The organism is Oceanobacillus piezotolerans (assembly GCF_003665065.1).
GTDB classification, from domain to species: Bacteria; Bacillota; Bacilli; order Bacillales; family Amphibacillaceae; genus Oceanobacillus; species Oceanobacillus piezotolerans.
In genome coordinates this window covers 57,672-173,014 of the sequence record NZ_RCHR01000004.1, presented here as the reverse complement: position 1 = coordinate 173,014, position 115,343 = coordinate 57,672, and the positions used below count along the sequence as shown (strand labels likewise).

The window sequence follows — 115,343 nt, the reverse complement described above, 5'->3', positions numbered from 1 at the left end:
GTGTGGTTAATAAGCACTTGCATGGTCACTAAAATCCCTTTTATTTGAAACAAATAAGACCAAAGATGATAAACCTCACCAGAATGAAAAGGTTCCTCTTGTTGTTGTTTTTGATTTAAATTGCCCATAAAATCCCTCCTTATTGCCTGTTTAGTTTTCCTGATAAACAAGAGTTTATTCCAAAATAAATAACAAATTAATCTAGGACAGGAACCTGAGCTTCATTCATACATAGGCTAACATCAGGGGTAAAAACAAACCAACAGGGAGGATTACAACATGTATAAGAAACTTGGATTACTTCTTGCACTATTCATGACAGTCGTTTTTGTCACTGGTTGCAATATGAATAGTAGTGCTGTTTCATCTGATTCTCAGGAGGAGAAAGTTATCACAATTGGATATCAGAAAAATGGACCATTAGTCATCTTGAAATCGCTTGGTACGTTGGATGAACGAATGGAATCGCTGGGCTATTCTGTAGAATGGAAAGAATTTCAGGCTGGTCCATTATTAGTGGAAGCATTGAACGCAGGAAGCATTGATTTTGGCAGGACAGGGAATACACCACCAATATTTGCTCAAGCAGCGGATACGCCTTTTACTTATGTGGGAGTCGGGTTCTCGAAATATGAAGGGAGCGGCATCCTGGTTCCAAACGATTCGGATATAAAGGAATTAAAAGACTTAAAAAATAAGACGGTAGGTTTTTCAAAAGGATCCAGTTCTCATTATTTAATTGTGAAAGCCTTGGAGAAAGCTGGTCTTCACTATACGGATATTGAACCTGCATTTCTCACTCCGGGTGATGCAAGAGTTGCATTTGAACAAGGTACGATTGATGCCATGGCAGTGTGGGATCCATTTACAGCTTCCACAGAGCTGCATTCAGATGGGAAACTGCTTGTCAGCGGCGAAGGATTAACGACAGACAGGGATTTCTTTGTTGCGACAATTGATTTTGCAGAGAACCATCCTGATATGGTAGACATTATTTTGGAAGAAATTGAAAATTCTTCAGACTGGGCTAATTCACATCATGAGGAACTCGTCGACATGTTAAGCCCGATACTAAATATTGACGAAGCCTCGATTGAAAAATCAGTGAAACGACGTGTTTATGGGATAGAAGAGATAACGGAAGAGATTATAAACGAACAACAGGAAATTGCTGATGTATTTTACCAATTGGAAATCATACCGAAAGAACTGGATGTAAAGGAAGTCATGTTAGAAAAATAGGAAAGAGGTACTTCATATGAAATGGAGCGTAAAGGGAAAAGGTTCACTTGAAACATTGTTGCCATGGTTTATCCCTCTCTTACTAATCATTGGATGGCAAATCCTTTCCTGGACAGGGGCCATACCTGAAAGAATACTGCCTGCCCCATCACAGATTGTGGAAGCTGCTGTCGGACTGATGGTTACTGGGGAACTATATGATCATATTTCCATTAGTTTAAGCAGAGCGTTAGTAGGGTTTTTAATTGGGGGTGTCATTGGGTTTCTATTCGGCCTCTTTAACGGAATTTTTCGCTTTGCTGACCTGTTTTTTGATACATCGATTCAAATGTTGCGTAATATTCCACATTTAGCATTGATTCCCCTTGTCATATTATGGTTTGGAATTGGAGAAACATCCAAAATTTTTCTAGTAGCGCTAGGGGTTTTATTTCCTGTCTATATCAACACATATCATGGGATTAAATCAGTTGAAAAGAACTTAATTGAAATGGGTAAAGCCTATGGATTGAAAGGTAAAGCATTATTTTGGCATGTGATTTTACCTGGTGCGATGTCATCTATATTAGTGGGAATTCGATTTTCATTAGGAGTTATGTGGTTGACACTCATTGTTGCAGAAACGATTTCTGCACAGTCGGGCATCGGCTATATGGCAATGAATGCGAGAGAATTTATGCAAATGGATGTCATTGTATTAAGTATTGTTATTTATGCACTGTTTGGGAAGCTGTCTGATGTAATAGCCAGGTATTTTGAGAGAAAGTTATTAAAATGGAATAGTTAGTTAAGGTTGATTGGTATGAAATCACTGGAACAGAAACAGGAGATGTAAAGGAGGAAATTAAATGAGAGCGGTAGGAGGGAAAGGGATCAACGTTCATATTAAAGCGGTTAAGAAGAGCTATGACGCTCGAAATGTGTTGAACGGGTTAGATCTAAAAATTAAAGAGGGTGAATTTGTCTCCATAGTTGGGAAAAGCGGATGCGGTAAGAGTACACTTCTTAGACTAATTGCCGGATTGGAAGGATGCGATGGAGGGGAAATTAATCTTAATGAGACTCAGTTAGAAGGATTGAATGATCAAGCGAGAATGATGTTTCAAGATGGCCGACTTCTTCCATGGAAGCGTGTGTTAGAGAATGTCTGCTTAGGCTTGCCTGCCAATTCAAAGCAAAAGGCGATGGAAGCACTTACTCAAGTTGGATTAAAAGATCGTGTTCAAGATTTTCCTTCTAAACTCTCTGGTGGACAAAAACAACGGGTCGCATTGGCGAGGGCATTGGTTCATGATCCCTCTCTATTACTATTGGATGAACCACTAGGAGCACTTGATGCACTTACTCGTTTAGAGATGCAGGGATTAATCGAATCATTATGGAAGCAGCGCAAATTTACAGCGATTCTCGTGACACATGATGTGGAGGAGGCGGTAGCAATTTCTGATCGCGTCGTATTAATTGACCACGGGAAAATATATTTAAACCAGCCCATCCCGTTGCCAAGACCTCGTCAGCGTACCAATCCGGCTTTTTCCATGTATGTGGAAGAAATATTAGACCGTATCATGAACCGTAAGAGCAAGAAAAATTACAGCATGATTTTAAACCAGGAAACACAATCATTTCTTGATTCCATAAATAATTAAGGCTACTCCAAGAAAAATCCAAAAGAATTTTCCAAATGACAATTTATCAGAGAGGCCCACCAGTCCAATGGTTGTGGTTAGGATAAGGATCAAAGGTCCAAAAAAGGCAAGAGAACTGTTAATAATGAGTGCTTTGTCCACTTCATTAAATTTAATCATTAAATAAGCGGCGAATATTTCAACTGTTCCTGAAAGCAATCGTAATAGGGCCATACCAATCACAGCTTTTTCTAAAAGAGTAAACATATTTTTTCCCCCTGTAACGAACGTGTACTGCTGACATTATATGCACGGCTTGTCCATTTAAGGACGATAAAATGTGAAAACTGATTAGTTAAAGAAGACATCAAAGAAAAGTTCAACTTTGGGCTAGCGGAGACACACGACTAAGGAAATCTACTTCGCTTTCACGGCCCAAGTTTTCCCCTAGGACAAGGATTGTTTAAGTAAGAATTCAATAAGCATACGTATATTTTATATATTCTAGCCTCTTGTTTTACGACACTCGAATGCAAATTTAACGACTAGGATTAGAGGATTTATAAAAGTATGGAAAAGATTCATTCCATGTCTAAAGAGGAGGTGAATCAGAGAACATGTTTACCACTATGACAATCTATACTTAGCCAATGTCATCGATTTCTTAATATCTTCCATCCTGTCTCCGCTTTAACCTTCCAACAATCAAGATTAATACTGTCAATCCAATTAAGAATGGCAGCTCGGACTGATGCTGCATTTCGAATAATTCGATGAATCGTCTATCTTTTAACATCATCTCACCTGCAGTCCATGCGAGCAGGGCAGAACCAACATAAATGATAATTGGATATTTTTGTATTAGCTTTAAGATAAGTTCGCTAGCGGTCAGGATGATGGGAATACTAAGGATTATGCCAGCTATAACTAGAAGCAAATCACTGTCTGCAATGGCAGCGATGGCTAGCACGTTATCCAGGCTCATAATAACATCTGCGAAAATGATAATGGTGACCGCCTCTTGAAGGGAATCACCGCTCTTAATGTTATCTGCTTCATGCTTGTCCACAAGTAATTTGTAAGCCACAATTAGAAGCAAAACACCACCAATCAACTGAATAAAGGGCATTTGCAAAAGATGGATCATAAGAAAAACAAATAAAATCCGTAATCCAATGGCCCCGAAAGTTCCCCATTTAATAGCTCTTGCCTGTAAATGCTCAGGCAGATTTCTGCTTGCCATCGCAATGACAATGGCATTATCGCCACTTAGAAGGATATTAATGAGCAATATCTGCAGCATGTGTTCAATAAGTTCCAAGAAAGATTTCCTCCCTGTTTTATTATTTCCTTGCACCCGAGTTTCAAGGTAGATACGGAATAGAATAGTAAAGTGTTAGAAATGGAGGAGAACTTGTCCAAGCCCCTTAGTTTCCAAACAAGAATAATTACTCACTTCGACTGACATCTAAGTTCCCTGGCTTTCCTTTTGACGTCTTGTAACGATTCATCAACTCTCTTTTTATTTTTATGAGTATCGTGGAACTTAAAGAACTGTTATTTTTTTAGGGTTTTTGTCGTTACTTACTATCGGAAGAATATCTATAGAAAGGGTACCTCGCTAGAATGGCAAGAGAGGCTAGATTTTGCTGGAGTTATAATATGGTGCTTAAAGTGTAACAAACTTTACACCATTCTTAGGTTATTTTTGAAGGAGGTGAAACTTTAATGGAGGGTATCCCGTAATCAATAAGAGAAACTAGAAAAGTGAGGGACTACTTATGAGTGATAGAGTATTGGAACACCGTTTATCACCAGCTTTTCCGAAAGTACGAATGATTTCTGAGAGTATTACGAATATGGTGGGATTTGTGGTGCTTGGGATATTGTTTTGGCTCGATTTTTATTTTGCATGGCCAACATGGGCCTTTTGGATTTTAATTGGTTTAGTCTTGTTTAATATTGTTGGTACTATTTACTCGCTTATTGAACCTTTCTATTTTTATCAAAGCTGGAGCTATCAATTTAATGAGGAGTATCTTCAGCTATGTTATGGAATCTTAAGAAAAGAGTGGGTTATTGTTCCGATGACGAAAATCCAATCGGTTACAACCACACAGGGACCAATAATGAAAACATATCATATGCGTTCCATCAAAGTAGAAACAATGGGTTCATCTCATACTATCCCTGCCTTAGAAGAAGAGGTTGCACTTAGCTTAAGACAAACGTTAGCGAAGTATGCCAAGCTGAAGGAAGTGGACGAGGCATGAGATATCATCCATTGACAATGGTATTTCAAATCTATCAATTAGTTAAAAATAGCTTCTTAATTGCCCTCTTTTTGTTTGTTATCAAAAGGGATTCGGCTTTCTGGCTGTTCGAGTATGGAAGATATGTTTTTGTGATAGCTATGTTACTAAGCTTAGTATATATTGTTGTATCCTGGATTGTTGAAAAATATGAATGGAAAGATCAGACGTTTTACATATACAAAGGCATTTTTGTGAAACATACCAGCATTATCCCGTTTTCGAAAGTACAAAACGTGACGAAGAAAACGACTTTTTTTCATAAGGTTATTGGGCTTACTTCATTAACGTTGGAAACGGCCATGGATGGAAATGATGATGCGATACGATTCCCGGTCTTATCTAAGGAAAAAGCGGATTACTTAGTCGAATTGGTGCAATCAGGCGATCATCCCCAAAATATAGAGGAAGTATCCTCAGAAACGGCGGAGAGTACACAGCAAAAACAGGAGGCTGCAGATCGCGTAATTCATTTTACTCCCAGCAGAAATGACTTATGGAGAGCCAGTTTTACATCTCTGAGTTTCTTGGCAATTATCCCTATTGTGTTAGGCTTGATAGAAAATATAGGGCCACTATTGCCAGATACAGATTTATTTGAAGGAATTTTTCAAGTGTTACTTGACAATAAGGGGCTGCTGGTTGGAGTAATTGTTTTAACGGCTATGCTTGCTGCTGGATTTGGTGTAGTGAGGACGTTTATTCGTTATGGGAAATATGAGATTTCTTCCAATTCTACGCATATCTTTATAGATCGAGGAGTATTAGATGAAAGTTCCTTCATGATCGAGAAGGAAAAAATACAAGGTCTTGAAATGCATCAAACGTGGCTTAAGCGGATATTTGGCTTAGTGGAAGTCAAGTTAATTAGCTCGGCCAATACAGATAATAAAGATGGATCCGTAAGTGTTAATTCTCTTTATCCATTTCTACCTCTTAACAAGGCATATCAACTAATAGAAGAAGTTCTGCCAATCTATCAGTTAAACAATGAGTTACAAAGGTTGCCAAAACAAGCATTATGGTTGAAATTATGCAGACCAAGCTGGATATGGATTTTAGCTACGATTGGTTTAGGGATTTTCAAGCCAAATTTTCTCCAAATACAGCAGGCTTGGTGGATATTAAGCCTTGTTATCTTATTTGTAATTATATTACATCGTATTCTTGATTATATGCATACGAGATACGCTGTGACCTCTGATCAAGTGCAATGGTGGCATGGCGGATTAACGAGTCGTATGTTTATTACAAAAAGGAAAAAAGTGATTGAATTAACTTATTCACAAACGCGATTGCAAAAGTACTTCCAGGTTGCCTCGATTACAACGGTGAACCGATCTAATCCTCCCCATATGGAAACGTTGGATGATATTCCTGTAGAATATGGGCAAGCAATTGAAAATTGGTATCTTAAACGTCAAGAGGATGTTCTGCTCGAGAAAAATCTTTGAATTAGTAACTATAAAGGTTTGTATATTAAAAGCAGGACATATAAAACCTTTAACTAGGCATCCATGATACAGTGGATGTCTTTTAGTGTATGCCCTAAATTTAAAATTGGAGAATTGGTGCTGTTTTTACGCTTACTATGGATTATTAAAGCCGTTTTTTCTAAGTAACGATTCTAAATTGTAACCAAAATATCCTAGGCGAATATACTTAACATAGCTAACTGAAAGGGGAAGGAGGAAAGGTTTTAACGATAATTAAACAGTGTAGGTGAAAGCTAATGCAGGTTAATATATATCAAGGAAGGACACCTTCTCCGGAAACTGCAGATATTACGATTGTAATTGATGTAATAAGAGCGTTTACGGTAGCCCATTATGCCTTTTTACAAGGTGCTTACCGTATATTTCTTGCAGAGACAGTAGAACAGGCATTACTAATAAAAGAGAAACATCCAGAATATTTACTGGCAGGGGAAGTTGGCGGTTTGCCGATAGAAGGATTTGATTTAGATAACTCACCGTATCATATTAAGGGTGAAAATCTTAAAGGAAAGACACTTGTTCAAATGACTACTAATGGAGTCCGAGCAACATTAAACAACTTATCATCTGAACAAGTGTTTGTCACTGGTTTTTCAAATGCAAAACAAACAGCTACTTTTATAAAAGATAACGCAAAAGAAAAATCAAAAGTAAATATTATCGCCTCACATCCTTCTGGAGACGATGACCTTGCTTGTGCAGAATATATAAACAGTATATTGAAAGGATCAGACACCGTTACAATAGATGAAATCATAAAAAGAATACAAGACTCTTCTGTGGCTCAAAAGTTTTTTGATAGGAATGAACCTAATTTTAAAGAAGAAGATATCTTGTTATGTACAAAGGAACTCCATTCTGATTTTGTAATGAAAGTAAATAAGTTAAGTAGGTTTCCGATGATTGAGAGGGTTAACTTATGATAGAATCAGGACTAATTTTACCCGAAAGGGCCGTGAAGCCAAGAGAAAGTGGCTTAACCATATTAATTGACAATGGTGCACCATTGAACTTATTTTTAGACACCATCCATAGTTCAAGTGTGTATATTGATTTTGTGAAGTTTGGTTGGGGTACTTCCCTAATCACTCCTTTACTGGAACATAAAATAGAGGCTTTAATTGAACATGACATTGATTTCTTTTTTGGTGGTACGCTCTTTGAAAAATATTTAAGCCAAGGCAAGACAGAGGACTACTTTAACTTTTGTCAAAGATTTCACTGCAGCTATGTGGAAATCTCTAATGGTACCGTTACAATCCCCAACAGGGAAAAGGCGAAGTATATTAAAGACTTTTCGAGAGAATTTTTTGTTTTCAGTGAAGTAGGCAATAAGGACAATTTTAAAGCTGATAATCAGGAATCTTCCGAATGGGTAGAAGATATCCATGAAGATCTTGAGGCTGGAGCAAGCAAGGTGATTACTGAAGCGAGAGAGAGTGGTACCAGCGGCATATGCATGGCAAATGGAGATATTAGAAATGATATATTTGAAGAAATTATAGAATCAGGCATTTCAATTGATAAGCTTATTTTTGAAGCTCCCAATAAAAAGATGCAAACTTTCTTTATTAGATCAATTGGGTCGAATGTGAATCTAGCGAATATAGCTTTTTCAGATGTTATTTCATTGGAATCACTTCGTTTAGGATTACGTTCGGACACGTTTAACATATAAACAAACTTAAGGAGAGAGAAGATTATGAGAGAAACAAATAAAGTGTTCCATTTAGCAATTCCATGTAAGGACCTAGATGAAACCGTTGATTTTTATGAAAAACTTGGGTGTAAACTAGCCAGAAGGTATGATGACAGAGTCACATTTGACTTTTTTGGTGATCAGGTTGTTTGCCACTTAAGCCCTGATAATATAGACGATGAACCAAAAATGTATCCTCGACATTATGGCGTTACCTTCCTAGATAAGGATGAATATAATCAAGCTTTGGAATTCGCCATCAGTAAGGATCTTCCTTTTTTTGGTAAGCCAATGGTCCGATTTAAAAACAGAAAGGAGGAGCATTTGACATTTTTCTTAATCGATCCAGCAAATAATCTATTGGAATTTAAGTATTATCATGATAATAGTATGGTTTACTAAATAATAAATGGAGTGGTAAGCTTCTTTTTCTAATAAAACTGATCAAAGCATTTTGGGAGTTTATTAAATGCTTTGATCAGTTTCTTATTGGAGAACAGAGAAAGTGAAAAGCACTTCATCGATGCCATGAAGAGCAAAGTAGAGCGAATAGCCCAGCGAAAAACGCTTCATTGATAAACAAATACTCCCATTTTTGATTCTAGATATCTAATTATTATTCACTGGGATCATACTCATCATAAGCAAGCCTTGTAATAGTAGTGGATTCACCTTTATCAATTTCAGATTTCGTAGCCTTTTCTCCAAAGGAATCCTCAGGAACCACACCTGGCGCTACAACTGCCTTTTCAGCTTGGAACTTTCTTCCCTTTTTATCCATATAGTATCTCTCCGTTTCTGTTACATATTATTCACGTGCTTGATGTAATTAAGTTAAAACAGGACCAAAGTTAAGCCTTAGATTATCCAACAAAATGATTTTTAATCATAATTTGGTAACCTGAATGGTGTTACAGTACTTTCTTAAAAACTTGGAATTTAAATCCTAAAATAGGAGAATTTATATAAGAAGTCACATGGAGGTTAGGTCAAAAGAATACTCTATATAAAGGGAGGACATACGTTGGCAATAGATAAAATAGCGGGAATCGGTGATGAAATTTCTTTCAAGTCCGGAATAAAAGGCGTTGTAGAAAAGATTTATAAAAATTCGGTGATTGTTTCGGTTACTGAAAATAATACTGACCTAGAGTTTGAAGGAGATAAAACAGTCGTCGGACATAAGAACTACGATATTCTCTGATTGGTTATATAAAAAGGCTTAATTAAAATTTTAGTAATAGTAAAAGCAAAAGAGGTCTGAATGTAAAGGTATAATCAATGTAATTGGAGGAACTTTCTACACATTGCAGTTGCACCTACTTTCCTAAATTTAATTAATTTTAGAAAGACAGTAAAACGGAAAAAGACTATAAGTAACTTGGGAGGATTTAAAGCCATGTCACAGAAAAGGAAAAGCGGCCCAGATCAAGGACTAAAGAGAAATATTGATGATGAAGATAAACAAATAAGAAAAGATGAAAAAACGATACAATCTGAAAAAATGCGTTACAAAAATGCAGATAGAATTTATGAATAATACCTGTTAAGTAAAACAGTACTCTGGTTCGGGAGTACTGTTTTTTGAATGAAACGATGCTGCCCCATTACCTTTTTAAACTAGAAATTTTGAAATTGAATTTGTTTGTTCACATAAAAGATAAGAACCAAGGGGGAGTTTCCCCCCCATGAGCTTATTAGGTGAACCACCTGCTTCTAATATGAGCTAAATCATATGTAAGGCCTGACTTTAGCGGTGCTGATCAAGCAGAATTTGATTTCCATCTGGGTCTTCAACTAATAGATGTGCGGGTCCTTCACTTGACTCATCTGCTTCTGCTATTAATTTTACTCCCTTTTCCTTTAGCTCCTTTTGAATGTCGCGAATGTCAGTAAATGATTCGACATTTTCTGCGCTTTCATTCCAACCTGGATTAAAGGTTAAAATATTCTTCTCAAACATGCCCTGGAAAAGTCCGATAATACATCCTTCGTTCTTCATAATAAGCCAGTTTTGACTAATATCCCCACCGAATTCTTGAAAACCAAGTTTTTCGTAAAAAGCTTTTGATGCATGAATGTCTTTCACATTTAAGCTTACAGAAAATGCACCTAATTTCATTTTTCTATCCCCTCCACATTCATTTCTTTCAGTATATAAGAGGACTATAAAATAGACAAAGATTAGTAAGAACCGAGTAATAGTTTAGAAAGAGTTAATCAAGGGAAAGCGTTAACTAGAAAACATTTATCATAAGATCATCATTTAACAAAATTAAAATAAACTTTAAAAGGAGTGGGATGATTGCAGGAAAAATACTTAGAACAAATGAAGAATGGAAAGGGATTTATCGCTGCTCTTGACCAAAGTGGCGGAAGCACTCCAAAGGCACTGAAAGCTTATGGTGTATCTGAAGATCAATATGGAAATGAAGCGGAGATGTTTGATCTTGTTCATGAGATGAGAACCCGTATAATCACCTCCCCAGCCTTTGATTCGGAGCATATCATTGGTGCTATTCTATTCGAACAAACGATGGATCGGCAGGTTGAAGGGAGATACACGGGTGAATATCTAGCAGAGGAAAAAGGAATTGTACCTTTTCTTAAAGTAGATAAAGGGCTCGCTGAACTTTCGAATGGGGTTCAGAAAATGAAACCAATTGATAATCTCAATGAAACCCTGAACAGAGCCAAAGAGCGTGGAATGTTTGGAACAAAAATGCGTTCAGTGATTAAGGAAGCGAACATGGATGGAATCCAAGAAGTAGTGGATCAGCAGTTTGAAATTGCAGAAAAGATTATCAATAAAGGACTTGTCCCAATCATTGAACCAGAAGTAGATATCCATAGTACAGACAAAGAACAATCAGAAATTATATTAAAACAAGAAATTAAAAAACACTTGGACCAATTAAGTAAAGTCGACCTTGTTATGTTAAAACTGACGATTCCAGACCGTGCCAACCAATATAAAGAACTAACGGAACACCCAAATGTAGTTCGAGTTGTCGCTTTATCTGGTGGATATTCCAGAGAAGAAGCCAATGCAAAACTGAAAGAAAATGATGGTTTAATTGCAAGTTTTTCCAGAGCATTAAGTGAAGATCTCAATATCAATCAATCAGATGAGGAATTTAATACAGCATTACAAGAAGCGGTGGAATCAATTTATGATGCATCTGTAAATAAAAATATTTAATAAATAAAGGTGTCAGCTCCTTATTAGCATAGAGCTGGCACCTTTTATATGTTCCATTTTTTAATGCTTCAGTTTCTCTTCCCCTAGTACTCCATTAATACTATAAGTGGAAGTAATTGGAGTACTTAATGAATGTGCTACAGAACAGTATTTTTCATTTGTAAGTTTAATAGCACGAATCACTTTGTCTTCAGGTAAATCACCCTCTAATTCAAAGTGAAGATTGATACTCGTAAACTTCTTAGGTGGAGTCTCATCACGTTCCCCATCTGCCTCTAATTGAAAAGAAGTTGGCTCCAGGCGCATTTTTTGTAAAATATTGATTACGTTAATTCCGGTGCATCCAGCAAGAGAATGTAAAAGCAGCTCCATTGGCCGTGCGCCATCATTTTGTCCGCCAATTTGTTCTGCCCCGTCTATTTTTATTTTGTGGCCAGAAGGTGTATCACCTGAAAATGCGACTTTTCCGTTCCATGTTATATTTGCCTTCATTGTTTATCTTCCTTTCTTGAAGTTTTGAATCATGATAGTCCTTTCTTTTAGTATGGCACAGCTTCCTTGAACCGGTCTACAGAAACGAATTACAGAAGTGGTAAGGATTTGACAGAGAGGACAAGTGAAGTGAAATCCATTCGTTAATTTATTGTAAATTTCGAAACATATAGATACTATATGCTCTTTTATTGTATATAATATATCTTAAAGATATATATCATTTAGATAGGGGTAAGGTATGAAAACAAACCACACAAAATTTGTAATCATGGGGATCCTCACTACTAATTGCCGTTCTGGTTATCAGATAAAGCAATTTATTGATCAAAGCTTAAATCATTTTTGGAAACTAAGTTATGGACAAATTTATCCAACGCTAAAACAAATTGTTGAAGAAGGGCTCGCTACTGTACAGTATGCTTCCCAAGAGGATAAACCGGATAAAAAAGAATACTTCCTTACTGAAAAAGGGAAAGAAGCTTTTTATGCTTGGCTTGAGAAGCCATTGGAAGAAATTCCAGTTGAAAAAAATAATGTATTGTTAAAAATCTTCTTTAGTCGGCATCAAAGCAAAGCGAAAACAATCGAACATCTTTCTTATTATAAAGAAAAGCTTCAGGAAAGATATGTAACTTATGAATCCATTGAATGGATGATCTCCTCTGGTTTATCAGAATTACCAGATGCACAGTATTGGCTGTTTACGTTAGATTATGGAAAAAGAGTAACGAAAGCTGCGATGGAATGGTGTGAAGCAACGGCAAACAAATTAAAGGAGTAGGGGGGAGTACCGTTGGGAGCAAATATATTTGAAGGTAGTTATACAACGGAAAACAATGAAGATATAGTGGTGTTCTTAATAGGGATGAGGATTAATAAAAGACGGGCGGTTCGAAAGTGGTGGCCCGTATTCTCGGCTATGCCAGGAATGATCAGAGAACTATACCAGCATAAAGAAGAGCTTGGATTTCTTTCGGTGGAGAGTTATTTTGGACTAAGAACAACGGTTATGATTCAATATTGGAAATCTACGGAGGACCTTATGGCTTATGCAAAAGGAGAAAAGCATCTTCATGCATGGCGTGCATTTAATCAAAAAGTAGGCAATAATGACGCGGTTGGTGTTTATCATGAGACATATGTCATAAAGAAAGGGAGTTATGAATCGATCTACCGAAATATGCCTGCCTATGGATTAGCCAATGCACTGAAGCATATTCCGATTACGCCGGATAAAAAATCGGCCAAGAAAAGATTGGCCACTCACTATAACACGAAGGAAGAAATCAAGTGAAACTTCCATCAGACGGGGGGAAATGCATCCCTCACTTACAATTCTTGTATCCTACTCAAATCTTCTCTTTTAGGGTATTACAGCAAGTTAGCCTGTGATAAAACAGTAGCATGAATCAGCTAATCATATTAGGTTAGAGGCCTCCTGATGTTGTGAGATAAAATAAAATTCTGAAATAATTCTCTTTTTGTTATATAGTAAGAATAGAAACAAGAGAAGATCAAGGATGATCGCTATATAAGAAGGGAGAACTCGAATGAGAAGGATTATTTTATCAACGGAGAGTGGAGCCGATTTACCGGAAGAGCTAGTTGAAAAACATGCCGTTCAAGTTGTACCTATGCATATTATTATGGATGGGAAGGATTATTTAGATGGTTCCTTGCCAGTGGAGGATATCTATGCTTATCATGAACGGACGAATCAGATACCATCTACAACGGCAACTAATGTTCATGAATATATCCATTTTTTTAATAGAATTAGAGAAGATTATCCAAATTGTGAAATCATCCATATCGGTTACACTTCCAAAGCATCATCATCCTTTCACAATGCCATGATTGCAGCGGAAGGCTTCGATAATATTATCCTAATTGACGCTTTAAATGTGACAGGCGGATTGGCTGCGATTGTCATGTATGCCGTTCAAGAATTAGAGAGAGAGCCTATGATTGAATCGGAACACTTAGCAAATAAAATTAAAGCGATCGTGCCTAAGTCCAGGCTCGCATTCGTTCCTGGGAGTCTAGCGTTTTTAAAAGCGGGAGGAAGAGTGAGTAATATTGCATATCTTGGAGGGGCATTGTTAAAGATTAAGCCATGCATCGAATTAATAGAGGGAAAACTAGTCTCCACCAAAAAGTACCGCGGTAAAATGAGTGTCGTTACAGAGAAAATTCTTCAAACGTACTTCAACCAATACAACCTGGATAAACAGCAGCTTTATCTATTATTCTCTAAAGGACTTGATGAAAAGATTATGGATAGAATGACTGAAATCGCAAAAGAAAGTGGCTTTATAAATATTAAGTGGATACAAGCTGGGGCAATGATTACTACTCATGCTGGACCAGGGGGATTTGGAGTTGCAGGAATAGAAAAGTAAACTGGTATTCTATTTTTGATAAAGCAGCTTCTAAGTTTACTATCTTCACTATTATAATTTTTCTTGATAGACAGGATTCGTCCTGTCTTTTATACATTTTTACTTCAATCTTTTTCATAGCCTTTTAACTCATTTCAAGTTATTATTTTAAACATAGTAAGTTTATAAGTTTAATATAATTGGATTTGGAATGGGAGAATAAAAGATGAGAATACGTGATGCGCAAGTAAATGAACATGGGACAATTAAGAATCTAAGGTTAGCGGCCTATAAAGAACATGAGCATAAAATTCCTGAAGAGCACTGGGAAATATTGAAGGAGCAAATAGCATCAGATGCAGATTTAGAGCAGGGAGTAGACCGAATTGTAGCTGAATTAGAGGGAGAGATAATTGGGACCGTGGCGGTATTCCCGCCTAAGATAGATTTATACAATGGGATTCTTGAGAGTGATTCAGAATATCCCGAAATCCGAATGCTTGCTGTATCCTCTGAAATGCGGGGAAAGGGTGCTGCAACAGCACTTTTATCTGAATGCATAAATCGATCGAGAAACAGGGGGCATAAGAAGATTGGCTTGCATACTTCTGATTTTATGGAGGATGCCATCCAATTGTACGAAAACTTAGGGTTTGTACGATTACCGGAGTTTGACTTTATCCCAGCAGATGATGGCATTGTGGTTAAAGCCTTTCAGATTCATATCGAATCAGAGGTCAAGGAAAGGAATCCCCTTAATTAGAAATGATATGCTTGGTGAACAATAGAATAGGGAGGCAAGAAACCTCCCTACTTATTATTGATCAAACTTATCCTTATTCATTTTCCTTTCTAGCTTAGCTAATTGGTTCTTCGCGAATTCGCGCCCACCAATACCGAATGAGATAGCAAAGGCAACCATAAGACCTCCAAGAATCAGAAGGAACGCAATGTTAACAATGGATTTCGCGAATTGTAATTGATCTAATGTCATAAATACGGCAAAGACGATAATCACACACTTGACGACTGCAGCTGAAAAAGGACTATTGGTATAGGTTTTTATCCAGTTTTCTAATAAATTTGCCAGGATTAGTCCAGCACCTAGAATAACTAGGGCACTTATTAGGAATGGCAGATAAATAAGCAATGCATCACCAATTGTATTCAATACTTCAAGTTGCAGAACATTTAATGCTTCCACCGTAAAGAATAGGATAATCAACACTTGTACAATAGTACCTAATAGTTTTGCTAGGTCTAGAGTTGGTTTCGTACCATTCTTATTGATTCCTAGAGATTGATAGATATTATTGATTCCAGTTCCATGTAACAAGTTTGTTAACAGATTTCCTAGAAGCTTAGCTAGATAATAACCAACGATAACCAGAATAATTGCCACAAAGATATTGGGAATCATGGTTAGTACATCGTTTAATACCGCTTGAATAGGTTCTGAGATCGTTTGAATATTTAATGCTTCCAATGCAATGGTGATGATTGGAATTAAAATTAGAATGTAAATGATATTGCCCAGAACCGAAGAAAGAGTTGCTTGTGCTTGAATACCTCCAGCGTTGTTAGGATGGACTTTATTAAACCATCTATCTAAGTTTAAACTTTGAAAGAATTTTACAAATAGATCTTTAATAACTTTAGCTAAGAAAATACCTATGATTAAGATGAGAGCCGCCGCAATTAGGTTAGGAATAAATCCAAGTAGCTTGTTCATCATATTTGAGATAGGTTCAGACACCGAATCCATACTTAAGGCATCCAGAATTGCTGGCAGGAATAGAATAAATACTAGGAAATATACTATTTTCCCGACATTTTCCAGAATACTTTTACCATGGACATCATCCTTGACTAAAGAAGTCCTGCTTAATGCCTTATGAACACCTATTTTAACAAATAGTTTTTGTACGATATTTTTTGCAATAATTGCTACAACCCATGCTAATAGTAGAAGTAATAGTGCAGCAATAACGTTTGGTATTGCTTGGATAATGTTATTCAGCATGTGCTGAAATGAATTTTCTAATTCGTTCATGTAATCCTCTCCTTTTCTATTTCTAACTATTTCATTCCCCACCTTCCAATTATCAAACAGCTAATTTACGAAAAAAGAAAGATTTGGTAGAAAAGTATGGTTTTTGCCGATAACAAAAGACCTATAGAGTTAGAACATTTCTTGCGTGATTCCAAAATATATGCAACTATTTATATATTAGATAATAGGATGGTGCTTAATATGATAGGTATGGGCTACCGGACGTTAAAGACAGCTATTGGGGCTGGGCTTGCGATCTGGATTGCCAGTTTATTGCAATTAGAATTTGCTACATTCGCAGCAATAATCGTTATTATGTGTATTGAGAAGACGAAAAGAAAGACGTTAAATACAATACAGAAAAAGTTTTTCGCTTCCCTTTTATCCTTGGTTCTTGGGGGCATATTCTTTGAGATTTTTGGTTACAACCCGATTGTTTTTTCTGTATTTATACTGCTGTTTGTTCCACTCCTTGTGAAAGCCCGTATTCAAGGCGGCTTTGTAACTAGTATGGTTGTTGTTTTGCATGTATACACGGTGACGGCTTTCACGTTAGATGTCTTTTTAAATGAGTTCTACATTATCTTAATAGGAATGGGCATTGCATTACTTGTTAATAGCTTTATGCCAAACTATAAGCGAGATATCGAAACATATAAGAAGGAGATCGAGGATAAGTTCGGAGTTATTCTATACGAATTCTCCGCTCATTTGCGAGATAGTGAACGGGATTGGGATGGAAAAGAACTATTTCAGGTAGAGGAAATTATTAATGTATCCAAGGGCATTGCCATTCAGGATGTTGAAAATCATATCATGAGAAAACAAAATAAGGATTATTATTATCTCGAGATGAGAGAGAACCAATTAGACTTACTAAAACGTATGATTAAAATTGTATCGAAAGTGTCTGGCGTTGGAATGAATGTCAAACAGAAGGAAATGTTTGCCGATTTTCTTGAATATTTAAGTGAAAATGTGCATTCCGGAAATACAACAGAAGCTTCCTTAAATAAATTAGAAGAATGTATGGCCGCCATTCGCGAAACCGATTTGCCTAAGACGAGAGAAGAATTTGAAATAAGAGCAAATTTATTTTACTTAATTTATGAGATTGAAAATTATTTACATATAAAAAGAAAGCTCTTTTCGTAATGGAGGAATAAAAAGAGGGTTGGGTAATACCAATTCTCTTTTTATTCTTCCATTTTTTTCTGCACTCCAGTAGGCTTATTAGGTAGTGAAAATACTTCATGACTTTATCGCTTTACTGTGGTAAAATGATAAATTATAGAATCGTTTGGAAACATCAGAGGAGAGAAAAAAGTGAGAAAGATAGCGATTATCGGCAGCAGTGGGGGAAATTTATTTAATCTAGGTGGCAGAAATCCAGATAAATTACTTCAGGAAATTTTGACACAAAGCGAGGCAGCAGGAACAGAAATTGCAGCCATTCAGTTTATTGCTGCAGAGTCATCAATGGATGCTGCCAAGAATACTACGAATGCAGCAATGTATTATGCAAACGAAATGGGACAGCCTGTAAAAACAAATACATCTTCTTTATCGCAAATAAACGAAGCGGCTAAAAGTGAGGATATGAAGCTTGCTGAGAGAATACGAAAAGGAGAAGTAGAGGCATTAATTGTGATGAGTGCTGATCCGTCTGGAGCCAATAAGGAAACGATTGCAGCTGCAATAGAGAAGCAGATTCCAATCGTTGGTACAGGTGGTACTTCCATGGCGACCATTAGCTCTAAGGGAGCGAATGTTATTGCCCAGTCTGGGACAACTGGAACTACGAATCGTACAAGAGCGATATCGTTTATGACGTCCCTTGCTAAGCATTGGGGAATGAAATATAAACCAGTAATTGGAACGGTGAGTGAACAAGCTTCACCACAAGAGAAAAGTATTTGGAAGAATATTAATCTACGAGGAATCATGGTCTCGGCATTGCCAGGATTTATTGCAATGGCCATTGTTCTGGCATTGAGCAAAATACCAGCATTATCAGGTCTTCAATCTGTTTTTGATATCATCGTACAAGCATTACCTATCATCATTGCTGTAATTGCAGCAAAACAGGTATCCAATCTGGAAGAAGTATCGATTGTTGCTGGCGTTGTTGCTGGTGTATTATCTGTTAATGGTGGAATTATTGGAGGAATTATTGGTGGTATATTAGCGGGGTTACTTGTCCAATTCTTCTTTTATAAAACGATTCAGTGGAAATTTCCAATGACGACAGTCAATATTGTTGCAGGAGGATTAGCTGGTTTAATTTCAGGGATGGCAGTTTATTATTTATTTGCTCCAATAGCCTTATATATCGGTGATGGAATTAAATTAGCAATTGAAGCAACGATAGATTTCAACCCAGTTCTTGCAGGGCTATTAGGTGGGTTACTTATTTGGCCAGCGATTCTTGGGGGTGTTTACCATGCTGCAATCCTGCCTATTGTATTACTTGAAATGGAGAAAACCGGTGCGAGCTTCCTGGGAGCAATTGATATGGTTGGCTTAGTTCTTGTATCTGCAGGGATAAACTTGGCAAATATAGTTTCACCAAGAGACAAAGGGGAAGCTGCAGCAGCAACACCTGGGTTCTTAGTAAACATGGGATTTGGTACATTTGTAGAAGCTGCATATCCGTTTATGTTTTCAAATAAGATGGTTTTCGCTGGTGCAATTATTTCTGCAGGTGTGGGTGGAGCATTAGTTGGGCTCTTTGATGTCAGAGGAACGGCTTACTTACCTACCTTTGCCGCACCATTCCTATCCAATAATGCCTTAGGCTTTGTAATTGCCATGCTTGCTTCATTGATATTGTCGTTTGTAATTACATTGCTAGCAAATCGTATGAGTAAGTCGGGAGTAAAGGAATAGCTTTTAGCAGGATAAAAAATGACCTCTCTTTGGAAAGGTCATTTTTGTTATTATTAGACTTGGTGCCTAAACCTTACTTTAGCTAAAATGTATAGCTTAAAAAGGAGGAAGAACGAATGTCAGATTATGGTATATTGATCGTTCATAGAAATGAGAACGATCTCTTTTTTCATTATTGAATTTGTTAGTTTGATCCCCAAATCTCCTTCGAAAGGTCAACAATCTGCTTAAGTTTCTCCCATTGTTCTTCCTCTGTTAGAATATTTCCATGGTGTGTTGAAGCGAATCCACACTGTGGACTAATGCAAAGCTGATCCAGTGGTACGTATTTTGCCGCTTGCTCAACACGGGCTTTGATGACTTCTTTGTCTTCAAGCTCACCCGATTTGGAGGTAAAAACACCAAGCACTACTTGTGGCCCGCCTTTTGGAATATAATTTAATGGTTTAAAATCACCAGAACGCTCATCGTCATATTCTAAAAAGAACCCATCTACTTTTTCATTAGCAAAGAAGGAAGGGGCAATTTTATCATAAGTCCCCTCAAAAGCCCATTTTGATTGATAATTTCCACGGCATAAATGAGTTGTGATGGTTAAGTCATCAGGCTGGTCCTCTAATACACCATTAGCAACCTGCAGTGCAAGGTGTATTAGCTGTTCTCTGGAATACCCACTATCATTGAAAGGGATATTTGGTGCGCAAAGACCAGCAATATAGACGTCATCTAACTGAAGGTAACGGCATCCAGCATCGTAAAATGCTCGAATTGCGTCTCGGTACGCTTGAATAATGTCCTTTGCGTACTCCTCAATATCAGGATAGATATCTAAGTTACGTACTCCGGCGTTAAATAATTGATTTGGACTCGGGATAGTTTGCTTGGCTACGGCTCGATCTCCGACAATCTCTCGAAACTCGATAAAGTCTTTAACAAAAGGGTGATCTGGGTTAAATGAAATCTTTCCAGTGACGCGAATATTATATTTTTCTGTTTCTACTCCAACGAATTGATAGCCTTGTTCTGGAACATAGCCTTCCACGCCATTTAGGTGTTCCAGGAAATCAGTATGCCAGAATCTGCGGCGGAACTCCCCGTCTGTTACAGCCTGTAAACCAACTTCAATTTGTTTATCTACTATGCGCTTTATTTCTTTTGTTTCAATTTCATGAAGCTGTTCCGCTGAGATTTTCCCTTCTTGAAAATCCTTTCTTGCTTTATGAATACTTTCTGGTCGTAGTAAGCTGCCCACATGATCCGCACGAAACGGTGCTTTTACTAATGTCTTTGTCATGTTTTTCTCCCTCTCCATTTGATATTTTAATTGCGAAAGACACTAAATCAAAAATCCCCTCTTCCATGAATAAGAAGAGGGGATGATGTATCATCATTAGTCACTCTTCTTATCTTCAAGTAAAACTTTCTGGAATTGGCACAGTACTTTCTAAGTCTGCTGCCGAGGCTTCAAAGGGCCAGTCCCTCCACCTCTCTGGATAAGAGTTTTCACAATTATTTTATTAATTTATACATTAATAGGTTTTATAGAGTAAGTCAAGCTTATTTTTTTAACTTTAGTTACTTTTCATATTATTTAAATACATTGTCGATATAATTCCCTTTTCCTCTAATGATTTCCAAACCTTGTTGTTCTAAATCAGACCAAATTCTGCGATCAAGGGAATAGGGGGATAGTTTTTGGAGGGTATCTAGTTCTTCTTCACTTATAACTATTCTATAGGTTGCTCCTTCATTTTTGATGATCAACTCATAAGCTTCTTTTTTTACAAACTCCACTTCATAGTTTGGATTCCACTCTCTAAGCTGTTTTTTAATCGTTTTAACCACACCATATAAATAATCTTCGTTGCTCAGATTTCTGGACAGGATACCTCTTACTGCTCCTGTTGTATTCATTTTAATTCCTCCTTATAACATTTCTTAAGGCAGTCAAGAACGGGAACGAAAAAAGCTCTTTGTTGCAAGGATGCAACAAAGAGCTTATGCCGATCATTATCATCCAAAGCAAATGCTTTGCTGGTAGGAGCACCTTGCCTCGGGTGGCAGGTTGCTGTGAAGTCAGTGAGCCAGTACTCTCGTTCACTCTTGATAACCTTATTTAATTAGTTTCTATTGTATCAGAAACGATTTGAACTGTAAACCAGGAAGGAGCCAATGCAATTCTCTTCCAAAAGACCTTGAAATAAACTAAGATAGAGACGAAATACATAACATTCATACCGGCTCTAAAGGAGGCAGTAAAATGGAACTAGGGATTACAACTTTTGTAGAAACCACTCCTGATGTACATACAGGAAAAGTGATTAGCCACGCCGAACGAATACGCGAGGTTGTTGAAGAAATTGTATTAGCTGATGAGGTAGGGTTGGACGTGTTTGGTGTGGGAGAGCATCATCGCAAAGATTATGCGGCTTCTGCCCCAGCAATTATTCTCGCTGCTGCTGCATCTCAAACCAAACAGATACGATTAACAAGTGCGGTTACGGTATTATCTTCTGCCGACCCAGTAAGGGTTTTTCAGGATTTCGCTACAGTGGATGCCATCTCCAATGGACGTGCAGAGATTATGGCAGGGCGGGGTTCTTTCATTGAGTCGTTCCCGCTTTTTGGCTATGATTTAAATGATTATAACGACCTATTTGATGAGAAGCTAGACTTGCTGTTAAACATATGTCAAAACGAAATAGTTAGCTGGAGTGGTGGTAAGCACCGTCCAGCGATTCAAAATCGAGGGGTTTATCCACGTCCAGTTCAGGAAACATTACCTGTATGGATAGCGAGTGGAGGCACACCTGAGTCAGTTGCGAGGGCAGGGTTGCTTGGTCTTCCACTTGTTTTGGCAATTATCGGGGGGAGCCCATTGCAATTTGCACCACTTGTGAAGTTATATAAACGTGCTGCAGAAAGGAATGGTCATGATCCTTCTAAGCTGACTGTAGCATCACACTCTCACGGATTTGTTGCAGAAACGACGGAAATCGCAGCAGAAAAATTCTTCCCACCAACACAGCAAGCAATGAATGTATTAGGAAAAGAGCGTGGTTGGGGGCCATACACTAGAACAACCTTTGATCAAGCACGGAGCTTGGAAGGTGCTTTATATGTAGGGGACGTAGAAACCGTTGCGGAGAAAATCATCTTTTTACGGAAAAATGTCGGTATTACACGCTTTATGCTTCATGTTCCTGTGGGCTCTATGCCTCATGCAGATGTGATGAAGGCAATTGAATTGCTAGGAAAAGAAGTTGCCCCAATGGTGCGCGAAGAAGTAGCAAAATGGGAAGCAGATGGGCAAGAAGAATAAACAAAAAGCGGTTTTGTGGTTATATCACGGACCGCTTTTATTATTGCTAAGAAAATTATAAATTACTTTATCTATGTATAACTTTTGCTTGAAGAACGGCCACATCCAGCTCCAGCGCTAAAGCTGTAGCGAGACTTCTCTCACCTCCGTAAGTCGCTACCCGGGTGCTTCCGCCTTTGCACTTTTATTTATACCATGTTTGAATTCTTTCGTCTGTTGGTAATAAAAGAGTAAGAAATCCTAATAGTGGAAGAAAAGAAGCCATAATCATTGTTTCTGTTAGTCCGAAGCTGTCGATAAAGGAACCTAACGCTACGGAGCCAATTGCGCCCATCCCGAAAGCTAAACCAACAATGAGGCCAGACATAGTACCGATCTTTCCAGGAACAAGTTCTTGTGCATAAACAACGGTAACGGAAAAACTCGACATGGAGATTACTCCAATTACTGCTAGAAGCACCATAGCAAACTCAGAACCGACATATGGCAATAGAATAGCTAACGGGCTTGCACCTACAAAAGAGAATAATATAATATTTCTTCTACCAAATCGATCTGCTAAAGGACCACCTAAAAATGTCCCCACTGCCCCCATCGCAAGGAAGATAAAGATGTAAACTTGTGAATTGGCAATCGTAAGGTTATAGTTGTCAATTGCATAAAAAGCGTAAAAGTTTGAAATAGCAGCACCATACCAGGAACGAGCAAACACGATGAAAATAAGAACAAGAAGTGCGCTTTTAATCGCTTTTGACATGGCTTTGTCAAGCTGCCTGCTGGTAGTCTGTTTCTTTTTACTAGCTATAGATTGCAGTTGTCCAGCGTACCACCTAGCAATATATGTAAGAATACCTACTGCTATGGCTGCGATGATGGTAAACCAAAGTGCCCCTTTTTGCCCTAAAGGAACCAGAATTAAGGCAGTAATCAGGGGGGCGAGCGCTTGCCCAGAATTTCCACCAACTTGATAAATCGATTGAGCAAGTCCTCTTTTGTTTCCCGCAGCTAGATAGGCTACGCGGGAGCCTTCTGGGTGAAAAACGGCTGAGCCAAGCCCAATAAAAATGACAGATACTAGAATCAACCAGAAGTTGGGAGCTAATGCCAATCCAAGCATACCAACCATACTACTTGCTAAGCCAATTGGCAGAGCGAAAGGAATCGGGTGTTTATCCGTATAGGTACCGACTAGCGGCTGCATGACAGATGAAACCATATTTAAGGTAAAAGCAATAAGTCCTAGCTGAGTAAACGATAGCCCCATCGAGTTTTCTAAGATGGGAAACATAGCTGGAATGACCGCTTGCAGTGAATCATTTAAAAGATGACAAAGACCTATAAGAAAAAGAATTTGGTATAAGGTTTTGTTTTCTTCCTGATAAGTAACTTGCTTATGAATTGTTTTGTCCATTATAAGCCTTCTTTCTAGCTATTCATTCTTTTAGCCCTTTATATACTCCCATATTCCATCAAATATTCTCGCCTCGTAAAGGGAAATAAGGATAACAAGCAATATTGGTCCAATAGCAAGCCCGAGTAATCCAAACCATTGTAATCCGACAAAAAAGGAAATAAGAATCGCTAACGGATTTAATTTTAATGTAGAAGACAGTACTTTAGGCTCTGAAATCTGGCGGACCGTTACAGTACATGCATAAAGGATAAATAATCCAATGCCGAGGAAAATATCTCCAGTAAAAATCACATAGACAGCCCACGGAATTAAGACCAGACCCGGTCCTACATAAGGTAGAAGTTCAAGTAATCCAAGAATAACAGCAAGGGTTAGTACATAATCGACTCTCAAAACAAACAGTCCAATTAAGCAAACAAATGCAGTTAAACTCATTAGAATAATTTGCGATTTTAAAAAGCCAAATACTTTCATTTTTAAGTCTTTTAGAACATCATAGGTTTGTTCTTGAATGATGGATGGTAATTTTTTCTTTAGACTGGCTTTATATTTATTCCAATCCTTACTGATAAAATAGATAGCAAGAATCGTAAAAATAATGACAGTGAATGTGATTGGAAGTGCACCTACAAAAGAGGAAAGGCCATTGGCTATTGCTTGCCCTAGGTTACCCAGTACGGAAGCAAGGTTTGTTCCAATTAACTGTATTCCTTCTTGAAGCGCTTGCTGTTGGGAAGATTCCAGGTTATTCATAAAGCCTTCTCCTTGATTCCACAGTGGCAGTATGTATTCATTGAAGTATTTCTGAATAGCAGAAGAAATTTGTTCGATCTGGTTTGGGACCATTTCGGATAAATAACGGAACCCTTGAATAATTTTTATAATTCCATAGGTTGCAATACCACCAACAATTACAAACAGCAGAAGCAGACTTGTGAGTACAGCCAGTGGGCGTGGGAATCGAATATATTTTTCTAACAGTTGAACAACTGGGTTGATTAGAAATGCAAAAAGCATGGCAATGAGAAATGGATAGGTAAGCCTTAAAAATTGATAAAGAAGAAATACTCCGATAACTGTTAAAATAAGTACCATTAATATTCGTAAAATGATTTGCAGTTTTGGATGATTCAATTTAAGGAGCTCCTCTCCATTTTCAAAATAGATAATAATCAGATATATTACTATATAAATCAAGTTTAGACAAGAAATGAGAAATCGGCAAGAAGTATGAATGTAAAAATATCAAAATGGACGGAGAGTTCTAGCTTGTGGATGCTGAGATTTGTTCTTCATACATGAATATATTATTTAAGTTCAAACTAAACAAGAAGGAGGGGTTAAGATGAGTAAAGGTAAAAAGAAAAAGAATAAAAACAAGGAACAACTAAATGAAATGACGGGCGGTAAAGAAAGATACCGAAGAAACCGTTCATAAAAATAGACGATTCTCGTGTAACGAGAATCGTCCCTAAGATTTCTCGGTGATTAACCCTGCTACCGACAACACCTGACGATGCCCGTAGCAGAGCAAATATACCTCAGCACTTTTCGAAATAGCTCTTCCTTCACTATATTTACTCAAACTGCTGAAAAACGAAAGGGCCGTCGGTATCAAATCGCTTCTCGCCAGTAAGATGGTTGATAATTTCCATATTCCGCTGTACAGACAAACCTAAATTAGTAGCTGCTGTTCCATGAGAATGCTCTATATTTGTGACAACATAAAAGCGATTCGCACGTTCTTTCTTAAAAACGAGTTCATAGTGTCTCGATACGTTAAACATCAGCTCATCCTCCCATTCTACTTTATTTTTGTAACGTTTCATAAACCAGTCGGGGATATGTGGCTTATAGCCAGTAGCTAAGATGACCTTCTCCGTATGATAGTTAAAATCTTTCTCTGCTTGCCATTGACGGCAGGATAGATTATACGCTTCCTTATCTCTTTCTATATTATTTACTTCTACCAGAGGCTGGATGGTCACTTTTGGGTCTTTTCCACCAATCGAATAATGATAAAGCAGCTCATAGATCCCATTTAATGTCTCATAATCAATTCCATTCCGTAACGGTTCTAGAGTTTCTAATGCTTGATTTCGCTTTTTAAATGGCAATTGGTGAAAATAATTAACGTAATCTGGCGAAAAGAATTCCTGCCCAAGCTTCGCTGACTCCAACTGAAAGATTCCCTCAGAGCGTGTTAACCATGTAAGAAGAAATTCTTTGTTTTCCCGCTCCTCCAATAAATCGTAGAAAATTTCCGCAGCACTCTGGCCTGATCCAACAATGGTAATATGGTCTGCCTTCAATAAGGCTTCTTTCTCATAGAGATAACGGCTTGTGTGCAAGACATCTTTATGTGGAAATCCATGCATATTCTCTAAAATAAGAGGCTCACTGCCTGTTGCCATGACTATATGCTTCGTTAGATACTCTTCCGTTTCCTCTGCATCCAAATCAAGCACCCTGACCTTGTAATGATCCTCTTCATCCCATACATCTACTACTCTTTTTCCAAAATGAAGCCGGTCTATTTGCCCTGCCGCCCATTGTAAGTAATCATTATATTCATGCCTCGGAACTTCCATATTATGATAAAAGAAAAAAGGATATAACCGTTTATGCTTATGTAAGTAGTTTAGATAACTAAATGGGCTGGTAGGGTCAGCAAATGTAACGAGATCTGCTAAAAATGGAACCTGCAGATTGGTCCCCTCAATTAACATACCGGGATGCCATTCCATTTTTGATGTTTCTTCAAAGAATATGCTATTTAAGTCAGCCATGTCCTCTGTTAAAGCAGCAAGACTTAGATTAAAAGGACCAATGCCTATCCCAATAAAATCATAAATATCGCTCAATATATCACTCACCTTTCGACTCACGCTTTAAATTACTTACCCTTTTAAAGGGTTATTAAAACAAAAGAGAACGAAGGTGAATGAAAAATGATCTAACTACAGTTGAAAATGTTCGTTAGGTAGTTTTTCTAAATGGCATTCTTCCTATTCTAAAGGATTGTCAGTTTCCTTCCGAATAGATACCAAATTCTCGCAGTGACCTTACTACTCTGGAAAGTGGCAAGCCAACAACATTATAGTAATCACCAGTAATCTTCTTTACAAACGTAGAGCCAATCCCCTGTATGCCATAGGAACCTGCCTTGTCAAAGGGTTCCTTTGTTGACAAGTACCACTGGATTTCTTCATCCGTCAGAGGCCAAAATTCGACATTGGTACATTCGACGATCATTTCCTCTCTATCTAATGAACGAATCATGATTCCTGAATAGACCTCATGGACGCATCCACTTAAAGCTTTAAGCATTTCATAGGCATCTTGATGATTCTTTGGCTTTTCGAAAATTCTATTTTGAAAAGCCACTACCGTATCTGCAGATAAAATAACTTCATTTGCTTCTTTCATTTCTACAGCTTGCCCTTTCAGAGCTGCCAATTGTTGTACTTTATCGATTGGATTGTTGGTATCTATTTGTGATTCATCAATATTTGGTTTGCGAATTTGAAAAGGAATCTTTACTTGAGATAAAAGCTCCTGTCTTCTTGGGGATGAAGAAGCGAGAATCAATTTTTTAGACATAATGGAACCTCCTATGATTATGAAGTTATTTTAAATGTAGCATTATATTAGAAATGATAGTATGAAATACTTTGGATGTACTATAAGGTGTTTTTCCCCTAGTGAAAGCTTGATTTTCGGTAAGGAACCTATATGAAATCAGCATTTTGTCTATTTTACACTCCTAAGTTTCATCAATAAGATGAGAGAGTAGAGGAGGTAAATCATGAGCAGAGTTTTATATTTTCCAAATGCCTTACATGAAGAATTGTTTGATATATTAGATGATGTCGTTGATTTTGCAATCCATCGTTATAGTTCAGTAATTCTAACTGAAGCAGAAAAACAAATGGAAAGAATGGATATATGCAGAGAACTTGAGAGAACTGTTTTCAGACAACTATTCTATTGGTATATTTTCTGTTCGCAAAACGGGGACTCTCAACCAACCATATATCAGCAATACTTCCAGTATAAAAGAGCGGAGTTAGAAAAGAAAAGAGAAAAAGTAAAAGAAATACTAATAGGTTGGGAAAGAGTAAAGCACAGTTTTTATCTAGTTAGTAAAGCTGATAGCAGGAGTGGCAAAGTTTTTGTCACCTATGATGTTCTTAAGAAAGATGTACATGTATCTATTATTCCCATTCATAATCATCATTTTCCAAAAGAAGGAGAAATGATAGCTGGCTTGTTCCTTCCAATTGGAGAGAATACTAATATAGCTCTACAAGAACTTATTTATTTTCCTGAATATATAGCCGCATCGCTTATCACTCAGTTGGATACCCTCCATACAAAGTCTATCCCATACCCGAAATTATTAAAAAATGCTTTTCAAACAGTAAAACAAATGAGGTAGTAAGAGTTTGAATATTCTTCTAATGGTTAATCTGGTGCAGATCCTTAAATAGACAGAGATAAGCAGTAAAACGAAGGAAAAAAGTGTCTATCATTGGTGTTTCCGCTTTCTTTGGGTTTTGAAAAAGTCAAGCATTATGTTATCATTTGATGGTCTTTGACGGCTCAAGCTTAAAGCTAGCTTGATAAAATAAAATAGAAAGAGGGAAACACTTGAATATAGAACAACTTAGAAGAGAATGGTTTGGCAATGTCAAAGGAGATATTCTTGCAGGGCTAGTTGTTGCCTTAGCATTAATACCTGAAGCGATTGCCTTCTCCATTATTGCTGGTGTGGATCCAATGGTTGGATTGTATGCATCGTTTTGTATTGCTGTAGTGATTGCATTTGTCGGAGGTCGTCCGGGAATGATATCTGCTGCAACAGGTGCTATGGCGATGTTAATGGTTAACTTAGTTGCACAGCATGGATTAGAATATCTACTGGCAGCTACCATTTTAACTGGGATTCTTCAAATCCTATTTGGTGTATTGAAATTGGCGGACTTAATTAAATTCGTTCCACGTTCGGTGATGGTCGGGTTTGTTAATGCCTTAGCGATTACCATCTTTATGGCACAATTGACGCATTTTGTTGGAGAAACTTGGGTGATGTACGCCCTGGTAGCACTGACATTAGCTATTATCTATCTATTTCCTAAGATCACTACTGCTGTTCCATCTACTTTGGTTGCAATTATAGTAGTAACCATCATTGCAATTTCAGCGAATCTAGGAGTAAGAACGGTCGGTGATATGGGAGAATTATCTCAGCAATTACCGGTCTTCCTTATACCAAATGTTCCTTTCAACATAGAGACATTAATGATTATTTTTCCTTACTCACTATCCTTAGCATTAGTAGGTTTACTTGAAACGTTATTAACCTCTAACATTGTGGACGATATGACGGATACAGAAAGCAATAAAAATAAAGAAGCTAGAGGACAGGGGATTGCGAATATTGTAGCCGGATTCTTTGGCGGAATGGCTGGTTGTGCCATGATTGGCCAATCTGTTATTAACGTAAAGTCTGGTGGTAGAGGACGTTTATCTGCTCTGGTAGCAGGTAGCTTTTTAATGTTCTTAATCGTAGTGCTTGGAGGGTTAGTGGTACAAATTCCAATGGCAGCACTTGTCGGCGTTATGATCATGGTTTCTATCAGTACTTTTGATTGGACTTCACTAAGAACTCTGCATAAAATCCCAGTTACAGATGCCATTGTAATGGTGGCAACAGTTGGAATTGTGCTTATCACGCAAGACTTATCGAAAGGGGTCTTAGCTGGTGTGTTTTTAAGTGCCATCTTCTTTGCAGCTAAGATTTCGAAAGTTAAAGTTACGGAAGAAGTAGATTTACGAGGGCAAAAACGTATCTATCGTATAGAAGGCCAATTGTTTTTTGCATCAGTTAGTGATTTCTCTAAACAATTTACTTTTACTGATTCTATGAATCTGGTTGAAATTGATTTAACCCAAGCCCACCTTTGGGATGATTCAGCAATTGGAGCTTTGGATAAAATTGAATCAAAGTTTGAGCAGAACGGCATTCAAGTTGTGTACACCGGATTAAACGGAGAAAGTATGCAATTAAAAGATAAAATAGGCGGCTTTACGAAAGCCACAGGTCAAAATTAGAAAAAGGCAGTTATCACCTTGGGGGTGAGCTGCCTTTTTTTGTTAGTGAAATGAGTGAATTACTAAAGTGCCATGTTTCTAACCTTCTTGACAGAAGTCAAGCAGAGTTAGATTTAAAAGTTTAACTCTGCTTCTTACCTATTTCAATGCGCCTTTTATATCATAATCAGCTAAATCAATATCAAGTTCTTGCCCAAGAGCTAATTTTGCGAGCTGCATTCCGAAATATGGTCCTGTTGTTAAACCGGAAGAGCCTAGTCCGTTTGCTACCAGCAATCCTTCATAATCAGGGATTTTTCCAATCATAGGAAGATACTCCGGTGTGAATGGGCGAAATCCAACTCTTGATTCCAATAGTGTACAGTCCATAAGACCAGGAGCAATGGGTGCAAGTTTGCTAAGAAGCTCATACATCCCACCTATCGTTGCTGTGTAATCAAAGCCCTTCTTATTTTCATGTGTGCTTCCGATAACCATTCTGTCGTCAAAGGAAAGGATATACTGTCCGGTTGGAGGCATAACGACTGGCCAATTATATTGATCGTGGTTGGGCAGATTGACATGAAGGACCTGCCCCTTTTGTGAATCAACACGGAAATTGATTCCAAGTGGTTTCAGCAGCGAATCCATCCATACACCAGTTGCCGCAAGAACAATATCTGCATGAAGCACTTCACCATCCACAGAAACTCCGATAACTCGGGAATTCTCATGAATAAGACTTGCATCGCCTTTCCTTACGATTGCTCCATGTTTTTTGGCAGATCGGATCAGGGCATCCCTCATTTTCCTCCCATCTACTCTAGCCGCACCTGAAATATATACGGACTTAAATCCATCTGCTAAAAATGGGAACATTTCCTTCGTTTGATCCTCGTCTAGTATGTTAACCTCCCCAATTTCCGGCGCATCTTCTCTGCGCTTTACCGCAATATCATGCATTTCTTTTATTTTTTCGTCATCCTTATGTAAACTAATCGCACCTACTTGGGCATATCCAATATCTGTTTCCCCCTCACTCGCGAGGTCTTCTGCAAGAGTCTGATACATACGTGCGCCTGCTTTTGCTAATCGATACCATGCTTTATTTCTGCGCTTCGAGGTCCATGGGCAAATCATACCAGCACCGGCATCAGTTGCTTGACCATCATCATGCCGGTCGACGACGATTACCTCTGTCCCTTCTTTTGCTAAAAAATATGCGGTACTTGCACCTAAGATACCAGCACCGACAACAATTACTTTTTTCTTCATCTGTAAACACACCTGTTCTGAATAAATTTCCTACTTTCACTATAAAAATAGATAGAGAAAATGTAAAATGATATGTAGATAAGTATAAGGGGGAATTAATATTAAAGGGAGAAATATAGTTGCAACGATATTATTTTATATAGGTATTGTGATGATTGTTTTTGGTACTTATACCGCTTATCGAGAAGCAAATTATATGCTGCCATATCATCAGGGAGGCATGAATCCTCCATTTGAATGGACATACTTTCTCCAAACGATGTTTTATACAACGAGGGATGGCGTTATTATCATTGCCTTATCTGAAGTAATTAAGCAGGTAGACAAATTAGCAAAAAAGTTAGGTAGCTTTGGAACCACGCAATGCCCACCAGAGACCTCACAAGTTCAAGTGCAAAAGACCAATACTGCTCCAGTAGAATCTATTTCAGAGCCATGGGAATTAACGGAGAAGGATGAAGAAAAAATTTATGACCTATACGCTGGCAAGGCTATTCTGGAAATTACCCCTAGCCCTGAAAAAGGCTATTGTAAAGTAAAGGTTCAGGACTATGAGGGACCATTAAATACGGACATAAAAGTTGTCTCTGTTAATGATCCTGCTGCAAAAGAAGTTCATGACCCGCAAAGAGTGGAAGCTATTTTAAATTACGGGAAAAATGAAGAAGCGTAATTGAATAACGATTTCCATTGTGATAAAATTTTCATGGAACATAGTCTAATTTTGCTATTCTAATAGTGAATATCATACAGAACAAGATTATTATACATAAAAGGAGAATGTGAGATGGCGAAAACCGTAATCTTTGGACATAAGAACCCAGACACAGATACCATTTGTTCTGCACTTGTATATGCAGACTTGAAGAACAAATTAGGGGAAACTGCAGAAGCTGCTAGACTTGGAGAGATTAACAAGGAAACACTTTATGCACTTGATTACTTCCAAGTAGAAGCTCCACAATTAATCAGTAAAGTGGAGGAAGGTACAGATGTTATTCTAGTAGACCATAATGAATTTCAGCAAAGTGCAGAAAATATTCAAGATGCCAAAATTGTAGAAGTGATTGACCATCACCGTGTCATGAACTTTGAAACAAAAGAGCCTTTATATTTCCGTGCGGAGCCTGTAGGATGTACAGCAACCATTATTAATAAAATGTATAAAGAAAATGGAATAGAGGTTCCTAAAGAAATGGCAGGATTATTATTGTCTGCTATAATTTCTGATTCATTATTATTAAAATCTCCTACATGCACAAAGCAGGATGTAGATGCTGCACATGAATTAGCTTCCATCGCTGGTGTTAACTTAGAAGAATATGGTCTTGCTATGCTCCAAGCAGGTGCAGATCTAAGTGATAAGACAGCATTAGACCTAGTAACAATGGATGCGAAAGAGTTTGCTATGGGTGATGCAAAAGTTGAGGTTGCTCAAGTAAATGCGGTAGATGTTAGCAAAGTTTATGAAAATCAAGCAGATATTGAAATTGAGATAGAAAGAATTATATCTGTAAAAGGATTAGATTTATTCCTGTTTGTAGTAACTGACATCTTAAACAATAACTCTGAGGTACTTGCTCTTGGAACTAGTGCAAGCAAAGTAGAATCAGGCTATGGCGTAACATTAGAAAATAATCGTGCATTCCTTGAAGGTGTTGTTTCACGAAAGAAACAAATCGTCAATGTATTAACAGAGGAATTTACAAAATAAACCTATAAGAGGCCCACATCTTCATATCAATGTGGGCCTCTTTTTTTATTTCTCGTGAGACCACCACCTAATAGAGTTTCGCTTTATATCTGCCATTTAGGGTTATCTACTTCTGCCTATTAGAAACAACAGTAAGTATTGCATATTATTATAAAATCATCGAAAACTAGAAGCAGTGAAAGGAGGAGTATAATATGGCAGGAAAACCAAAGGGACCAAAGCAACAGGAAAAGCCTCGTCTTCCTCAAAGTCCGCAGCAACCGTATGGAGAGCCCCTAGCAGGGTCTAAAAAAGTAAAAAATGCAAATCATTCGAGGCAAAATCATAATACGCATCATGATATGTAGTTATAACTAAAAGAGCTTATATCGATCTCGATTAAGCTCTTTTACTCTTTTTAAAATAATTATGGCACGAAAAAGGAGTTCTTCTTTAAGAGAAGAGCGAATGTCTTCGTTTTTCCAATCATAATACGTTACAATAGCTTCTGGAACGATTTATCCTAAGATAACTGGCTGTAAGATCCCCCATTTTAAGAATCAGAAAAAAGTAAGTGGGAGGTATTCTTGTCAAATAGCCAATTCGTTTATCTGGTATTCAAGTGGGAAAAGCCCCACGTTAATAAGATTCACTTTATAAGTAGGAGCTGGTAATTGTGTGGAAAGAATTTAAGGAGTTTGCGTTTAAGAAAGGTAATTTTATCGATTTAGCTGTGGCGGTTGTAATAGGAACCGCATTCAGTTCCATAGTTTCTTCTTTTGTAGATAACATTATTATGCCTCTAGTTGGGATGCTAATTGGTGGGATTGATATTACAGATCTGAAGATTCATGTCGGGGATGCCGAGGTCTTATATGGTACGTTTCTTCAAGAAATTTTAGATTTCTTTATCATTGCGTTTTCCATTTTCTTTGTGATCCGTTTCTTTAATCGATTTAAGCGTAAAGAAGAACCAGTAGAAGAAGCGGTAGAGGAAAAATTAGAACCGACAGAGCAGCTATTAACCGAGATTCGTGATTTATTGCAAGAGCAAAACAATAAAGCCTAATATAAAAAACTTCCACCCTGTTTGAAGGATGGAAGTTTTTTTATAAGCAGGATAATTACTGAAAGCGGTATTCTTCTCTCATTTCAGATTCTAAACTCTATCCACTCTAGGAAGCCGTGTCACTGTCTTTAGAGGTGTAGAATTTTTTCACAATCATCGTTTGAGCTATCATAAATAATCCGCCAACTGCCCAGTATAAAGGCAGGGCAGCAGGTGCAGAGAAAGAGATAAAGCCAATCATTAGCGGAGAAATAATTCCCATTATGGCCATTTGCTGTTTCATTTTTGGGTCCATGCCAAGTTGAGATACTTTAAATTGAAAGTAATAAATAATCACTGCACACAAGGTAATCCATATATCAGTTTGTCCAAGATTAAACCATAAGAACGAATGGGTTGCGATTTCTGGCGTGCGCAGAATGGCATAGTAAAAGGCAATTAATATCGGAAACTGAATAAGCATTGGTAAGCAGCCGCCGAGCGTTGCCAATGGGTTCATTCCATGCTTCTGGTAGAGATTCATTAACTCTTGCTGCTTCATCATCTGTGATTCTTTATCTTGTTTGTTCTGGTATTTTTCTTGAAGGGCATCCATTTCAGGTTTAATGACAGACATCTTATCGCGCATTTGAACACTTGATTTGGTTTGCTTTAAGAAAAACGGCATTAATACAATACGAATCATGAAAGTAATAATAATAATCGATAATCCATAATTATCATGAAACAAGGATGCAATGCCTTTAATTAATTCAGAAAAGGGATAGATGAAATAGTGATTAAAAACGCCAGTTGTGCCAGCTTCAATTGGTTCCGTTACTGCTCCTTGGCAGCCTGCCAATAGGACTAATAATAGAATGATGGTGATAATACTTGTTCTTTTAAAGAAAGTGAATAATGATGTTCGTTCCATATTTTTCCTCCTCGAAATTTATTCAATAATATTCTCGAGAAGGATGGTGCATCTGTATCATCATCTGGCGCAGCGATTCGTTTCACTATGGTACTAAACCAGCTGCGGAAATCTCTCAGTCGGGGAGGGACTTCATATGCCGGGATTAAACTGAATTGCATATCATGAATCCTGCGAATGCGTAATTCGTTCTTTGTTAACTTTTCATCAAAGTGAACTTGAAATAACTCCAGACAAACAATCGATGCTAGAAAACCTAAATAAATATAAACTGGAGAAAAATCACTAAATAGCTCATTAATTAATTCCAAGAACATCAATATTCACCTCCTTTTCCGTCCTAGATAATTAATTGTACGTTTTAATCTTATGTCAGGTTTCATTTTTTAGCAATTGGAAAATGGGACGAGATGGAGGGTTTTTTGTTTAAGTTCGAGAAGGATGAGGTCTGATGTACAAAGAGTAGTACTAAAGAGTGGACCTATTTACATAGCAGAATAGCTAGCTTCAGCTGTGAAGAAGGCTTATCCTCGCCTAACTAGTGTAATGCCCTTTCTAAAAATAATAATAAAAATAGGTACTCGCTTATACATGCTAATGATGATTGTCATAGGTTATTAGTGTACTAAGAGAAGAAAGGGGATTTATTTATGAGACGTCGACATCATGGACCACATTGTGGTTGTCCAATTTGTATTGTCCATCCAACTATGGTTAATAATGTTCATACTTGTTCTGAAAGTACAGTAAAGCAGGTGCATCCATCCCATACAAATGTCATTAATCACCACTTAGTAAAAAATGTACACACGTTCCCGCATTCTACATCCTTTGAAAATGTAACAAACAGTGTAGATATCATGGGACCATCATACGAAGTACCAACACCTCCAGGTCAAGTAGCAGGAGTAATGAGTCCAGGTTTTGGACCAGGAGGGATGGGTCCAGGCTTTGGACCAGGTTATGGACCAGGAGCAATGGGGCCAGGTTTTGGACCAGGTCAGGTAGCTGGAGCAATGACCCCAGGTTATGGCCCAGGAGGGATGGGTCCAGGCTTTGGACCAGGTCAAGTAGCAGGAGCAATGCAACCAGGTTATGGAAAACATTGGAATAAACCTCATAAATGGTGATAATATGGAAGAGAGCTGGTAAAATGATGCCAGCTTTTCTTTTTAAATAATACAGGACAAGCAGAATGAAAGGGGCTCTCCGATGAAAGTAGTCACGGTAACAGGTTATAAACCAATGGAAATGGGGATTTTCAAAGAAGATGATCCGCGTGTCACAGTTATAAAGGCCGCTATTCAAAAGCGATTGATTCAATTAATTGAAGAAGAGGGCTTAGAATGGGTAATTGTCAGTGGACAAATGGGGGTAGAATTATGGACTGCTGAAGTAGTGCTCGATTTAAAAGAAACTTATGATATTCAAATCGCGATATTTCCTCCATTTGAAAACCAGGATAGCCGCTGGCCAGATAATTTAAAGGAGAAATATCAAGAGCTCACCTTTGTGGTTGATTTTTATAAGCCGCTCTATGAAGGAGATTACAAGGGAGCCTATCAATTCAGAGCGAAAAACATGTGGCTTATCGATAAGAGTGACGCCTGTCTTATATTAATGGATGAGGAATTTCAGGGCAGTAGTAAATATTTTTATGAGTATGCCAAAAAAGCTGATAATTATGAGATTCTATTGATTACCCCAATGGATTTAGAGGATGTAGTAGAGGAAATGAGAATGGCGAATCCGGATTATTGGGGGTGAATGAAGGATTTTTTGGTAGGCTAAAGTTATATAATTGCTAAAGCCTTACGCTAAAATGAACCATCCAGCAATGCTCCCCGAATTAATATCACTATTCACAATAATCATTTCAGATCCCCACGCATATGAATCTATAAACCACAATTCTAAAGGGGGGGTTAGATGTATCCTTATGGTTATTACCCTATAAATCAGCAGAGACAAATGAATCGTAATCGAACAATCAAAGTGATTGGAAATGGTATCGTTCAGGTTAAACCAGATATTGCAACGATAAGGCTTGGTGTGTTGACGGAAGACAAGTCACTGAGCCAGGCGCAAGAAGAGAATGCTGCTACAATGACTAGGGTGGCTCAATCACTTCAAGCATTGGGCCTACCGTCAGAAAATATACAGACAACAACTTTCACAGTGACGCCAGTTTATGATTTTGTAGAAGGGAGGCAAGTGTTAAGAGGGTATGAGGTTTTCAATCAGATTACGGTGATTGCAGATCATATCGAAGAGACAGGTAATGTTATTGATACGGCCGTACGTAATGGAGCTAATCGGGTATCGGATATCCGATTTACAGTGAAAGAGGAGAATATTTATTATCAGCAAGCACTCACAATTGCTCTGGACAATGCTTTGGAGAAAGCCCAAACAATTGCTAAACATATGAATCTCCCACTTGATGAATCCCCAATTAAAATTAATGAACAAATGGAAGCGCCAATTGCTTTTAAAACGTTTGCTGTTGCAGCGGGAAGTGCTACACCTATTGAGCCTGGCCAATTAACGATTAATGCTCAAGTAGAAACGATTCTCAGGTATTAAGAGGATTTTGAATAAAAAAACTAGAATATCAACAGAAAGAAGAGTACCCATTTATTTAATAAAGGAAAGGGGACATAAAGTGGAGCGATTTCCTGTACTGGAAACAAATCGGCTTCAACTTGTTGAGATAAGCCATCAACATGAAGAAGCATTATATGATATTCTATCGAGAAAAGAAGTTACGCTATACTATGGAAAAGATAATATGGTGTACAGGAGTGAGGCAAGAGAATTAGTGGAGAATCTCAGACAACTATACAAACAGAGAAGGTGTATACGTTGGGGGTTAATATTAAAGGAAAAGGACCTTTTGATCGGTACAGTTGGCTTGAATAACCTTAGTATCTGGAGCAAAAAAGCAGATATAAGCTACGAGCTTCATCCATCTTACTGGCGCCAAAGATTAACAACCGAGGCCGTACAGGAAGTACTGGACTATGCTTTTGGACATTTAGGGCTGTTTCGAGTGGGAGCCATAACCTATCCAGAGAATCATGCTTCTAATCAATTGCTGAGTAAAATAGGGTTTAAAAAAGAAGGGATTCTAAGAGGTTATTTGCATCAAAGTTATGCCTCCCATGACGCAATCGTACAATCACTTTTAAAACCAGAATGGAAAAAAGAATATGAGATAGAGGAGAAGCTGCAATATCACGATCATTTGACAGAAATGGTTAAGAAAGCAGAAAAAGATGGACAATTTGATTTTCTCCCAGGTAAAGGAAAGCCGCTCAAGCTAGAACAAGAGTACTTAGCAAATTCCGGTGAGAAGCAGCTGTATAAAACGATGAAAGATAACCATGTGCTCCCTAATTGGGTTAAATTGTCCAAAGAGATTGAGCAGCTGAAAGAAGAAATAAAGCATGTACAAGGAAGTCAAAGGCGTCGAAAATTAAAGGAAATAAATAAAAAAATAAAGGATTATAATTATGCTTGTCCAACTTCACTTCAGAAAAATAAGATGGTGGAATAGGGATAGCCCTATTCCGACCAAAGATAATTCTTCATCTCCATTGTAAAAGGATTCGATAGATATTGCATGTTGCTGCTCAATGGCATATTGCCAACCTATATCCCTAAAGAATGCTCTCCTACCTCAGGGTCTCCAATAATTGACCGGCTGCATATAATTCCTCGGTTCTATAGTTCGCTGAATTTATTCCCAAATAGAACGTCTTCTCTTCATGATTATAATTTTCTGCTTCTTCATTATCTTTATCCTTTGAGTTACTCTCTTCTTCGTTACTTTCGTCACTGTTTTCCTCCGTGTTTTCTTCTTCTTCTTCTTCTGTTTGTCTTTCTGTATCATCTACTTGATTCGAAATCGTTGAGGCAATAAAGATGACTAGAAATGTTATCACGAAAAACGCCGCTAATCCTAACATGAGAAAGGTAATATAATTACGCATATAGGCATTTCCTCCTTTCACACTTAAAGCAGTATATTAACTCTGCAGTATTTGTGTGTTTAAGGGGAGAAAAGTATGGTATACAGCATACAGTTTAAAATTTGATGTTACTATAAATGTTATTTTTGTTATAATGTTACAAACTGGCAGAATTGGATGACATCGGGAAGGTGAGTTAACGTGTATCATATTCGGAAAATGACAAAAAAAGATATCACACAAGTCAGAAGAGTTGCAGAGATAAGCTGGAACGCTACATATGAGGGGATTATTCCTCTTGAAGTTCAAAATAATTTTTTAAAGGAAGCATATAACTCAAGAAATTTGAAAAAAAGATTAAAGCGTACTACCGTTTTTGTTGCTGAAACAGATGATCAAGTGGTGGGTTTTGCAAATTATTCAAATGTATCAGAGGATGGTATCGTTATTCTTGGTGCTATTTATATTTACCCAGAGTATCAAGGGATGGGAATAGGTTCTGCTTTTTTAAGTGTGGGAGTAGAGCAGTTAAATAATGTGAAAGAGATACGACTTAATGTGGAAAAGAATAACCTGATAGGAATGAGGTTCTATGAAGCGAAAGGCTTTGAATTTGTGAAAGAATATGAAGAAGATTTTGGAGGGCATATTCTACATACTATTGAAATGAAATTAGATGTAAAGGAAAGCTTGAAAATATGATGAAAATGGTGTACATATGAAGAACAAAAATGGCTTGGGTCCTATAGGTAAGTCACTGGCTATGCTCTTATTCGCATTGTTTATCCTGGTTGTTCTGGCTATCATATTTGGAGCTTATTACTTTGGCATGATAGGGTTCTTTGAAATCTTTAATGTACGATATGAATCTATTGAAACGCTCACATGGTTTATTGTTATCTATTTTGTAATTAGTATATTCACAGAGTTATTTTCAAAGGGTATTTCTATCGTTGTTGCCTCGCGATTTAAAAATAAAAACACCGTCATGATTGGAATAAATACCATCATTGCATGGGTTGTTCTATTTACGCTTGATGAAATAATGCCAGGGATTACTATTATTGTAATGACAGAGGTTATTTTAGCATTGATTATAGCTGTGGCTGACTCTTTACTGGATGAGAAAGTTAACAAGATAAAGGTGTGAATTTAATGATTGAAAAATGGATACCCACTGACTATCTTCCTCTAGAACTATTATTAACTGCGGACCCATCAAGAGAACGAGTTGAAAACTATATTACAAAGGGTCAATGCTATTTGTATAAGAAATCTAATGAGATTCTAGGCGTATATGTTCTTCTTCCAAAAGATAGTGAGAAGATAGAAATAATGAATATCGCTGTAAGAGAGACTCATCAGGGCAGTGGGATAGGAAAAACTTTGATTTATGACGCTATCCGGAACGCCGCCAATCAAGGCTATAAGTGCCTAGAAGTGGGAACGGGCAATTCTAGTGTAAATCAACTAGCTTTCTATCAAAAATGCGGATTTCGTATCATGAGTGTAGAGTTTGATTATTTTTCTAAGCATTATCAAGAAGAGATTGTAGAAAATGGGATAGTATGCAGGGATATGATTCGGTTGGGGATGAAGTTGTAAGATACAATAAATTAGCTAGCAGTTATTTTACATAGGACAAACGGTAGATTAAGGAGCGATTATCGGTGTTAACCAAGGATGAACTATTGAAGATTGAAATATTACAAGAAATCTGTGAAAAGAAGGAAAATATAAAGTTAAAACTGAACTGGGATATGCTCCATAATAGAAAGGAAAAGGAGAGCCTTGATTACCTTCAATATACGAACGGTGAACTTATTGCGTATTTAGGAATATACCATTTTGGCAACAAAGCAGAAATATGCGGAATGGTGCACCCTGATTATCGCCGGCAAGGTATCTTCTCCAAACTGTTAAATAAAGCAATCAAAGCAACTGTGTCAGCAGGCTATAAAAAAATTCTGCTAAATGCTCCAGCCCACTCCACATCTGCAAGAGGACTCATTCAACGGCTTTCATGTTCGTATGACATGACTGAATATCAAATGAAGTGGACGCCGATTCCTCTTACCAAAAGCGACGTAATTACCATCCGTCATTCTATAACAGAAATAGATTTTAATCTTGAAGTAGAGCTAGATGTATTGTGTTTTGGCTTTTCAGAAAAAGAAGCACAAGAATATAATTACAGACTGCGAGAGGAAGAAGGGCATAACTTTTATATCATTGTCCGCGAGGATAAAGCGGTAGGGAAGATTCGTGTGGCATATCAGGATGGGGAAGCATGGATTTATGGTTTTGCAATTTATCCTTCCAGTCAAGGTCATGGTTATGGAAGAAAAGCGCTAATGAACATCGTCAACCAAGAGTATACAAAGGGCTATGATGTATATTTGGAGGTAGAGGCGAAAAACGATCACGCACTGAGATTATATAAATCCTGTGGTTTCGAAGTTATGCAAGCTCAGGATTATTATCTTTGGAATTAAAAAATGAATACGGGGGAGAATTTCTTGTCGATTTATTATAGAGAATATGGGGATAAACAGGGTCCTTTAATGATATTTTTACATGGTGGAGGAGTAAGCGGGTGGATGTGGGATAAACAGATCCCCTATTTTTCCCGTTATCATTGTGTTGTACCAGATTTGCCAGAACATGGACTTCATCAGGAAAGTGTGCCTTTTTCTATATATAATAGTGCAGAGGCAATTATTAATTTAATTGAAGATAAAGCAAGTGGAAAGCCAGTGACTGTGATTGGGTTCTCCTTAGGTGCACAAGTGCTGATTCAAATTCTAAGTATGAAACCCGATTTAATCCATTATGCAGTCATTAATAGCGCGCTTGTCAGACCTATGGCTTCTATGAAAAAATGGCTGCGCCCTTCCATTAAGCTCGCCTTTCCGCTTATAAAATATAAGAGTTTTGCGCGCCTGCAAGCTAAGTCCTTATATATAGGAGAAGAACATTTTAAGACTTATTATGAAGAGAGCAAAAATATAAAACAGGCTGCCTTATTAAGAGTCTTGGAAGAGAATATGTCGTTTGAAATTCCTAAGGAGTTCAGTGAAGCTAAGAGTAAAATCTTAGTTACAGTTGGTGCTAAGGAAAAGGCCATCATGATAAAATCTGCAAAAGACATTGTAGAAGCTAATACCAATTGCTTTGGCGTCATTATTTCTAATATTGGGCATGGTATTCCTTTAGCAAAGCCAGAATTATTTAATGTAATGGTTGAAGCGTGGATATTGGAAACTGGTTTAACAAACGATAGCAAGCTGATGGAGGAAATGGAACCTTTCACTAAGTAAATCCGTATAAGGGGGAAATATCATAGTGAGAGGTGACCTGTAATGGCTAAAGAGCAAGGAAAGAAGAAACGCGGAAAGATAGCAGAAGGACTTTTTGATATTTTTGAGTTGGTAATTAGTCTTCCTAGATTGATTTGGATCATATTTAGAGATTAGTAAAATGATCGGGAAAGCACGGAAAAAGTGATGGTTACCTAAATTAAAAACAGTCTTACACGAATTACTTAATAGAAACAAGGAGCGTTATCATGGGTTATATTGAAGATTTACGAAAACTAGTAGGTCATAGACCGGTTATCCTTCCAGGTGCAGTTGCCATTATTCTGGATGAAAAGGGGAGAATTTTATTACAGCAGCGCACACATCCGAAAGGGGCTTGGGGGATTCCTGGTGGCTTGATGGAGCTCGGAGAATCAACAGAGGAAGTTGCAAAAAGAGAAGTATACGAAGAGACTGGATTAATAATGGATCATCTTCAATTACTTAACGTTTATTCAGGACCACAGTATTTTTCTGTTGCTGCAAATGGTGATGAATACTATTCTGTTTCCATTTGTTATTATACGAATGAATTTTCAGGAGAAATAAGAATGGATTCATCAGAGTCTATGGAGCTTCAGTTTTTTTATCCTGAGGATATGCCGGATAATATTGTTAAGACCCATAGGATCATGTTAAATGATTTTCTAAGCTTAGCAAAATAGGAGGCTAGAGGCTCTCCTGATAACTTAGTAAAAAAAGCGCTATAAAAGCCTCCTTCATAAAAATCCTCACAATTAATTCCACGCTATTTCTAAAGAAACAGTTCATCATTTTAATAAAGCGGTAGGGATAGAATAGCAAAAAAAGGAAATAACCCTGTTTCACCAAAAAGTGATACAAGGTTATTTATTTTGTAACCAGCTGCAGTCTAACTTTATCTCATTTAACTGGCTAAGCCCCTAACAAGAAGAATTCTAGTAGAATAAAGAAGTGTAGGTATGGTGCTAACACTCAGTAGAGAAAGAAAGAAAATCCCCCACTGAGTGAAGTGTCACTTAAGGCATTTCATCTTTTTTTGGACGATTTTTAAATGCTTCATGTGTTGCGATATCTTCTATCTGCTCTACTTGACGGCTATGTTCCTTTCCCTCTACTCTAGGTTGATTTGGGAAGTTACCAGGATGTCCTTTTTCCTTATGATTAAAGCTCTTTCCACGACTCATTCTTCATCCTCCTTTATACTTTCTGTAGTTTTCACCATAAATGTAAAAACATTCATATAAAGTGAAATCCTTATCAAATCTGTAGTTAAAGGATGAGAATATAGCATAGTTTAGAATAATTTTATGCAGAACCACAGGAATAAATGGAGGTAATGTAAAGGTTTGATGTATTTTTTGGAATTTATAGCCATTCTCTATTAAAAAAAGATACAATGGAATATAAGTGTAAAAAGAAGTTATATAACTTTATCGAGGGTAGTTGGCTAAGTGCCTAAACTAGAAGAATTTGGGGAATACAGCAATAATGAGTGGGGGAGTGATCCTGGTCGAACATCCGATTCATTGAACTAACACTCAGTAGGGAGGAAAGAAGCACCTCACTTGGTGAAGTCTCACTTTATTATATAAATCTCAAAATTCATGGTATGATAAGAATGTTCTTATTATATTTATAGAGTAATAGCAATATCATACTTGCGTATTCCAAGAAAGCTTATCTCTTATAAAAAATAATAGTTAAAGGATGGTATACATTGAATTTAGAAGCGAATAATCTTACTACAAACAAGAAAATATTGGTTCTAGGTGGAGATGGTTTCTGTGGATGGCCAACAAGCCTTCATTTATCCAACTTAGGGCACGATGTTGTCATCATTGATAATTTATCCCGTCGTAACATTGATAATGAATTGGAAGCATCATCATTAACTCCGATTCAACCGATGGGGACTAGACTAAGCGCTTGGGAAGAAGTTTCCGGTAATAGAATTGGCTTCCATAATATTAACATTGCCCAGGATTATGAGTTGTTCCTTCAAGTCATTATGGACGAGCAGCCAGATGTTATTGTCCACTTTGCCGAGCAGCGATCCGCTCCTTATTCGATGAAGTCTTCCAAAAATAAACGTTATACAGTAAACAATAATATGAATGCAACCAATAATGTGTTGTGTGCCATGATAGATTCAGGTCTTGATATTCACCTTGTGCACTTAGGAACAATGGGTGTCTATGGCTATGGTACAGCTGGGATGAAGATTCCTGAGGGCTACCTAGATGTTGAAGTGAAAACAGAAGAAGGAGAAAGAATACAGCAACAAATTCTTTATCCGACCAATCCTGGTTCTGTCTACCATATGACAAAATCACAAGACCAATTATTATTCCAATACTACAACAAGAATGACGGCCTAAGAATCACGGACCTGCACCAAGGGATTGTATGGGGAACGAACACGAAAGAAACGAAAATGGATGAACGTTTAATTAACCGTTTTGATTATGATGGGGACTATGGTACAGTATTAAATCGTTTCTTAATGCAAGCAGCAGTTGGCCACCCAATTACGGTGCATGGAACTGGTGGTCAAACACGTGCTTTTATCAATATCCAAGACACAGTACGTTGTATTGAACTAGCAATTGAAAATGCACCAATACACGGAGATAAAGTGATGATTTTTAACCAAATGACGGAAACACATCGTGTAAGAGATTTGGCTAATTTAATAAGTAAATTAACCGGCGCTGAGGTTGCTAATGTTGACAATCCACGTAAAGAAGCGGCGGAAAATGAATTGCATGTTAAAAATGATCTCTTCCTCTCAAAAGGTTTAAAACCTATTACATTAGACGAGGGATTATTACAAGAAGTAACGAAGGTGGCAGAGAAATATGCCCATCGTGCTGATCATGCGAAAATACCTGCAACAAGTACTTGGACCAAAGAACAAAAACCAGGTGTTCCTGAACAAGTGAAAAACAATGCTCAACCAGAGCTAGCTAAATAAGAAGAAAAGAACTTGGCACGGCCAAGTTCTTTTCTTCTATTAAAATACTTTAGTGGTCCAATCTTCACAGTTCCAAATGTCTGTAACTATACCTTCATAAAAATCTGGCTCATGAGAGATTAAAAGGACACTGCCTTTATATTCATCCAATGCACGTTTTAGCTCCACTTTTGCATCATGATCCAAGTGGTTGGTCGGCTCGTCCAGTACAAGTATGTTTGTTTCTTTGTTCATCAGCTTACATAATCGAACTTTTGCCTTTTCCCCTCCACTTAATACTTGTACTTTACTCTCAATATGTTTTGTTGTTAGTCCACATTTTGCTAGCGCTGCGCGAACTTCATATTGTGTAAAATGAGGAAATTCATCCCATACTTCTTCGATACAGGTTTTCGAATTAGTGACTTTGATTTCTTGTTCAAAATATCCAATATGAAGATGCTCTCCAAGCTGGACGGATCCTGAGACGGATGGGATTTCACCTAGAATGCTTCGAAGCAATGTTGTTTTTCCAATTCCATTCGCACCATATAAGGCAATTTTCTGTCCGCGCTCCATGGAAAGGTTAAGTGGCCTGGATAATGGTTCCTCGTAACCGATGACAAGATCCTTTGTTTCAAAGAGATATTTCCCTGGTGTTCTTGCTGGCTTGAAATCAAACGATGGCTTTGGCTTTTCTGCATCTAGTTCAATAACATCCATCTTATCCAATTTCTTCTGGCGGGACATTGCCATTCTACTAGTAGCAGCATTGGCTTTGTTTCTCGCTACAAAGTCTTTTAGGCTGGCAATTTCCTTTTGTTGTTTTTTATAAGCAGCCTCTTTCTGTTGTTTCTTCATCTCATAAACACGGAGGAATTCATTATAATCTCCTGGATAGCGTGACAACTCCTGGTTTTCCATATGGTAAATCAAATTAACAACACTATTTAGAAATGGGATATCGTGTGAAATAAGAATAAATGCATGGTCATAGTTGAGCAAATAATGTTTAAGCCACTCAATATGCTCCACATCAAGGTAGTTAGTCGGCTCATCTAGCAGAAGGATTTCTGGTTTTTCTAATAAAAGCTTTGCGAGCAGAACTTTTGTCCGCTGCCCTCCACTTAGATCATGAACATCACGGTCTAAACCAAATTCATTTAAACCAAGTCCATTGGCCACTTCCTCTGCCTTTGCATCAATGGTATAAAAATCACTGTTCGTCAGCATATCCTGCATGCGCCCAGTTTCTTCGAGTAACTTCTCTAATTCTTCAGGGTCAGCTTCCCCCATTTTCGCGAACAGGCTATTCATTTCTGATTCTATATCAAATAAATACTGAAACGCAGTACGCAGAACATCGAGAATGGTCATCCCCTGATTTAATACAGCATGCTGATCCAAATAACCGACTCGCACATTTTTGGACCAAGTGATATTCCCGGCATCTGGTTCAAGTTTTCCTGTAATGATATTCATAAACGTGGACTTACCTTCTCCATTTGCCCCAATAAGCCCAATATGTTCACCTTGCAATAATCGAAAAGACACATCATTGAAAATCGCCCGATCTCCAAATCCGTGACTTAAATTTTTCACGGTTAATAAACTCATGGATTAAACACCTTTTCCTTTAAAATTACATTCTTAATCATTATAAAGTAAAACACCTAGTAATGGTCTCTTTTTTTTCTAATGACACAATTATTATAAGTAGAAGTTAAATATAAATAAAACCTATAAAGGCTAGTTAAGGTTTTTCCAAAGGAGTATACTTAAAAAGATGAACAATATTCGACAAAAAGGTAAAGATTCTATAACTTATTTCTTAAATTCATCTAAAGATTCGGTAAATGCTCTGATTGACGTTGAAGAAATAGGTAAAATTATGTAGAATTATATATTGATAGTTCATTAGAAGGAGTATATGATGCAGCAAATTAATAGATCTCAGATTTTAATTGATCAGGAAAAAAGGACTACTGTTTGGTTTTTATGGTTGTTTTATGTTATTTATTTTGGGTATGACATTGCTTTTTATTATATACTACCAAAGTTCCCATGGAGCTTAAATACATGGTTGCCGGGTGGAGAATATTATTGGATGTATATTGTAATGATAGGGCTTGTTCCTATCTTTATATGGTTAATGAAATCTCATAAACCATACCTAATAAAATACATATTATTTATTACTTATACACTAATCAATATAATTAACGATGTCTGGTTTTATTGGGGAAGTAGTTTTCCTTACAGTAGTGGAAACATTGTTGAAGTAGCAATAGTTATGTTTTCTCCTATTTTTGTAAATAATCGATTCTTCTATCTGGTGTCATTAGGGACAATTGTTAAATATCTTATTATTGGGCTCTTTATTCAGGATTCAGCAGTTATATTCCCAGCGTATATGGTGATAGTGCTTGGAATGATAGCTTTTCTCATCCTAAGTCGATTCATAAGCTATGTAGATGCTGTTAAAACATCATATGATAAACAAATAGAGGGTATTGTAAAAGGTATTATTGCTACCCTAGAATTAAAAGATCCATATACACGCGGGCATAGTGAGAGGGTTGCTGAATACGCAAGAATCCTAGCTAAATATACTGGGCGCTATAAAGAAGATGAATTAAAGTCCTTCTATCATGCATGTTTACTTCATGATATAGGAAAAATTAATATTCCAGATTCCATCCTAACCAAGCCAGGTAGATTAACAGATGAAGAGATGGAAATTATTAAAACACACCCAGCTGTTGGAGCAAAAGCCGTACAACAAGTAGAAGGAATAGCGGATAATATTAGTGTAATTAGACACCATCATGAACGCTGGGATGGAAAAGGCTATCCGGATGGATTAAAAGGAGAAGAGACTCCTTTTCTTGCGAGAGCTACCGCATTAGCAGATGCATTTGATGCGATGACATCCTCAAGATCATATAGAGCAGCATTACCACTAGAGGAAGCGAAAAGACGAATAATGGAAGGGCGAGGGAGTCAATTTGATCCGAAGTTAGTGGATGCCTTTTTAGAAGTTTTTCCTAACTGGGTTACTTATCATAATCAATACAATTCTACTAATAATTAGGGTGACAGGTTAAAGGAGGTGATCTTAATGAAAATCCGAAAGTTAAATAAAATTAAAGTAACTTGCTGGTGGTGCGGCTGGATTCGTTAATACTTATTAAAAAGAATCTTTACTTAGAAAAACTATTTAAAAAAGGATGCTACAAATCTAGCATCCTTTTTCAAATCCATCTAGGAGGAACTATTATGAATCTTTCCATTAAATCTCAACTCACTTTATATCCTCTAACCATCCGTAAAGATAAAAAGCATTATATTGTAGAGGAACCCCTCTCAGGTGAATATTTCGAGATGCCAGAAATATGTATTGATGCAATTCATCTCATTAATAATGGTGAGTCACTAGAAAAAATAGAAAAGGATTTAAAGCAAAAGTATCCTGCAGAGGAAGTAGATATAATTGATTTTGCAGGACAGCTCTTAGAATTAGGGCTCGTTAAAGAAGTAGATGGGGAAGAAGTTTCTTTGACAAAAAAGAATCAATCTCCAAGTGGTTTTACATGGATACCATCATGGATGGGAAGGTTCTTTTTTAATAGAATAACGACAAAGCTTTATTTCGCTATTTTATGTATTAATATACTTTACTTTCTATCAAATCCTGGGCTACTGCCAAATTATCAGGACTTATTTATATTTGATTCCATTACCCTTAGTTTGATAACGTATATGGCTATTACTCTTATTTTAATAATGATTCATGAATTTGGGCATGCATTTGCAATTCGTTCCTATGATTTACCAGCAAACATGAATATTGGACACCGACTACTATTCGTGGTGTTTGAAACTGACTTATCACCAGCTTGGAAACTATCCCCCAAAAAAAGAAATATGCTTTACCTTGGTGGAATGAGCTTTGATCAAGTTATGCTGTTCGCTGCTTTGAGTATACAATTGCTTTTCCCGGAGTCAGCCCCAATTGTTAACAGTATTGCTGCCCTTGTAGTTCTAGACATTGTAATCAAAACAATGTACCAATGCTGCTTTTTTATGAAAACAGACTTATATTACGTATTTGAGAATGTAACAAGCTGCTATAACTTAATGGAAAGTGGGAAGCAATATCTCAGTAAATGGCTTCCATTTATTAAAACGGAAAACACAACAGAAGCATTTGAAGGGGAAGCTAAAGTAATTCGCCTGTACAGTATTTTCTATCTGTTTGGATTGGTTCTTACTTTTACCATTTTCATAGGATATTTTCTTCCGCAAGCCATTTATGCATTTTCCATATCCATTCCAAACCTTTTAGCACCTATAAATAGTGCGGCATTTTGGGATGCCATCGTATTCCTTGGGCAGTCATTGTTGATGATTGGATTACTTGTTTATTTAAAGTTTAGGGCCCGGGTACAATAGCCGAGCGGTATATTATTGTTTTTTAGATAAGACCTAATTATTTCTCATTAGATACCACGGAGATTCATGTTAATAAAATTGTTAATGCCATTTTTTCTTAAATAGAGCAGTCTGTCATCAGCTATGATAACAGACTTTTTTCTATCCGATGGATCTGTATAGGTGAACGTAATCAAAATCTTTTAAACTATAGCTAATAAACGATAAACTTGAGTATTTCTTCACTTATCTGGGTAAATCATGATTATATTTTTTACGCAGATCACTTAATTTTTCAAGTCGTTCCAGGTTTTCATCCTTGTTGTGCATCCCTATCGCTATGATCAGGTTTTCAATCATAAAGGTTGGTGCGACCATCGAATGAAATTCCCACATTTCCCCTCTGCTTGCAAATAAACATATATCCGCCCGATCGGAAAAGTCGGACACCAATTGATCTGTAATGACAATCGTTTTATAGCCAATTTCTTCAGAATAATCGAATATAACCTTCTCTTCTGGAAGAATGCGACCGAATCCAAATATAACGACTACATCATCCTTTGTTAAATGCAGCAAGTCTTCCAAAAGTTCACTTCCGCCTTTCACCAATCTGCGCAGCTCCAGACCAGCACGTGCGAGCCGAAAATAAAAGAGTTCGCAAAGTCCGGTTGAGGGACCTTGTCCATAAATATACGTTTTCTTTGAACCTGTAATGACATGAACTGCTTGTTGGAATGCTTCTTTGGAAAAGTGCTCCATCGTCTTTTGCAAATGGTTAATGGAAACCTTGAGACTGTGATATTGCAGTTCCTGCTCCTCAACCTGATTAATAATGTTCTCCATTTTCCCTGCAGGAGAAGGCTCTAGCTGTGTTCTTGCATAAGCTTTAAAATCCTTAAAGTTCTTGAAGCCTACGGAACGCCAAAATCTAGATACGGAGGCAATACTGATATTTAAGGCATTTGCTATCTCCTGCTCGGTAGAGAGTAGGACGGCTCGCAGATTTTTCTTAATATAATCAGCCATTTTATATTGGTTTGGTGACATGTTCTCCGTATTCCATTTAAATTCTATCATCGTATATGCCCCCTATATTATTATTGCAGGTTATCTGGCTTTAAGTCCCCTGCTGAAGTTTCACTTTATAGGTTTATCCTAACATAGGGTATTTGTATAAAACGAGCATTAGATGTAATTTTTTTTACATAAGTGAGATTAATGATTATTTTTTTACACATTATTAACTTAATACTTATATTATCTTAATACTTCTATTATATGATGAAGTTAACAAATAAAGGGAGGTTTTATCTTTGAGCCAGTTGAAAGAAAGGTACAAGTTAACTCGGTCACAGAAAATGATGGTCTTTATCCTATCGATGTCGCTCTATGGTTTATCTAACATGATTACGGAATTGGTTCCTGAGTTTTATTTAGGACCTTTGGAGTTTTCTATTGAGTATTTTGCATTCATACCTATTACATTAGCAATTCTATTTCATCCTTTATATGCTGCGATTGGTGCATCCTTAGGTGAGGTTATTTTTGGGGAGATTATGCTAGGTCAATTTGGCGGCTTTGGTGAACTGGAAAAGTTCATTGCCTTCTCATTAGCCATTTACATTGCTGGTTCATTAGTTCGTAATCCGAAAAATAAAATGCAAGTCGGAATTGCGGCAATGACAGCGGTGGTTGTTCACCAGTTTATTAGTATGATGGTTGACATCGGAAAGGTTTGGATTGGGGTAGAAGAGTTGGAAGCTGTTCCAGGCCTTGCGGAGAGTGTTGTAGTTATTGAAGGTTTCTATTTCCTAAATGATATTTTCTTCTCTGGTATTTTATTTGCTTTATTACCTACTCTTTATCTCGTACCAAGACTATATGGGAAAATTGAACCTTTACTTGGAATGAAGCCAAGGGATAATAATATGCAATATGATACAGGTGATATTGTTACTCCAAAGCTTTTATTATCAGCTGTTGTATTAGCATCTGCTGCCTTCTTCTTTGAATTCTTATCAGAAACAGATTTTAACTTTGAATGGGAATTGGCATTTGCCGAAGAAAATCAAAATCTACTTATCTGGGGAAGTATGGGAGTTGCAGCACTTATCGCTATCATCACGATTACATGGATTTTAAACAGAAAAAATAAACAACAAATGGAGCCAGAAGAAAGGATAGCAAGATGACGCTAATTTCCATCGAGAATGTTACCTTTCAATATCCAGGTGCAGAAAAACCAGTATTGAAGGATGTTTCACTAACAATTGAAGAAGGGGAATTTATCGCCATTATGGGCAGCAACGGGAGTGGGAAATCCACTCTCTGTAAGCTGCTCAATGGCTTAATCCCCCATTATTATGTTGGGGATTTTTCAGGGAAAGTGACGGTAAATGGCCTAGAAACCTCGGAGCATAAAGTGGCAGAGCTCTCACATCAGGTTGGCTATGTATATCAGGATTTCGAAAATCAGCTCGTCCGCCCTCGTGTGTTAGAAGATGCTAGCTTTGCACCATTGAATTATGGGTTAAGTGATTACAAAGAAAGAGGAAAGAGAGCATTAATGAGGGTTGGCTTTGTCGGTCATGAGGATGAGTTTATTTGGCAATTAAGTGGTGGACAAAAGCACTTGCTAGCACTGGCAGGTGCGATTGCTTTAGAACCCAACATATTAATCATTGATGAGCCAGTCGCACAGCTTGATCCACAACATGCCGAAGAAATTTATGAAGTATTAAAAGTGTTAAATGAACGAGACGGTGTGACAATCATTGTGATTGAGCATCATACAGAGTTTATAGCAGAATATTGCGACCAAGCTGTACTTATGCATGACGGAGAAGTAGTTTGGAAGCGGCCAGTACGAGAAGCGCTTGTTGCAGTGGAAGAGCTGTACTCTAAGCAGATATATCCACCACAAGTAACACAGGCAGCCTATCATTTAAACCCTGAAGACACGTTGCCGATTAAGCTGCAAGAGGGGATTCAGCATTTCACCGTCCATGAGGAGAAAGGGAGTGCTGTTTCTCAAGAGATGAAGATAGAGACGGAATCGCTAGTAACCTTTGAAGATGTGCATTTTTCTTATAAAACGATTAATCGCAAGAAGAAAAAGATATTGAAGGGACTTCATGTGACGCTTCAGAAAGGTGACCGTATTGCCTTAGTAGGGAATAATGGTGCAGGGAAATCCTCGTTGATGCGACTAATGACTGGACTAGTAAAGCCTGAGAAAGGGAAGGTTAACGTAAAAGGATTAGATACTAGGGATTATCCACCGGAAAGATTTGCTGATTTGGTGACATATATTTACCAAAATCCAGAGGAAATGTTTATTGAGGATAATGTGCGGAAAGATGTAGAGTTTTTCCTAAAGGCTAGAAAAGTAGAGAACTATGAAAGACAAGTTGATTCTATCTTAGCTCAGTTTGAGTTAACAGATTTACAAGATCGCGATTCAAGGCTGATGAGTGGTGGTCAGCAGCGCCGGGCTTCCCTAGCAATCGGTGTTGCGATGAATCCATCCATCATTCTACTAGATGAGCCAACAGCGAATTTAGATATTGCAACGAGAAAGCATATTACTAAATTGATTCATTCATTAAAGGAACAAGTAGAGGCGGTTGTGATTGCGACCCATGATATGCAGCTTGTAGCGGAGTGGGCAAATCGAATTATCGTAATGAAGGACGGGGAAATCATCCATGATGGGAATCGAGAGTCCGTCTTTTTTAATCATAAATTGCTAGAGTTAGCAGGACTTAAGGCTCCGCAAATCTTAGAATTGAGCCGTATGCTTGGAATGGAGCTTCAGTATTCGGTAGATGATTTTGTAGCTGCCTACCGGAAAGTAAGAGAGAGGGATGAACATGGATTACGCACGCAAACTGTTTGATAAGCTATCTGTTGAACAGGTTAAAATAGAGCTATTAAACACGGCATATGGAAATGGGAATACTTTCTTAGCTAGGCTGGACCCGAGAACCATGTTTATTTGGTATCTATTTTTCGGGTTAGTGCCTTGGTTCATTCATGATGAAATCCTATTAGCAGGGATGCTTCTCTTTATGATAGTGACCACGATAATGGCTAGGGTGAGTCCTTTAATCATCTTTATTCTATGTCTTGGATTGTTAGGGCAGGGTGGCTACTTACTAATCGTATCCTTTCTGTTTGGCGGAGATTTAACCGTTATGATGCCACTCATTCTGTTGACGATAAAGGTATCTATTATTTCTTTAGCGAGTATCACCGTCTTTTGTTCCATGGATCCAGAGAAGTTAAGTGACGGTTTACTAAAAATAGGTTTGCCTGGTCAGGTTTCGTTCAGTATTGCCTATGGTTACCGCATGCTTCCTAGTTTAATAGAAGAATATCATCATGTATTTTTATCTTTCCGTTTACGAGGGAAGGCACCAGAAAAGCATGGGATCTTTTATTATCGAAGTATCATATATTTTGTAAAAATAGCGATGCTGTCTTTCTACCCTCTTCTTCTAAGTACAGCGAAACGGTCGAGGACAACGGTAGAAGCATTGGAAACAAGAGGAAGCTTATACGCTTTTAACCATCCAAAGGTGAAAGCAATTAAATTGCAGCATCTTAAAATAGAGTGGAGAGATTATGGCTTTTTAGCTTTTTCTATACTATATATGACGTTTGTTTTTATGATCGCAAGAATGTACTAGAGAGAGAAAAGGGAGGACAATATGAAAATAGATTTTCACAGTCATGTAAAAATATCAAAAAACTCGATGTTTATGCCAGAATATTTTAGCGAAATGGTAAAGGAAGCTAGTGATGCGGGGTTAGACGCATTAGCGATGACAGAACATTTTAATACACGAAAGTTTCAGGATATCTATGACTATTTAGATGAGCACTATGCCTATGTAGATGGCTATTATAATGTGGAAGGGTTAAAACTGTTTCCAGGTATGGAAGTAGATGTAAAGGAAGTCGGTCATATTTTGATCATTGGGGATAAGAATGAAATTCTCGCTATTCGCAATAGACTCGATTCCCATACAGAAAAAGAACATTTTATCCAATTTGCAGATCTGATGGATATCGCAGACGAGTACAATGTATTGCGGATTGGCGCCCACCCATTCCGTGAAAGTACCCCACTTCATCATATTGATAAGGAACAGCTCAAGCGTCTTGACGCACTTGATTTAAATGGCAAGGATTTGTATTCATATTCTAACGAAGCTTATGTTGAAAAGCTCACCTCGTTCGCGGAAAGCTTGGAGCTTCCGATTGTAGGTGGAAGTGATACCCATCAATTCTTGCAATACGGTTGTATTTACAACACCTTTGAAACGAATTGCAATGATGTCGATGAGCTAAAAAGGATGATTACGAATGGAGGATATCACACAGTGATCTCTCCTAATCTGCATTTGAAGGTGAAATCTGCTACTCTTGTAAAGAAATTAATCAAAAATACCATCAATCAAGAAGGTTATGCGACAATTTATGCCTCTTAAACATAGAAAAATGAGGAGCAGCTAGCTCCTCATCTTTTTTTAATCTTTAACAATAATTTTCCCGTTTACGGAAGATAGATTTACTTTATGTTGTCCATCCCCAAACACGATTGTTTCTTTGGAATTACCAAATATCTCGACTCTCCCTAGAACAACATCTGCACTAATCGTTGCATTGGTAGGTTCCTCATTTGTTTCAATCTCAATACTTCCATGCACATTTTCAAGCTGGATGTTTTGATCAAGATGTTCTGCTTTTACGTTAATACTGCCATTGATCGTTTCTCCTTGTAGATCGCCTTCAATTCCATCAAGATTAATCGATCCATTCGTTGAAAAAACGGAAATATTGGAAGTCTTCAAATCTGCTAAGTCTAATTTTCCATTTACCGTCTCTACCTGGGCGTCTTTTATGTCCATATCCTCTACTTGCACATTTCCGTTTATCACATCAACTATGACCGATTCATACGTTTTTTCGGGAAGGGAAATGGTGATCTGTTGAATGGTGTGTAAAAAGTCAAACTGTACGAACTGAAGCTGTTCTTCTTCCGATACTACTTTAAGTGTTTCATTTTCTACATCAACATCAAAGCTGTAATCTATCCCATTATGAGAACTTGCCGTGTACTGAACTGTTGTATATGGATCATTTGTCGGGACAAGGATTACCTCGGCACTTTCCGCCGCAACTTCTATCGAGTGGAAGTTTTCATCCTCTATTAATACTTCTTCATGAATAGGTTCAGCTTCCTTCATTTGTGGATAAGTTAGAAGTCCGCCAACAATACCGATTATTAATAAAGTAAGTGCTATAATGGAAAGCTTTTTCGTTTTATCCATGCTTCAGTCCGCCTTTCACAACGCGTATATTGTAATTAAGGTAACGAATGAGTCCATGTGTGAATCCACGAGTTGCGTAGACCATACCAATTCCGATAAATAGTCCGGCACCTGAAAGTCCAATAGCAAAGAATAACTCATAGAAATCAAATATAGATGGGTGGATAAGCACATTGATCAGATATGGAATTAGAGCTAGAGTGAACGCTACACTCACAATCCATCCGGCAAGCACTAGTGAAGCTAAGACAAGAAAGGGTCCTAACACAATAATTAAATTGAAAAAACCTAAACCAATTACTGCCCATACAGCCCGGAGAATATTGCTTGTTGTAGTGGTAGACTCTACTTGTTCAACATGATGGGCGGCTACTAATTCCTTGGCTATTTGCTGTGGATTTCCCAGTGAAGCTGAAATCTCTTCCTCTGTCTTTCCGTTTTCAAATCCAATCGAAAAATGCTCTTCAAAATCCTGTATGATATCTTCTATCTCGTTTGCTGGAAGTTTTCTCAATGATGTCCGTAACTTCGATAAGAATTGTTCCTTAGTCATTCTGTACACCTTCCTTTATAATTTGATTGACGCCATTGGAAAATACTTTCCATTCTTCTAATAACGCATAAAGATATGTCCTGCCATCAGCAGTTAATGCATAGTACTTCCTTGGTGGTCCCTCGGTTGATTCTTTTAAGTATGTTGTAAAGTATCCTTCTTTTGTTAACCTCCTCAACAATGGATATACCGAACCTTCGGAAATGTCGATTTGGTCAGAGATATTCTGGACAAGTTCATATCCATATCGATCTTGTTTCTCAAGCAGGACAAGGACACAAAGCTCTAGAACGCCTTTTTTAAATTGTACATTCAATGGGATGAAACACCTCGATTCACTATTGTTTATTACACAGTACTGTATTTTAATTATAACCATATTGAGAATATCATATAGTACTGGTCAATGCAAGGTACTAAATTAAATTTTATTGTAAATTGTTCATTCGTATTTAAAAGGTTTGGGGCTGTGCTTTAGCTGCTGTGATTAGAATCTTGGAATTATTATTTTAAAAATGTAAGAAAATTTAAAATATAGGGAGGTAAATCATTTTAAATCATGATACATTTGAACGGTAATAAATAATATTAGACTGAAAGGAAGGAAGTAAATGAAGTTTAAAGCAGAAATAATTCCAAACTATCGTATCGCTTACATACGAAGAGTGGGTCCCTATGGTCCTGCAAATAAAGAAGTAATGGAGAAGTTAAAAGGATGGGCTAGGGAAAAAAATCTACTCCAAACTTCAATCCTGCTTGCAATTCCGCAAGATAACCCTGAGGACACGCCCCCAGAAGAATGCAGGTTTGATGCTTGTATTATCCTTTCTAAGGATAATACAATAGATGATACTGTTTGTGAAGGGGAACTCTATGGTGGCAAGCACCTTATCATCCAAGTAAAACATACAGAAGAGGACATGCAAAAAGCATATGCTGACATTTTCCCCCTCTTAAGAAACAATGGATATCAAATCGATAATAGGCCAATTATGGAGAGATACACTGTTGATATGGTTAACAACCACTATTGTGAAATATGTGTACCAGTAAGATAGTGAGGGTTTGATTAGCTTTAACAGAGTAATGGGGGGATAGAAGTGACTTTTGAAAATGAGTATTTAAAAGTTGTTCAAGAAAGATTTAAAGATGTTAAAAAGCTTGGTGATAGGACGATAAGCCAATTATCAAAAGAGGACTTACATTGGAGCTTAAATGATGAATGTAATAGTATTGCCATTATTATTCAACATCTAAGTGGAAATATGAGATCAAGATGGACTGATTTTTTGACTTCGGATGGAGAGAAACCTTATAGGAATCGTGACGGGGAATTTAAGAATAACATATTCTCCAAACAAGACCTAGAAATTATTTGGGAACAGGGCTGGAGTATACTTTTCAACACCCTAAGTGATTTAAGAGGAGAGGATATGCTAAGGATTATTCAAATTCGCAGTGAAGATCATACGGTAATAGATGCGATAGAGAGACAGATGGCCCATTATGCTTATCATATAGGGCAAATGGTTTACATTGGAAAGCAAATAAAGGGAAAGGAGTGGAAAACCCTAAGTATTACAAAAGGAGAGTCAGTAGAATATTTACAATATATGCAGCAAAAACATAAAAAATAAGCTGTATTGACAGTAGATTAATTAATTTGTTCCCTTTTTGCGGAATTTGCATTATAATGGTATCTAATTACATATGATGAACAGACTTAGGAACAATCCTATTGTTTGAGAGGGAAATTTGGTTCAATTCCAATGCGGTCCCGCCACTGTGATAGATAGTTTTCACGCTATCTTAAGCCAGGCACACACCTCCCTAAGACTGTACACCATTATACCTACGAGGATAGGAAGGTGTTTCGGTGTTATTCCGAAATAATACTTGTATTGCATCTCTTGTAGGTAGAGATGTTTTTTTATTTTACAAAAATTAGAAAAGACAGGGTGATTAAGATGAGAAAGTGGACAATCCGTATGATGGTTATCATTGGGTTAGTGGCACTACTAGCAGGTTGTGGTGCTGGGGAAGAAAATACGGAAGAGACAGATAGCGCGAATGATGATGCTACAGTAACGGATCAAGCGGAATCTGAAACTGCAGCAGAAGATGCGGAGATAACGGTTTCCGTAACGATTTCTGAAAATGACGGTGAAGAAATCATTACAGAAGAAGAAGTTACCACGGAAGAAGGGGCTATTCTTTTGGATGTAATGGAAGAGAACTTTGATGTAGAGCATGACGCTGGGTTTATCACTTCTATCAATGGAATTGCTCCAGAAGAAGGAGAGCAGCGTGCTTGGATGTACTTTGTAAATGATGAAATGCCAAATGTGGGTGCTGGTGAATATGAGCTACAAGCAGATGACAGTGTTGTGTTTGATCTACAGGCATGGGAATAACTCATGCACATTTATAAACTAACCATAATTGCTTTGCTCTCTGCACTGGCTGTCGGTGGTAGAATTATTTTTACTTATTTGCCAAACATTCAACCAGTTACAGATATTATTATTATCGGTGGGATATTTCTTGGCCCACTTTCAGCATTCATTATGGCGTTTATTATTACCTTTTTATCCAATGTTTTATTAGGAATGGGAATTTGGTCAATTTGGCAGGCCCTTTCATGGGGAATAATTGGGATTCTTAGTGGGGTATTGGCTAAGAAATTCCATCATCTTCCTACATGGGCATTAGCCATTTATGCCGCCCTTTGTGGATACTTTTATGGATTCATGATTTCTTTAGTTTCTTATCAAGTTGCAGGTCATTTCTGGCCATATTATCTAGCTGGTCTTCCTTTTGATAATATGCATGCTATTGGGAATGCTGTTCTGATGTTTATTCTCTATCCGATATTGGCCAGACTGTTTAAAAAATATGCAGCCAATCGCTTTCCATTGAATAATGAGAAGATGAGAGTTCTATAATTTATGTGAGTGTGATAGAACGGAACGCTCTAAAGGCTACAAAACAAGAAGCGTATAATTAGGAAAAAACCGAACTAATTCGAAATGGAATCAGGTTCGGTTTTTTCTTTAACTATGTTTTAGATAAATCATGGTTCGGTCTCTAGTCGATATCGTGATCTTCACAATATTCATTTACGATTTTCTCAAGTTCCTCCAAATTTGGTGATTCACCTGAAAAAGAGAATTTTACTTCCTCTACAAATTCCCCATTTTTGTACACATGTATAGCACCATTCTGCTGTATCACACTATATTCTGGTTCAAAACGAAATTCAGCCCGTTCAATCGCGCCCATCATAACATCTCCTTTTTTAACTTAGTATTTACAGTTTGATTGGATACAACCAAGAAAGATTCCTATTATTTTCTTATAGCTTTTTGGAATCAGATATGCTATGATTACCTAGCGATGAGCTGATTTGTGTAAGTCGAGAAACATGCAATACATGTGAATGTGAACACATGGTTTTTCGCCACAAATTTCGAAAAGACGTCTATACTTTGTATAGGCGTCTTATATTTTTATCGATATTTATCTTATGGTACTAAGGAAATCTTTCATTACATTCATGTAAGCGTCTGCTTCTTCTATGTATGGCATATGTGCGCTGTTTTCAAATACATGAAATTTGCTATTTGTTGTTAAGGTACTATAATACTCGGTCGATTCTGGTGTTGCTTCATCATAGCGCCCGCAAGTAAATAATGTTGGGACAGTAATGTTCTTCAATTCTCCCGTGCAATCATAATCCTTTAAATTTCCCGTTACATAAAACTCTGATGGTCCCCACATAAGGTTATAAATTTCTCTATTTTTATATTTAGCGCCGTCCTTTAAGAATGCAGGCAACTTATCCAGTCTGCATACAAAATGCTTGTTAAAAACCTCAGTAGCCTTTTTATATTCATCTGTTTCCGTTGTGCCAAATCTTTCTCCTGTTTTAAGGGCAATTTGCACATCAATTGGTAACTGTTCTCGATTCTTCATTTGGTCTTTTGCCCAGAGAGGAGCACTTAAGCAGGGGCTTGAAAAAATAATGCTTTTAATGCCTAATGGATGTTTTAGTGCATAAGCAGCAGCTAAAGTCGTTCCCCATGAATGGCCAAGCAAGTGAAACTCTTCTAGCTCAAGCCCCTTTACAATTTGATTTAACTCCTCAACAAATCGATCAATCTTCCAAAGTTTCCTATCTGCAGGGCGTTCTGATTTTCCGCATCCAAGCTGATCATAGAAAATAACTGGCCTGTCTACTGCTAGTTCTTTTAATCCTTGTAGTGAGTAATGTGAGGAACCTGGTCCTCCATGTAAAATGATGACCGGTATATTATTATGGATACCTTCATGTTTTTGATACCAGACTTTTCCACCGGTAACTTCAAGAAATCCTTCTTCTATAGACATTGGTGATTTCTCCTCTTTCCTCATTAAATTAGTATCTTCTTAATTCTATACTACCACTAAAATACAGGGCAAATGGATTTTTAGTTTGTTCTTAAACAACTATAAGACCTAAGGCTTAGTTGAATTCAGTCTTAAGCGCAATGTTAAAAAAATTTAGATATCTTATACTTAAAGCGATTTAAGGAGAATAAAAATAAGTGGTGGTGATAGTTTCAAAAGAATATCTGGGATTGGAGGAGAGTTAATTTTTTGTAAATTATCTATAAGATTTAGAAAAAGCGCTTTTAATTAATCTATACTAAGAAAGGTGTCGTAAGAAAAAAGCACTAATTGAAGAGTGGGGGAACGAGATTGATTAAATTTATTGTAAACAGAAAAATACTAGTGGGGTTATTAACGGTTCTAGTCCTTATTTTAGGTGTTTATTCACTGACAAAACTAGATGAAGAATTGATGCCTGAGGTTTCTTTTGATGGGGCATATGTGGCTGTTACTGCTGGCGATATGGCAGCGATTGAAGTGGAACGTAATATTACTACACCTATCGAACAAAGCATTATAGGAGTAGATGGGGTAGAGGATGTATCCTCCACAACAAATATTGGTCAAAGCAGCATTCAAGTCATGATTGAAAAAGGGCGTGGGGAGGATGTTTCTAAGGAAATTCAAACCATTGTGAACTCAGTAACCTCCAATGTATCTGGAGTAACGGATGTTATTGCAGAACAAGTGAGTATGAGTTCAAGCTATGAGTTTTTTATGGACGTTTCTGATGGTGATATGGATGAAATGACAACATTTGCCGAAGAGGTACTCGAACCACGGTTAGAGGAATTGTCAGAGGTAAAAGATGTTTTACTAATGGGAATTCAAGAATATGAAATGGTTGTAGAGTTTGATAAAGAAGAGCTAGCCGAGAATGCGTTAGACAGTTCTCAAGTCATATCGGTGATTGAACAAGCAAGTACAGAAGCAACTTTAGGTGAATTGACTGGGGAAGAGGAACAACCAGCACTGCGTTGGGAAACGGATCTCTCATCTGTAGAAGATGTGGCCAATATTACGATTCCGACACAAACAGGGTTTATTCAGGTAGATGATATTGCAGATGTTTCCATACAACCAATTGAAACCTCTTCTAATGTATGGAAAGAAGGATCAAAGGATTTTATTTTTGTTCAAATTGGAAGAACAGCGGATGTCACACAAATCGAAATGGCAGATGCGATTAGAGAAGAGATCCAAAAAATTAAGGATGAGGGATTAGTAGACGAGTTTGAATTAAATGAGCTAGTTGCACAGGCAGATTATGTAGAGGATTCCATTAATGGAATCACAGAAAATATTCTCATCGGAGGAATTATTGCAATCATTGTTCTGCTCCTTTACTTACGTAATATTCGTGCGACAATAATTATCGGGATTTCTATACCGACATCTATTTTATTAACTTTTATTGCTATGTGGTTATTGGATTATAGTTTTAATATGTTAACTATGATTGCACTTGGATTAGGGATAGCAATGATGGTTGATTCTTCTATTGTAATCTTAGAATCCATCTTTAAGAAAAAAGAACAAGGACTTACAGCGCTTGATGCAGTCCTAAAGGGAACCAAGGAAGTTGCATCAGCTGTTATCGCCTCCATGCTGACGACGATTGTCGTGTTTTTGCCTATTGGGTTAATGGGTGGAGATGTTGGCCAGTTTATGGTGATACTATCAGCTGTCGTTGCAATCACCTTGATTAGCAGTGTGATTGTTGCTTTTACCATTATTCCAACACTATCTGTGAACTTCCTGAAATCGCGTAAAGAGAAGAAACAAAAGGAAGGTAAGTTGATTAGGAGCTACGGAAACTTTATTTCATGGGTTGTAAATAAAAAGCGTCACAGTATTGCTGTTATTGGGATATTCTTCCTTATGTTTGCAGGATCTATATTTTTAGTATTTAAAATTCCGATGACGATTATGCCAGATATGCTAAATAGGTATACAGAATTAATGGTTGATCTGGAAACAGGTTTATCTATAGATGAAAAAAATGAAGTAGCAATGAAAGTAAGTGATACATTAGAAGAAATCGATGATGTGGAATCCAGTTACATTATGGATGAAGGGTCCATGTTTTACATTCTCATCAATATGACTAAAGGTGATGATATAACAACAGAACAAAAAGAAGTCAATGAGAATATATTGAGCTCCTTACGTGGGTTAGCGGATGATTTTCCAATATCAAATGTGCAAAGTATGGCGTCTATGAGTTCTGGTCAACCTGTTCAAATCCAAATTAAAGGAGAAGACTTCGAACAACTGCAAACCCTTGCAGGAAGTGTTGCGAATGAGTTGGAAGGAATAGAAGGTGTAGTTGGAATTACGAATTCGATTGAACGAACATCAATCGAAAAAGTGGTGGAACTGGATAGAAAAGCAATGGAGGATAAAGGCGTAACAGAAGTACAGCTTCGTCCATTTATTCAACAGGCTTTCTTGGATATGCCAATTGGGGAAGTAACAACTAATGAGGATACAGTTCCTTTAGTAGTGAAGTGGAATGAGGAAGTAGATAATGAAAATGAATTACTTGATTTGACCATTCCAACAATGGAAGGGGAAGAGCGTTTATCTGCGTTTATAGATTTACAAAGCGTGGACACACCAAATGAAATCTCCCATCTGGATGGAGAAAGGTTTATTACTGTTTCAGCTGATATTGAGAATACAGATTTAGGTACGGTAAATAGAGAAGTGCAGAGTATGATTAATGACATGGATACTCCGAGTGGATATGCCATTTCTGCGGGAGGAGAACTAGAGACACAGCAGGAGCTTGTAAACGATATGATTCTAATTTTCGTTATCTCTATTTTCCTCGTATACCTAGTAATGGCCGTGCAATTTAATCATTTAGCACATCCAATTATTATTATGTCCGTAATACCAATGGCTTTTGTAGGAGTTATTATTGGCTTGTTTGCGACACAAAGAGAGTTAAGCATTATGTCCGCAATGGGAATTATCTTGCTGGTTGGGATCGTCTTAAACAACGCGATTCTACTGGTTGACCGAACAAACCAATTAAGAAGAGAAGGTATTTCAGCGAATGATGCTGTAGTTAGAGCAGGTAAAGATCGAATACGTCCAATTTTCATGACCACTTTTACAACAGTTGGCGGAATGCTGCCACTTGCATTAGCAACTGGGACAACTGGAAACTATCAAGCCCCAATGGCAACAGCAATTATTTCCGGGCTGTTGTTTGCAACGATGATCACATTAGTACTGGTCCCAGCAGTTTATCGCACATTTAATGCAATAGGCAGTGGTTTTACTAAGTTATTTAAACGCAAGAAAAAACGACAAGAAGTAGTGGAAGATCAAGCAATCTAAATAAAAAAATCCTTCCTGATGTTGGAAGGATTTTTTTATTGATTACTATTCTCAATTATAAAATTTAATTGAGAATAATAATCAATTTTAACTACGAATGGAAGAAGATATTTCTTTCTGGAGAAAGGATAATATAAGGTTTGTTAACATTGCGGATATTGTCGATACAATGTTTTTTCAATTAAGTTTAATATTTATAATTGACTTTCTTATTTCTAATGATAAAATTATAATTAATACAAAGTAAAATTGATTTTAATTAGTTGCTAATGATTCTTATTATCAGTTAATAAATGGAGGGGTATTTATGGCAGTACCTAGTAATGTGATAAAAAATCAAGAACCAAAGACTTCCTTTTCCTTAAAAGATTCCAAATTCCTCGAGCATATTGAATTGATTGCTGCTTTATTTAGCGGATTTCTTATTTTACTAACATGGTCACTTGAAAGCCATATTTCAGAATCTTTCTATGTTACCTTGCATATTATCGCATTTGTCATTGGCGGCTATGCGAAGGCGAAAGAAGGGATTACAGAAACGATTCGAACCAAGCGCCTAAATGTGGAAATGCTGATGATTTTTGCTGCAATTGGTTCGGTGATCATAGGATATTGGACAGAAGGTGCCATCCTTATCTTTATTTTTGCTTTATCTGGCGCATTAGAGACGTACTCCCTAAACAAGAGTAACAAAGCGATTTCAGCCTTGATGGAATTGCAGCCTGAAAAAGCGACGTTAATAGTGAATGGTCATGAAAGCCCTGTTCCTGTTTCTTCTTTACAAATTGGCGATAAAATTCTTGTGCGTGCTGGAGAAAGAATTCCTGCTGATGGAAAAATTGTAAAAGGCTCAAGTACAGTGGATGAAAGTGTCATTACCGGAGAATCCATGCCTGTAAATAAACTGATGAAGAATGAAGTTTATGCAAGTACAGTTGCACTTGATGGAACGCTTCAAGTGGAAATAACTACAAAACCAACCGAAACACTGTTCCAAAAAATTATAGATATGGTACAAAATGCACAAGAGGAGAAGTCACCGTCACAGTTATTTATTGAGAAGTTTGAAGGAACATATGTCAATGTCGTTTTAGCAGCTGTTGCGATTATGATGTTCTTACCTTATCTGGTCTTCGGCTGGACGTTAACGGAAAGTGTATATCGTGCATTAGTATTACTTGTGGTTGCTTCACCCTGTGCGCTTGTTGCCTCCATTACACCAGCGACTCTATCCGCTATTTCAAATGCTGCAAGGAAAGGGGTTTTGTTTAAAGGTGGTGTCCATGTCGAGAATTTAAGTCATGTTAAGGCAATCGCCTTAGATAAGACTGGTACCTTGACGAAAGGTAAACCAGAAGTAACCGATGCACACTTTAAAACAGACCATGGAATGGATGAAGTATATATTACTGCTGCAGTTGGAGCAATAGAGAATGAATCTACTCACCCACTTGCACAGGCAATCACAGCGTATAGCCGAAAACAGATAGAAGGTAAAACAGAAATAGAAGTTCAAAACATGAAAAATGTTAGCGGTAATGGTGTTACAGCAATGATAGAAGGTAGGAAGTGGGAAATTGGCAAGCCTGAATTTGTCGGGAAAGAGAAAGCAGAAGCTTTTCTAGGTGGGGTTGCATCAGAGTTGGCGGCACAAGGGAAAACAGTAGTGTTTGCTAAAGCGGACGAGGAATTAGTTTCTGTATTTGCTTTAAAAGATACCATCCGTCAAACAACAAAAGAAGCAATAAAACAATTAAAGGATAAGGGAATAGTCCCCGTAATGCTTACCGGAGATAATGAACGGACAGCAAAAGCAGTAGCTGAAGAAGCAGGGATTGACCAATATATCGCGAACTGCTTGCCAGAAGAAAAAGTGGAGCATATTAAAGCATTACGTTCGAAGTATAAAAACATCGCAATGGTTGGAGATGGAATTAACGATGCTCCAGCGCTAGCAAGTGCGAACGTAGGAATTGCTATGGGCGAAGGAACAGACGTTGCGTTAGAAACAGCGGATATGGTTCTAATGAAAAATGATTTATCCAGGATTACAAATACTGTTACTTTATCGAGCCGTTTAAATCGCATTGTAAAGCAAAACGTCGTGTTTTCTTTAGGTGTGATCGTGATATTAATTTTGACGAACTATATGCAAATACTTGATCTGCCACTAGGTGTAATCGGACATGAAGGAAGTACGATTTTGGTTATTCTAAATGGTCTGAGGTTGTTGAAATAGTTAGATTTTCTAGCAGAATTAGCATTGGCATTTTTGAATACCCTGCATGAGCACAATGTATTAAAATCTGATAAAAGTATTTAGCTCTACTGTTTCTAAACATGTGGAGCTTTTTTGTATGACTTTTCTCTAGCAGGGGAAGTTAAGAATGATAAAAAGGTAAAGGAGGGCGTGCTATGAATAACTTAACAGAGCTTGAACTAGAGAATCTGCGTCATATTATCGGCGGTCATGGAATGATTGCTAATAAATTGGATGCTTATGCGCAAAGCTGTACAGACCCGCAATTAAAAGCAATGCTTCAAAAGGATGCGCAAGACGCAAGACAAGCTAAACAACAATTAATGAACTTTTTAGGATAAGGAGGAACAATGATGCTACAAGAAAAGGATATGGTTAACGATTACTTAGCTGGGCTAAAGGCAAGTTTAACTGGTTATGCCAACTATATTAGTGAGGCTAATAACCCACAATTAAGACAGACTCTCATCCAATTACGTGACCAGGATGAGAATCGTCAGAAAACATTATACGATTATGCATTGCAACACGGTTATTACCAGCCTGCTGCTCCAGCATCTCAACAAGTGATTCAGCAAACAAAAACACAGTTGTCTTCTGGACAATAGGATAAAAACCGAACCCTTTTTAGATTAAAGGGTTCGGTTTTACTTTAAGTATGGGAGGATAGAGTCAATTGTATTTTGTAAGGATTTTGCTTGTTCCTTATACATTTTTTTAGCATCAGTGTTTTCTGTTTCTAATGAGAAAGATTCTAAATCAGCCTGTAATTTCTTTAAGGAAGCAGCTAAGAGTGGGCGTTCCTCTATTTTATTTTGTTTCATTCTCTCATGATATAAATCGACATATAGCTCTCCTTTTGAATCCACTTGTGCTAAAAAGACGTCTTCTATAGAAGTCGCACCTTGTTTGAATATTTCTCCTTCTAACCATTCTTTGGAATACCCAAGTGCGGAAAGGTTTGTTGTTAAGATTTCCCCATCCATAATTAACACAGTGGGTGCATGCTCTTTTTCGATGGACATACCAAGAAGCTTCGGAGTAATTGGATCTAGCTCGGTTTTTTTCATAACACTAAGCTCTCCATTAGTTTCCATAATAGCCATTTCTACATCTGCTACCTTAAATATACCTTTCTCCCGTAAAAGCAGCATTAATTCATTGATTGCTAATTGATTTTTCTTCATAGTTTCTTCAAATATTTCCCCATCTTTAATAATAATGGCAGGCCTCCCATCTGTTAAACGCAGAAATCCCCGTGACTTTAATCCAATAAAGGCAAGTGTGATCGGGAAGAGTCCCCAGATCGTTAAGGAGACAAGTCCATTTGCAATCTTCACATTTTGATCAACTGACATGGTTGCAGCAATGGAACCGATTGTAATACCTACACAATAATCAAAAAAGGTTAGCTGGGAAAGCTGTTTTTTACCCATAATTCTAGTCATAATAAGCAATAATATAAAAGCACTAATGGAACGAATGAGTATTAATACTAACTCAGGCATTGTTTTTCCCTCCGCAAAAGTGTCCTGGTATTTAGTATTGGAATGTTTAGGGAAAAACATGCAAAACAAGGAGGATTGTAACTATGTATAAGAAGGGCAGCTTTATGGTCTTGCTTTTATTTATACTTGTTGGTTGTTCAAATTTCACTGGGAAGGATGCCTTATTAAAAGAAGTGGCAGAGGCTGAGCATTTAGTAAACGATGAAAACTGGGAAGAAGTAAGTGGGAAAATTACAACTTTGAATGATTTGTTTTACGAACATTTATGGAAGATCCAGTTGATTGGGGATGAAGGAGAGTATGAACGACTGCATGAAAGTATAAGTCGTTTATTTATCTCGATTGAAGAAAAAGACAAAGCAGAAGCAAAATTAGAATTAGCGACGATAAAGGCGTTAATTCAAGATATTTACTCATTATAAAGGGAGGCACTCTGCCTCCTTTTTTAGAGTTCACTTCCTATAAACTAATTAATGACAGATACCTAGATTAAAGGCAGCGATTTTGGCTTGTGAAAGAATCGTAAACGTCCAAATTAAATAGCCAGCACCAGTGAAAAGGTAAAATTTCTTTCCGTTCTTAAAGTATTTCACAAGGAAAATGGCTAGTAAACTGACGATGGTTAGAATACTAGTTAGTCCGAGCATCGCAAAAAATGTCGGCGCCCAATAGAAATTATCCAGTAAAGGAATAACTAATGTAGGAGTGTAAAATTTACTTTTCGCATAGAAGCCAAATAGCCAAGAGATGGATATGAGAATAAGGGTAATATATATAGGGTATTTTTTCACGGAGAGCCTACCTCCTAATATAATTCGTAGTAATATAATAAGATTAATTGTATTTTATGGTTAATTCTAATCTTTGTCAATAGGCAATGTAGCAACTAATGGGGCAGGGGCTTACGAAATATGCCCCTTATTTTATCTTCTTCCAAAATGATTCGCCCTCATACTTAAAGTTGAAAAAATGAATGTTATTTTCATCATCAAACAGCATCAGATGAGGTTCCCCTGATTTTGGGGAGATAATAATGACTTCATCAATCAGGGTATGGACCCATTCATTCTCTACCGTCACACTTGGCTGGAGTGGAACTCGAATCAATTTTCCCTCTTTTGGAATGGGATCAAATTTATGATATGCTTCGTTAATATTTTCAAGGAACATTTCTACTTCGGCTTGAATCGAGGGATTCATCTCTACCTTTTTAGTAACCTCGCCTTTCTCAATATCAAATACTTCAATTTGGCTCGGTTTAGCAAAGGCAGTAACTGGGATACAAAGAATGAACAAAATAAATATAAGGATACCTATTTTCTTTAACATAGAACACCTCTTTCAATCAGAATGGATACGTCATTATTATCTCAACTATTCATTAAAATCATGCAGAAAAGGTCTGTTAAAATGAACGTGACAGATTACTTTTTCTCATCTAAGATAGAGATAAGGGAATATACAGAAAATTGGTGGATAATATGTTTAAAATAATGCTTATTGAAGATGATGTGACATTATTTCAGGAAATTAAGGAAAGATTATCGCAATGGTCTTATGAGGTATATGGTGTAGAAGACTTTGCGAACGTAATGGAAGAGTTTGCTGAAAAGGAACCAGATATGGTAATTATCGATATTCAATTGCCTAAATTCGATGGATTTCACTGGTGTCGTATGATTCGAGCTCATTCTACTGTTCCAATTCTTTTCCTGTCATCAAGGGATCATCCAGCTGATATGGTCATGTCGATGCAGTTTGGAGCCGATGATTTTGTTCAAAAGCCGTTTCATTTCGATGTGCTTATTGCGAAAGTACAAGCTATCTTTCGAAGAGTATACAACTATAATGTAGATCAGCCTGTCATGGTTAAAACTTGGAATGGAGCAACGATTGATTTTATGAAGGCTACGGTGGAAAACGAAAAGGGGACCATGGAGTTAACGAAGAACGAACTTTACATTTTAAAAATCCTCACAGAGAACAAAAATCAAGTTGTCTCAAGAGAGGAAATGATAAAGAGTCTTTGGGAGGATGAGCGATTTGTCAGTGATAATACGCTAACAGTCAATGTGAATCGTCTCAGGAAACGTCTAGAGAAGCTGGAATTAGGGGACTACATTGAAACAAAAGTTGGACAGGGCTATATAGCGAAGGAAGAAGACAAATGATTAAGACGTTTTTAAAAGAGAGACGCAGCTGGATTGGGTTATTTATAGCCATACAGTTGTTGATATTGTTTATTAGCTATTTAGATCCTTCTATTTCTTTTAGATCCTTTTTATATATCGTTTTTCTATCGTGCTTAATCTTTCTTGTATTTTTGATTATGCGTTACAATAAAGAAATTGCTTTTTATAAGAGTATGGAAGAGTGGCATCCAAGCTTGGGATTGGACAGCTTAAAAGATCCAGGAACACCGTTTGAAAACATTATAGCAAAAGCAATCGGTCAGCAAGCAGAGTTTTATATAAATGAAACAAGGGAACAAGTTATGAACCTCGAGGGTGAGCAAGATGAACTGTTAGCTTGGATTCATGAGGTGAAGACGCCACTCACTACGATGCAGCTTATGCTCGAGCGTGTGCAAGATGAGAATTTAAAGGCACAGCTTCAATTTGAATGGCTTCGTGTTCATTTATTATTAGATCAGCAGCTCCATCATCGAAGAATTCCTTCCTTGGAAAATGACCTTTACATAGAAAAGCTTGCACTAGACTCTCTCGTTTCCGCAGAGATTAAATCGCTCCAATCCTGGTGCTTTCAAAAAGGAATCGGCTTTGACATAACCTTGGAAGCTAATGTTGTCTTGTCAGATGCTAAATGGCTTGGTTTTATCCTGCGCCAGATTATTACAAATGCTGTGAAATATAGTGAGGGATCAGATATTATCATTCATAGTTCCAAGCAGCATGGCACAGTTAAACTTACCATTCAAGACTTTGGACGGGGAATCAGCACTAAAGACTTGCCACGTATTTTTGATAAAGGATTCACGTCCACTATGAACCATAAAGACCATAACGCAACTGGAATGGGGTTATATCTTACGAAAAAGGCAGCAACACCCTTAAAAATACATATAGATGTGACATCTGAACAAGGTATGGGTACCGTTTTTGAGTTAACCTTCCCAAAAAAGAACGCATTTTTAGACCTAACAGGCATGTGACAATATTGTCACATGCTTTCCTTATTTGTTCGGAGATTCGAAGGAAAATGTAGGGAACTTCTTTTAAGATAAGAATAGAAAAGGAGATGAAATTACATGCCTATATTAGAAGCGCATAAAATTCATAAAAGCTATGGAAACAAAATGAACCGTCAAGAAGTATTAAAGGGCATCGATATACACGTTGAAAAGGGTGAATTTGTCGGTATTATGGGGGCGTCCGGTTCAGGGAAAACAACATTGCTTAATGTTTTGTCTTCGATCGACCGGGTAAGTGAAGGAACAATTAAGATAGAAGGAAAAGAATTTACGAATATGAAAGACAAACAGCTAGCAGAATTTCGGAAACACCATCTCGGTTTTATTTTTCAGGAGTATAATCTGCTTGATACGTTAACGGTGAAAGAAAATATTATGTTGCCACTTACGATTAAAAAGACACCAAAAAAAGAAGCACAACGTCAGTTTGAAGCGGTAGCGAAGGAACTGGGGATTTATGAAGTGAAAGACAAATATCCCAATGAGATTTCTGGCGGACAGAAGCAGCGTACATCCGCAGCACGTGCTTTTGTCCATGAGCCAAGTATTATTTTCGCCGATGAACCAACTGGTGCACTCGACTCAAAAGCTGCGTCTGATTTACTTAATAAATTGGGGGAGTTAAATGAGAAGCGAGAAGCTACCATTGTAATGGTGACGCATGATCCCCTTGCCGCGAGTTTCTGTGACCGCGTCGTTTTTATTAAAGATGGACAAATTTTTACTCAGCTTCATAAGGGAGATGAAACAAGACAGTTCTTCTTTAATGATATTATAAAGACACAAGGGGTGCTAGGTGGGGTGAACCATGAGCTTTAATCAACTCATCTTTCGTAATTTGAAGAAGAACTTGAAGAACTATTACCTATACGTATTTGCTCTTATTTTTAGTGTTGCATTGTATTTTGCCTTTGTTACCTTACAATATGACCCAGCAATGGATGAAGCAGAAGGTTCAATCAAGGGAGCGGCAGGGATAAGAGCCGGAGCCATACTATTAATTGCCATCGTAACAGTGTTTCTTGTCTATGCGAATAACTTGTTTATAAAGCGCAGAAGTAAGGAAATTGGGCTGTTTCAGTTAGTAGGAATGACGAAAGCAAAGATTTTCAGCATACTAACGATGGAAAATATGATTCTCTATTTTGGTTCAATGGTAATTGGAATATTCCTTGGATTTTCCTCTTCCAAGTTACTGATGATGATTTTAATGAACGTCATTGGGATCGAGGATGTAGCAGAGCTAAGATTCTCTACAGAAGCGTTAATCCAAACCATTCTTGTTTTTGTTGCCATTTACCTTGTCATTATGTTTATGAATTTTCTGTTTATCCGCAGGCAGCGTATTTTAACGCTTTTTCAGGCCACCTCGACAACGGAAAATAAGCGGAATCGCGTATCGAAAGGCCAAGTGGTAATTGGTATTTTGGGGATTGCCTTGATTGCTTTAGGATATTATTTATCAACGGAGTTATTTTCTGGAAATATTGTAAGTATGATTACTCTGTTACTTACCATGGTCACCATTCTTGCATCGGTTATCCTAGGAACTTATTTATTCTATAAGGGTTCCATTAGCTTTATTTTTAATTTGATTCGGAAGAGGAATAAAGGGTATTTATCGATAAACAAGGTGCTTTCTTTATCTTCCATTATGTTTCGAATGAAATCCAATGCGTTACTATTAACCGTCATTACGACCCTCTCAGCACTGGCTATTGGGCTATTATCTCTTGCTTATATATCCTATTATTCTGCTGAAAAAACGGCAAAGGATAATGTAGTTTATGATTATTCGATTCCGATTCCAGAGAATGCAGCTATATTTAAGGAAGCATTGGAGAATGAAGGGATCGAATATACAGAAACAGTGTTAGATATTGTCCATGTTATGGCTGATTTATCAGATATCTTTGCAGAGATGGAAGGGGTAGATTATGCGTTTGATGCAAGCGAGACAAATATGGTAATAGCCTCTGATGAATGGATGGAAGAAATCGATCTCTCCCCTGCAGATACCGTATTTGCGAATACAAACGAAGCAATGATGCAATTTATGGGGCTGGAGGAATCGGGGGAGATTGGGCTTTCAGGAGAATCGTTGACTGTTCAGGTGAATTACTCCGGTTATGACGAGGATATCCGTATTTTGCCTTTACGTCTTACTGGCGGTGGATTTCCGATTGCGATAGTAGATGAATCTGTCTATCAGCAATTAAAAGCTGACAAAGATCCAGAGGTGCAGGGAGAGTATGCTCAACATATCGGTATTGATATTGACAATCGTTCCGACCTTGACGCGGCTGAAGAAATCTATCAAAAGACAGACGTAGGAGAATGGGCTGCACATTCATCACAGCTTGAAACATTTCAAGATATAAAACAAAACATGGGGTTAATGATGTTCGTCGTAGGATTTTTAGGGCTCGCTTTCTTAATTACATCTGGATGTATCCTTTACTTTAAACAAATGGATGAGGGAGAAGAGGAAAAGTCGAGCTATACGATTTTACGAAAACTGGGCTTCACAAATGAAGATCTTGTTAATGGGATTAAAATAAAGCAAGTATTTAACTTTGGAATTCCATTAATTGTTGGTATAAGTCACGGCTATTTCGCTGTGAAATCGGGGTGGTTCTTTTTCGGAACAGAATTGTGGACCCCGATGATTATTGTAGTGGTACTTTATGCCATTCTATACTCTATATTTGGGATTCTCTCAGTGATGCATTATAAGAAGATCATTAAAGAAGCATTGTAGCTTTTATTATTTGTGGCATTGGATTGCTCTGAGTTTGCAATCCAATGCTTTTTTTATTGTCTAGAAGATTATTAAATGAACGATCTGTGGGTAATTCTTATCATTAGAAAAGCCACGTCCGGCTCCAGCGCCCAGCAACTAGCAAACTTCACACTCCTCCACTACGATAAGTCAACATCGACTCAGTCATACATAGGTTGCGCCGACTAAAACCGGCTTACGCCATCGTCGGCGTACCCCATAAAGGGGCATGTTTCCTTTATCTAATTGCGGAGTGCTCCAGTTTGTACGTTGCTAAGCGGGCGCTTGCGCCTTTGTTCTTGGAAGCGGAAATTTGGAATGTTTAAAGGGAAAATGAAAAGGGAAAATGACAAGATAACAATTTAAGATCAACCATAGAAACGAAAAGATAATAGATAGTGTTATTTACTGTTATTGGTGAAGGAGATGAGGAAGTTGGTTCAAAAGAAAGAATTAAATAAATTAAGTAGTCTACAAGACAAATTACTTCAATTACGTGAAGAAGTATACCAAGAAGGAAATGAAACGTTCGAGCGCTGGAAACCGAATATTAAGGAAAAGGGCTTCCTCGTTAGTGCGAGAAATCTCGCCTATTATCTTGCATTGAGAAGAAGAGATATTAGAGACATTCAGGAATCCTTAATGCCTTGGGGACTATCTTCTTTAGGGAGATTAGAGTCACGAACCCTTGAGAATTTAGATGCTGTCATAGCGAGTTTAGATAGAATCAGGGGAAATGCGGAGTCGGAATATCAATATCCCCCTCAAAAAACGTTTTTAAAAGGAAAAAGCAAGCTCGAGCAGAATGCAAATGACATTTTAGGTGAGTCTCCTAAAAATAGAGATTCAAGAATTATGGTCACCCTTCCTACTGAGGCGGCAGAAAATAAGAAATTCGTAAAGAGTCTTCTTTCCGCTGGGATGGATGTTGCAAGGATTAACTGTGCACATGATGGACCAGAAGAATGGGAGAAAATGATTAAGCATATTCGGAAGGCAGAAGAAGAAGTAAAGCGTAAATGTAAAATAATGATGGATATAGCAGGACCAAAAATTAGAATTGAACGATTGTATACCACATTAAAAAATCCAAAAGTATATGTAGATGATACATTTTTTATTACTGGCAAAGAGGAATTAGACAGCTACTATGGAAGTGAAATTGTTATTAGCTGCAGTACGATACCGGAAATAATCGATTCACTAAAAAAGGGAGATCCCATTCTAATTGATGACGGCAAGATTGAAGGTGTCATCGAAACGATTAAGAAAGATGGAGTAATCGTCAAAGTGAAAAAACTGAAAAAACAGAATGGAGTTCGAATCAAGGTAGAGAAAGGACTAAATTTCCCAGAATCCGACTTCAAGATAAATATCTTAACAAAAAAGGATAAAAAGAACCTAGATTTCGTTTGCAAGCATGCTGATATTATCGGCTGCTCATTTGTAAAAGATCCAGAAGATATAAAGCTGATCCAAAAGGAAATCAATAAACGATTAGGAAAAGAGAAAGCAAATAAGCTAGCGTTAATGTTAAAAATAGAGACGGTGAAAGGTGTGCAGAACCTTCCTGAGATTATGGTAGCAGCAGCCGCGAAAAATCCACTCAGTGTAATGATAGCAAGAGGAGATTTAGCAGTGGAGGTGGGGTATTTGCGGTTAGCAGAGCTTCAGGAAGAAATCCTTTGGATGTGTGAAGCGGCAGATGTACCGGTAGTTTGGGCTACGCAAGTGCTGGAAAATATGATGAAGACTGGAATTCCATCGAGAGCAGAGATTACCGATGCTTCCCAAGGGGCAAATGCCGAGTGTGTCATGTTAAATAAAGGGGATTATGCAGTAGAAGGAATTAGCATCTTAGACGAAATTCTTGAGAAGATGAAAGAGCATCGTTATAAGAAGGTTGCTCGCTTAAGAGCATTAAACATGGCGAAAGTAGAAGGGGAATAAAAAAACGCTGGTATCTATTATGATTATAAATAGCTACCAGCTTTTCGCTTAACATCCTAGAAAACAGTCATTAAGTCTTTCTCAATTTTTTGGGGTTCATCAGTTGGGGCATAGCGCTCCACTACATTTCCTTCACGGTCTACAAGAAATTTTGTGAAGTTCCACTTAATTGCTTTTGCCAGTATACCTTTTTTCCTGTCCTTTAAGAAAACAAACAAAGGATGTGCCTGATCACCGTTTACATCAATTTTTGCGAACATAGGAAAAGTTACTCCATAATTGACTTGGCAAAACTCCAGTGTCTCTTCCATATTATCAAACTCTTGGTTATTAAATTGGTCACATGGAAAACCTAAAATCTCAAGCCCTTGTGACTTATATTGATCATAAAGCTCTTGCAACCCTTCAAATTGGGGAGTGAATCCACATTTACTAGCAGTATTGACAATGATTAATGCTTTTCCTTTGTAATCCTCTAATGATTTTTCCTCTCCATGTGGTGTCTTTACCGTAAAATCATAAATGGTTTGCATGCTTTCCCCTCCTGTTTCAGAGATTTTGTTTAATATAATATATTTTAACGTGAAGGAAAGCTAAATGCACTTACTTAGTTAAATGATTGTTTATGATTGTTTTTGAATGTTATTGATGGTAAAATATTTGTTATTAGGAGGTTGCTATGTTAACAGATGAACGTTACGCTGTCATATTAGACCGATTAAAAGATCATGGGATTGTGAAAACACAGGAGTTAATGAATCTATTACATTGTTCAGAGTCGACCATTAGAAGAGATTTAGACTCTTTGGAGCGTTCGGGTAAATTAAAGCGCATTCATGGCGGTGCTAAACGAATGTACCATTTGGATGAAGAATTATCTAATCAAGATAAAACGACCAAAAACGTTCAGGAAAAATCCAATATTGGACAATTAGCTGCTTCTTTAGTTCAGCCAAAGGATGTTATTTTCATAGATGCAGGAACTACGACATTAGCATTGATAGAAGCTTTGAAAGTGGGAAATATAACTGTAGTTACCAATGGCATTCCTCAAGCTTCTCTGCTTGCTGAGAAAAATATCCCTACCATCCTGATTGGTGGCAGTATGAAAATGACAACAAAAGCGATTATAGGGGAAACAGCAGTAGAACAATTGAAACAGTATCAATTTAGTAAAGCTTTCCTCGGCATCAACGGAATGGACTTGGAGTTTGGTTTTACCACGCCTGATCCAGAAGAAGCAGCGATAAAGCGATTAGTAATCCAAAAATCAGCAAGTACATATATCGTTGCGGATGAAACAAAATGGGGGAAGGTAAACTTTGTAAAGGTATGTAACTTGGAGGATGTAACAATTATTACGAATAAAACGAACGATGACTATACAGCAATTAAGGAAAAAACGACAATTCTGGAGGCTTAGAAATGATATATACAGTTACACTTAACCCATCAATTGATTATGTCGTTCAAGTAAAGGATTTTGAGCTTGGAACATTAAACAAAATGGAAAGTGATCGGAAATTACCCGGTGGAAAAGGGATTAATGTTTCTCGCATTCTGCATGAATTAGAGGTAGATGCCACTGCACTTGGTTTCTTGGGTGGATTTACTGGGACGTTTATCTCTGATTGGTTAAATAATGATAACATAACTACTGACTTTACCGTAATAGAGGATGATACACGAATCAATATTAAGCTCAAGTCTAACGAAGAAACAGAGTTAAATGGACGCGGTCCACATATCAATGAAGAAGAAGCAACGAGGCTTTTAAATCAGCTTAGCAATCTTACTGAAGACGATCTGGTTATCTTCTCAGGAAGTAAGCCACCATCCCTACCAGCGGATTATTACCAGCAATTAATCGGTAAAACAGTGAAAGCAAACGCTGCTTTCGTGATAGATACGACTGGACAGGATTTAAAGAATGCATTAGCTTATCACCCCTTTTTAGTAAAGCCAAACCAACACGAACTGGAAGAATTATTCGGCGTGAAATTGAACGGAGAAGCGGATATTATTCCTTATGGAGAGAAACTGCTTGAATTAGGTGCGCAGAATGTCATTGTTTCATTGGCTGGAGAAGGTGCGCTGCTGTTCACAAAAGAAGGAAGCTACCGGGGCATCAGTCCTAAAGGAACGGTTAAAAATTCCGTAGGTGCAGGAGATTCTATGATTGCTGGCTTTATTGGTGAGTTTTCAAAAACAAACGATATAAAAAAAGCTTTTCAGATGGGCCTTACCGCTGGTAGTGCTACTGCGTTCTCGGAGGATCTAGCAAAAAGAGCGGATATGGAAACAATATATCAACAGGCAGAGGTTAGAAAAATTTAAGAAAGAGTGATAGGTATGAAAATTACTGATGTATTAAGAAAAGATATCATGCTGCTTGATTTAAAAGCGACAGACAAAGAAGGCGTCATCGATGAAATGATTGCAAGTCTTGACAAACATGGCGTTATAACCGATGTTTCAGAGTTTAAGGATGCGATTTTAAAGAGAGAGGCGCAAACTTCAACAGGGCTTGGTGACGGAATTGCCATGCCTCATGCCAAAAATAAAGCAGTAAAAGAGCCTACTGTTCTTTTCGCTAAAAGTAAGCAAGGGGTCGATTACGAGTCACTGGATGGCCAACCAGCTTATCTATTTTTTATGATTGCCGTTCCAGAAGGGGCAAACAACACGCATCTAGAAACATTAGCGGCTTTATCCAGACAATTAATCGATCAGGATTTTATCCGTCAATTAAAACAAGCAAATACCCCAGATGAAGTACATGCTTTGTTTACTGAGGAGCAAGAAGAGGTTGCTCAGGAGGATAAAGCACCAGATGTGAAAGAAGAGGGAAGACCCTTCGTTGTAGCTATTACTGCTTGCCCTACAGGGATTGCTCATACTTATATGGCAGAGGACGCCCTTAAAAAGAAGGCAAAAGAGATGGATGTAGAAATCCGTGTAGAAACCCAAGGTTCTGAGGGTGCAAAACATAAGCTAACAAGAGAAGAAATTGAGCGTGCTTCAGCGGTTATTGTAGCGGCGAGTAAAAAAGTCGATAAGGATCGTTTTCAAGGTAAGCATCTCATCGAACGCCCTGTACAAGACGGAATAAAGAAAGCAGAAGAGCTGATTACAAAAGCAGTTAACCAGGATGCGCCGGTTTACAGTGGGGAAGGCAGTAAGGTAAAAGCAGATGATATGGAGGATAAGCCAAATTCTGTATGGGGTAAGATATACAAAGATTTAATGAACGGGATTTCCCATATGCTGCCGTTTGTAGTAGGTGGAGGAATTCTCCTAGCAATTTCCTTCTTGTTTGAAAGCTTTTTAGGTAGTGATAGTGGTGTATTCACCTTTTTAAATGATATTGGAGGTAATGCGTTTAGCTTCCTGATTCCTATTTTTGCAGGGTTTATTGCTTTAAGTATAGCAGATCGTCCAGGTTTAATGCCCGGTATGGTTGGTGGTTTGATTGCGGTTAATAGCAATGCTGGATTTCTTGGTGGGTTGGTTGCCGGATTCTTGGCTGGTTATGTAGTGCTTTTCTTGAAGAGAGCATTCCGCGGTTTGCCTAGATCATTAGAAGGCTTGAAACCGATTCTGATTTTCCCTGTGTTAGGTTTATTCTTTACTGGAATACTAATGTACTTTATTTTCGGACCAATCTTCGCAACGATTAATACAGCGATGGTGGACTTTTTACAAAGTCTTGGAACAGGAAATGCAGTTATTTTAGGAGCGATTCTTGGTGGTATGATGGCCATCGATATGGGAGGACCGTTTAATAAAGCAGCTTACGCATTCTCGATTGGCATTTTTACGGATACTGGGGATGGCAGCTTGATGGCAGCTGTTATGGCTGGTGGGATGGTACCACCACTTGCCATTGCATTAGCAAGTACGTTCTTTAAAGGGAAATTCTCAGAGGCAGAAAGAAAATCTGGGGTCACAAACTATGTAATGGGATTATCCTTTATAACAGAAGGAGCTATTCCGTTTGCTGCAGCGGATCCATTACGAGTGATTGGTTCGTCTGTGCTTGGTGCAGCAATTGCTGGTGGATTAACACAGCTATGGAATAGTGCTATTCCTGCGCCGCATGGTGGGATTTTTGTTGTTACCTTAGCAGATAATGCCTTATTCTTCTTGCTTTCATTAATAATTGGATCGGTTATAGCGGCAGTGGTGTTAGGGCTGTGGAGAAAGCCAGTAAACTAGAAAGGACTTTATTGGATAGTAAAATGTACCCTATAGGGTAGACGATAAAAAATGTCTACTTTGTAGGGTACTTTTATATACAACTTATGCTTTTGGTGTGTTGGAGCAATTGGTGTTTGGTGTTGTTGTCCTGGGGAGGGGGAACAATACCAAAATCTTCATAATAAAATCGATACACGAATTTAGACAAAAGTGCTTTGTTCAAAGAAAAAATCCAAATTAATTCTCATTCTTCAGTTAGAACTCGAATTAGTTTGGATTTTTCTTTTTTATGTGGTTCTTTATCTAGAGTTGCGTGCTTTAACTATGCCTAAACAGATACTTTATTTATAATAGTGCATCTTCTTTCTTATCCCTGGTCTTTACGAATGTTTGATAAAAGTGCACAATTATCGTTCTCGTAAGGGCGTATACAGGAACTGCAAGGATAATTCCCAGCAGGCCAGCAATGTTTCCTGCCGCAAAGATAATCGTTAAAACCGTTAATGGATGCACATGGAGTGCTTGACCCATGACGTTTGGTGTAATGAGATTTCCTTCAATTTGCTGAGCGATAATCATGACAATTGCAACCCAAATAACATTGATCGGATCTTGAATGGCGCCGACAATGATTGCTGGAATGACAGCCAAGTATGGTCCTAAATAAGGAATAACATTAGTCACCATTCCAAATAGGGCTAGAATCAGAGCATAATCCAGACCGATGATCAGATAGCCGATGAGAAGCAGGACACCAACGAAAAAACTAACAAGGAGCTGTCCGTGTATATAAGATGATAGGACGTGATCCAATTTTCGGAGCAGTTCACGAAGATTACTCGCTTTTTCCTTTTTAAAGACTTGCAGGATAAACGGAACCAGTTTCTCTCCATCCTTTAGCATAAAGAAGAGGAAGAATGGCACCATAAACAATCCAATGACTATATTAACGATTTGACCGATAAACGATCCAAGGAAGCTGAACAAATAGTCAACAACTGTTTGCAGGTACTGCGGAATATTTTGAAAGAAATTATCAATTGCGTTATTCACCTGGTCAGGAATGTTGGAATTATTACTCTGCAAGTAACTAATAAAATCTTCAACAGTTCGAACCATGTCTGGAACAGCATTAACCAGATTCATTACTTGTGTTCGAGCAATCGGCCAAATATAGAGGATAAACAGGGTGATTGCTAATATTAACACTATAAATACAGCAATAATCGCCCAAATCCTATTCATTTTAAGACGCCGCTCAAAAAAATGCAGCAGCGGTCTAGTTAAGTAATAAAGAAGTCCACCTACAATCAAAGGAAAGGCAATTGCTCCAATATATTGCAAGAGTGGCTGAAAGATAAAGTTGGTCTTATTAATAATCCAAATTAATAAGAATATGAGGATAAAAAAAGTAAGATATTGCATCGAACGCCTATTAACCAAATCATTCACCCTTCCTGTAGTGCTTTAAATGATTACAAACCTAACTATTTCCCAAATTAAGAAAAACACAAGGGCAACGAGGCTCCTAATTTCAATTGGAACACAAGCCCAATAAAGGATATTGGAAATATTTTTAGAAACTTGACAAACGCCCTAGCCTTTGGGCGAATGCTTTAGTTGGGGTTTATGCAGGTAGGAAAGTTCCAAACTTCCCTGCCTGTCAACGAAAAATGGTTCCGCTCATCGAGGCCAATGAGCAGAACCATTTTCAAATTACTATCGGCTGTCCCAGCCTTTATATTTAATGGAACTACATTGTCAAAATTAGTTTATTGTTAACTTAAATTTGTAATAGATCTAAGGTAATCCCTTCTTTGTCCTTGTAAAGCTTATTGTTTTTCAATATATTTAAAGGCTCATTGAGATAAATATCACCTTCAAACCAGTCAACAGAATCAATTACTGCAGTACTGTAGACATAATATTCCGGGCTAAGAATGCTGTCATTGCTTTCAACCACGATATAACGAAGGTTCCACATTTCATCATCATAAATGAAATCAACTAATTTTCCTAGTTTGCCATCGTTTGCATGAACTCTGAATCCTACTGCTTCCTCTTCGCTTCGCAGATCATATTCTGGATGGTAAGGTTCAGGTTCTGCAGGAATAGGCTCAGGTGGTGTTTGGATATTTGCTTGAGAAATAGTACCTGCACCGTAAGCGATTTGGTCTGGCCAGAATGGTCTCCAACCGTAATATTCATCAATTCTTGTTTTATAATCGCTTGTTAGATTCGTATTTTCTGGAACATCAGGACTGTTACGAACGGTTTCTTTGTCGTATTGAACAGAAACGGTTCCATCTTCCTCATTTACTCTTTCGAATGAAGAAGGGGATAAGAGTACCTTCCTGCCTGGAAGCCATTTTCGTGTATCAACAATAGCGTAGCGAATCGAATATCTTTTATCATCAAAGTATATATCTTTAATTTTTCCTAATTCACCATCAGTGGCCTCAATGTTGAATTCTTTTAGTTGAGAAGTAAAATACAACATGTAAATCTCCTCCTATTTCGGATTTAGTATACTATACCCCCTGATATAAGATTGAAACCTAGCAATATATTGATGTCTCTTGCTCAATTTGAGGAAAAGAAAAGCCACACAAGCAAAAATATGCTAATGCGGCTGAGTGTTGATTAATATATATGCTCGACCTCAAAGCCTGCTTCTTCCAGCAAGGAGATAATATGGGGCTCTAAAATGTAATGCAGCGTTCCTACTATAACAAAGTAAGTTTGCCCATTATCTGCTTCAAGAAATTCTACAATGCTCTCCGTCATGCCGATGTTACGATTATCATTCAGTGCTTCCATAAATGCTTGCTCTTCCTCGGAAGCCTCCACTTCTTCAGCATCCGCCATCAAGGAGCTGAGCATATTATCTATATCACCTTCCATATATGCTGCTAATAATTTATTCAGCTCCTCTTCGTAAGTATCAATATCTATTAAGGATTCCTCTAGCATTTGTACTTGATATTGGGGAGAGGTATCTGCAAATATGATAAATTGCTCTTCTACTGTTTCAAGTGGGATAATTTCTTTCTCATCTTTTACCGCTCTTGCAAGGAAGTATTCATCCACCCCATTGATAAATCCAATTTCTTGTACCATTAGCTGCTGTATGGTGGAGGAGAGAAGCCAGGGTTTATATGTTTCTACCATTTCTAATGGAAGCCCAAGTTCCTCCATTGTTGTTTTTAAATCAGTATATAATTCAGCTGGTATATGATCCTGAATGGTTGTGCCATCTTGATATGTTCCCAGGTCCATTGTAATTTGCTGTACTTCAAATGGATTGATCCTCGTTAAATCGATTTCAGGGACAATAACATCGGCCGAGCGGTATGCTGATTCAATCTCTTCGTTTAATGGAAATAACTCTTCTTTGCCCAGATGGATCGTTCCCTGGAGGTAAACGGTAGTATCTCCGTTTTCTACCTTCCACAAGTATCCACCAGGACCATCAGGGCTTCCTGTGATTTCTTTTTCGTATTGTACTGTAACACCAAGTTCACGGAGTTCTTGTATTAGTGACTGCTGTTCCTCATTATCGTCGATTGGATTGCCATTAATATTTACTTCTTCCAGCATCTCCATTTCCAGTAATGGAGAAAAATCATGGATTTCATTTTCTTCAAGGGATATATTTTCCAATGTATCCAGACTTTCCATCCCATCGAGACTAACAATTCCATATCCTGCTAATTCAAGTTCAGTTATCTCGTCAAAATCTGACAGAAATAACTCCTTGTCTGTCTTATGGAGCTCCTCTTGTAATGCCTGCTCTAATTTGTCATCCGAAAAAATAAGGGGCTCTTCGCTTTGACATCCGACAATAATCATAGCAAGCAAGACGAGTAATAATTTTGAAAATAAGTGTTTCATTTTGCATCTCCTTTAATATGTACTTATTTGGTATATACGGAAATACTCCATGCAAGGTTTCAAGTAAATAATGTCTAATAACCGTGAGTCATTGTAATAATATAGAAGAAACCATTTGAAAAGAGATGATGAAGATGAAAGCCTCAGAGGAAGAAAGCAAGCGGTTTGATAAGGCATTGGATGAATTTATAGACCTTTTTAATAACTTAGAATCAGATGTTCCAGTAGTTCAATTTACGGAGGAGGTCCTTGAGAAAATTGAAAAGGCAATGGAGCAGTACGGCGTAGAAGTTATTGAGGAACGAATTAATAAAGTAGTAGAGGAATTACTATCCTGGCTAGAACTGAATGAAGAGAAATAACTAGCAAAAAGCACCGATGCCGAACATATCATTCAATAAGGGCTTTTGTAAATCTAATGTAAACAATTGTAAAATTTATCAAAAGAATCTACTTTCAAAAGCTGGCGTGATGTAGAATACTAGTAGGACCATTGAAGGGGGAAGACCGCTTTGAGTAAATTTACGAAGCCAGAGAAAAGCTGGATGATGTATGATATGGCAAACTCCGCCTATTCTATTATTATTACAACCGCTATTTTTCCTATCTATTATAAAGCAGTTGCAGACAATGCAGGGATAAATAGTGCCGATTCCACCGCTTATCTTGGGTATACGATCTCTATTTCTACATTTATATTAGCACTGCTTGGTCCCATATTAGGGAGTTTGGCAGATTACAAGGGACTGAAGAAGAAATTCTTTTTTTTCTTCTTTCTATTAGGGACGATATCGACAGTTGGACTTTTATTTGTACCGAATGAAAACTGGTTATTGCTGCTTATTGTCTATACGCTAACCTCAATTGGAGCCAGAGGGGCAAATGTATTTTATGATGCCTACATAGTAGATGTAACGGAAAAGGAGAAAATGGATGATCTCTCAGCAAGAGGATATGCTGTAGGCTATCTTGGAAGCGTTATTCCATTTGTTATCTGTATTGCCATTATCACATTATCTCAAATGGAAATCATTTCGCTATCCGTTACAATGGCCAGTAAAATTGCCTTTTTAATAACAGCGATTTGGTGGATTGCTTTTAGTATCCCAATGCTGAAAAATGTTAAACAGCTATACGGGATAGAACGGGAGCCGAAAGTTATCGTTAATAGTTTTAAACGTTTAGGGCGTACGTTTAAAGAGATTCGCAAATATCGTGCAGTTTTTCTATTTTTATTAGCCTACTTTTTCTATATTGATGGAGTTGGTACGATTATTTCGATGTCTACTGCGTATGGGACGGATTTAGGACTTAGCGCAACAGACCTTATTATCGCATTATTAGCTGTACAAATTGTTGCTGCCCCATTCGCGATTCTTTTTGGTAAGCTAGCGCAAAAATATGGAACAAAGAAAATGATTCTTGTTGGCATTATTATTTATACTATTGTATGTATTTACGCTATGTTCTTAAGTACAGTAATAGATTTCTGGATTTTAGCTATGCTTGTCGCATCTGCTCAAGGTGGAATCCAAGCATTAAGTCGATCCTACTTCGGAAAACTGGTACCAAAGGAAAAAAATAACGAATTCTTTGGATTCTATAATATCTTTGGTCGCTTTGCGGCTGTTACAGGACCGTTTTTAGTGGGAGTGACGACACAATTTACAGGAAGCTCCGCAATCGGAGTATTTAGTTTAGCCATTCTTTTTGTGATAGGATTTATTATTCTTTTATTTGTTCCTGATGTAGAAGCAGGGGGAACAGTCGATAAAATGGAATCAGCCTAAGGTAATGGAAAAGAGTTGTGCACTGGACAAATTAGCGCAACTCTTTTTATGATCGCTCGAAATAGTCAGCTGTTCTTATAAAAAGTTGCCCCCAACCTACCCTTGAAAAATGAAGCTTCCAACTCGTTATAGGTTTGAGTTATTATCTAAAAATAAAAAAATCATTGACATTGAAATTTGAAAGGATTAAAATAAGTCTAATAATCTAAAAAATAACGTTTTTGAATTGAGGTACTCCCATGAATACACATGCACACCAAACAAGATTGAACAACAACATTATTATTATTAGCTAGAGGATTTGAGCCTTTTTATTGTTTTGATAAAAAGCGTTTAAGTCCTCTTCTTCGTGCATGAATGGGACTTAAAACACAAACCTCCCATTCTTTTTATTTTTAAAGAATGGGAGGTTTTTTATTTTTCTAAAAGGATGTGGTCGAATGGAAGGTCGAATTAAGCACGTACATTTACAAGCGAGACTAAAATACAAATATTAAGGAGACATCATGATGAAATATATGAACAGTTTAAATGGATTATTTACAAATTATTTAGCTTGGATTGTTATAGTAGTAGCTGCGGTGGCATTGACACTTCCAGATAGTTTATTGTGGGCTTCCCCATATACTGCGTTATTTTTACAAATTGTTATGTTTACAATGGGATTGACCATGAAGGTATCTGATTTTGCAGCGGTATTCAAAAAGCCATGGCTCGTGTTGCTCGTGTTTGTGATGCAATTTGGATTTATGCCAGTATCAGCGTTCTTATTAGCAAAAGCATTTAGCCTTCCACCAGAGATTGCGTTAGGCCTAATCTTAGTCGGAGCGGTTCCAGGAGGGACTTCTTCTAATGTTATTACATATTTGGCAAATGGTGATGTACCATTATCAATCACAGCAACATCCATTTCCACATTATTAGCGCCTATTTTCACACCACTTGTTTTTATGTTTTATGGCGGTGAGTACTTAGATATAAGTTTCTGGAGTATGTTCCAGTCGATTGTTCAGGTTGTCTTAATTCCAATTGTTCTTGGATTGGTCATTAACTCCCTATTTCATAATCATGTGAAAAAAGTAGAAGGCACACTTCCAACTTTATCCTCTGTTGCGGTACTGCTCGTACTGGGGGGAACAGTTGCGATAAATCAAGAGAGCTTAATTCATACAGGTGCATTAGTATTTTTAGTCGTCTTTTTGCATAACATGAGTGGCTATGCTGTTGGTTATATCGTAGGAAAATTAATAAGAACGAACAAAGCAACTACAAGAGCTATGGCTTTGGAAACGGGAATTCAAAATACAGGCTTAGCTGCTAGCTTAGCATTAACACACTTTACACCAACTACAGCTCTAGCTGGAGCAGCAGGTACGATTGTTCATACTCTGTTTGGTACGATTTATGCAAACCTTTGTCGTAAAAAAGACATTAAAAAAGCGGAGGAAGTCTCCGTTCCAAATAGTTTAGAATCAGCATCCTAATTACAATAAAAGAAAGAAGGAAAAGAACATGAGATTAAGTCAAGTTGTTAGAAGTGGCCCAAGCCAATTTATCAGTGAAGCAGGTGCTTTGAAATATTTAGATAATAAATTAGAGGTATTTAAAAACCCAGTCGTCATCACTGGTGAAAAATCTTTTGAATCCTTTCTGAAGCATTATAAAGGAGATTTCCATCTCCCGGTTTATCAATATGATGGAACAGCTTCCCACGAAGATATGGAACGACTTGCCAAAGCAGTAAAAGGTTCAGATTGTATTGTAGGAATTGGTGGTGGACGAGTTCTAGACACAGCGAAAGGGACAGCAGATTTATTAAACGTTGATTATGTAATGATACCAACTGTACTTGGAACCTGTGCAGCGTATACCCCATTATCTGCAGTCTATCATCCTGATCATTCCTTTAAGATGGTTGACTATTATGAGAAAGCTGCTTTTCTATGTTTGGTAGATTTAGAGTTATTGGTGGAATCACCAAAAGAATTCTTTATGGGCGGAATAGGGGATACACTAGCAAAATGGTACGAGGCAGAGGCGATTACCCGCCATGTGACAACTGAATTGCCCGCTATGGTCCATGTTGGGTTGAAAACTGCGAAACTAACACAGGAAATTTTACTTCAGGATACGAAAGCAGCGCTCACAAGCTTAGAAGAGCAAAAAGTTACTCCAGCATTTGGCCGGGTAACAGAAGCCGTTATAGCGGTAGCCGGCACGGTTGGTGGCTTTGCTGGTGAATATGGAAGAATGGCTGGTGCTCATGCTGTGCATAATGGGATGTCACTCGTTCCGGAAACCCATGCATTTGCTCATGGTGTAAAGGTTGCTTATGGAGTGCTCGTTCAGTTAATGGCAACCGGAGATGCAGATGAGGTTGAGAAGCTTGTTCCCTTCTTCAGAGAAAATCGTTTTCCACATCAACTTAGTGAATTTGGTGTGAAGGAAGAATTTGAAGCGAAAGCAGAGAAAATAGCAGCCTTTGCAGCAAGTGATGCAGAAACATTCAATTTAGCTGTACGAGAAGTAACTACTGAAGATGTTTTACAAGCGATGAAAAAAGTAGAAGCATATGGTAAAGTAGAAGTTTGATAGAATCTTGTCAAAACAGCTCTCTCAATAAAATGGGGGGGCTGTTTTTTTGCAGATAAACTTTCTTGTCTGCAAAAGCGCTAAGGCATTCGCCTAAGGTTTGGTGAAAGCAAGTTTTCTAATGGATATAGTAAAAATGATCCAACCTTCGCCGATATATTAGTTAAATAGACTCATATGAAAATATGAAAACTAAACTATTTGGGAAAGGAAGAAAATGAGAAATAATATTTTTCTATTTCAGCTGCTTTTCATTATGCTTATCTCTTTAGCTGCTTGCGGGACAACTTCCAAAGAAGCGACTTTGGAGATACAGACGGTTTCTCAAGAAGAGGCGATAGGAGATCCAGTAGCGAAAATCCCTGCATATCTTCCAAATGAAAATTCTCATTCACGCGAAAATCCAATTACCCATATAGTGCTGCATTTTAGCAGTAATGTGTTGGCAAATCCTGCTGATCCCTTTATCCCAGAGGATATAAGGCAAATATTCATCGAGTATGGGGTTTCTGCTCATTACATGATTGGGAGAGATGGGGAAATTCATCAATTGGTTCCTGAAGAAAGGGTCGCGTATGATGCTGGAAAAGGCGACTTACCAGATTTCCCCAATTATAAGAACCGTTTAAACGAATATTCGATTGGAATTGAATTATTAGCCATTGGAACAAAAACAGAAATGCAAACGATGATGATGTCAGAAGCGGCTTACAATGAACTTACTGCTCCCCTTATTGGTTATACAGATGAACAATATGAAGCATTAGATAAATTGCTTGCAGAGATTGTGACTCGCAATCCTCAGATTCATTATACGAGACAATATATAGTCGGCCATGATGAGTATGCACCAGAAAGAAAAACAGACCCTGGTTCCTTGTTTGATTGGTCTAAAATAGGTTTATAGAAAAAGTCATCAAGTGTATCTTGACGGCTTTTTTAAGTCATTAAATTCCAGATTGATGAAAATACTAGTTCACAAATGCAGAATGAAAATTCCTACGTACAGCTGTCCATAACTAACAAATCTAAGAAAGGGTTCTGCGCTGTCCGTTCTGATTTTTCCCAAATACGTAATTAATGTAGAACATGCTATAATAATACACACAACTATAAAGATTGCCTCAGAAAGGAGAAGAACCTATGGAGCTAAAACTGAATCAAAAGGCTATCAAAGAGCGCTGTGGTCAAGTCTCCTTTAAACGCGGTGAGGCCATATTTCGAAGCGGTAAAGTTACGATAGAAAATAATAAGCACTCATTCATTGAAATAAGGGTGAAAGAAAAAGAAACATTTCATGTTCTGGTGACAATGGATGAAAAGGATAAAATAATTACTAGTTGTGATTGCCCTTCGCTACCATCCTTTCAAAAAGACTGTCAGCATATTGCTGCCGCCCTTATTGCAATCCATAATGAAAGACACATACAGAAATCGACACGCATAGACAACGATAATCTACCAACTATGGAAGATGGGATATTTTCATTACTGCAGCAGCGTCACAAGCCGGTGAGTCGTCATCTGTCACACTTCGAGGATCGGAGAGTGCTTGATGTTACGTTTATTTGTAAGGTAATTCAGAATGGCGATGTTTTTGGAATCGAAATTCAGCTTGCTTCCAAACCGATTTTAGATATTCGGGCGTTTTTAGATGCAATACAAGGTGGTGAGGCTTATTCGATTACTGAAGATTTCAGCTATCACCCCAATCAGAATAGCTTTCAAGAACAAGATGATGCTATACTACAGCAGCTTATTCTCATTCGAAACGATGAGAAAATGTATCAAAAAGCTCCTGCTTCCAAGAAGGACATTTTGCCTGTCTCGTCATCTTCATGGGAAAAATTGGAAGCCCTTCTTGTTAGAGCTCCTTCTGTGGTACTATCATACGGTGGAAAAGAATACTCCGGTTTCCATCTATCAGAAGAGCCATTGCCATTTGTCTTTACATTAGAAGAAGCTGATAAGAATAACTATGGATTAAGAGTGGAGGGCTTCGATAGTCTGCACATCATGAAGGCTTATAAAACCATCATATTTGATGGGAAGCTTATACCAATAAGCAGGGAAGAAACAGATCGACTTATAGAACTCCGTGGCATGCTTATCCGATCGCAAACAAATGTTATATCTATCCCCGAAGCCCAGTTGAACTCCGTTCTGGAGAAATTGCTTCCTGTATTAAGACAAATTGGGGAAGTAAAACTATCCGACAGTTTTTCAGAAAAAATTCGGAAAACGCCCCTAAAGGCGAAGCTTTATATAGACCGAGTAAAAGATAGACTATTAGTTAGCTTAGATTTTCACTATGATCAGGTGGTAATCAATCCTCTTGAACAAACGGAACCACGAATAGCAGCTACGTTTATAAGAGATTTGGAGAAGGAAAAAGAAATCCTGCAGATCATGGAAGAAAGTCAATTTAACACCACAGAGAGCGGCTACTATTTTCATAATGAGGATTTGGAATATGAATTTTTATACCAGCAATTGCCCAAGCTGCAAAAGCTAACTCAAGTATACGCAACTACCGCCGTAAGGCAGCGCATCATTCCAAAAAATCCGATGCCGAAGATTAAAGTGAAGCATAAAAAGGAACGAACGAATTGGCTGGAATTTTCCTTTGATATGGATGGAATACCAGAAAGGGAAATAAAGGAAGTTCTTTTAGCGCTTGAAGAAAAGCGGAAATACTATCGTTTGCGTGATGGTGCTCTATTGTCATTAGAAACGAAGGAGTTTGAAGAGATAAGGCGATTTCTTCATGCAGTTCCGGCACAGGAGGATGAGTGGGAGAAAGAACTAGAGGTTCCCATTATTCAAGGGATGAGACTGCTGGATTCTACCCGAGACGCGGATACATTTGAGGTTGAAAAGTCATTTCGTGATTTATTGGAAAACATTGCACATCCCAAACCATTTGAAATACCAGAATCTCTGAATTCCATACTTAGAAGTTATCAAATACATGGCTACAGGTGGTTGAAGACGATAGCAGAATATGGATTTGGTGGTGTTTTAGCAGATGATATGGGGTTAGGTAAAACTATACAAAGTATTACTTATATCGCTTCAGAAATCCCTGTAATTAGGGAAAAGAAGCAGCCGATATTAGTGGTTTGCCCGTCATCTCTCACTTATAATTGGGAGAAGGAATTGATGAAGTTTACGCCAGATGTAAAAGCAATTGTCATGGATGGAAACAAAGCGGAACGGAAAAGGCTGCAGGCAGAAGTGGAAGAGATGGATGTTCTTCTTACGAGTTATCACTTACTGCGAAGTGATATTCATTGGTACGGGCAGCAAACCTTCCATACCGTTTTCTTAGATGAGGCACAAGCATTTAAGAATCCTTTTACACAAACCGCTAGGACAGTAAGAAAGCTGCAAGCTCATCATCGCTTTGCATTAACAGGAACCCCAATGGAAAATAATTTAGAAGAGCTTTGGTCTATTTTCCATGTCGTGTTCCCTGAATTGTTTCTTGGTATTAAGGAATATAGCAACCTTACGAAAAGCCAAATTGCAAGAAGAATACGCCCCTTTATGCTTCGACGGATGAAAGAGGATGTATTGGCAGAACTTCCTGAAAAAGTGGAGTCAGTGGACCGTGTGGATTTGTATCCGGAACAGAAGAAGCTTTATGCAAGTTACTTAGCCAAGCTTCGGCATGAAACCTATCGCCATCTTGATAAGGAAACCATTCGAAAAAATCGGATTCGGATTCTTGCTGGTTTGACAAGGTTAAGACAAATCTGTTGTCATCCTGCTCTATTTGTTGATGATTATCAAGGAAGTTCTGCAAAATTTAATCAGCTGAAAAAATTGATCCATGAATCTGTACAAGCTGGAAGAAGAGTACTTGTCTTCTCCCAATTTACAAAAATGCTCGGTCTGATCGGACAGGAATTAGCAAACCAAGGCATTTCTTACTTTTATTTAGATGGACAAACTCCTTCTGAGGAAAGGATTCAGTTATGTGATGCATATAATGAAGGACAGCGAGATTTCTTCTTGATTTCCTTAAAGGCAGGTGGCACAGGTTTGAATTTAACAGGTGCAGATACGGTCATTTTCTATGATAGCTGGTGGAACCCGGCAGTAGAGGAGCAAGCGGCAGACCGTGCACATCGAATTGGTCAGGCGAAAACCGTTGAAGTTATTAAGCTCGTTACGAAGGGAACCGTTGAAGAGAAAATGCTTCATTTACAGGAGAAAAAGCGTCATTTAATCGAAGAAATCATAGACACGAAGGACAGTACACATACAACGTTGACAGACGAGGATATTCAGGATCTGTTAACTAGCTAGAAAAAATCGGTTTAACTCAAAGGAGTTAACCGATTTTTTACTATCCGTTGCGAAATGTTGGATTGGAATTAATTGAATTAAGGGAGTGATTGGCGTTGCGGCTTCTTTCCACAAGTTCCCGTTCATATGCGTCGATTATTTCCTCGGAAAATTCGGTGTCAAATACGTCTGGTCTCTTGTTCGAAGGATGTGTGATTGCGTTTCGCATTTTAATGTCTTTACCCAATTGATTCACCTCTTTCATCAGAACTAATATGTATAGTATGCGTAAATGGATCACTATAATGCAGTACAAAGAGAGTAGGAATAACAAACTAGGTGCTTTTTAAACTTTCTATATAATAGATTGAACAGAAATCAATGATAAAGAAAAACATTTACTTTTTCGTTCTCATCCACTGTAGCAAGTAAAATATCATGGAGTTTAATATTCGTAAAAGTAGTAGATATTTTTTGATGAAGCCATTCTTCATCTTTTCCCATTTGACTTAATTGTTTATAGTCGATTTTCCCCTCTTTAATAATGGTTTTAGGCAAATGGAATGGTTTAACTGGTTGTCCAAAAGTAGTTGGTGTTAAAGGGTGATGTTCGTTCTTTAGGAAAATGGAAAAAGTACCAACGGGTTCCCATAATGCAAGTGCGACCTTTTGTATACTCCCTACATTATTTATACGTAACTCAGATAACAGTTCATCAACCGATATTCGTGCTTTTTTTAAATTTTTATAGATAATTTTCCCGTTTTCAATAAGAGGGAAGGGAGCTGGAACAAATAGTTTTCTTAACCGAGTTGATCGTAAACTTAACAGAATGCCTGCTAAGTAAAGGAACAAGATGACTCCAATTGTGATCATAGAGCCTTTTAATTCTAAACCTTCATCAGATAATGGATGGGCTATAATATTACCAATTAGTAAAACAATGACAAAATCAAGGAGGCCAACTTGTGAGATGGAGCGTTGTCCCATAAACTTTACGATAACAACAAAAAATACAAATCCAGTGACTGCTCTTAGTCCCCATTCTAGCGCAGTAAGCGATTCCTGTGAGCTTAAAAAATCCATTGATACCCCACCTTACACACCATGCTTTTTATTTAGTTATTTCCATTTTCTTCTTTTTTATCCTGCATTTATTTCTCTGATTTAATAAAAGAGATATGTTCGTATGTTAATCCTCTAGGACCTTCTTTAAGACAAACCCTGCCCAGCAAGATACCATACTTTTATAAAAAAAAAGCAGAGGACTTTGGTCTCCTGCTTTTTAAGTGTTTTGTAATACTCTCTGTAATTGGATTATTTCTTCTTGGATGGAATGGTAGGAAGGGATCTCAGGTATATCTTTGGTATTAGGCGCTATCCCTCGTTCTGCAGCCATAGCCATGCTTTCACAGTTATATAATAATTTTGCCAGCGTATCGTCCTCTAGAATAGGCCGTTTTTTAATTTTCGATATATTCTCAAGAAGATATCCTAAATGCTCAATCGATCTTAAAACAGGCCAATAATATTCTACTGCTTTTTCATCAATTGGTATTTCCCCTGCAGCAGTTGAATACAACGTTTTAAGATTGATAATATTTGTCCGCATTTTTTTTAATTCGTGACTATCTTCTGCATCCAATTCTTTTTCTTGCTGGGAGAATAAGCTAACTAAGAATTGACCTTGACTCCGTATTGTTTTTGAAACTAAATGGGGCAGCCTGCTAGAAGCTGATTTTCTCCCAATCAGCCAAACACCTATTAATCCAATGATAATCCCAATCACAACATCCAGCATCCTGGCTGATGCAAAATAGGAAAAGGAGAAGGCACCCTGTGTCGTGCTTTCTGCCATTAATAACGCACTAGGTGTGAAAAATAATGCGGCTAATCCGTAATTTTTTACAATGAACAATTCAGTTATGAATGTAAGCATAAGAATGAAAAAGGCAACGGTATACCCGGACGGATTGATTGAAAGAATAATACTCGCAATAATAATACCTATCATGGTACCTATCCCACGCTGAATGGCGCGATGGTATGTAGCGACTATCGTAGCGCCTGACATGACCGCTACACTAGATAGCGGCACCCAATATGAACGGGCCAATTCCATCTCAAAGGCAAAGATCGCCGCCAGTGTTGTCACGACTCCAAATCTTAAAGAAGTGATAAAAACAATCGAATTCTTATCCAATGCACCAGCTAAAATAGTCTTTACGGATGGTCGATTGATCTGGATTTTTTCTTCGATTTTTGCAGTGGGCTCATTCATAACGGCATCTGCATTGTAAATCATTTCGAATAAATGTTGGACATCTTTTTCCATTTCACTTGGTTGAAGAATATTCTTTGAAATATTTTTTAGTTGTTTCTTATCCAATGAATAAGAAATTGTCTTAATTGATTGCACTAATTCCTCTGGTAAGGGAGTAGTGTTTCTATCCGCATAATGATGGATGATATAGAGAAACATCGAATTGGCATGCTTATTTAGTACGTATAACCTTTTGAAAATATTGGTTTCTCTCCAAGGAATATAACCAGCTGCGAGTGTTTCATCAGCTTCAGTTAATGCTGACATCATACGGTGTCTAGACTCGTTGAAATCCTCCGTACCCACTGATTCAACAAATGCAGCGAGTTCCATGTATACTCTTTGAACAACACTTCTTTCCGGTCCATGAGGATCGTGAAACCAACCGGCCATAGCAATGATCCAGGATAAACTGCCTCCTAGAAAAACAAGACCAGCACGGATAAATGCTTCATCTGGATCTATCGGCATCCCACTAACCATTAAAAAGACAAGAACGAAAAAGATTGCCGACGGACCTGCTATTTTAAGTGCGCCAAAAACGAATATTGCTGTTGCGCCAATGAGCCCCATTAAAACAGCTACAGCTAAGGGGTATGGCGCCGCAACTGTGCCAAGAAAGGTAATCAAGGTCATGGCAAGCACTACCCAGCATATTTTCTTTGCTCGCTGTGCATATGGGACATTAAATACATAGAGGAAAGTAAATCCACCTAACCCAGCAATAAGTCCAAATCGAAAGTTGCCTAATAATAATCCAATGATAACCGGAATACTTGCTGCTAAACCTGCATTAAAAGCTTTTAACCATGGAATGGGCTTACGGTTTAAAGAGAATGCCTGTCTAAAAACAGATGATTTTCCTTTGTTGCGTTGACTCATTTGTAACCCTTCTTTATTTAACATTTTTATCTAATTTTAACTGTCTATCTAAAATGACACATCTTTGTTTTATGAGAGCAAACTACCCCCACTGTGAAAAGTTCCACTTTATCCAACTTAATTATACCCCCATAACCCAAAAAGAACCCTACTGCAATTAGTAGAGGAATTATGGAGACACCTTTTAATTAAATTATACTCTATTTTAATTGCTTTTGCATAAGGTACCAAACTGCTTATGCTTTTAATGGAAGACAAAGAAGCAGCGCGGAGAAGCTGCTTCTGATTGTTATCTCCATGATTATGGCATAGAACGGGTAGTAAAGAAGATTGCGACTGTGACCATGATTAAAAAGACCATCCCCCAATTTGAAACTGAGAGCAGCTTTTTGAATGTTCCTTTTTCATTCCACTGCTGGTACACGATGATTCCAAATACAATGGAGATTACCCAAAAAGCGTATCCAAACCAGTTAAATAAGGGACTGGAGTTGATAAACCATAAATAAAGAATTATAAGATGAAAAAGCATGATGGCAAATGCAAAATAAAACACATATCTTCCTCCTAAGGATGTGAACCATTTTCCTAAGGAATAATTTACCATAATAAAGAGGAATAATCCTTCTTTTTACCTATTTTTTACATTCCCCGGGAAATAAATTCTTAACTCGACTTTATCTTAGGTAATAAGAAATGAATACACTTAAAAAAATTTAAATTTAGAAGGAAGGGAAGTTACGGTCTGTGATTAAAGCACATACCTGTTATTAGCAATAAGAGCGGGTGATAATCATTGCCGACTCATTAAAGTTTTATTCATTAAAAACCATATTCTGCTTCTTTTATTTCCCGAATTTTAGTATAAGTTTCGGTTAATACGACCGTGTCTTCTATTAAACGGTCTAGACGGAATAGTACATCGTCATTAGTAATTTCTTTTCGAAAATAATCTTTCTCCTCAATAAAAACATAGGATTGAACGAGTTGTGCCTTCATATAGGAAAGGATGGGCTTTAATTGCTGTTCAACCATAAGATAATGCTTTGGTGACCCAGCAGTAACAAACATGCTCACAACTTTATCTAAAAATGCCTTTTCGGGCAGTAGGTCGAATACATTTTTCAATGTAGCTGGTATGGATGCTTGAAATACCGGTGTGCCAATAATAATGGCATCAGCTTCCATTAATGTACGGGCAACAAATCCGGTGTCGCCATCGTACTCTAAGTAGTTGCGTCCATCACTGAACTTTACATCATAATCTGCTAAATCAATAAGTGTGACTTCAGTCTCTGGGTAATTTTCCGTTAACTTTTTTAAAACATAGTTCATCGCAGTTCTTGTTTTGGAACCGACAGTTGAACCAGATAATCCAACAATCTTCATTATAAATCCCCCTGTTTTTCTATGCTTTAGCCTTTCGTATATTTCCGAATTGCTGGCAAGATTTCAGTACCAATGATATCAATATTATTTTTTAGTTTATCAAATGGCACACCGCCAAAATCCATCTGTCCAATGTAGCGTTGGTGGCCAAAAAGTTCATACTGATAAAGAATTTTTTCGATGATTTCCTGTGGGCTTCCGATATTCATCACATCCCGTGGATCTGCACCTTGGGCAAATTGCTGCTTCGGATAACCGCGGCCGTTCGTCCGTTTCATACCTTCATTTATATGAGGATAGTATTCCTTCTGTGCTAGCTGTGTTGTCTCTGCTGCATAGAAAAAGCCAGCTGTTGCAATCGGTAGTTCATCTGGATTATGACCATTTTTTCGTGCTGCTTCCCGATAAGCATCAATGGATAACTTAAAGTGTTTTGCTGGGCCGCCTAATGTGGCGAGGAACATTGGAACACCAGCATACCCGGCTTTAATTGCGCTTGCTGGTGGTCCGCCAACCGCACGCCAAATCGGCATCCAGCCATTTTCCGGACGTGGGATAACCTCAGCATCATCTAAGGATGCACGAAATTCCCCTTCCCAATTTACGACTTTTTCCTCATTAATCTTAAGTAAGAGGTCAAATTTCTCTTCGAATAATTCTTCGTAATCACGTAAATTATACCCTAATAAATCAAAAACTCCTACCCTTGAAGCTCGGCCCGCAATAATTTCCGCTCTGCCATTCGAGATTAAATCAATCGTTGCAAAGTCCTCGTAAACACGTACAGGATCCAGTGTACTTACAATAGTAGAAGAACTCGAGATTTTTATCTTATTCGTGGCTTGTGCTATGGCACCTAATATAACGGAGTGAGCTTGTGTTGCGAAATAGTCTTGATGGCTCTCGCCTACACTGAAGAAATCGATGCCTGCCTGCTCTGCAAGCTGAGCTAACTCAATAATCTCCTGGATTCTCTGTTTTGCTGGTATTCTTTCTCCTGTTAGTGGGTTAGGTAAATGGTCCCCTAACGTGTACAGACCAAATTCAAGCCCCTTTTTTGGATTGATTCGATATTTTTGCATTTATATCACCTTTCTTAATTAGAATATGAAAAATCTCTTGTTTCCATTTGTACGATTAATGATATTATAGTAAATAATAACCCAATTAATAAGTACGCACTTAAAAGTGCTATAGTATACAAAAGGATACTATTGGGAGGGATAAATATGCAAATTGAACCAGAGCTATGTAAAGTAGAGGATGCATTAGGAATTTTGGTAGGTAAGTGGAAACCTATTATCCTATTGCATTTATTAAAAAATGGAACTCAGCGATTTAGCGAGTTAAAAAGAAGTTTGCCAGGGATTACCCAAAAAATGCTGACAAAGCAGCTTCGTGAATTAGAGGAAGAGGATATTATTCAACGTGTTGTTTATGCTCAAGTACCACCAAAGGTAGAGTACTCTATTACAGAGTATGGTCGTGGTCTTGAGCCTATCTTAGAGGCGATGCATGAGTGGGGAACGAAGCATACACTGCATAAAAGGGAGATGCAGAGAAAAGCAAGCATATAATGCATAAAAAAACTGTGTCTTATTGCGCCAATTCGTGTAAAATATTGTTTAAATTACAATTTTGGAGGATGGCTTATGATTACTATAAGAGATGCGGTCTTCGAGGATTTACAAGAATTAGTGGATATTTACAACTATGCCATAATAAACTTAACCGCTACTTTTGACTTGGAGCCACAAACGATAGAAGAACGAAAGAAGTGGTTTGATGCACATGGAGGAGCTTATCCTCTTATTGTTGCAGAAGAAACAGGAGATGTCATTGGTTATGCAACATTAAGTCCTTACAATATAAAATCAGCTTATAAAGCCACTGCAGAATTATCGATCTATATTGCTCCTGATCAGCAAGGGAAGGGGATTGGCACAAAGCTAATGGAAGAGTTATTGAAAAGAGCTGAAGAATTATCTTACCACACTTTGATTAGTGGCATAACTGCGGGAAATGCAGGTAGCGTTCGCTTGCATAAGAGGTTTGGGTTTAAATTGGTCGGTACGATGAAGGAAGTTGGTTTTAAGTTTGGAGAATGGCAGAACACAGATTATTATCAGTTGATGATACATGAACAATTTGCTGATCTCGTATAACATATTAGATAACTAATTTATACCTTTTGAGAACGGACAAATACTCATATTCTATTGCAATAATTATGCTAATTAGTATATGAGTACACAAGGATTATACGATTCATTAACACTAGGAAGAACCTGAAAAGAGAATAAATTCTACTGGAACCAAACCGAGATATTAGGATAAATTTACTAGAGTTAATAATAAAATTCATATAAACATCAAATACTAAAGGAAAGGCTATATATAGACACTTCTGTGACCGAAAAACTTTAATAGTATTGGAGTGCAATTTTATGAGGTTCCGATTGTTTTTCTTTTCCCTTTCTCTAATCTTTTCTTTAATCTCTTTTTAGATTAGTTTTTTTCTGCAGTAAAGAGGCTTTCATAGAAACTTTCATAAGGTAATATTATATATTCTACTCCGGTATTCCCGCTATACCTAGCGAAAAAGCTATTTAGCCTTGATCACAAAGTAATTAATAAGAAACCCCACCATAAATTATGATGGTGGGGTTTGAAATTTATATTCTCTTTTCAAAATAAGTTAAAGATAACTGCTTGTTCACTATGACTTCTTTCACAATTCGAAAATTATTCTTTTTATAAAAACGAACTGCTGGGAAATTCTTCGTACCAGTTGCTACCTTTATTGTCTCAGGATGAAAATTACTCTCGATAAAATTTAATAGCTCTTGTGCAATCCCTTGTCTAAAGTAGTTAGGATGTACAATTAATCGATGTATATCCACTTCACTATCTCCTAATTTAAATGCTATCGTTCCGCAAAGCTCTCCATGTAAAAAATATCCTAAAAATGTTTCTCCACAATTTTGTAATGTCTCGACCGTATCTTTTAATGGTGGTATATCTTCTGAACCAATTAAATTTGCTTCTACCGTATAGGACGGTATTTGAATGCTTAGAACATTTTTAGCATTTTCCCTAACATTTATGTCGATTTCTTTAATCAAGGTCAACCTCCGTTCAGTTTCACACTTTATTACATATTAGCAGAAAAAGGTTTCAATCCAAACAAAATTACATACGTTATTAGGTGGGGTGTTTTCGCAAAACCGTTTACAAAAATGATATTTATACTAAGAGAACATCCAAATGTTTTAGGAATGTATAGACGCAATTTGGCAGAAAGTTTATAATAGAGGCTCAGTTCAATATAGGGAGGATTATAGTGGAAGTATATCAAGCAACAATGGCAGATTTAGAAGGGGTATCAAATCTATTCAACTTGTATCGTGTCTTTTATCAACAACCATCAGATTTAGAAGGCTCTAAGAATTTTATTAAGAACCGCTTAGAAAGCAATGATTCTGTTATATTCGTTGTCAAAGATAACCAAAGGTATGCAGGTTTTACTCAACTTTATCCTACTTTTTCATCCATATCGATGAAAAGAGCATGGATATTAAATGATTTATATGTAGATAAGGAAGCAAGAAAACAAGGAGTAGGTGAGCTGCTTCTGCAAAAAGCAAAAGACTATGGAATTAAAACAGGTGCTAAAAGTATTAGTTTGGAAACAGCGCCAGACAATAAAGCTGCTCAAAAATTATATGAAAAGCATGGATATGTCCGAGATTCGCAATTTCATCATTATGAATTGAGTTTGCTTTAAACATAGCCATTTTCACTTTATATGGACTCAAAAATAATAAGGGAATTATAGTAATAATAGGGGGAGGAAAATGTCAAAAGCGCTAATCTTTGATATGGATGGAACACTGTTTCAAACAGATAAAATATTAGAAATATCTCTCGAGGATACTTTCAACTATTTAAGAACACTTAATAAATGGGATACAGAAACTCCCATTGAGACATACCGTGAAATTATGGGTGTGCCTTTACCGAAAGTATGGGAAACGTTGTTACCAAGTCATTCTATTGAAGATAGAAAACAAACAGATGCTTATTTTCTTAGGAGACTAGTTGAGAATATTAATAGCGGAAAAGGTGCTTTATATCCTAATGTGCAAGAAGTTTTTCTTTACCTAAAAGAAAGAAACTACTCCATTTACATAGCAAGTAACGGCTTAATTAAATATTTAGAAGCGATAGTTCATTATTATCAATTGGATAACTGGGTTACGGAAACTTTCAGTATCGAACAAATAGAATCATGGAACAAATCTGACTTAGTTAAGAGCATTATTGAAAAATATGATATTACTGATGCAGCAGTAGTAGGTGACCGTCTTTCAGATATCAATGCGGCTAAAGATAACAGTTTAATTTCAATCGGATGCAATTTTGATTTCGCACAAGAAGGTGAACTATCTCAGGCTGATTGGATTATAAATGATTTAGACGAATTAAAAGCACTTTTGCCTAAATTAGATACTCTCAAAGTTTAGAAGTCTATTGAATAAATAAATACTCCTCATTAGGTACTAAAAATCCTGGTGAGGAGTATCATTGATTAATATCAGTGTTCAAAGTGCAACAAAGCTGATTGCGGAGTAGCATCCCGATCGAGAGAACATCCTCGAGCGATGCGACATCGCCCTTGAGAGGGAGAACATCGCCCTCGATCGAGAAAACATCGCCCTCGATCGAAAGAACATCCCCCTCGAGCGAGCGAACATCGCTCTCGATGTAGAGAACATCACCCACGAGCAAAAAAACATCGCCCTCGAGTAAGAGAACATCCCCCCGACCGAAAGAACTTCGCCCTCGAGCAAGAGAATATACCCCTTGAGCGGTAGATTGGAATAAGAAGTAGAAAGGGATATACCTGCTAGTAATGAATAGCGGGTATATCCCTTCCTTAATACTTATTACCAAGCACTATCAAAGATCATCAAACCCATTCAAATCACTTGTCTTCGTGTATTGTCTGGACTTCTGCTCAAAGAAGTCGGTTTTCGTCCCATCAAAATTGTCGGCATAAGCACGTATCCATTTCATTGGGTTGTCTACGTATTCCGGGTACAATTCGCTTAAGCCCTTCATTCGCAGCATTTTATTGGCACGATATTTTATATAGCCTTTCATCTCTTCTAAGTCGATGCCGTCCACCTCTTGTAAGACATAGGCAGACCATTCTATTTCCAAATTAACGGATTCTTGAAAGGTACTATAAACCCAATTCATAAAGGCTTCATTATTGTAGTCTGGATTCTCAGCTAAGGTTGCCCGGAATAGTTCACTGATAAAACGACCATGTTCCAGTTCATCGCGGTTAATATAGCTAATCATCGTGGATGTGCCAACCATTTTATTCTCTCTTGCCAGATGGTAAAAGAATGCAAAGCCAGAATAGAAATACATTCCTTCTAGGAGGGATGTATATACCATGGTTTTTAAAATATTTTCCATAGTAGGTTCTTCTGCAAACGCATTGTATTGTGCCATAATATGCTCATTGCGCTTTAATAAAATCGGGTCAGTTCGACCATGTTCAAAAGCTTGATTCTGTTCATCCAACGAAACAACAGAGGACAGAACATAAGAATAACTTTCATTATGAACAGCTTCCTGTTGGGCAATGACAGCCATAATCGATTGCACGGCAGGATCTGTTGCATATAAAGACAGAAGCAACGCTGTTCTTGTTTGGGGAGCATCCAGTGTTGACAAGAGGCCAATAATTTTTAGATAGGCTTCCTGTTCAGAATCTGTTAATGTAGGAAATTGCTTTACATCATTAGACATATTGATCTCGTCCGCTTGCCAGTAATTTCCAACTAATCTTTTATACATTTTATACCAATGTGGATAAGCAATATCATTCCAGTTTAGGATGCCGCTTGACTTCCCGCCAAAAAGTGCCGTTGACTTATTAGGATGTATAGGTTCTAATGTTTTCGCCTTTTTCAATTGCATGTTTTACCACTCCTTCTACCCAGCCTCGTACTTTGCTTTCTTGAACCCCACGTGGAGATTGTTCAATCTTTAATCCAGTTTGCTTACTTTTATAAAACTTCACCAGCTTATCTACTGCCTTGCAAAATAAATCATCTCCACCGAACTGTGTATCACCTGTTCCAAAGATATACATATTTTGAGGTTTATAACCTATTTCAAGGATAAACTCCTTCACTTCATCTGGTGTACTTCCCATTTCCCAAGTAAATGTCCCTAAAAAGAGATAATCATAGCTTTTTGGATCAATAGGAGCATCAATGCCAATTCGATGCATATCCAATTCAAAACCCTTTTGATTTAAAGTAGATGAAATTAATTCTGCGACTTCTTCGGTATTCCCGCTATATGATAAATAGCAAATAGCGGCTTTCAACTTTGACACCACTCGCATTCTTCCACATCATTGGATGTGGAGCGAACATAGTACGTTGTTTTTAATCCTTCACGCCAGGCTTGAAGGTGAAGATCCAGAAGTATCGAAGCTTTAATCGTATTAGGAACGTAGAAGTTAAACGAAATGCTTTGGTCAATATGCTTTTGTCGTGCTGCATTTTGCTTGATGGACCAACGCTGATCAACAATATAGGCAGAACGGCGATAGATGTCATAGGTGTGATGGTCTATTTCAGGTGCCGTAACAGGAATTTTAAAATCTTTTTTCTCTTCATAATAAAACGGTTTGAATACTGGATCGATACTGGCAGTTGAGCCAGCGATCATAGCAGTTGTAGAATTTGGTGCAACCGCCATTAAGTAAGCGTTACGGATGCCAGATTTTTTAACCGAATCTTTTAGAGAGGTCCATTTATTGTCCGTGTATCCTTTTTCGGTAAAGTAAGCCCCAGTGCTCCATTTACTTCCTTCAAATGCAGGGTAGCGGCCTTTTTCCTTACTTAGATCCATACTGTTTTGAATCGTTAAATAAGCAATTTTTTCATACAGTTCGTCCGCGTAATCAACGGCAGCTTGAGTTTCCCATTTGATCCCTTTCACAGCTAACAGGTGATGCCACCCAAAGGTTCCAAGTCCAATCGCACGGTATTTCCTATTTGTTAGCTCTGCTTGCTTAATTGGTAATGTATTTATATCGATGACATTATCCAGCATCCGAACTTGAATTTTGATAAGCCTCTCTAAAACGTTTGCTGGCACTGCTTTTCCAAGGTTAATCGAACTTAAATTGCAGACGACATAGTCACCGCTTTTATATTTTTTAATAATGCTCCCGTCTTGTTCCATAAATTCTTCGATAAACTCCGTTGCAGACTGGTTTTGTGTAATTTCTGTGCACAGGTTAGAGCAATAAATGATGCCATTATGTGAATTGCTATTTTGCCTGTTTACTTCATCACGATAGAACATGAATGGCGTTCCCGATTCGAGCTGAGATTTCATAATGCGCTTCATCAAATCGATAGCAGGGACTTTCTTAGTTAAGGACAGATTGGCTTCCACACATTCTTGATATTTCTTACGCCAAGTACCTTGCCCTTTACCCTCATCATAAAAATCTTCCAAGGAGTACCCCATCACTTGACGAACTTCATGGGGATCAAGAAGGTACCAATCTCCACGAGTTTCCACTTGCTCCATAAAATAGTCTGGGAGAGTAACGCCGATAAAAATATCATGCGCACGCATGCGGTCATCCCCATTGTTGAGTTTTAAGTCTAGGAAACTCTCAATATCACGATGCCAAATGTCTAAATAAACAGCAATGGCACCTTTTCTTGTACCGAGCTGGTCTACGCTTACAGCTATATTGTTGAGTTGCTTAATCCAAGGAACCACGCCGCTGGACATGCCCTTAAAACCTTTAATATCACTGCCGCGAGCACGCACTTTTCCCATATAAACGCCAATGCCACCGCCATTCTTGGAAAGCTTGGCAATATCTGTGTTGCTGTCATAGATGGACTGAAGGCTATCGTCCACCGTATCAATGAAACAGCTCGATAATTGGCCATGTGTTTTGCCTGCATTAGCTAACGTTGGGGTTGCGACTGTCATGTATAAATTGCTTAGCGCCCAATAGGCTTCTTTTACTAATTGACTGCGCTTCTCGGGGTGCTCGTTCTGCATCAGATACATGGCAATAATCATCCAGCGTTCTTGGGGCAATTCAAATACATTCTTATCAAAGTCGGTCGCTAGATAACGTGTTGCTAATGTATGGAGACCTAAATAGGTAAAGTGTAAATCCCTTTCTGGCTGAATAATATCTTCAAATTCCCTGATCTCTTCTTCAGAGTACTTTGTGAAAATATCGGTAGAATAGATGCCGTTTATAGTTAATGTTTTAATTAGTTCGTAAAAAGAACCATATTTTAAGGAAGAATCATAGTTTCTTGTTCTAGCGGCACTGCTGTATAGCTTGTCCAAATAGAACCTTGCAGCCAAATAAGACCAGTCAGGGCTAGCTTCGTCTATATTTTCTAATGCAGCGTTGATAAGCAATTCTATCTTTTTCTCATGGTCCATTGTTTCGATAGAATGTTTTTCTACTTTTTCTATGTAGGAATCTAATTTGACCGATAATCCTGTAGCTCTATGTTCTATCCACCGAGCAAGCTGGTTGTGTTTTGTTTCTGTAATCATGTTATTCCTCCTTGTACTTGGTAAAAAATATGGTTAACAAAATAAAAAACCGTCCACCCTAGGATGAACGGTTTTTGAAAACGACAGAATTTATGTGCAATCCATCGCTTCATTTTCTCTCACCCCGGAGAAATGAAACTTTTAAATGGCTGGCAGGTATCCTGACTTGCGCTTCAAACCTACTAAAGACCTTCCCATATCGATAGATACAGTGGATTTCTCGTTCGTCGACGCTTACAGTTGCGGGGGCAGTTCCAGATTCTCACTGGATTCCCTTTTAAGACTTGTAAAGTCACCATCATTTAAACACTATATATAGTATTAAATTGTTTTGTTGAATCAATATATTGATATTTTTAAGGTTAGCATAGGCATGAATAGAATGCAACCATGATAATTTATTGTGTTCTCATCAAATTCTAATTTTGCTATCATTTTCCTTTAATCTTTAGTGGTTATAGTAAGAGTATAGAGAATAACATCAAAAAAAGAAAGGTGGAAGAAAAATGAATACAAAGTATATTATTACAGGTTTAGTGGCAGCTGGATTATTAGTTGGAGGGATTTCAGTGGCTGCATCTGGCAATGAAACGAGTACCGAGCCGATCCAAAAAGCGGAACAAAGTGAGGAAAGGATCTCTGCTAAACAGGCACAAGAAATAGCGTTGGCTGAAGTAGAGGGCACCATTGATCATGTAGATTTAGAGGAAGATGATGGACGGGTATTCTATGAGGTAGAAGTAAAAGTAAACGATGGAGAGTATGAGATCTATATCGATGCCTTTTCTGGTAAAGTACTCTTTTCAGAAGTGGACCGTGATGATGTTGAAAGAAAACAAGCTACAAATGATTTACTAACACATGATGAAGTAATTGCAATTGCTGAGAAAGCCGTAAATGGAACAGTGAAGGAATTAGAGTTAGATGAGGATGACAATCGTTATGAATATGAAGTAGAGCTAAGAACCGAAAACGGGGAAGCAGAAGTTGTAATCGATGCGGTTACAGGTGACATATTTGAAAAGGAATTGGACTAAGAAAAATAATGCACTTTCGTTCTAGTGACGGATTCAATCATAACTTAAATATTTATATCACAGGTAAATGGCTTGGGTTCGGTATTGAACCCATGCCATTTAGCTTTTATGATTAGCACTCAAGCTTTACTTTAACTATTTCTAGTATTTTTAGCATTCTTTACGAACAAAAAAAATGCTAAAAATCCCTGAGGCAGGAATTTCATTCTATTACAAATAGGTCTCGGGGCTTATGGCAAATTACTTTTTTAGTCCATTAAATTAAATCATACTTCCATGTATCCTTGGATTATAATGAAAGCAGCGAAGGAGTGGGTTAGTTGAAAAAGAATACCGTAATTATTTTAATTTTATTAGGAATAGCTGCACTGCTGATTTTGAAGCAAATTGTGGGAATAGCTGATGGTCCTAAAGAATATGTAACAGATGGAAGTAACTACAAAACTGTGGATATTAAATCGGAAAATGCCAGGATTGAAGTCTTTCCAGCCACTGATTCCACTGCAAGGGTAGAGTTAAGAGATGATGGTAATCAATACAAACTTGAAGCCGGTGTGAATGGAGATACATTGGAAATCGAATTAAAGGATAAAAGCTGGTGGCCGAATTTTTCATGGTTTTTCTCAGAAGGGCCCAGATTAACAGTTTTGCTGCCAGAAGAACAACTTGAGAGATTAAGTATTGATTCGGATAATGGTCTTATAGGTGTTACTGAATTAAATCCTGATCATTTAGAAGTGGAGACCGACAATGGAAAAGTGGAACTGCTTAACATAGAAACCGCGTCCGTTCGTGCAGATTCAGATAATGGGGAGCTGATATTTTCAAATGTAAATGGAGAAATAACAGCGGAATCGGATTATGGAGCAATCAGGCTTACGACGGATTCGTTGGACCGTCCTGTTCACCTAACTACAGACAACGGGCCAATTGATATTCGTACAGAATCTGAGCCGACAAATGTCACATTTGATATAAGGACAGATAATGGATCCGTGAACGTTTTTGAAAGTACCAATTATGATACTGTTATTGGAGATGGTGAGCATCTCATTAAATTGACTACAGATAATGGAAGTATAAGTGTGAATAAATAAAAACAAAACGCAGGGAGAGTTCTTTGGTTCAGAGAGCACACCTTGCGTTTTTACATATGTAAATGGAAACATGGACAGCAGGGGAACGTGAAATATAGGAATTTAGATGGAATACTTTTCTTTTAATAGAGTATATAAAAAGTAGGAATTCATTTGCTCGCCTTAGTGGAGAAAGGGGGAAAGCCATGAACGAAGTTGTTTTAGGAAAGTTAAAAGAGACGAGAGCGCATTTAATCAATGAAATATCAAGACTGCAGGATGATAATTTTAACAAACGCCCGGATATGAACAAATGGAGTATTGCGCAAGTTTGTCACCATTTAATATTAGTTGAAAGGTCAACGATGAAAGTAATACAATGGGGATTGAAGGGGAAAAGCGATACAAATAGTGCAAGAAAAAAAGTAGAACTTATCCTGAATCGGGACAAAAAGATAAAAGCGCCGCAAATAGTGGAGCCGGCTGAAGAGACATTTACAGTACAGCAAATTATAAATCTCTTGAAGGATTCGAGAGAGAAGTTATTTGCATTATTACACTCAATTGACGATAAATCTGTATTAAGGGAAAAGTCAGTGAAACATCCAGCCTTTGGAGACTTGCCGCTCGATCAATGGGTGGAAGCTGTATACTTACACGAACAACGGCATTTGGAACAGATTAAAGAAATCAAGAATGTATTAAAATCATAATGCTGGAAAAACATAGGGACTAATTTATAAATTGGATGATGGAGTAATTGTACATTAGAAGCAGGCCAAGCATGAAGAAGAATGAGGCTGGGACAAATGTGTTTGCTAAAAAGAAAAAACGAACGAAATAGCGGTGACAACCGCTGCGGAAATATACTTCGCTTTCCACGGGCGGCTGTTGAGCCTCCTCGAGACTGACGTCTCTGCGAGGTCTCACCTAGGCCTATCCTCCCGTAGGAGTCTACGTATATTTCCTCCGCTAAAATAGTTCGTTTTTTTGGTTGTGTCCCAGCCACATTTGTATTTGAAAAACGCAAAATAAGTACACCAAGCCAAAGTGAGATTACTCTTCACCAAGAAGAACTATTGTGTCAATGTCTCCATGTTCCTGTGGCTCCACCTTAGTAAAGTTTCCCTTTATTACGATAAGAACATTTCCCTTGCTTTCTTTGAAGGCATGGGGCAGGTTTTATTTTGGAAGACCTTCCTCCTGTTTCTCGCCACAAATTTATAAAACGTGTCTCGCACACTTCTTGGAATTAATTTCAATAATAATAACGCACTAAAACGCGGATTAGCAGTCACGAGTAAGTGAATGACGGCATTAGAATAGATGTATTGTTCATCCCTTGTTATAAAGATCATGCTATCTACGTTTGGATCCAGAGTGACATTCTCTTTTGTCCAATTACTATGAAAATCAGTTATATTTAACTCAGGATTACGATTTATTTTTACTACAAATCGGATAAAGCTACTACACATATTGCACTCGCCATCATAAATTAAAACGGGCATTGTTCTTCGCTCCTTTCGATTTTATATTGATCAATATAAGCATAACATACATCAGGATAGGGACAAGAAAAACAAAGTGCAGCAATAGCTGTTTGCTCAAAACAAAAGAGGCAATCCACCGCTACAGTGAATTGCCTTTATATATTCATAAAAAGAACACAATCAATTGGGACGAAATAGCAACCAATATAAGCGCAAAAGGATATGCTACGGCATAAGCAATAGCAGGATCTTCGGAATCCACAATTTGATTTACTGCACCTAGTCCAGGAGTACTGGTCATCCCGCCACAAAGTACACCCAATGAGTGAACAATACTGAGCTTAAATACTTTTCTCGCGACAATATAACCGATAACCATTGGTACCAAGGTTATAATGATTCCGCTGAATACAAGTCTTAAACCTTCTGTTCTGATAACATCTACAAGCCCATCTCCTGCGGTTGTACCTGCTCCAGCAAGAAAAAGGACTAGTCCGATATCACGAATAACTTGATTAGAATGTCCGAAATAACGTGCGTGAATCGGACCTATCTTACCAAAGTGTCCGATAATCAAAGCAATAAACAAAGGCCCTCCAGCAATCCCTAGAGTAATTGTCCCTAGGCCAGGTAACGGGATCGGCACCATTCCGGCTAAAATTCCAATGAGCAGAATGATACTTAAGGAGAAAATATCGACGTTGGTTATAGTCAATTTTTTCCTGGCAAACAGATTTTCTACTTCATCTAATTTATCTTCCGTACTAACAATCGTTAAAACGTCACCACGAATCAGACGCATGTTAGGATTTTGGTTAATTTCAATACCGCTTCGCTCTACACGTGTAACGGTTACGCCAAAATCTCTTCTTAATCGCAATTCTTTAAAATTTTTCCCAATAACTTCATCAGAGTCAACAACCACTTTGCGATATTTAATATGATCTGTATTATCTAAATGTGTTTCCACTACTTTTCCAACGTGTTGGCTAAACTCCTCGATATCCTGATGATTCCCAACTGCAACCAGTTTATCACCAAGTAAAAGCACTGTGTCACTTAAAGCGATAATGTTGCGTTTATCACGAATAACACGACTAATCACCACGGAATTCTTATTCGGGAACTTAACTTCTTTTATGGTCCGTTTATTTAAATCTGGATTTGTAATTTCAACGGTGATGAGCTCTGGTGAATCCTCACGTTTGATTGGATTATTTGCTTGTTCTAAATCCTCTATTAAATCAGTTTTGATTAACCTGGGAACGAGCTGCACAAATAAAACAACAGCTATTACTCCGAATGGGTAGGCAATCCCATAACCTACAGAAGCGAGCGGGTCGTTGGTTGCTTGAAGTGCTGCTGCAAGACCTGGTGTGCTGGTTAAAGCCCCTGTCATAATTCCAACACCTAAAGGAACTGATAAATCGAAAGTATTAGAGACGATAAGAGTCGTTATAACAGCTGAAACAACGATGATAACGGCTATTACTCCAAAAACCATCCCACTTGTCCGAATCATTCGGAAAAAACGTGGACCAGCCTGCAAACCTATTGCCACAATAAATAAGCTTAGTCCCAAATTTTGTACGATGGGAGGAACCTGGTAACCAAAGTGACCAAATACCATCGCTACAAGTAAGACGCCAGCAGTTCCTAAACTCAATCCTTTCACTTTAACATTTCCAAGTAAGGAACCTAAAAATAAAATAGAAAATATAAGTAATAACGGATCGTTCAATAATTCACTAACTATATCCATGCTTATCCTCCACGATGTCCTGCATATATTATAAACATAAAAAGCTGAAGGATTACAACAATTCACATGTTGGTCATATAAAAGGAAAGCTAAAGCTGACCAATAGATAGAAACTAAGCCATGGCCAAACCGGTCAGCCATGACTTAGCTCGCCAGTAATCTTTCGATGAAATATCCTGGGTTAAAAGATAATACTTATATGGCAGTAATAATGATTCAAACCAGATTAAAGGTTTTTCCAAAGGGAACCTGTGGTTTATAGCTATCTGGAATTAACCAAGTAACATCATAATCGATTTTCAGTTCTTCCCAGAAATGTCCAGTCACGTCTGTAATGTAAAATAGTTTCTCAATGTCATTTTCTTGTCCCCATTCTAATACATCTGTATAGGACGCTCTTCCGTGACTATGGAAGGTAAGTTGCTTTACTTTACTCGTATCCGTTATTTCCCTGATTTTAAAATCAGCACAGACCAATGGGGTAGATTCTCTAACCTCATTAAATAAAGAGATAATATTCCTGATGGTTTCAATTGGATAATCATCTGTAGATACATCAACCGCAACAGCGATTTTCTGATTCATGGATTGCTTTATCAACTGTAGTAATTTCTTCTGCCAACTCAAAATACTCCACCCGCCTTACGTAGAAATCATAATCGTATTATATGGAATCACGTCGATTCTAAAGGTGGAAAATCTTAGATAAATGAAGAGTTTGTTATGAAGAAAAATAAAAGTCCTATTTTCAAAAAATACCTCCTTATTGGGATGTTGTTTTAACTATTAATTGGTATTTTGAGAAGCGAATTTATTTGATCTCCGCGTAGATGATTCCAGCTTGAAATTATTAAGCCTATTCTAGGTGTCACAGCTTCTATATTAAAGTGCAAATTTAATTAATTAAAGACATTTAATTTAATTTTCTAGTAAATGTGTTATAATCCATAAACATAAGCATCAAGAACTGGAGGGCATAACGTGAATTTAGCGGAAAATTTTGAGGAAACAAAAGATGAACTGATAAAAATCAGCAACCACTTATACAATAATCCCGAGCTTGGGGATGAAGAATTTGAATCGATGAAGCTATTGGTAGCATATTTACGTTCCCATCATTTTGAAGTGGAAACAGGTATCGTGGATCGTCCGACAGCTTTTCGTGCGGAGTTTTCTGGGGACAAGCCAGGGCCAACTGTTGCCTTTTTAGCAGAGTATGATGCGCTGCCTGGAATTGGTCACGGATGTGGCCATAATTTAATAGCGACCATGGCAGTTGGAGCTGGAGTTGTTCTAAGTAAACATATACAGGAGATAGGTGGAAAAGTTGTTGTTCTTGGGACTCCTGCCGAGGAAACAAGTGGAGCAAAAGTACCCATGGCTGAACAGGGAACTTTCGATGATATTGATGTAGCGATGATGGTACATCCTGCTGATGTTTCTTCAGAAAGTGGACCAATGCTCGCGATGGACGCCCTGCAATTTGATTTTACTGGAAAGGCATCCCATGCAGCTGCTTCCCCTGAAGAAGGAATTAATGCACTGGATGCCGTTATTCAGCTATTTAATGGAATTAATGCACTTCGTGAACATGTTCCATCAGATGTTAGAATACACGGGATTATTACAGAGGGAGGACAAGCTGCGAACATTGTACCAGAGAAAGCTGTCGCTCAATTTTATATTCGTGCAAATGAGCGCAATGTAGTCGATGAAGTTGTGAAAAAGGTAAGAAACATTGCAGAGGGTGCTGCTTTAATGACAGGAGCGTCTGTTGCTATTTCCAACTATGAATTGAGCTATGACAATATGGTTAACAATAAGGCTTTATCAGATATTTTTACAAAGAACCTAAAATCTTATAGTCCACATCCAGTGTATCCTCCAGTGCCAGCAACTGGCTCAGCGGATATGGGTAATGTTAGCCAAGTTGTTCCGGCAATCCATCCATATGTTGGGTTGAACGAACCTGGGCTCGTGTTCCATACGAAGGAATTTGCAGATAAAACCATTACGAAAGATGGCGAAACAGCAATTGCAGATGCTGTCCTTGCTTTAGCGCAAACTGGTTATGATATCATAACGGATCATGATTTACTATCCACCATAAAGAACGAATTTGAAAATAGGTAAGTTCAGTTTTCATGGTGACAGGTAGTGAATAATCCTGTGCTCTCACTGTTTGTAGCGATTCACTATCTGTTATTTATTTTTACAACTAGAGAAAATTACATAAGGAGAGGTTTTTAATGAGTGACGAAACGTCGATTTCTATGGAGGGAAATTCCAAAAGAAAGAAAGGAAAGTTTGAATTCCCTCATGTGTTCGCACTATTGTTTGGTTTAATTATTATTACAGCATTATTCACCTATTTGATTCCTGCTGGGGTGTATGATAGAGAAGTGAATGAGGCTGGAAGAACAGTTGTTGTAGATGGAACATATCACGAGGTAGAATCGAATCCTACTGGACTTTTTGGAATTTTAGAGTCTGTACATAGAGGCATGGTTGATGCTGCTGAAATTATCTTTTTCATTTTTATTGTTGGTGGTGCTTTTGGAATTTTGAATGCTACCAAGGCGATTGAAACGGGGCTTGCAAGTGTTTCCACGAAAATGGCAGGAAAAGAGATTCTATTAATACCCGTTGTTATGGTTTTATTTGCACTGGGTGGTGGAACATTTGGAATGTCGGAAGAAACGATTCCCTTTATCTTAATTTTAGTTCCATTAGCAATTAAGATGGGCTTTGATTCCCTCGTAGGTGCGGGAATGGTCATCGTTGGATCGTGTGCGGGCTTTACTGCTTCATTCCTAAATCCTTTTACGGTTGGTGTAGCTCAAGGGATTGCAGAAATTCCCCTATTTTCTGGAATGGGAGTTCGCCTTATTGTGTGGTTAATATTTGTTGCATTTAGTACTGCATTTGTGATGATTTATGCAAAGAAAGTTAAAAAAAATCCGGAAATTAGCTTGATGTATGACATTGACAAGCAATGGAAGAAAGAAGATTCTATACAGAATCATCTTGAGACAAAGTTAACAGCTCGACAATCCATTATTATTGGTTTGCTATTTTTAACGATTATTGGACTTGCAATAGGTGTTACATTTTATGAATGGTACATCATGGAAATTGCCTCACTATTTTTATTGATGGGGATTATTGCCGGATTTGTAGCTAAGCTCCGAATTAATCAAATTGCTGAATCCTTTGTAAATGGTTGTAGAGATCTAGTTGTTGGAGCATTGGTTGTTGGTTTGGCCTATGGGATTATAGTTGTATTAGAGGATAGTAACACGATTGATACGATCTTATATAGCTTATCTGGTGCAATTGGACAATTACCAACTGCATTCTCCGCGATGGGGATGTATATAACACAAAGTCTTTTGAACTTTATTGTTCCATCGGGAAGTGGACAAGCTGCTTTAACGATGCCTATTATGACTCCACTTGCTGATTTAACTGGAGTGAGCAGACAAACTGCCGTAATGGCATTTCAATTAGGGGATGGGATTTCTCATGCCATTACCCCTACATCGGGAGTTTTAATGGCTTCACTTGCATTGGCAAGAATACCGTGGATAAAATGGATTAAATGGGTATGGCCAGTAATCGCAATATCTTATCTGGCTGGCGCGGTTATAGTTACGGTTGTTCATATGTTTATTTGGACGGTTTGATGTTTAGTAAAATAGTGGACT

The 115,343-nt window shown here is 37.6% G+C and carries 116 protein-coding genes, 2 pseudogenes and 4 riboswitches (1 of these 122 only partly in view); of the genes and pseudogenes, 74 read left to right on the top strand and 44 right to left on the bottom strand.

Annotated features, from left to right (window positions below; translation table 11 throughout):
- Positions 1-128 carry the beginning of a DUF3231 family protein gene (locus tag D8M04_RS12500; RefSeq protein WP_121523482.1) on the bottom strand. It extends 376 nt beyond the left edge of the window, so the window shows 128 of its 504 coding nt (coding positions 1-128); its start codon is at positions 126-128; the stop codon falls past the left edge of the window.
- 151 nt (positions 129-279) lie between these two features.
- Here D8M04_RS12500 and D8M04_RS12495 point away from each other — a divergent pair, with 151 nt between their 5' ends.
- The 3 genes from D8M04_RS12495 to D8M04_RS12485 all read left to right on the top strand — a co-directional run bounded on the left by D8M04_RS12495 (position 280) and on the right by D8M04_RS12485 (position 2,891).
- Positions 280-1,242 (top strand): sulfonate ABC transporter substrate-binding protein, encoded by a 963-nt coding sequence (locus tag D8M04_RS12495; RefSeq protein ID WP_246001234.1) that lies wholly within the window; start codon positions 280-282, stop codon positions 1,240-1,242.
- Between the two features lie 16 nt (positions 1,243-1,258).
- Positions 1,259-2,029, top strand: coding sequence for an ABC transporter permease subunit (locus tag D8M04_RS12490; protein ID WP_121523480.1), 771 nt, complete (start codon positions 1,259-1,261; stop codon positions 2,027-2,029).
- A 61-nt stretch (positions 2,030-2,090) separates the two neighbouring features.
- Entirely contained in the window at positions 2,091-2,891 is an 801-nt protein-coding gene (locus tag D8M04_RS12485) for an ATP-binding cassette domain-containing protein (RefSeq protein ID WP_121523478.1), read from the top strand.
- Here D8M04_RS12485 and D8M04_RS12480 read toward each other — a convergent pair.
- Both D8M04_RS12480 and D8M04_RS12475 read right to left on the bottom strand, forming a co-directional pair.
- Positions 2,865-3,137, bottom strand: a complete 273-nt coding sequence (locus tag D8M04_RS12480; protein ID WP_121523476.1) for a YqhV family protein — start codon at positions 3,135-3,137, stop codon at positions 2,865-2,867. The two genes, D8M04_RS12485 and D8M04_RS12480, sit on opposite strands and share 27 nt — an antisense overlap.
- A gap of 397 nt (positions 3,138-3,534) precedes the next feature.
- A complete protein-coding gene (locus D8M04_RS12475) occupies positions 3,535-4,191 on the bottom strand; it encodes a TerC family protein (RefSeq protein ID WP_121523474.1) in 657 nt (218 codons plus the stop codon).
- Between the two features lie 460 nt (positions 4,192-4,651).
- Between D8M04_RS12475 and D8M04_RS12470 the strand changes: the two genes are divergently transcribed.
- The 5 genes from D8M04_RS12470 to D8M04_RS12450 all read left to right on the top strand — a co-directional run bounded on the left by D8M04_RS12470 (position 4,652) and on the right by D8M04_RS12450 (position 8,779).
- Entirely contained in the window at positions 4,652-5,143 is a 492-nt protein-coding gene (locus D8M04_RS12470) for a PH domain-containing protein (RefSeq protein WP_121523472.1), read from the top strand.
- A complete protein-coding gene (locus D8M04_RS12465; protein WP_121523470.1) occupies positions 5,140-6,636 on the top strand; it encodes a PH domain-containing protein in 1,497 nt (498 codons plus the stop codon). The genes D8M04_RS12470 and D8M04_RS12465 overlap by 4 nt, the downstream gene beginning before the upstream one ends.
- Before the next feature lie 278 nt (positions 6,637-6,914).
- Positions 6,915-7,601 (top strand): 2-phosphosulfolactate phosphatase, encoded by a 687-nt coding sequence (locus D8M04_RS12460; RefSeq protein ID WP_121523468.1) that lies wholly within the window; start codon positions 6,915-6,917, stop codon positions 7,599-7,601.
- Positions 7,598-8,356 carry a phosphosulfolactate synthase gene (locus tag D8M04_RS12455; protein WP_121523466.1) on the top strand — a complete coding sequence of 253 codons (759 nt, stop codon included), beginning with the start codon at positions 7,598-7,600 and terminating at the stop codon, positions 8,354-8,356. Before D8M04_RS12460 ends, D8M04_RS12455 begins: the two co-directional genes overlap by 4 nt.
- Positions 8,357-8,380: 24 nt before the next feature.
- Positions 8,381-8,779 (top strand): VOC family protein, encoded by a 399-nt coding sequence (locus D8M04_RS12450; RefSeq protein WP_121523464.1) that lies wholly within the window; start codon positions 8,381-8,383, stop codon positions 8,777-8,779.
- A 214-nt stretch (positions 8,780-8,993) separates the two neighbouring features.
- Here D8M04_RS12450 and D8M04_RS20025 read toward each other — a convergent pair whose 3' ends face one another.
- On the bottom strand, positions 8,994-9,158 hold the full coding sequence (locus D8M04_RS20025; protein ID WP_158595124.1) for a hypothetical protein: 165 nt from the start codon (positions 9,156-9,158) through the stop codon (positions 8,994-8,996).
- A 243-nt stretch (positions 9,159-9,401) separates the two neighbouring features.
- Here D8M04_RS20025 and D8M04_RS12445 point away from each other — a divergent pair, with 243 nt between their 5' ends.
- Entirely contained in the window at positions 9,402-9,581 is a 180-nt protein-coding gene (locus tag D8M04_RS12445; RefSeq protein ID WP_121523462.1) for a DUF2187 family protein, read from the top strand.
- A gap of 195 nt (positions 9,582-9,776) precedes the next feature.
- Positions 9,777-9,917 carry a hypothetical protein gene (locus D8M04_RS20020; RefSeq protein ID WP_158595123.1) on the top strand — a complete coding sequence of 47 codons (141 nt, stop codon included), beginning with the start codon at positions 9,777-9,779 and terminating at the stop codon, positions 9,915-9,917.
- Between the two features lie 210 nt (positions 9,918-10,127).
- Here the strand turns inward: D8M04_RS20020 and D8M04_RS12440 are convergent, their stop codons facing one another.
- Positions 10,128-10,499, bottom strand: a complete 372-nt coding sequence (locus D8M04_RS12440) for a VOC family protein (RefSeq protein WP_121523461.1) — start codon at positions 10,497-10,499, stop codon at positions 10,128-10,130.
- A gap of 183 nt (positions 10,500-10,682) precedes the next feature.
- On the opposite strand from D8M04_RS12440, the gene D8M04_RS12435 reads away from it, so the two are divergent.
- Positions 10,683-11,579: a fructose bisphosphate aldolase gene (locus tag D8M04_RS12435; RefSeq protein ID WP_121523459.1), complete on the top strand. Its 897-nt coding sequence runs from the start codon at positions 10,683-10,685 to the stop codon at positions 11,577-11,579.
- 60 nt (positions 11,580-11,639) lie between these two features.
- Here D8M04_RS12435 and D8M04_RS12430 read toward each other — a convergent pair whose 3' ends face one another.
- Positions 11,640-12,071 (bottom strand): OsmC family protein, encoded by a 432-nt coding sequence (locus tag D8M04_RS12430; RefSeq protein ID WP_121523457.1) that lies wholly within the window; start codon positions 12,069-12,071, stop codon positions 11,640-11,642.
- A 241-nt stretch (positions 12,072-12,312) separates the two neighbouring features.
- On the opposite strand from D8M04_RS12430, the gene D8M04_RS12425 reads away from it, so the two are divergent.
- The 4 genes from D8M04_RS12425 to D8M04_RS12410 all read left to right on the top strand — a co-directional run bounded on the left by D8M04_RS12425 (position 12,313) and on the right by D8M04_RS12410 (position 15,218).
- A complete protein-coding gene (locus tag D8M04_RS12425; protein WP_121523455.1) occupies positions 12,313-12,855 on the top strand; it encodes a PadR family transcriptional regulator in 543 nt (180 codons plus the stop codon).
- 12 nt (positions 12,856-12,867) lie between these two features.
- Positions 12,868-13,368 (top strand): DUF4188 domain-containing protein, encoded by a 501-nt coding sequence (locus tag D8M04_RS12420; protein ID WP_121523453.1) that lies wholly within the window; start codon positions 12,868-12,870, stop codon positions 13,366-13,368.
- Positions 13,369-13,624: 256 nt separating this feature from the next.
- Positions 13,625-14,476, top strand: a complete 852-nt coding sequence (locus D8M04_RS12415; RefSeq protein ID WP_121523451.1) for a DegV family protein — start codon at positions 13,625-13,627, stop codon at positions 14,474-14,476.
- 205 nt (positions 14,477-14,681) lie between these two features.
- Positions 14,682-15,218: a GNAT family N-acetyltransferase gene (locus D8M04_RS12410; RefSeq protein WP_121523449.1), complete on the top strand. Its 537-nt coding sequence runs from the start codon at positions 14,682-14,684 to the stop codon at positions 15,216-15,218.
- A gap of 54 nt (positions 15,219-15,272) precedes the next feature.
- Here the strand turns inward: D8M04_RS12410 and D8M04_RS12405 are convergent, their stop codons facing one another.
- Complete coding sequence (locus D8M04_RS12405; protein WP_121523447.1) at positions 15,273-16,508, bottom strand: mechanosensitive ion channel; 1,236 nt, start codon at positions 16,506-16,508, stop codon at positions 15,273-15,275.
- Between the two features lie 201 nt (positions 16,509-16,709).
- On the opposite strand from D8M04_RS12405, the gene D8M04_RS12400 reads away from it, so the two are divergent.
- Together D8M04_RS12400 and D8M04_RS12395 are read left to right on the top strand one after the other, a co-directional pair.
- On the top strand, positions 16,710-17,663 hold the full coding sequence (locus D8M04_RS12400; protein WP_158595122.1) for an aromatic acid exporter family protein: 954 nt from the start codon (positions 16,710-16,712) through the stop codon (positions 17,661-17,663).
- Positions 17,664-17,834: 171 nt separating this feature from the next.
- Complete coding sequence (locus D8M04_RS12395) at positions 17,835-19,397, top strand: PTS sugar transporter (protein WP_121523443.1); 1,563 nt, start codon at positions 17,835-17,837, stop codon at positions 19,395-19,397.
- 184 nt (positions 19,398-19,581) lie between these two features.
- On the opposite strand, the gene D8M04_RS12390 is transcribed toward D8M04_RS12395, so the two are convergent.
- Together D8M04_RS12390 and D8M04_RS12385 are read right to left on the bottom strand one after the other, a co-directional pair.
- The gene (locus D8M04_RS12390; protein ID WP_121523441.1) at positions 19,582-20,691 is read right to left on the bottom strand and encodes a 5-methyltetrahydropteroyltriglutamate--homocysteine S-methyltransferase; all 1,110 of its coding nucleotides are present in this window, start codon (positions 20,689-20,691) and stop codon (positions 19,582-19,584) included.
- 106 nt (positions 20,692-20,797) lie between these two features.
- A riboswitch (SAM riboswitch) is annotated at positions 20,798-20,897 on the bottom strand.
- An 87-nt stretch (positions 20,898-20,984) separates the two neighbouring features.
- On the bottom strand, positions 20,985-21,311 hold the full coding sequence (locus D8M04_RS12385; protein ID WP_121523439.1) for a hypothetical protein: 327 nt from the start codon (positions 21,309-21,311) through the stop codon (positions 20,985-20,987).
- Between the two features lie 93 nt (positions 21,312-21,404).
- A riboswitch (SAM riboswitch) is annotated at positions 21,405-21,510 on the bottom strand.
- A gap of 147 nt (positions 21,511-21,657) precedes the next feature.
- On the opposite strand from D8M04_RS12385, the gene D8M04_RS12380 reads away from it, so the two are divergent.
- On the top strand, positions 21,658-22,719 hold the full coding sequence (locus D8M04_RS12380) for an LLM class flavin-dependent oxidoreductase (protein WP_121523437.1): 1,062 nt from the start codon (positions 21,658-21,660) through the stop codon (positions 22,717-22,719).
- A gap of 184 nt (positions 22,720-22,903) precedes the next feature.
- On the opposite strand, the gene D8M04_RS12375 is transcribed toward D8M04_RS12380, so the two are convergent.
- From D8M04_RS12375 to D8M04_RS12360, 4 genes are all read right to left on the bottom strand, one after another.
- Complete coding sequence (locus D8M04_RS12375) at positions 22,904-24,130, bottom strand: MFS transporter (RefSeq protein WP_121523435.1); 1,227 nt, start codon at positions 24,128-24,130, stop codon at positions 22,904-22,906.
- 30 nt (positions 24,131-24,160) lie between these two features.
- Positions 24,161-25,267, bottom strand: a complete 1,107-nt coding sequence (gene ytvI / locus D8M04_RS12370; protein WP_121523433.1) for a sporulation integral membrane protein YtvI — start codon at positions 25,265-25,267, stop codon at positions 24,161-24,163.
- Positions 25,268-25,710: 443 nt separating this feature from the next.
- Positions 25,711-26,997: a lysine N(6)-hydroxylase/L-ornithine N(5)-oxygenase family protein gene (locus tag D8M04_RS12365; protein WP_246001232.1), complete on the bottom strand. Its 1,287-nt coding sequence runs from the start codon at positions 26,995-26,997 to the stop codon at positions 25,711-25,713.
- A 160-nt stretch (positions 26,998-27,157) separates the two neighbouring features.
- A complete protein-coding gene (locus D8M04_RS12360; protein ID WP_121523431.1) occupies positions 27,158-27,736 on the bottom strand; it encodes a Maf family protein in 579 nt (192 codons plus the stop codon).
- Between the two features lie 205 nt (positions 27,737-27,941).
- Here D8M04_RS12360 and D8M04_RS12355 point away from each other — a divergent pair, with 205 nt between their 5' ends.
- Positions 27,942-28,574 carry a hypothetical protein gene (locus tag D8M04_RS12355; protein ID WP_121523429.1) on the top strand — a complete coding sequence of 211 codons (633 nt, stop codon included), beginning with the start codon at positions 27,942-27,944 and terminating at the stop codon, positions 28,572-28,574.
- 212 nt (positions 28,575-28,786) lie between these two features.
- Positions 28,787-30,250 (top strand): SulP family inorganic anion transporter, encoded by a 1,464-nt coding sequence (locus tag D8M04_RS12350; protein WP_121523427.1) that lies wholly within the window; start codon positions 28,787-28,789, stop codon positions 30,248-30,250.
- A 138-nt stretch (positions 30,251-30,388) separates the two neighbouring features.
- Here the strand turns inward: D8M04_RS12350 and D8M04_RS12345 are convergent, their stop codons facing one another.
- On the bottom strand, positions 30,389-31,504 hold the full coding sequence (locus tag D8M04_RS12345) for an NAD(P)/FAD-dependent oxidoreductase (protein ID WP_121523425.1): 1,116 nt from the start codon (positions 31,502-31,504) through the stop codon (positions 30,389-30,391).
- Positions 31,505-31,655: 151 nt separating this feature from the next.
- Between D8M04_RS12345 and D8M04_RS12340 the strand changes: the two genes are divergently transcribed.
- From D8M04_RS12340 to mscL, 4 genes are all read left to right on the top strand, one after another.
- The gene (locus D8M04_RS12340) at positions 31,656-32,177 is read left to right on the top strand and encodes a hypothetical protein (protein ID WP_121523423.1); all 522 of its coding nucleotides are present in this window, start codon (positions 31,656-31,658) and stop codon (positions 32,175-32,177) included.
- 114 nt (positions 32,178-32,291) lie between these two features.
- Complete coding sequence (locus D8M04_RS12335) at positions 32,292-33,218, top strand: manganese-dependent inorganic pyrophosphatase (RefSeq protein ID WP_121523421.1); 927 nt, start codon at positions 32,292-32,294, stop codon at positions 33,216-33,218.
- A 194-nt stretch (positions 33,219-33,412) separates the two neighbouring features.
- Positions 33,413-33,565, top strand: coding sequence for a small acid-soluble spore protein P (locus D8M04_RS12330; RefSeq protein ID WP_121523419.1), 153 nt, complete (start codon positions 33,413-33,415; stop codon positions 33,563-33,565).
- A gap of 308 nt (positions 33,566-33,873) precedes the next feature.
- Positions 33,874-34,266: a large conductance mechanosensitive channel protein MscL gene (mscL, locus tag D8M04_RS12325; RefSeq protein WP_121523417.1), complete on the top strand. Its 393-nt coding sequence runs from the start codon at positions 33,874-33,876 to the stop codon at positions 34,264-34,266.
- A gap of 106 nt (positions 34,267-34,372) precedes the next feature.
- On the opposite strand, the gene yidC is transcribed toward mscL, so the two are convergent.
- Complete coding sequence (yidC, locus tag D8M04_RS12320) at positions 34,373-35,179, bottom strand: membrane protein insertase YidC (RefSeq protein WP_121523415.1); 807 nt, start codon at positions 35,177-35,179, stop codon at positions 34,373-34,375.
- Positions 35,113-35,499 (bottom strand): hypothetical protein, encoded by a 387-nt coding sequence (locus D8M04_RS12315; RefSeq protein ID WP_147436804.1) that lies wholly within the window; start codon positions 35,497-35,499, stop codon positions 35,113-35,115. The genes yidC and D8M04_RS12315 overlap by 67 nt, the downstream gene beginning before the upstream one ends.
- Positions 35,500-35,829: 330 nt before the next feature.
- Between D8M04_RS12315 and D8M04_RS12310 the strand changes: the two genes are divergently transcribed.
- The 5 genes and pseudogenes from D8M04_RS12310 (at position 35,830) to D8M04_RS20435 (ending at position 38,738) form a co-directional block, all read left to right on the top strand.
- A complete protein-coding gene (locus D8M04_RS12310; RefSeq protein WP_121523411.1) occupies positions 35,830-36,309 on the top strand; it encodes a CotD family spore coat protein in 480 nt (159 codons plus the stop codon).
- Between the two features lie 82 nt (positions 36,310-36,391).
- Complete coding sequence (locus D8M04_RS12305; protein WP_121523409.1) at positions 36,392-36,946, top strand: SLOG family protein; 555 nt, start codon at positions 36,392-36,394, stop codon at positions 36,944-36,946.
- Positions 36,947-37,108: 162 nt separating this feature from the next.
- Entirely contained in the window at positions 37,109-37,765 is a 657-nt protein-coding gene (locus tag D8M04_RS12300) for an SIMPL domain-containing protein (RefSeq protein WP_121523407.1), read from the top strand.
- A 79-nt stretch (positions 37,766-37,844) separates the two neighbouring features.
- Positions 37,845-38,384, top strand: a pseudogene (locus tag D8M04_RS20440) (GNAT family N-acetyltransferase); the annotation flags it as partial.
- A gap of 51 nt (positions 38,385-38,435) precedes the next feature.
- Positions 38,436-38,738: a DnaJ family domain-containing protein gene (locus D8M04_RS20435; protein WP_246001263.1), complete on the top strand. Its 303-nt coding sequence runs from the start codon at positions 38,436-38,438 to the stop codon at positions 38,736-38,738.
- A 118-nt stretch (positions 38,739-38,856) separates the two neighbouring features.
- On the opposite strand, the gene ccoS is transcribed toward D8M04_RS20435, so the two are convergent.
- Entirely contained in the window at positions 38,857-39,174 is a 318-nt protein-coding gene (gene ccoS / locus D8M04_RS12290; protein ID WP_121523403.1) for a cbb3-type cytochrome oxidase assembly protein CcoS, read from the bottom strand.
- A 198-nt stretch (positions 39,175-39,372) separates the two neighbouring features.
- Here ccoS and D8M04_RS12285 point away from each other — a divergent pair, with 198 nt between their 5' ends.
- The 6 genes from D8M04_RS12285 to D8M04_RS12260 all read left to right on the top strand — a co-directional run bounded on the left by D8M04_RS12285 (position 39,373) and on the right by D8M04_RS12260 (position 43,177).
- Positions 39,373-39,855 (top strand): GNAT family N-acetyltransferase, encoded by a 483-nt coding sequence (locus tag D8M04_RS12285; protein WP_187695453.1) that lies wholly within the window; start codon positions 39,373-39,375, stop codon positions 39,853-39,855.
- Between the two features lie 16 nt (positions 39,856-39,871).
- Entirely contained in the window at positions 39,872-40,303 is a 432-nt protein-coding gene (locus D8M04_RS12280; protein ID WP_121523399.1) for a YrvL family regulatory protein, read from the top strand.
- Entirely contained in the window at positions 40,300-40,758 is a 459-nt protein-coding gene (locus D8M04_RS12275) for a GNAT family N-acetyltransferase (RefSeq protein WP_121523397.1), read from the top strand. Before D8M04_RS12280 ends, D8M04_RS12275 begins: the two co-directional genes overlap by 4 nt.
- 65 nt (positions 40,759-40,823) lie before the next feature.
- A complete protein-coding gene (locus tag D8M04_RS12270; protein ID WP_121523395.1) occupies positions 40,824-41,648 on the top strand; it encodes a GNAT family N-acetyltransferase in 825 nt (274 codons plus the stop codon).
- A 24-nt stretch (positions 41,649-41,672) separates the two neighbouring features.
- Complete coding sequence (locus D8M04_RS12265; RefSeq protein ID WP_121523393.1) at positions 41,673-42,473, top strand: alpha/beta fold hydrolase; 801 nt, start codon at positions 41,673-41,675, stop codon at positions 42,471-42,473.
- 248 nt (positions 42,474-42,721) lie between these two features.
- Positions 42,722-43,177 carry an NUDIX hydrolase gene (locus D8M04_RS12260; protein WP_121523391.1) on the top strand — a complete coding sequence of 152 codons (456 nt, stop codon included), beginning with the start codon at positions 42,722-42,724 and terminating at the stop codon, positions 43,175-43,177.
- Between the two features lie 333 nt (positions 43,178-43,510).
- On the opposite strand, the gene D8M04_RS20195 is transcribed toward D8M04_RS12260, so the two are convergent.
- Positions 43,511-43,678, bottom strand: coding sequence for a hypothetical protein (locus D8M04_RS20195; RefSeq protein ID WP_187695447.1), 168 nt, complete (start codon positions 43,676-43,678; stop codon positions 43,511-43,513).
- A gap of 533 nt (positions 43,679-44,211) precedes the next feature.
- On the opposite strand from D8M04_RS20195, the gene D8M04_RS12255 reads away from it, so the two are divergent.
- Positions 44,212-45,468 (top strand): NAD-dependent epimerase/dehydratase family protein, encoded by a 1,257-nt coding sequence (locus tag D8M04_RS12255; protein ID WP_121523389.1) that lies wholly within the window; start codon positions 44,212-44,214, stop codon positions 45,466-45,468.
- Positions 45,469-45,507: 39 nt separating this feature from the next.
- On the opposite strand, the gene D8M04_RS12250 is transcribed toward D8M04_RS12255, so the two are convergent.
- The gene (locus D8M04_RS12250) at positions 45,508-47,064 is read right to left on the bottom strand and encodes an ABC-F family ATP-binding cassette domain-containing protein (protein ID WP_121523387.1); all 1,557 of its coding nucleotides are present in this window, start codon (positions 47,062-47,064) and stop codon (positions 45,508-45,510) included.
- A 316-nt stretch (positions 47,065-47,380) separates the two neighbouring features.
- Between D8M04_RS12250 and D8M04_RS12245 the strand changes: the two genes are divergently transcribed.
- Entirely contained in the window at positions 47,381-48,541 is a 1,161-nt protein-coding gene (locus D8M04_RS12245; RefSeq protein WP_121523385.1) for an HD-GYP domain-containing protein, read from the top strand.
- A 185-nt stretch (positions 48,542-48,726) separates the two neighbouring features.
- On the top strand, positions 48,727-49,902 hold the full coding sequence (locus D8M04_RS12240) for a peptidase (protein WP_121523383.1): 1,176 nt from the start codon (positions 48,727-48,729) through the stop codon (positions 49,900-49,902).
- A 225-nt stretch (positions 49,903-50,127) separates the two neighbouring features.
- Here D8M04_RS12240 and D8M04_RS12235 read toward each other — a convergent pair whose 3' ends face one another.
- Positions 50,128-50,961, bottom strand: a complete 834-nt coding sequence (locus D8M04_RS12235) for a MurR/RpiR family transcriptional regulator (RefSeq protein ID WP_121523381.1) — start codon at positions 50,959-50,961, stop codon at positions 50,128-50,130.
- 236 nt (positions 50,962-51,197) lie between these two features.
- Between D8M04_RS12235 and D8M04_RS12230 the strand changes: the two genes are divergently transcribed.
- From D8M04_RS12230 to D8M04_RS12215, 4 genes are read left to right on the top strand one after another with little or no spacing between them, the layout of a single operon-like run.
- The gene (locus tag D8M04_RS12230) at positions 51,198-52,076 is read left to right on the top strand and encodes a DUF8171 family membrane protein (RefSeq protein WP_246001230.1); all 879 of its coding nucleotides are present in this window, start codon (positions 51,198-51,200) and stop codon (positions 52,074-52,076) included.
- Entirely contained in the window at positions 52,073-53,782 is a 1,710-nt protein-coding gene (locus D8M04_RS12225) for an ABC transporter ATP-binding protein (protein ID WP_121523379.1), read from the top strand. The genes D8M04_RS12230 and D8M04_RS12225 overlap by 4 nt, the downstream gene beginning before the upstream one ends.
- Complete coding sequence (locus D8M04_RS12220; RefSeq protein WP_121523377.1) at positions 53,757-54,575, top strand: energy-coupling factor transporter transmembrane component T family protein; 819 nt, start codon at positions 53,757-53,759, stop codon at positions 54,573-54,575. The genes D8M04_RS12225 and D8M04_RS12220 overlap by 26 nt, the downstream gene beginning before the upstream one ends.
- 21 nt (positions 54,576-54,596) lie before the next feature.
- A complete protein-coding gene (locus D8M04_RS12215) occupies positions 54,597-55,379 on the top strand; it encodes a PHP domain-containing protein (protein WP_121523375.1) in 783 nt (260 codons plus the stop codon).
- Positions 55,380-55,418: 39 nt separating this feature from the next.
- Here the strand turns inward: D8M04_RS12215 and D8M04_RS12210 are convergent, their stop codons facing one another.
- The 3 genes from D8M04_RS12210 to D8M04_RS12200 are packed head-to-tail and all read right to left on the bottom strand — an operon-like array spanning position 55,419 to position 57,091.
- Positions 55,419-56,222 carry a DUF4097 family beta strand repeat-containing protein gene (locus D8M04_RS12210; protein WP_121523373.1) on the bottom strand — a complete coding sequence of 268 codons (804 nt, stop codon included), beginning with the start codon at positions 56,220-56,222 and terminating at the stop codon, positions 55,419-55,421.
- Positions 56,215-56,775: a DUF1700 domain-containing protein gene (locus D8M04_RS12205; RefSeq protein ID WP_121523371.1), complete on the bottom strand. Its 561-nt coding sequence runs from the start codon at positions 56,773-56,775 to the stop codon at positions 56,215-56,217. Before D8M04_RS12205 ends, D8M04_RS12210 begins: the two co-directional genes overlap by 8 nt.
- Positions 56,768-57,091, bottom strand: coding sequence for a PadR family transcriptional regulator (locus D8M04_RS12200; protein WP_121523369.1), 324 nt, complete (start codon positions 57,089-57,091; stop codon positions 56,768-56,770). Before D8M04_RS12200 ends, D8M04_RS12205 begins: the two co-directional genes overlap by 8 nt.
- A gap of 295 nt (positions 57,092-57,386) precedes the next feature.
- Here D8M04_RS12200 and D8M04_RS12195 point away from each other — a divergent pair, with 295 nt between their 5' ends.
- The 4 genes from D8M04_RS12195 (at position 57,387) to D8M04_RS12180 (ending at position 59,720) form a co-directional block, all read left to right on the top strand.
- On the top strand, positions 57,387-57,833 hold the full coding sequence (locus D8M04_RS12195) for an AraC family transcriptional regulator (RefSeq protein ID WP_121523367.1): 447 nt from the start codon (positions 57,387-57,389) through the stop codon (positions 57,831-57,833).
- A 42-nt stretch (positions 57,834-57,875) separates the two neighbouring features.
- Positions 57,876-58,412 (top strand): DUF1572 family protein, encoded by a 537-nt coding sequence (locus D8M04_RS12190; protein ID WP_121523365.1) that lies wholly within the window; start codon positions 57,876-57,878, stop codon positions 58,410-58,412.
- 71 nt (positions 58,413-58,483) lie between these two features.
- Positions 58,484-58,623: riboswitch (cobalamin riboswitch) on the top strand.
- Between the two features lie 119 nt (positions 58,624-58,742).
- Positions 58,743-59,189, top strand: a complete 447-nt coding sequence (locus tag D8M04_RS12185; protein ID WP_158595120.1) for a DUF4430 domain-containing protein — start codon at positions 58,743-58,745, stop codon at positions 59,187-59,189.
- Between the two features lie 3 nt (positions 59,190-59,192).
- Positions 59,193-59,720 (top strand): ECF transporter S component, encoded by a 528-nt coding sequence (locus D8M04_RS12180; protein ID WP_121523361.1) that lies wholly within the window; start codon positions 59,193-59,195, stop codon positions 59,718-59,720.
- 142 nt (positions 59,721-59,862) lie between these two features.
- On the opposite strand, the gene D8M04_RS12175 is transcribed toward D8M04_RS12180, so the two are convergent.
- Entirely contained in the window at positions 59,863-60,057 is a 195-nt protein-coding gene (locus D8M04_RS12175; protein WP_121523359.1) for a YbxH family protein, read from the bottom strand.
- A 237-nt stretch (positions 60,058-60,294) separates the two neighbouring features.
- Complete coding sequence (locus tag D8M04_RS12170) at positions 60,295-61,164, bottom strand: proline iminopeptidase-family hydrolase (protein ID WP_121523357.1); 870 nt, start codon at positions 61,162-61,164, stop codon at positions 60,295-60,297.
- Between the two features lie 351 nt (positions 61,165-61,515).
- Between D8M04_RS12170 and D8M04_RS12165 the strand changes: the two genes are divergently transcribed.
- The 4 genes from D8M04_RS12165 to D8M04_RS12150 all read left to right on the top strand — a co-directional run bounded on the left by D8M04_RS12165 (position 61,516) and on the right by D8M04_RS12150 (position 67,425).
- Positions 61,516-64,557: an efflux RND transporter permease subunit gene (locus D8M04_RS12165; protein ID WP_246001228.1), complete on the top strand. Its 3,042-nt coding sequence runs from the start codon at positions 61,516-61,518 to the stop codon at positions 64,555-64,557.
- 307 nt (positions 64,558-64,864) lie between these two features.
- Positions 64,865-66,796, top strand: coding sequence for a heavy metal translocating P-type ATPase (locus D8M04_RS12160; protein ID WP_121523353.1), 1,932 nt, complete (start codon positions 64,865-64,867; stop codon positions 66,794-66,796).
- Between the two features lie 176 nt (positions 66,797-66,972).
- The gene (locus D8M04_RS12155; RefSeq protein WP_121523351.1) at positions 66,973-67,158 is read left to right on the top strand and encodes a hypothetical protein; all 186 of its coding nucleotides are present in this window, start codon (positions 66,973-66,975) and stop codon (positions 67,156-67,158) included.
- A 12-nt stretch (positions 67,159-67,170) separates the two neighbouring features.
- Positions 67,171-67,425: a spore coat protein gene (locus D8M04_RS12150; protein ID WP_121523349.1), complete on the top strand. Its 255-nt coding sequence runs from the start codon at positions 67,171-67,173 to the stop codon at positions 67,423-67,425.
- 39 nt (positions 67,426-67,464) lie between these two features.
- On the opposite strand, the gene D8M04_RS12145 is transcribed toward D8M04_RS12150, so the two are convergent.
- Positions 67,465-68,325 carry a DUF421 domain-containing protein gene (locus tag D8M04_RS12145; protein ID WP_121523347.1) on the bottom strand — a complete coding sequence of 287 codons (861 nt, stop codon included), beginning with the start codon at positions 68,323-68,325 and terminating at the stop codon, positions 67,465-67,467.
- A gap of 83 nt (positions 68,326-68,408) precedes the next feature.
- Here D8M04_RS12145 and D8M04_RS12140 point away from each other — a divergent pair, with 83 nt between their 5' ends.
- On the top strand, positions 68,409-68,747 hold the full coding sequence (locus D8M04_RS12140) for a DUF4363 family protein (protein WP_121523345.1): 339 nt from the start codon (positions 68,409-68,411) through the stop codon (positions 68,745-68,747).
- Positions 68,748-68,795: 48 nt separating this feature from the next.
- Here D8M04_RS12140 and D8M04_RS12135 read toward each other — a convergent pair whose 3' ends face one another.
- Entirely contained in the window at positions 68,796-69,116 is a 321-nt protein-coding gene (locus D8M04_RS12135; protein ID WP_121523343.1) for a hypothetical protein, read from the bottom strand.
- Positions 69,117-69,243: 127 nt separating this feature from the next.
- Complete coding sequence (locus tag D8M04_RS12130; protein WP_121523341.1) at positions 69,244-69,654, bottom strand: hypothetical protein; 411 nt, start codon at positions 69,652-69,654, stop codon at positions 69,244-69,246.
- 152 nt (positions 69,655-69,806) lie between these two features.
- Here D8M04_RS12130 and D8M04_RS12125 point away from each other — a divergent pair, with 152 nt between their 5' ends.
- The 5 genes from D8M04_RS12125 to D8M04_RS12105 all read left to right on the top strand — a co-directional run bounded on the left by D8M04_RS12125 (position 69,807) and on the right by D8M04_RS12105 (position 76,268).
- A complete protein-coding gene (locus D8M04_RS12125) occupies positions 69,807-70,496 on the top strand; it encodes a response regulator transcription factor (RefSeq protein ID WP_121523339.1) in 690 nt (229 codons plus the stop codon).
- Positions 70,493-71,497 carry a sensor histidine kinase gene (locus D8M04_RS12120; RefSeq protein ID WP_121523337.1) on the top strand — a complete coding sequence of 335 codons (1,005 nt, stop codon included), beginning with the start codon at positions 70,493-70,495 and terminating at the stop codon, positions 71,495-71,497. The genes D8M04_RS12125 and D8M04_RS12120 overlap by 4 nt, the downstream gene beginning before the upstream one ends.
- 96 nt (positions 71,498-71,593) lie before the next feature.
- On the top strand, positions 71,594-72,355 hold the full coding sequence (locus D8M04_RS12115; RefSeq protein ID WP_121523335.1) for an ABC transporter ATP-binding protein: 762 nt from the start codon (positions 71,594-71,596) through the stop codon (positions 72,353-72,355).
- Positions 72,345-74,297, top strand: coding sequence for an ABC transporter permease (locus tag D8M04_RS12110; RefSeq protein WP_121523333.1), 1,953 nt, complete (start codon positions 72,345-72,347; stop codon positions 74,295-74,297). The genes D8M04_RS12115 and D8M04_RS12110 overlap by 11 nt, the downstream gene beginning before the upstream one ends.
- A gap of 456 nt (positions 74,298-74,753) precedes the next feature.
- Positions 74,754-76,268: a pyruvate kinase gene (locus D8M04_RS12105; protein WP_222928588.1), complete on the top strand. Its 1,515-nt coding sequence runs from the start codon at positions 74,754-74,756 to the stop codon at positions 76,266-76,268.
- A gap of 56 nt (positions 76,269-76,324) precedes the next feature.
- Here the strand turns inward: D8M04_RS12105 and D8M04_RS12100 are convergent, their stop codons facing one another.
- A complete protein-coding gene (locus tag D8M04_RS12100; protein WP_121523329.1) occupies positions 76,325-76,801 on the bottom strand; it encodes a glutathione peroxidase in 477 nt (158 codons plus the stop codon).
- 146 nt (positions 76,802-76,947) lie between these two features.
- Between D8M04_RS12100 and D8M04_RS12095 the strand changes: the two genes are divergently transcribed.
- The 3 genes from D8M04_RS12095 to D8M04_RS12085 are packed head-to-tail and all read left to right on the top strand — an operon-like array spanning position 76,948 to position 80,486.
- Positions 76,948-77,691, top strand: coding sequence for a DeoR/GlpR family DNA-binding transcription regulator (locus D8M04_RS12095; protein ID WP_121523327.1), 744 nt, complete (start codon positions 76,948-76,950; stop codon positions 77,689-77,691).
- Positions 77,692-77,693: 2 nt separating this feature from the next.
- Positions 77,694-78,605 carry a 1-phosphofructokinase gene (gene pfkB / locus D8M04_RS12090; RefSeq protein WP_121523325.1) on the top strand — a complete coding sequence of 304 codons (912 nt, stop codon included), beginning with the start codon at positions 77,694-77,696 and terminating at the stop codon, positions 78,603-78,605.
- A gap of 15 nt (positions 78,606-78,620) precedes the next feature.
- Positions 78,621-80,486: a PTS fructose transporter subunit IIABC gene (locus tag D8M04_RS12085; protein ID WP_121523323.1), complete on the top strand. Its 1,866-nt coding sequence runs from the start codon at positions 78,621-78,623 to the stop codon at positions 80,484-80,486.
- 327 nt (positions 80,487-80,813) lie between these two features.
- On the opposite strand, the gene D8M04_RS12080 is transcribed toward D8M04_RS12085, so the two are convergent.
- From D8M04_RS12080 to D8M04_RS12070, 3 genes are all read right to left on the bottom strand, one after another.
- Positions 80,814-81,920: an AI-2E family transporter gene (locus tag D8M04_RS12080; RefSeq protein WP_342772650.1), complete on the bottom strand. Its 1,107-nt coding sequence runs from the start codon at positions 81,918-81,920 to the stop codon at positions 80,814-80,816.
- 331 nt (positions 81,921-82,251) lie between these two features.
- Complete coding sequence (locus D8M04_RS12075; RefSeq protein WP_121523319.1) at positions 82,252-82,968, bottom strand: PRC-barrel domain-containing protein; 717 nt, start codon at positions 82,966-82,968, stop codon at positions 82,252-82,254.
- A 143-nt stretch (positions 82,969-83,111) separates the two neighbouring features.
- The gene (locus D8M04_RS12070; RefSeq protein WP_121523317.1) at positions 83,112-84,362 is read right to left on the bottom strand and encodes a TraB/GumN family protein; all 1,251 of its coding nucleotides are present in this window, start codon (positions 84,360-84,362) and stop codon (positions 83,112-83,114) included.
- A 134-nt stretch (positions 84,363-84,496) separates the two neighbouring features.
- Between D8M04_RS12070 and D8M04_RS12065 the strand changes: the two genes are divergently transcribed.
- From D8M04_RS12065 to D8M04_RS12040, 6 genes are all read left to right on the top strand, one after another.
- Complete coding sequence (locus D8M04_RS12065) at positions 84,497-84,724, top strand: hypothetical protein (protein ID WP_158595119.1); 228 nt, start codon at positions 84,497-84,499, stop codon at positions 84,722-84,724.
- A 150-nt stretch (positions 84,725-84,874) separates the two neighbouring features.
- Entirely contained in the window at positions 84,875-86,152 is a 1,278-nt protein-coding gene (locus D8M04_RS12060) for an MFS transporter (protein ID WP_121523313.1), read from the top strand.
- Between the two features lie 509 nt (positions 86,153-86,661).
- Positions 86,662-87,636, top strand: a complete 975-nt coding sequence (locus tag D8M04_RS12055; RefSeq protein WP_121523311.1) for a bile acid:sodium symporter family protein — start codon at positions 86,662-86,664, stop codon at positions 87,634-87,636.
- Positions 87,637-87,664: 28 nt separating this feature from the next.
- The gene (locus tag D8M04_RS12050) at positions 87,665-88,744 is read left to right on the top strand and encodes an iron-containing alcohol dehydrogenase family protein (protein WP_121523309.1); all 1,080 of its coding nucleotides are present in this window, start codon (positions 87,665-87,667) and stop codon (positions 88,742-88,744) included.
- A 217-nt stretch (positions 88,745-88,961) separates the two neighbouring features.
- Positions 88,962-89,651, top strand: coding sequence for an N-acetylmuramoyl-L-alanine amidase (locus tag D8M04_RS12045; protein ID WP_246001226.1), 690 nt, complete (start codon positions 88,962-88,964; stop codon positions 89,649-89,651).
- Positions 89,652-89,887: 236 nt separating this feature from the next.
- Positions 89,888-93,058 carry a DEAD/DEAH box helicase gene (locus D8M04_RS12040; protein WP_121523307.1) on the top strand — a complete coding sequence of 1,057 codons (3,171 nt, stop codon included), beginning with the start codon at positions 89,888-89,890 and terminating at the stop codon, positions 93,056-93,058.
- Positions 93,059-93,415: 357 nt separating this feature from the next.
- Here the strand turns inward: D8M04_RS12040 and D8M04_RS12030 are convergent, their stop codons facing one another.
- The 5 genes from D8M04_RS12030 to D8M04_RS12010 all read right to left on the bottom strand — a co-directional run bounded on the left by D8M04_RS12030 (position 93,416) and on the right by D8M04_RS12010 (position 98,713).
- Positions 93,416-94,123 (bottom strand): DUF421 domain-containing protein, encoded by a 708-nt coding sequence (locus D8M04_RS12030; protein ID WP_121523303.1) that lies wholly within the window; start codon positions 94,121-94,123, stop codon positions 93,416-93,418.
- 199 nt (positions 94,124-94,322) lie between these two features.
- Positions 94,323-96,242, bottom strand: coding sequence for an FUSC family protein (locus tag D8M04_RS12025; RefSeq protein WP_158595118.1), 1,920 nt, complete (start codon positions 96,240-96,242; stop codon positions 94,323-94,325).
- A gap of 301 nt (positions 96,243-96,543) precedes the next feature.
- Positions 96,544-96,798: a hypothetical protein gene (locus D8M04_RS12020; RefSeq protein WP_121523299.1), complete on the bottom strand. Its 255-nt coding sequence runs from the start codon at positions 96,796-96,798 to the stop codon at positions 96,544-96,546.
- Positions 96,799-97,064: 266 nt separating this feature from the next.
- Positions 97,065-97,631: an NADPH-dependent FMN reductase gene (locus tag D8M04_RS12015; RefSeq protein ID WP_121523297.1), complete on the bottom strand. Its 567-nt coding sequence runs from the start codon at positions 97,629-97,631 to the stop codon at positions 97,065-97,067.
- 26 nt (positions 97,632-97,657) lie between these two features.
- Positions 97,658-98,713 carry an LLM class flavin-dependent oxidoreductase gene (locus tag D8M04_RS12010; protein ID WP_121523295.1) on the bottom strand — a complete coding sequence of 352 codons (1,056 nt, stop codon included), beginning with the start codon at positions 98,711-98,713 and terminating at the stop codon, positions 97,658-97,660.
- Between the two features lie 147 nt (positions 98,714-98,860).
- Between D8M04_RS12010 and D8M04_RS12005 the strand changes: the two genes are divergently transcribed.
- Positions 98,861-99,208 (top strand): winged helix-turn-helix transcriptional regulator, encoded by a 348-nt coding sequence (locus tag D8M04_RS12005; RefSeq protein WP_121523294.1) that lies wholly within the window; start codon positions 98,861-98,863, stop codon positions 99,206-99,208.
- Positions 99,209-99,283: 75 nt separating this feature from the next.
- Positions 99,284-99,796: a GNAT family N-acetyltransferase gene (locus D8M04_RS12000; RefSeq protein ID WP_121523292.1), complete on the top strand. Its 513-nt coding sequence runs from the start codon at positions 99,284-99,286 to the stop codon at positions 99,794-99,796.
- Between the two features lie 510 nt (positions 99,797-100,306).
- On the opposite strand, the gene D8M04_RS11995 is transcribed toward D8M04_RS12000, so the two are convergent.
- Positions 100,307-100,756: a GNAT family N-acetyltransferase gene (locus tag D8M04_RS11995; protein ID WP_121523290.1), complete on the bottom strand. Its 450-nt coding sequence runs from the start codon at positions 100,754-100,756 to the stop codon at positions 100,307-100,309.
- A 218-nt stretch (positions 100,757-100,974) separates the two neighbouring features.
- Between D8M04_RS11995 and D8M04_RS11990 the strand changes: the two genes are divergently transcribed.
- On the top strand, positions 100,975-101,418 hold the full coding sequence (locus D8M04_RS11990) for a GNAT family N-acetyltransferase (RefSeq protein ID WP_121523289.1): 444 nt from the start codon (positions 100,975-100,977) through the stop codon (positions 101,416-101,418).
- 70 nt (positions 101,419-101,488) lie between these two features.
- Positions 101,489-102,157: pseudogene (locus D8M04_RS11985) on the top strand (HAD family hydrolase); the annotation flags it as partial.
- Positions 102,158-102,593: 436 nt separating this feature from the next.
- Here D8M04_RS11985 and D8M04_RS11975 read toward each other — a convergent pair.
- From D8M04_RS11975 to D8M04_RS11965, 3 genes are read right to left on the bottom strand one after another with little or no spacing between them, the layout of a single operon-like run.
- Complete coding sequence (locus tag D8M04_RS11975) at positions 102,594-103,628, bottom strand: ribonucleotide-diphosphate reductase subunit beta (protein WP_121523284.1); 1,035 nt, start codon at positions 103,626-103,628, stop codon at positions 102,594-102,596.
- Complete coding sequence (locus D8M04_RS11970; RefSeq protein ID WP_187695446.1) at positions 103,585-104,061, bottom strand: flavodoxin; 477 nt, start codon at positions 104,059-104,061, stop codon at positions 103,585-103,587. Before D8M04_RS11970 ends, D8M04_RS11975 begins: the two co-directional genes overlap by 44 nt.
- Positions 104,040-106,268: a ribonucleoside-diphosphate reductase subunit alpha gene (locus D8M04_RS11965; RefSeq protein ID WP_121523280.1), complete on the bottom strand. Its 2,229-nt coding sequence runs from the start codon at positions 106,266-106,268 to the stop codon at positions 104,040-104,042. Before D8M04_RS11965 ends, D8M04_RS11970 begins: the two co-directional genes overlap by 22 nt.
- A gap of 134 nt (positions 106,269-106,402) precedes the next feature.
- Positions 106,403-106,583: riboswitch (cobalamin riboswitch) on the bottom strand.
- 191 nt (positions 106,584-106,774) lie between these two features.
- On the opposite strand from D8M04_RS11965, the gene D8M04_RS11960 reads away from it, so the two are divergent.
- From D8M04_RS11960 to D8M04_RS11950, 3 genes are all read left to right on the top strand, one after another.
- Positions 106,775-107,305: a PepSY domain-containing protein gene (locus D8M04_RS11960; protein WP_121523279.1), complete on the top strand. Its 531-nt coding sequence runs from the start codon at positions 106,775-106,777 to the stop codon at positions 107,303-107,305.
- Positions 107,306-107,625: 320 nt separating this feature from the next.
- The gene (locus D8M04_RS11955; protein ID WP_121523277.1) at positions 107,626-108,402 is read left to right on the top strand and encodes a DUF4097 family beta strand repeat-containing protein; all 777 of its coding nucleotides are present in this window, start codon (positions 107,626-107,628) and stop codon (positions 108,400-108,402) included.
- 185 nt (positions 108,403-108,587) lie between these two features.
- A complete protein-coding gene (locus D8M04_RS11950; RefSeq protein WP_121523275.1) occupies positions 108,588-109,094 on the top strand; it encodes a DinB family protein in 507 nt (168 codons plus the stop codon).
- Positions 109,095-109,514: 420 nt separating this feature from the next.
- Here D8M04_RS11950 and D8M04_RS11940 read toward each other — a convergent pair whose 3' ends face one another.
- The 3 genes from D8M04_RS11940 to D8M04_RS11930 form a co-directional block, all read right to left on the bottom strand.
- On the bottom strand, positions 109,515-109,892 hold the full coding sequence (locus tag D8M04_RS11940; protein ID WP_121523271.1) for a thiol-disulfide oxidoreductase DCC family protein: 378 nt from the start codon (positions 109,890-109,892) through the stop codon (positions 109,515-109,517).
- Positions 109,893-110,037: 145 nt separating this feature from the next.
- Complete coding sequence (locus D8M04_RS11935) at positions 110,038-111,636, bottom strand: aspartate:alanine exchanger family transporter (RefSeq protein ID WP_121523269.1); 1,599 nt, start codon at positions 111,634-111,636, stop codon at positions 110,038-110,040.
- A gap of 216 nt (positions 111,637-111,852) precedes the next feature.
- On the bottom strand, positions 111,853-112,263 hold the full coding sequence (locus D8M04_RS11930; protein ID WP_121523268.1) for a VWA-like domain-containing protein: 411 nt from the start codon (positions 112,261-112,263) through the stop codon (positions 111,853-111,855).
- A gap of 354 nt (positions 112,264-112,617) precedes the next feature.
- On the opposite strand from D8M04_RS11930, the gene D8M04_RS11925 reads away from it, so the two are divergent.
- Positions 112,618-113,769: a M20 family metallopeptidase gene (locus D8M04_RS11925; RefSeq protein ID WP_121523266.1), complete on the top strand. Its 1,152-nt coding sequence runs from the start codon at positions 112,618-112,620 to the stop codon at positions 113,767-113,769.
- Between the two features lie 116 nt (positions 113,770-113,885).
- The gene (locus D8M04_RS11920; RefSeq protein WP_246001224.1) at positions 113,886-115,322 is read left to right on the top strand and encodes a YfcC family protein; all 1,437 of its coding nucleotides are present in this window, start codon (positions 113,886-113,888) and stop codon (positions 115,320-115,322) included.
- Positions 115,323-115,343: the final 21 nt, after the last annotated feature.

Coding starts and splice junctions, on each gene's coding strand:
- D8M04_RS12055 (WP_121523311.1), top strand. CDS start 86,662: ATGAAATATATGAACAGTTTAAATGGATTATTTACAAATTATTTAGCT.
- D8M04_RS12065 (WP_158595119.1), top strand. CDS start 84,497: ATGAAAGCCTCAGAGGAAGAAAGCAAGCGGTTTGATAAGGCATTGGAT.
- D8M04_RS12115 (WP_121523335.1), top strand. CDS start 71,594: ATGCCTATATTAGAAGCGCATAAAATTCATAAAAGCTATGGAAACAAA.
- D8M04_RS12345 (WP_121523425.1), bottom strand. CDS start 31,504: ATGAAGAAAAAAGTAATTGTTGTCGGTGCTGGTATCTTAGGTGCAAGT.
- D8M04_RS11940 (WP_121523271.1), bottom strand. CDS start 109,892: ATGCCCGTTTTAATTTATGATGGCGAGTGCAATATGTGTAGTAGCTTT.
- D8M04_RS12385 (WP_121523439.1), bottom strand. CDS start 21,311: ATGAATACAACAGGAGCAGTAAGAGGTATCCTGTCCAGAAATCTGAGC.
- D8M04_RS12465 (WP_121523470.1), top strand. CDS start 5,140: ATGAGATATCATCCATTGACAATGGTATTTCAAATCTATCAATTAGTT.
- D8M04_RS12025 (WP_158595118.1), bottom strand. CDS start 96,242: ATGAGTCAACGCAACAAAGGAAAATCATCTGTTTTTAGACAGGCATTC.
- D8M04_RS12340 (WP_121523423.1), top strand. CDS start 31,656: ATGATTGTTTTTGGTACTTATACCGCTTATCGAGAAGCAAATTATATG.
- D8M04_RS12240 (WP_121523383.1), top strand. CDS start 48,727: ATGAATCTTTCCATTAAATCTCAACTCACTTTATATCCTCTAACCATC.
- D8M04_RS12390 (WP_121523441.1), bottom strand. CDS start 20,691: ATGACAAAGACATTAGTAAAAGCACCGTTTCGTGCGGATCATGTGGGC.
- D8M04_RS11920 (WP_246001224.1), top strand. CDS start 113,886: ATGAGTGACGAAACGTCGATTTCTATGGAGGGAAATTCCAAAAGAAAG.
- D8M04_RS12195 (WP_121523367.1), top strand. CDS start 57,387: ATGAAGTTTAAAGCAGAAATAATTCCAAACTATCGTATCGCTTACATA.
- D8M04_RS12330 (WP_121523419.1), top strand. CDS start 33,413: ATGGCAGGAAAACCAAAGGGACCAAAGCAACAGGAAAAGCCTCGTCTT.
- D8M04_RS12480 (WP_121523476.1), bottom strand. CDS start 3,137: ATGTTTACTCTTTTAGAAAAAGCTGTGATTGGTATGGCCCTATTACGA.
- D8M04_RS12335 (WP_121523421.1), top strand. CDS start 32,292: ATGGCGAAAACCGTAATCTTTGGACATAAGAACCCAGACACAGATACC.
- D8M04_RS12470 (WP_121523472.1), top strand. CDS start 4,652: ATGAGTGATAGAGTATTGGAACACCGTTTATCACCAGCTTTTCCGAAA.
- D8M04_RS11960 (WP_121523279.1), top strand. CDS start 106,775: ATGAATACAAAGTATATTATTACAGGTTTAGTGGCAGCTGGATTATTA.
- D8M04_RS12015 (WP_121523297.1), bottom strand. CDS start 97,631: ATGAAGATTGTTGGATTATCTGGTTCAACTGTCGGTTCCAAAACAAGA.
- D8M04_RS12205 (WP_121523371.1), bottom strand. CDS start 56,775: ATGACTAAGGAACAATTCTTATCGAAGTTACGGACATCATTGAGAAAA.
- D8M04_RS12410 (WP_121523449.1), top strand. CDS start 14,682: ATGAGAATACGTGATGCGCAAGTAAATGAACATGGGACAATTAAGAAT.
- D8M04_RS12430 (WP_121523457.1), bottom strand. CDS start 12,071: ATGAAGGCAAATATAACATGGAACGGAAAAGTCGCATTTTCAGGTGAT.
- D8M04_RS12095 (WP_121523327.1), top strand. CDS start 76,948: ATGTTAACAGATGAACGTTACGCTGTCATATTAGACCGATTAAAAGAT.
- D8M04_RS12355 (WP_121523429.1), top strand. CDS start 27,942: ATGAGCAGAGTTTTATATTTTCCAAATGCCTTACATGAAGAATTGTTT.
- D8M04_RS12485 (WP_121523478.1), top strand. CDS start 2,091: ATGAGAGCGGTAGGAGGGAAAGGGATCAACGTTCATATTAAAGCGGTT.
- D8M04_RS12300 (WP_121523407.1), top strand. CDS start 37,109: ATGTATCCTTATGGTTATTACCCTATAAATCAGCAGAGACAAATGAAT.
- ccoS (WP_121523403.1), bottom strand. CDS start 39,174: ATGCGTAATTATATTACCTTTCTCATGTTAGGATTAGCGGCGTTTTTC.
- D8M04_RS12150 (WP_121523349.1), top strand. CDS start 67,171: ATGCTACAAGAAAAGGATATGGTTAACGATTACTTAGCTGGGCTAAAG.
- D8M04_RS12110 (WP_121523333.1), top strand. CDS start 72,345: ATGAGCTTTAATCAACTCATCTTTCGTAATTTGAAGAAGAACTTGAAG.
- D8M04_RS12415 (WP_121523451.1), top strand. CDS start 13,625: ATGAGAAGGATTATTTTATCAACGGAGAGTGGAGCCGATTTACCGGAA.
- D8M04_RS12220 (WP_121523377.1), top strand. CDS start 53,757: ATGGATTACGCACGCAAACTGTTTGATAAGCTATCTGTTGAACAGGTT.
- yidC (WP_121523415.1), bottom strand. CDS start 35,179: ATGGAACGAACATCATTATTCACTTTCTTTAAAAGAACAAGTATTATC.
- D8M04_RS12125 (WP_121523339.1), top strand. CDS start 69,807: ATGTTTAAAATAATGCTTATTGAAGATGATGTGACATTATTTCAGGAA.
- D8M04_RS20020 (WP_158595123.1), top strand. CDS start 9,777: ATGTCACAGAAAAGGAAAAGCGGCCCAGATCAAGGACTAAAGAGAAAT.
- D8M04_RS12245 (WP_121523385.1), top strand. CDS start 47,381: ATGCAGCAAATTAATAGATCTCAGATTTTAATTGATCAGGAAAAAAGG.
- D8M04_RS12260 (WP_121523391.1), top strand. CDS start 42,722: ATGGGTTATATTGAAGATTTACGAAAACTAGTAGGTCATAGACCGGTT.
- D8M04_RS11965 (WP_121523280.1), bottom strand. CDS start 106,268: ATGATTACAGAAACAAAACACAACCAGCTTGCTCGGTGGATAGAACAT.
- D8M04_RS12130 (WP_121523341.1), bottom strand. CDS start 69,654: ATGTTAAAGAAAATAGGTATCCTTATATTTATTTTGTTCATTCTTTGT.
- D8M04_RS12380 (WP_121523437.1), top strand. CDS start 21,658: ATGGAACTAGGGATTACAACTTTTGTAGAAACCACTCCTGATGTACAT.
- D8M04_RS12120 (WP_121523337.1), top strand. CDS start 70,493: ATGATTAAGACGTTTTTAAAAGAGAGACGCAGCTGGATTGGGTTATTT.
- D8M04_RS12450 (WP_121523464.1), top strand. CDS start 8,381: ATGAGAGAAACAAATAAAGTGTTCCATTTAGCAATTCCATGTAAGGAC.
- D8M04_RS12400 (WP_158595122.1), top strand. CDS start 16,710: ATGATAGGTATGGGCTACCGGACGTTAAAGACAGCTATTGGGGCTGGG.
- D8M04_RS12235 (WP_121523381.1), bottom strand. CDS start 50,961: ATGATAGAATTTAAATGGAATACGGAGAACATGTCACCAAACCAATAT.
- D8M04_RS12075 (WP_121523319.1), bottom strand. CDS start 82,968: ATGTTGTATTTTACTTCTCAACTAAAAGAATTCAACATTGAGGCCACT.
- D8M04_RS12360 (WP_121523431.1), bottom strand. CDS start 27,736: ATGTCTAAAAAATTGATTCTCGCTTCTTCATCCCCAAGAAGACAGGAG.
- D8M04_RS12305 (WP_121523409.1), top strand. CDS start 36,392: ATGAAAGTAGTCACGGTAACAGGTTATAAACCAATGGAAATGGGGATT.
- D8M04_RS12140 (WP_121523345.1), top strand. CDS start 68,409: ATGTATAAGAAGGGCAGCTTTATGGTCTTGCTTTTATTTATACTTGTT.
- D8M04_RS12050 (WP_121523309.1), top strand. CDS start 87,665: ATGAGATTAAGTCAAGTTGTTAGAAGTGGCCCAAGCCAATTTATCAGT.
- D8M04_RS20435 (WP_246001263.1), top strand. CDS start 38,436: ATGGTTAAGAAAGCAGAAAAAGATGGACAATTTGATTTTCTCCCAGGT.
- pfkB (WP_121523325.1), top strand. CDS start 77,694: ATGATATATACAGTTACACTTAACCCATCAATTGATTATGTCGTTCAA.
- D8M04_RS12180 (WP_121523361.1), top strand. CDS start 59,193: ATGCACATTTATAAACTAACCATAATTGCTTTGCTCTCTGCACTGGCT.
- D8M04_RS12070 (WP_121523317.1), bottom strand. CDS start 84,362: ATGAAACACTTATTTTCAAAATTATTACTCGTCTTGCTTGCTATGATT.
- D8M04_RS12250 (WP_121523387.1), bottom strand. CDS start 47,064: ATGAGTTTATTAACCGTGAAAAATTTAAGTCACGGATTTGGAGATCGG.
- D8M04_RS11970 (WP_187695446.1), bottom strand. CDS start 104,061: ATGCGAGTGGTGTCAAAGTTGAAAGCCGCTATTTGCTATTTATCATAT.
- D8M04_RS11975 (WP_121523284.1), bottom strand. CDS start 103,628: ATGCAATTGAAAAAGGCGAAAACATTAGAACCTATACATCCTAATAAG.
- D8M04_RS12040 (WP_121523307.1), top strand. CDS start 89,888: ATGGAGCTAAAACTGAATCAAAAGGCTATCAAAGAGCGCTGTGGTCAA.
- D8M04_RS20025 (WP_158595124.1), bottom strand. CDS start 9,158: ATGGATAAAAAGGGAAGAAAGTTCCAAGCTGAAAAGGCAGTTGTAGCG.
- D8M04_RS12005 (WP_121523294.1), top strand. CDS start 98,861: ATGCAAATTGAACCAGAGCTATGTAAAGTAGAGGATGCATTAGGAATT.
- D8M04_RS12085 (WP_121523323.1), top strand. CDS start 78,621: ATGAAAATTACTGATGTATTAAGAAAAGATATCATGCTGCTTGATTTA.
- D8M04_RS12225 (WP_121523379.1), top strand. CDS start 52,073: ATGACGCTAATTTCCATCGAGAATGTTACCTTTCAATATCCAGGTGCA.
- D8M04_RS20195 (WP_187695447.1), bottom strand. CDS start 43,678: ATGAGTCGTGGAAAGAGCTTTAATCATAAGGAAAAAGGACATCCTGGT.
- D8M04_RS12495 (WP_246001234.1), top strand. CDS start 280: ATGTATAAGAAACTTGGATTACTTCTTGCACTATTCATGACAGTCGTT.
- D8M04_RS12405 (WP_121523447.1), bottom strand. CDS start 16,508: ATGAACGAATTAGAAAATTCATTTCAGCACATGCTGAATAACATTATC.
- D8M04_RS12285 (WP_187695453.1), top strand. CDS start 39,373: ATGACAAAAAAAGATATCACACAAGTCAGAAGAGTTGCAGAGATAAGC.
- D8M04_RS12215 (WP_121523375.1), top strand. CDS start 54,597: ATGAAAATAGATTTTCACAGTCATGTAAAAATATCAAAAAACTCGATG.
- D8M04_RS12425 (WP_121523455.1), top strand. CDS start 12,313: ATGAAAACAAACCACACAAAATTTGTAATCATGGGGATCCTCACTACT.
- D8M04_RS12100 (WP_121523329.1), bottom strand. CDS start 76,801: ATGCAAACCATTTATGATTTTACGGTAAAGACACCACATGGAGAGGAA.
- D8M04_RS12155 (WP_121523351.1), top strand. CDS start 66,973: ATGAATAACTTAACAGAGCTTGAACTAGAGAATCTGCGTCATATTATC.
- D8M04_RS12185 (WP_158595120.1), top strand. CDS start 58,743: ATGAGAAAGTGGACAATCCGTATGATGGTTATCATTGGGTTAGTGGCA.
- D8M04_RS12280 (WP_121523399.1), top strand. CDS start 39,872: ATGAAGAACAAAAATGGCTTGGGTCCTATAGGTAAGTCACTGGCTATG.
- D8M04_RS12010 (WP_121523295.1), bottom strand. CDS start 98,713: ATGCAAAAATATCGAATCAATCCAAAAAAGGGGCTTGAATTTGGTCTG.
- D8M04_RS12030 (WP_121523303.1), bottom strand. CDS start 94,123: ATGGATTTTTTAAGCTCACAGGAATCGCTTACTGCGCTAGAATGGGGA.
- D8M04_RS12440 (WP_121523461.1), bottom strand. CDS start 10,499: ATGAAATTAGGTGCATTTTCTGTAAGCTTAAATGTGAAAGACATTCAT.
- D8M04_RS12045 (WP_246001226.1), top strand. CDS start 88,962: ATGAGAAATAATATTTTTCTATTTCAGCTGCTTTTCATTATGCTTATC.
- D8M04_RS11935 (WP_121523269.1), bottom strand. CDS start 111,636: ATGGATATAGTTAGTGAATTATTGAACGATCCGTTATTACTTATATTT.
- D8M04_RS12000 (WP_121523292.1), top strand. CDS start 99,284: ATGATTACTATAAGAGATGCGGTCTTCGAGGATTTACAAGAATTAGTG.
- D8M04_RS12375 (WP_121523435.1), bottom strand. CDS start 24,130: ATGGACAAAACAATTCATAAGCAAGTTACTTATCAGGAAGAAAACAAA.
- D8M04_RS12145 (WP_121523347.1), bottom strand. CDS start 68,325: ATGCCTGAGTTAGTATTAATACTCATTCGTTCCATTAGTGCTTTTATA.
- D8M04_RS12310 (WP_121523411.1), top strand. CDS start 35,830: ATGAGACGTCGACATCATGGACCACATTGTGGTTGTCCAATTTGTATT.
- D8M04_RS12455 (WP_121523466.1), top strand. CDS start 7,598: ATGATAGAATCAGGACTAATTTTACCCGAAAGGGCCGTGAAGCCAAGA.
- D8M04_RS12460 (WP_121523468.1), top strand. CDS start 6,915: ATGCAGGTTAATATATATCAAGGAAGGACACCTTCTCCGGAAACTGCA.
- D8M04_RS11950 (WP_121523275.1), top strand. CDS start 108,588: ATGAACGAAGTTGTTTTAGGAAAGTTAAAAGAGACGAGAGCGCATTTA.
- D8M04_RS12490 (WP_121523480.1), top strand. CDS start 1,259: ATGAAATGGAGCGTAAAGGGAAAAGGTTCACTTGAAACATTGTTGCCA.
- D8M04_RS12210 (WP_121523373.1), bottom strand. CDS start 56,222: ATGGATAAAACGAAAAAGCTTTCCATTATAGCACTTACTTTATTAATA.
- D8M04_RS12160 (WP_121523353.1), top strand. CDS start 64,865: ATGGCAGTACCTAGTAATGTGATAAAAAATCAAGAACCAAAGACTTCC.
- D8M04_RS12170 (WP_121523357.1), bottom strand. CDS start 61,164: ATGTCTATAGAAGAAGGATTTCTTGAAGTTACCGGTGGAAAAGTCTGG.
- D8M04_RS12175 (WP_121523359.1), bottom strand. CDS start 60,057: ATGGGCGCGATTGAACGGGCTGAATTTCGTTTTGAACCAGAATATAGT.